Source organism: Caulobacter sp. GW821-FHT11E11 (assembly GCF_058808315.1).
On the sequence record NZ_JBXARO010000014.1, the window covers coordinates 1 to 109,912 of the forward strand.

Annotated in this window: 91 protein-coding genes; 60 read left to right on the forward strand and 31 right to left on the reverse strand. The window is 67.7% G+C overall.

Annotation, left to right across the window (positions count from 1 at the left end; translation table 11 throughout):
- The 11 genes from AC1RR5_RS26030 to AC1RR5_RS26080 all read left to right on the forward strand — a co-directional run.
- A partial coding sequence (locus AC1RR5_RS26030; protein WP_492926551.1) for a hypothetical protein occupies window positions 1-276 on the forward strand: 276 nt, incomplete at its 5' end.
- Between the two features lie 48 nt (window positions 277-324).
- Window positions 325-3,144 carry a TonB-dependent receptor gene (locus AC1RR5_RS26035; protein ID WP_492926553.1) on the forward strand — a complete coding sequence of 940 codons (2,820 nt, stop codon included), beginning with the start codon at window positions 325-327 and terminating at the stop codon, window positions 3,142-3,144.
- Window positions 3,145-3,419: 275 nt separating this feature from the next.
- On the forward strand, window positions 3,420-5,843 hold the full coding sequence (locus AC1RR5_RS26040) for a TonB-dependent receptor (RefSeq protein WP_492926555.1): 2,424 nt from the start codon (window positions 3,420-3,422) through the stop codon (window positions 5,841-5,843).
- 57 nt (window positions 5,844-5,900) lie between these two features.
- Window positions 5,901-7,061, forward strand: a complete 1,161-nt coding sequence (locus AC1RR5_RS26045) for an alginate lyase family protein (protein ID WP_492926557.1) — start codon at window positions 5,901-5,903, stop codon at window positions 7,059-7,061.
- Entirely contained in the window at window positions 7,054-8,169 is a 1,116-nt protein-coding gene (locus AC1RR5_RS26050; RefSeq protein WP_492926559.1) for an aldose epimerase family protein, read from the forward strand. Before AC1RR5_RS26045 ends, AC1RR5_RS26050 begins: the two co-directional genes overlap by 8 nt.
- Before the next feature lie 121 nt (window positions 8,170-8,290).
- Window positions 8,291-10,540: a TonB-dependent receptor gene (locus tag AC1RR5_RS26055; protein WP_492926561.1), complete on the forward strand. Its 2,250-nt coding sequence runs from the start codon at window positions 8,291-8,293 to the stop codon at window positions 10,538-10,540.
- A complete protein-coding gene (locus AC1RR5_RS26060) occupies window positions 10,537-12,195 on the forward strand; it encodes a carboxylesterase/lipase family protein (protein ID WP_492926563.1) in 1,659 nt (552 codons plus the stop codon). The genes AC1RR5_RS26055 and AC1RR5_RS26060 overlap by 4 nt, the downstream gene beginning before the upstream one ends.
- Complete coding sequence (locus AC1RR5_RS26065; protein WP_492926565.1) at window positions 12,192-12,896, forward strand: TetR/AcrR family transcriptional regulator; 705 nt, start codon at window positions 12,192-12,194, stop codon at window positions 12,894-12,896. The genes AC1RR5_RS26060 and AC1RR5_RS26065 overlap by 4 nt, the downstream gene beginning before the upstream one ends.
- The gene (locus AC1RR5_RS26070; RefSeq protein WP_492926567.1) at window positions 12,893-13,675 is read left to right on the forward strand and encodes an SDR family oxidoreductase; all 783 of its coding nucleotides are present in this window, start codon (window positions 12,893-12,895) and stop codon (window positions 13,673-13,675) included. Before AC1RR5_RS26065 ends, AC1RR5_RS26070 begins: the two co-directional genes overlap by 4 nt.
- A 158-nt stretch (window positions 13,676-13,833) precedes the next feature.
- Window positions 13,834-15,903 (forward strand): TonB-dependent receptor domain-containing protein, encoded by a 2,070-nt coding sequence (locus AC1RR5_RS26075; protein WP_492926569.1) that lies wholly within the window; start codon window positions 13,834-13,836, stop codon window positions 15,901-15,903.
- Between the two features lies 1 nt (window position 15,904).
- Window positions 15,905-16,660: an energy transducer TonB gene (locus tag AC1RR5_RS26080; protein WP_492926571.1), complete on the forward strand. Its 756-nt coding sequence runs from the start codon at window positions 15,905-15,907 to the stop codon at window positions 16,658-16,660.
- Between the two features lie 8 nt (window positions 16,661-16,668).
- Here AC1RR5_RS26080 and AC1RR5_RS26085 read toward each other — a convergent pair whose 3' ends face one another.
- Window positions 16,669-18,000, reverse strand: a complete 1,332-nt coding sequence (locus AC1RR5_RS26085) for an MFS transporter (RefSeq protein ID WP_492926573.1) — start codon at window positions 17,998-18,000, stop codon at window positions 16,669-16,671.
- Window positions 18,001-18,197: 197 nt separating this feature from the next.
- Here AC1RR5_RS26085 and cyoA point away from each other — a divergent pair, with 197 nt between their 5' ends.
- The 7 genes from cyoA to AC1RR5_RS26120 are packed head-to-tail and all read left to right on the forward strand — an operon-like array spanning window position 18,198 to window position 24,861.
- Entirely contained in the window at window positions 18,198-19,250 is a 1,053-nt protein-coding gene (gene cyoA / locus AC1RR5_RS26090) for a ubiquinol oxidase subunit II (protein WP_492926575.1), read from the forward strand.
- Window positions 19,251-19,269: 19 nt separating this feature from the next.
- Complete coding sequence (cyoB, locus tag AC1RR5_RS26095; protein ID WP_492926577.1) at window positions 19,270-21,267, forward strand: cytochrome o ubiquinol oxidase subunit I; 1,998 nt, start codon at window positions 19,270-19,272, stop codon at window positions 21,265-21,267.
- A 2-nt stretch (window positions 21,268-21,269) separates the two neighbouring features.
- Entirely contained in the window at window positions 21,270-21,896 is a 627-nt protein-coding gene (gene cyoC, locus AC1RR5_RS26100; RefSeq protein WP_492926579.1) for a cytochrome o ubiquinol oxidase subunit III, read from the forward strand.
- Entirely contained in the window at window positions 21,893-22,288 is a 396-nt protein-coding gene (gene cyoD / locus AC1RR5_RS26105; RefSeq protein WP_492926581.1) for a cytochrome o ubiquinol oxidase subunit IV, read from the forward strand. Before cyoC ends, cyoD begins: the two co-directional genes overlap by 4 nt.
- Window positions 22,285-22,992 (forward strand): SURF1 family protein, encoded by a 708-nt coding sequence (locus AC1RR5_RS26110; protein ID WP_492926583.1) that lies wholly within the window; start codon window positions 22,285-22,287, stop codon window positions 22,990-22,992. Before cyoD ends, AC1RR5_RS26110 begins: the two co-directional genes overlap by 4 nt.
- A complete protein-coding gene (locus AC1RR5_RS26115) occupies window positions 22,989-24,338 on the forward strand; it encodes an ATP-binding protein (protein WP_492926585.1) in 1,350 nt (449 codons plus the stop codon). Before AC1RR5_RS26110 ends, AC1RR5_RS26115 begins: the two co-directional genes overlap by 4 nt.
- A complete protein-coding gene (locus AC1RR5_RS26120; protein ID WP_492926587.1) occupies window positions 24,328-24,861 on the forward strand; it encodes a response regulator transcription factor in 534 nt (177 codons plus the stop codon). The genes AC1RR5_RS26115 and AC1RR5_RS26120 overlap by 11 nt, the downstream gene beginning before the upstream one ends.
- On the opposite strand, the gene AC1RR5_RS26125 is transcribed toward AC1RR5_RS26120, so the two are convergent.
- From AC1RR5_RS26125 to AC1RR5_RS26135, 3 genes are all read right to left on the reverse strand, one after another.
- Window positions 24,854-25,711: a 3-keto-disaccharide hydrolase gene (locus AC1RR5_RS26125; RefSeq protein ID WP_492926589.1), complete on the reverse strand. Its 858-nt coding sequence runs from the start codon at window positions 25,709-25,711 to the stop codon at window positions 24,854-24,856. The genes AC1RR5_RS26120 and AC1RR5_RS26125 overlap by 8 nt on opposite strands.
- 74 nt (window positions 25,712-25,785) lie before the next feature.
- On the reverse strand, window positions 25,786-27,075 hold the full coding sequence (locus tag AC1RR5_RS26130; protein WP_492926591.1) for a glycoside hydrolase family 1 protein: 1,290 nt from the start codon (window positions 27,073-27,075) through the stop codon (window positions 25,786-25,788).
- A 63-nt stretch (window positions 27,076-27,138) separates the two neighbouring features.
- Complete coding sequence (locus AC1RR5_RS26135) at window positions 27,139-30,168, reverse strand: TonB-dependent receptor domain-containing protein (protein WP_492926593.1); 3,030 nt, start codon at window positions 30,166-30,168, stop codon at window positions 27,139-27,141.
- Window positions 30,169-30,371: 203 nt separating this feature from the next.
- Here AC1RR5_RS26135 and AC1RR5_RS26140 point away from each other — a divergent pair, with 203 nt between their 5' ends.
- Window positions 30,372-31,046: a TetR/AcrR family transcriptional regulator gene (locus AC1RR5_RS26140; protein WP_492926595.1), complete on the forward strand. Its 675-nt coding sequence runs from the start codon at window positions 30,372-30,374 to the stop codon at window positions 31,044-31,046.
- Window positions 31,047-31,054: 8 nt separating this feature from the next.
- On the opposite strand, the gene AC1RR5_RS26145 is transcribed toward AC1RR5_RS26140, so the two are convergent.
- Window positions 31,055-32,365 (reverse strand): spinster family MFS transporter, encoded by a 1,311-nt coding sequence (locus AC1RR5_RS26145; RefSeq protein ID WP_492926597.1) that lies wholly within the window; start codon window positions 32,363-32,365, stop codon window positions 31,055-31,057.
- A 178-nt stretch (window positions 32,366-32,543) separates the two neighbouring features.
- On the opposite strand from AC1RR5_RS26145, the gene AC1RR5_RS26150 reads away from it, so the two are divergent.
- The 7 genes from AC1RR5_RS26150 to AC1RR5_RS26180 all read left to right on the forward strand — a co-directional run bounded on the left by AC1RR5_RS26150 (window position 32,544) and on the right by AC1RR5_RS26180 (window position 42,221).
- On the forward strand, window positions 32,544-34,817 hold the full coding sequence (locus tag AC1RR5_RS26150) for a TonB-dependent receptor (protein ID WP_492926599.1): 2,274 nt from the start codon (window positions 32,544-32,546) through the stop codon (window positions 34,815-34,817).
- Window positions 34,818-34,826: 9 nt separating this feature from the next.
- Complete coding sequence (locus AC1RR5_RS26155; protein WP_492926601.1) at window positions 34,827-36,455, forward strand: carboxylesterase/lipase family protein; 1,629 nt, start codon at window positions 34,827-34,829, stop codon at window positions 36,453-36,455.
- Window positions 36,452-38,008, forward strand: coding sequence for an AMP-binding protein (locus AC1RR5_RS26160; RefSeq protein WP_492926721.1), 1,557 nt, complete (start codon window positions 36,452-36,454; stop codon window positions 38,006-38,008). Before AC1RR5_RS26155 ends, AC1RR5_RS26160 begins: the two co-directional genes overlap by 4 nt.
- Window positions 38,009-38,029: 21 nt before the next feature.
- Window positions 38,030-38,731, forward strand: a complete 702-nt coding sequence (locus tag AC1RR5_RS26165; protein ID WP_492926603.1) for a TetR/AcrR family transcriptional regulator — start codon at window positions 38,030-38,032, stop codon at window positions 38,729-38,731.
- A gap of 101 nt (window positions 38,732-38,832) precedes the next feature.
- Window positions 38,833-39,726 (forward strand): SDR family NAD(P)-dependent oxidoreductase, encoded by an 894-nt coding sequence (locus AC1RR5_RS26170; RefSeq protein WP_492926605.1) that lies wholly within the window; start codon window positions 38,833-38,835, stop codon window positions 39,724-39,726.
- Entirely contained in the window at window positions 39,726-40,898 is a 1,173-nt protein-coding gene (locus AC1RR5_RS26175; RefSeq protein ID WP_492926607.1) for an acetyl-CoA C-acyltransferase, read from the forward strand. The genes AC1RR5_RS26170 and AC1RR5_RS26175 overlap by 1 nt, the downstream gene beginning before the upstream one ends.
- A gap of 39 nt (window positions 40,899-40,937) precedes the next feature.
- Window positions 40,938-42,221, forward strand: a complete 1,284-nt coding sequence (locus tag AC1RR5_RS26180) for an MFS transporter (RefSeq protein WP_492926609.1) — start codon at window positions 40,938-40,940, stop codon at window positions 42,219-42,221.
- Here the strand turns inward: AC1RR5_RS26180 and AC1RR5_RS26185 are convergent.
- Both AC1RR5_RS26185 and AC1RR5_RS26190 read right to left on the reverse strand, forming a co-directional pair.
- Window positions 42,218-43,228, reverse strand: a complete 1,011-nt coding sequence (locus tag AC1RR5_RS26185; protein WP_492926611.1) for a serine hydrolase domain-containing protein — start codon at window positions 43,226-43,228, stop codon at window positions 42,218-42,220. The genes AC1RR5_RS26180 and AC1RR5_RS26185 overlap by 4 nt on opposite strands.
- 12 nt (window positions 43,229-43,240) lie before the next feature.
- Window positions 43,241-43,984: a GntR family transcriptional regulator gene (locus tag AC1RR5_RS26190; RefSeq protein ID WP_492926613.1), complete on the reverse strand. Its 744-nt coding sequence runs from the start codon at window positions 43,982-43,984 to the stop codon at window positions 43,241-43,243.
- Between the two features lie 173 nt (window positions 43,985-44,157).
- Here AC1RR5_RS26190 and AC1RR5_RS26195 point away from each other — a divergent pair, with 173 nt between their 5' ends.
- Window positions 44,158-46,494: a TonB-dependent receptor gene (locus AC1RR5_RS26195; protein ID WP_492926615.1), complete on the forward strand. Its 2,337-nt coding sequence runs from the start codon at window positions 44,158-44,160 to the stop codon at window positions 46,492-46,494.
- 10 nt (window positions 46,495-46,504) lie between these two features.
- A complete protein-coding gene (locus AC1RR5_RS26200; RefSeq protein ID WP_492926617.1) occupies window positions 46,505-47,791 on the forward strand; it encodes a protease-associated domain-containing protein in 1,287 nt (428 codons plus the stop codon).
- Here the strand turns inward: AC1RR5_RS26200 and AC1RR5_RS26205 are convergent.
- Window positions 47,788-48,408: a glutathione S-transferase family protein gene (locus tag AC1RR5_RS26205; RefSeq protein ID WP_492926619.1), complete on the reverse strand. Its 621-nt coding sequence runs from the start codon at window positions 48,406-48,408 to the stop codon at window positions 47,788-47,790. The genes AC1RR5_RS26200 and AC1RR5_RS26205 overlap by 4 nt on opposite strands.
- Before the next feature lie 147 nt (window positions 48,409-48,555).
- Here AC1RR5_RS26205 and AC1RR5_RS26210 point away from each other — a divergent pair, with 147 nt between their 5' ends.
- Entirely contained in the window at window positions 48,556-49,782 is a 1,227-nt protein-coding gene (locus tag AC1RR5_RS26210) for a serine hydrolase domain-containing protein (protein ID WP_492926621.1), read from the forward strand.
- On the opposite strand, the gene AC1RR5_RS26215 is transcribed toward AC1RR5_RS26210, so the two are convergent.
- The 3 genes from AC1RR5_RS26215 to AC1RR5_RS26225 form a co-directional block, all read right to left on the reverse strand.
- Complete coding sequence (locus AC1RR5_RS26215) at window positions 49,783-50,715, reverse strand: iron-containing redox enzyme family protein (RefSeq protein ID WP_492926623.1); 933 nt, start codon at window positions 50,713-50,715, stop codon at window positions 49,783-49,785.
- Window positions 50,716-50,840: 125 nt separating this feature from the next.
- Window positions 50,841-51,359, reverse strand: a complete 519-nt coding sequence (locus AC1RR5_RS26220) for a glycine cleavage system transcriptional repressor (RefSeq protein ID WP_492926625.1) — start codon at window positions 51,357-51,359, stop codon at window positions 50,841-50,843.
- A 57-nt stretch (window positions 51,360-51,416) separates the two neighbouring features.
- On the reverse strand, window positions 51,417-52,517 hold the full coding sequence (locus AC1RR5_RS26225; RefSeq protein WP_492926627.1) for a sialidase family protein: 1,101 nt from the start codon (window positions 52,515-52,517) through the stop codon (window positions 51,417-51,419).
- Window positions 52,518-52,614: 97 nt separating this feature from the next.
- Between AC1RR5_RS26225 and AC1RR5_RS26230 the strand changes: the two genes are divergently transcribed.
- The gene (locus AC1RR5_RS26230; protein WP_492926629.1) at window positions 52,615-55,425 is read left to right on the forward strand and encodes a family 78 glycoside hydrolase catalytic domain; all 2,811 of its coding nucleotides are present in this window, start codon (window positions 52,615-52,617) and stop codon (window positions 55,423-55,425) included.
- Here AC1RR5_RS26230 and AC1RR5_RS26235 read toward each other — a convergent pair.
- On the reverse strand, window positions 55,422-56,045 hold the full coding sequence (locus tag AC1RR5_RS26235; RefSeq protein ID WP_492926631.1) for a TetR/AcrR family transcriptional regulator: 624 nt from the start codon (window positions 56,043-56,045) through the stop codon (window positions 55,422-55,424). The two genes, AC1RR5_RS26230 and AC1RR5_RS26235, sit on opposite strands and share 4 nt — an antisense overlap.
- A 110-nt stretch (window positions 56,046-56,155) precedes the next feature.
- Between AC1RR5_RS26235 and AC1RR5_RS26240 the strand changes: the two genes are divergently transcribed.
- The 6 genes from AC1RR5_RS26240 to AC1RR5_RS26265 all read left to right on the forward strand — a co-directional run bounded on the left by AC1RR5_RS26240 (window position 56,156) and on the right by AC1RR5_RS26265 (window position 67,121).
- Window positions 56,156-57,586: an efflux transporter outer membrane subunit gene (locus AC1RR5_RS26240; RefSeq protein WP_492926633.1), complete on the forward strand. Its 1,431-nt coding sequence runs from the start codon at window positions 56,156-56,158 to the stop codon at window positions 57,584-57,586.
- A 35-nt stretch (window positions 57,587-57,621) separates the two neighbouring features.
- Window positions 57,622-58,731 carry an HlyD family secretion protein gene (locus tag AC1RR5_RS26245; RefSeq protein ID WP_492926635.1) on the forward strand — a complete coding sequence of 370 codons (1,110 nt, stop codon included), beginning with the start codon at window positions 57,622-57,624 and terminating at the stop codon, window positions 58,729-58,731.
- Window positions 58,732-58,755: 24 nt separating this feature from the next.
- A complete protein-coding gene (locus tag AC1RR5_RS26250; RefSeq protein ID WP_492926637.1) occupies window positions 58,756-60,306 on the forward strand; it encodes a DHA2 family efflux MFS transporter permease subunit in 1,551 nt (516 codons plus the stop codon).
- 125 nt (window positions 60,307-60,431) lie between these two features.
- Window positions 60,432-62,675: a hypothetical protein gene (locus AC1RR5_RS26255; protein ID WP_492926639.1), complete on the forward strand. Its 2,244-nt coding sequence runs from the start codon at window positions 60,432-60,434 to the stop codon at window positions 62,673-62,675.
- Window positions 62,676-63,025: 350 nt separating this feature from the next.
- Window positions 63,026-65,719, forward strand: a complete 2,694-nt coding sequence (locus tag AC1RR5_RS26260; protein ID WP_492926641.1) for a TonB-dependent receptor — start codon at window positions 63,026-63,028, stop codon at window positions 65,717-65,719.
- A 76-nt stretch (window positions 65,720-65,795) separates the two neighbouring features.
- Window positions 65,796-67,121, forward strand: coding sequence for an oligogalacturonate lyase family protein (locus AC1RR5_RS26265; RefSeq protein WP_492926643.1), 1,326 nt, complete (start codon window positions 65,796-65,798; stop codon window positions 67,119-67,121).
- Window positions 67,122-67,210: 89 nt separating this feature from the next.
- Here the strand turns inward: AC1RR5_RS26265 and AC1RR5_RS26270 are convergent, their stop codons facing one another.
- Window positions 67,211-68,572, reverse strand: coding sequence for a glycoside hydrolase family 28 protein (locus AC1RR5_RS26270; protein WP_492926645.1), 1,362 nt, complete (start codon window positions 68,570-68,572; stop codon window positions 67,211-67,213).
- 3 nt (window positions 68,573-68,575) lie between these two features.
- A complete protein-coding gene (locus AC1RR5_RS26275) occupies window positions 68,576-70,852 on the reverse strand; it encodes a glycoside hydrolase family 88 protein (RefSeq protein WP_492926647.1) in 2,277 nt (758 codons plus the stop codon).
- A 105-nt stretch (window positions 70,853-70,957) separates the two neighbouring features.
- On the opposite strand from AC1RR5_RS26275, the gene AC1RR5_RS26280 reads away from it, so the two are divergent.
- The 7 genes from AC1RR5_RS26280 to AC1RR5_RS26310 all read left to right on the forward strand — a co-directional run bounded on the left by AC1RR5_RS26280 (window position 70,958) and on the right by AC1RR5_RS26310 (window position 78,827).
- Window positions 70,958-71,662 carry a LamG domain-containing protein gene (locus tag AC1RR5_RS26280; protein WP_492926649.1) on the forward strand — a complete coding sequence of 235 codons (705 nt, stop codon included), beginning with the start codon at window positions 70,958-70,960 and terminating at the stop codon, window positions 71,660-71,662.
- A 122-nt stretch (window positions 71,663-71,784) separates the two neighbouring features.
- Window positions 71,785-75,024 (forward strand): autotransporter outer membrane beta-barrel domain-containing protein, encoded by a 3,240-nt coding sequence (locus AC1RR5_RS26285; RefSeq protein WP_492926651.1) that lies wholly within the window; start codon window positions 71,785-71,787, stop codon window positions 75,022-75,024.
- A 108-nt stretch (window positions 75,025-75,132) separates the two neighbouring features.
- Window positions 75,133-75,861 carry a response regulator gene (locus tag AC1RR5_RS26290; protein WP_492926653.1) on the forward strand — a complete coding sequence of 243 codons (729 nt, stop codon included), beginning with the start codon at window positions 75,133-75,135 and terminating at the stop codon, window positions 75,859-75,861.
- 89 nt (window positions 75,862-75,950) lie between these two features.
- On the forward strand, window positions 75,951-76,613 hold the full coding sequence (locus AC1RR5_RS26295; RefSeq protein WP_492926655.1) for a peroxiredoxin: 663 nt from the start codon (window positions 75,951-75,953) through the stop codon (window positions 76,611-76,613).
- 113 nt (window positions 76,614-76,726) lie between these two features.
- Window positions 76,727-77,182 (forward strand): DUF2147 domain-containing protein, encoded by a 456-nt coding sequence (locus AC1RR5_RS26300; protein ID WP_492926657.1) that lies wholly within the window; start codon window positions 76,727-76,729, stop codon window positions 77,180-77,182.
- 5 nt (window positions 77,183-77,187) lie between these two features.
- Window positions 77,188-78,012 carry a helix-turn-helix transcriptional regulator gene (locus AC1RR5_RS26305; RefSeq protein WP_492926659.1) on the forward strand — a complete coding sequence of 275 codons (825 nt, stop codon included), beginning with the start codon at window positions 77,188-77,190 and terminating at the stop codon, window positions 78,010-78,012.
- An 86-nt stretch (window positions 78,013-78,098) separates the two neighbouring features.
- Window positions 78,099-78,827 (forward strand): DoxX family protein, encoded by a 729-nt coding sequence (locus AC1RR5_RS26310; protein ID WP_492926661.1) that lies wholly within the window; start codon window positions 78,099-78,101, stop codon window positions 78,825-78,827.
- Here the strand turns inward: AC1RR5_RS26310 and AC1RR5_RS26315 are convergent.
- Genes AC1RR5_RS26315 through AC1RR5_RS26330 form a run of 4 tightly spaced genes read right to left on the reverse strand, consistent with a single transcriptional unit; the run spans window position 78,824 to window position 82,505 of the window.
- On the reverse strand, window positions 78,824-79,147 hold the full coding sequence (locus AC1RR5_RS26315; protein ID WP_492926663.1) for a hypothetical protein: 324 nt from the start codon (window positions 79,145-79,147) through the stop codon (window positions 78,824-78,826). The genes AC1RR5_RS26310 and AC1RR5_RS26315 overlap by 4 nt on opposite strands.
- Entirely contained in the window at window positions 79,144-80,640 is a 1,497-nt protein-coding gene (locus AC1RR5_RS26320) for an FAD-dependent oxidoreductase (RefSeq protein WP_492926665.1), read from the reverse strand. The genes AC1RR5_RS26315 and AC1RR5_RS26320 overlap by 4 nt, the downstream gene beginning before the upstream one ends.
- A 43-nt stretch (window positions 80,641-80,683) precedes the next feature.
- Complete coding sequence (locus AC1RR5_RS26325) at window positions 80,684-82,132, reverse strand: M56 family metallopeptidase (protein WP_492926667.1); 1,449 nt, start codon at window positions 82,130-82,132, stop codon at window positions 80,684-80,686.
- Window positions 82,122-82,505, reverse strand: coding sequence for a BlaI/MecI/CopY family transcriptional regulator (locus AC1RR5_RS26330; RefSeq protein WP_492926723.1), 384 nt, complete (start codon window positions 82,503-82,505; stop codon window positions 82,122-82,124). Before AC1RR5_RS26330 ends, AC1RR5_RS26325 begins: the two co-directional genes overlap by 11 nt.
- A gap of 128 nt (window positions 82,506-82,633) precedes the next feature.
- Here AC1RR5_RS26330 and AC1RR5_RS26335 point away from each other — a divergent pair, with 128 nt between their 5' ends.
- From AC1RR5_RS26335 to AC1RR5_RS26410, 16 genes are all read left to right on the forward strand, one after another.
- Window positions 82,634-83,212 (forward strand): 2'-5' RNA ligase family protein, encoded by a 579-nt coding sequence (locus AC1RR5_RS26335; protein ID WP_492926669.1) that lies wholly within the window; start codon window positions 82,634-82,636, stop codon window positions 83,210-83,212.
- Window positions 83,212-83,883, forward strand: coding sequence for a DNA alkylation repair protein (locus AC1RR5_RS26340; protein ID WP_492926671.1), 672 nt, complete (start codon window positions 83,212-83,214; stop codon window positions 83,881-83,883). Before AC1RR5_RS26335 ends, AC1RR5_RS26340 begins: the two co-directional genes overlap by 1 nt.
- A 43-nt stretch (window positions 83,884-83,926) precedes the next feature.
- The gene (locus AC1RR5_RS26345) at window positions 83,927-84,274 is read left to right on the forward strand and encodes an ArsC family reductase (RefSeq protein ID WP_492926673.1); all 348 of its coding nucleotides are present in this window, start codon (window positions 83,927-83,929) and stop codon (window positions 84,272-84,274) included.
- Between the two features lie 93 nt (window positions 84,275-84,367).
- Window positions 84,368-85,066, forward strand: a complete 699-nt coding sequence (locus tag AC1RR5_RS26350) for an HAD family hydrolase (protein WP_492926725.1) — start codon at window positions 84,368-84,370, stop codon at window positions 85,064-85,066.
- A gap of 47 nt (window positions 85,067-85,113) precedes the next feature.
- Complete coding sequence (locus AC1RR5_RS26355) at window positions 85,114-85,296, forward strand: hypothetical protein (protein ID WP_492926675.1); 183 nt, start codon at window positions 85,114-85,116, stop codon at window positions 85,294-85,296.
- A gap of 11 nt (window positions 85,297-85,307) precedes the next feature.
- Window positions 85,308-85,724, forward strand: coding sequence for a hypothetical protein (locus tag AC1RR5_RS26360; protein ID WP_492926677.1), 417 nt, complete (start codon window positions 85,308-85,310; stop codon window positions 85,722-85,724).
- Window positions 85,724-86,236 carry an RNA polymerase sigma factor gene (locus tag AC1RR5_RS26365; protein WP_492926679.1) on the forward strand — a complete coding sequence of 171 codons (513 nt, stop codon included), beginning with the start codon at window positions 85,724-85,726 and terminating at the stop codon, window positions 86,234-86,236. The genes AC1RR5_RS26360 and AC1RR5_RS26365 overlap by 1 nt, the downstream gene beginning before the upstream one ends.
- Window positions 86,236-86,544 (forward strand): hypothetical protein, encoded by a 309-nt coding sequence (locus AC1RR5_RS26370; RefSeq protein ID WP_492926681.1) that lies wholly within the window; start codon window positions 86,236-86,238, stop codon window positions 86,542-86,544. The genes AC1RR5_RS26365 and AC1RR5_RS26370 overlap by 1 nt, the downstream gene beginning before the upstream one ends.
- A 113-nt stretch (window positions 86,545-86,657) precedes the next feature.
- Window positions 86,658-87,044 carry a DUF6249 domain-containing protein gene (locus tag AC1RR5_RS26375; protein WP_492926683.1) on the forward strand — a complete coding sequence of 129 codons (387 nt, stop codon included), beginning with the start codon at window positions 86,658-86,660 and terminating at the stop codon, window positions 87,042-87,044.
- Window positions 87,045-87,073: 29 nt separating this feature from the next.
- Window positions 87,074-87,649 carry an RNA polymerase sigma factor gene (locus tag AC1RR5_RS26380; protein WP_492926685.1) on the forward strand — a complete coding sequence of 192 codons (576 nt, stop codon included), beginning with the start codon at window positions 87,074-87,076 and terminating at the stop codon, window positions 87,647-87,649.
- Window positions 87,642-88,022, forward strand: coding sequence for a hypothetical protein (locus AC1RR5_RS26385; protein ID WP_492926687.1), 381 nt, complete (start codon window positions 87,642-87,644; stop codon window positions 88,020-88,022). The genes AC1RR5_RS26380 and AC1RR5_RS26385 overlap by 8 nt, the downstream gene beginning before the upstream one ends.
- 94 nt (window positions 88,023-88,116) lie before the next feature.
- Window positions 88,117-88,944 carry a 3-methyl-2-oxobutanoate hydroxymethyltransferase gene (gene panB, locus AC1RR5_RS26390; protein WP_492926727.1) on the forward strand — a complete coding sequence of 276 codons (828 nt, stop codon included), beginning with the start codon at window positions 88,117-88,119 and terminating at the stop codon, window positions 88,942-88,944.
- A 151-nt stretch (window positions 88,945-89,095) separates the two neighbouring features.
- The gene (locus AC1RR5_RS26395) at window positions 89,096-89,869 is read left to right on the forward strand and encodes a tetratricopeptide repeat protein (RefSeq protein WP_492926689.1); all 774 of its coding nucleotides are present in this window, start codon (window positions 89,096-89,098) and stop codon (window positions 89,867-89,869) included.
- Window positions 89,866-91,296 (forward strand): PQQ-like beta-propeller repeat protein, encoded by a 1,431-nt coding sequence (locus tag AC1RR5_RS26400; RefSeq protein ID WP_492926691.1) that lies wholly within the window; start codon window positions 89,866-89,868, stop codon window positions 91,294-91,296. Before AC1RR5_RS26395 ends, AC1RR5_RS26400 begins: the two co-directional genes overlap by 4 nt.
- A gap of 132 nt (window positions 91,297-91,428) precedes the next feature.
- On the forward strand, window positions 91,429-93,186 hold the full coding sequence (der, locus tag AC1RR5_RS26405; protein WP_492926693.1) for a ribosome biogenesis GTPase Der: 1,758 nt from the start codon (window positions 91,429-91,431) through the stop codon (window positions 93,184-93,186).
- Between the two features lie 55 nt (window positions 93,187-93,241).
- Window positions 93,242-94,378 carry a serine hydrolase domain-containing protein gene (locus AC1RR5_RS26410; protein ID WP_492926695.1) on the forward strand — a complete coding sequence of 379 codons (1,137 nt, stop codon included), beginning with the start codon at window positions 93,242-93,244 and terminating at the stop codon, window positions 94,376-94,378.
- Here the strand turns inward: AC1RR5_RS26410 and AC1RR5_RS26415 are convergent.
- The 6 genes from AC1RR5_RS26415 to radA all read right to left on the reverse strand — a co-directional run bounded on the left by AC1RR5_RS26415 (window position 94,375) and on the right by radA (window position 101,362).
- Window positions 94,375-95,859, reverse strand: coding sequence for a methyl-accepting chemotaxis protein (locus AC1RR5_RS26415; protein ID WP_492926697.1), 1,485 nt, complete (start codon window positions 95,857-95,859; stop codon window positions 94,375-94,377). The two genes, AC1RR5_RS26410 and AC1RR5_RS26415, sit on opposite strands and share 4 nt — an antisense overlap.
- Window positions 95,860-96,053: 194 nt before the next feature.
- The gene (locus AC1RR5_RS26420; RefSeq protein WP_492926699.1) at window positions 96,054-96,809 is read right to left on the reverse strand and encodes an SDR family NAD(P)-dependent oxidoreductase; all 756 of its coding nucleotides are present in this window, start codon (window positions 96,807-96,809) and stop codon (window positions 96,054-96,056) included.
- Between the two features lie 37 nt (window positions 96,810-96,846).
- Complete coding sequence (locus AC1RR5_RS26425) at window positions 96,847-97,836, reverse strand: bile acid:sodium symporter family protein (protein ID WP_492926701.1); 990 nt, start codon at window positions 97,834-97,836, stop codon at window positions 96,847-96,849.
- Window positions 97,837-97,851: 15 nt separating this feature from the next.
- A complete protein-coding gene (purF, locus tag AC1RR5_RS26430) occupies window positions 97,852-99,354 on the reverse strand; it encodes an amidophosphoribosyltransferase (RefSeq protein ID WP_492926703.1) in 1,503 nt (500 codons plus the stop codon).
- On the reverse strand, window positions 99,351-99,983 hold the full coding sequence (locus AC1RR5_RS26435; RefSeq protein WP_492926705.1) for a CvpA family protein: 633 nt from the start codon (window positions 99,981-99,983) through the stop codon (window positions 99,351-99,353). Before AC1RR5_RS26435 ends, purF begins: the two co-directional genes overlap by 4 nt.
- Entirely contained in the window at window positions 99,980-101,362 is a 1,383-nt protein-coding gene (gene radA / locus AC1RR5_RS26440) for a DNA repair protein RadA (RefSeq protein ID WP_492926707.1), read from the reverse strand. Before radA ends, AC1RR5_RS26435 begins: the two co-directional genes overlap by 4 nt.
- A gap of 114 nt (window positions 101,363-101,476) precedes the next feature.
- Between radA and AC1RR5_RS26445 the strand changes: the two genes are divergently transcribed.
- Window positions 101,477-102,091: a hypothetical protein gene (locus tag AC1RR5_RS26445; protein WP_492926709.1), complete on the forward strand. Its 615-nt coding sequence runs from the start codon at window positions 101,477-101,479 to the stop codon at window positions 102,089-102,091.
- On the opposite strand, the gene alr is transcribed toward AC1RR5_RS26445, so the two are convergent.
- The 7 genes from alr to rpsF form a co-directional block, all read right to left on the reverse strand.
- Window positions 102,088-103,164 carry an alanine racemase gene (alr, locus tag AC1RR5_RS26450; protein WP_492926711.1) on the reverse strand — a complete coding sequence of 359 codons (1,077 nt, stop codon included), beginning with the start codon at window positions 103,162-103,164 and terminating at the stop codon, window positions 102,088-102,090. The genes AC1RR5_RS26445 and alr overlap by 4 nt on opposite strands.
- Window positions 103,165-103,203: 39 nt before the next feature.
- Window positions 103,204-103,890, reverse strand: coding sequence for a MarC family protein (locus AC1RR5_RS26455; protein WP_492926713.1), 687 nt, complete (start codon window positions 103,888-103,890; stop codon window positions 103,204-103,206).
- 68 nt (window positions 103,891-103,958) lie between these two features.
- Entirely contained in the window at window positions 103,959-105,485 is a 1,527-nt protein-coding gene (locus tag AC1RR5_RS26460) for a replicative DNA helicase (RefSeq protein WP_492926715.1), read from the reverse strand.
- A 213-nt stretch (window positions 105,486-105,698) separates the two neighbouring features.
- Window positions 105,699-108,149 (reverse strand): TonB-dependent receptor plug domain-containing protein, encoded by a 2,451-nt coding sequence (locus AC1RR5_RS26465; RefSeq protein WP_492926717.1) that lies wholly within the window; start codon window positions 108,147-108,149, stop codon window positions 105,699-105,701.
- A 196-nt stretch (window positions 108,150-108,345) separates the two neighbouring features.
- On the reverse strand, window positions 108,346-108,930 hold the full coding sequence (gene rplI / locus AC1RR5_RS26470; protein ID WP_492926719.1) for a 50S ribosomal protein L9: 585 nt from the start codon (window positions 108,928-108,930) through the stop codon (window positions 108,346-108,348).
- A 13-nt stretch (window positions 108,931-108,943) separates the two neighbouring features.
- Entirely contained in the window at window positions 108,944-109,225 is a 282-nt protein-coding gene (gene rpsR, locus AC1RR5_RS26475; protein WP_172271605.1) for a 30S ribosomal protein S18, read from the reverse strand.
- A 14-nt stretch (window positions 109,226-109,239) separates the two neighbouring features.
- Window positions 109,240-109,626, reverse strand: coding sequence for a 30S ribosomal protein S6 (gene rpsF / locus AC1RR5_RS26480; protein WP_454716438.1), 387 nt, complete (start codon window positions 109,624-109,626; stop codon window positions 109,240-109,242).
- Between the last annotated feature and the right edge of the window lie 286 nt (window positions 109,627-109,912).

The window sequence follows — 109,912 nt, forward strand, 5'->3', positions numbered from 1 at the left end:
ACCCCGGCCAAGGGCGTGAAGATCAAGGATATCGAGCTGCAGTTCGGATCGTTCTCCGGCGGCGCCAAGCAGGCCGGCGGAACCACCACCTTCGCGGACGGGGCGGTGCGCCGCTTTGCGGTGGAAGGCCTGAAATCCTGCCAGTCCGGCCCGACCGGGCAGGACAAGGAATACCGATCCGCGACGGGCGCCATGACGACCAAGGTCGTCTGCCAGGGCGCGCCGACTGACCTAGCGACGCCGTTCAAGATCACCTGGCGTCTGGACTACCGCTGAGGGGAAGGCCTTGGCGAAAACAACCAAAAAAGGAAGGGGAAACCACAAATGAAATCATCATTCTATCGCAATCTTCTGCTGACCGCCGCCATCGTGCTGCCGGCCCAGGCGCTGGCCCAGGCCGCGCCGGCGCCCGCGCCCGCCGACGACACGATCGAGGCGATCGTCGTCACCTCGGCCCGCGCCACCCAGCGCAGCTCGATCGAGACCAAGCGCAATTCCAGCGTCATCGTCGACGGCATCGTCAATGACGAGATCGGCGCCCTGCCGGACAACTCGGTGGGCGACACGCTGGAGCGCATCACCGGCGTCACCGCCGACCGCTTCAAGGGCAACGCCAACGAGCTCAGCGTCCGGGGCCTGGGTCCCGCGCTCAGCTTCTCCACCTTCAATGGCCGTGAAGTCTCGACCGCCGGTCCCGACCGTTCGGTGGCCTTCCAGCAGTTCCCGTCGGAACTGGTCAACGGCGTGCTGGTCTACAAGAGCCAGCAGGCCGACTTCCTGGACGGCGGCATCGCCGGCGTCATCGAGCTGAAGTCGATCCGCCCGATCGACTACGGCAAGCGTCGCATCCAGATGGAAGTGCGCGGCGCCTATCTGCCCAAGGACGACGACATCCGCGGCCACAACGGCCTCGGCTATCGCGGCAACATCTCCTACACCGACAGCTTCGACACCAAGTTCGGCGAGATGGGCGTCAGCCTGGGCTATCAGCGCCTGGATCAGGCCACGCCCGAGGACTACTACATCACCAACTCGGCCTTCGTGCCGTGCACCACCTATGCCGGGTCCCCGGGCACTGCGACGGCCAACTGCTCGAACGCCACGACCGCGCCGGCGGGTTCGACGATCGGTCCGCGCTACTTCGCCACCAGCTCGCGCACCTTCCAGTCCAAGGTCACGGACGAGAAGCGCGAAGCGCTGATGGGCACCTTCCAGTGGAAGCCGACCTCCAACCTCGACATCAGCATCGACGGCCAATACTCGACCCGCAAGAGCGGCGAGTACCGCAACCAGCTGGCCATCACCGAGGGCCTGCGCGGCATCCAGCCACTGGTCGTCGGCGGCGTGTCGAACGACGACAGCGCCGGCGCCCTGCTGAAGTACAGCGGCAACTCGAACCTGGAGATCCAGGTCGAGGACCGCCAGCGCAACGAGAAGTACATCGGCGGCGGCGGCGCGGTGACCTGGACGCCCACGGACCGCCTGACCGTCAGCGGCGACCTGTCCTACTCGCAGTCGCACCGCACCGAGCTGCAGAAGGCGACCAACATGCGCTCCAAGTCGCGTGTGGCCTATACGCTGGACGGCACGGGCGACGAGGTGCCTTCGGTCACCTTCACCAATTTCGACGTCACCGATCCGGCCAATTTCCTGTTCGGCGCGCCGACCAGCAACAGCAACTATGCGCGCTATCGCCAGGTCACCGACCGCTTCGACAAGATCGGCGCGGTGCGGGCCGACGTGACCTACGAGCTGGGCGACGGCTTCTTCCAGAGCATCAAGGTTGGCGGCCGCCTGTCGGATCACCGCCGCACCCAGGACGCCAACAACAACAGCGACCAGCCCATCCCGGTCGCCTATGACGGCCGCACCCCGACCCAGCTGGTCGCCGACGCCAACGCCAGCTGCCGCGTGCCGTTCTCGACGTCCAACTTCATGGACGGCAAGACCAACGTGAAGTCCTGGGCGCTGTTCGACAACGACTGTCTGTTCCGCGCCTATACCGGCAAGGACAGCTTCACGCTGCCGTCCAACGCGCCGGGTCCGGAAGACTCCAACATCCGTGAGCGGATCAGCACCGCCTATGTGATGACCAACTTCCGCACCCAGCTGGGCGACACGCCCGTCTCGGGCAACGCCGGCGTCCGCTACGTCCGCACCCGCGTGCTGTCGAAGGGCTTCCGCGGTGAGCTGACCGTGACGCCGTCGGTCGGTGGCGCAGCCGCGACCGTGGTCCGCACGCCGGGCACGCCGCTGCAGGAGATCGAGGGCACGGGCGGCTACGAGTACTTCCTGCCCAGCGCCAACGTCGCCTTCGACCTGACCGACGTCGTGAAGCTGCGCCTGGCCGGCTACAAGGCCCTGTCGCGGTCGGGCATCGAGGACTTCAACGTCGGCATCAATCCGATCGCCGACACCACCGCCACGACGGTGCAGGGGGTGCTGGCCAACAGCACCACGGGCAACCCGAACCTCAAGCCGATCCGCGGCTGGAATCTGGACGCCTCGCTGGAGTTCTACGTCAACCGCGACACCTCCTTCGCGATCGCCACCTACTACAAGTGGCTGAAGGGCGCGGCCTTCGACGCCCAGGAGCCGCGTGAGACCAGCATCATGGCCAACGGCAGCCTGGTGACCTTCAACGCCATAGCCCCGGCCAACGACCCGGAAACCCGCAAGCTCTATGGCATCGAGTTCTCGGGCAACCACGCCTTCACCTACCTGCCGGGCCTGCTCAGCGGGTTCGGCGTGCAGGGCAGCTTCGCGGTCACCGAGGCCGATTTCGAGATCCCCGACCCGTCGACCGTCAGCCCCTACACGGGCGCGGCCAACCTGAACGGCCTGTCGAAATATACCGGCAGCGGCTCGGTCTACTGGGAGAACGAAAAGCTCTCGCTGCGGGCCTCGTACCGCTACCGTTCGGACTACTTCAAGCCCAACAGCAGCACCAACCGCAGCGCCAAGGGCTCGGGCTATCTGAACCTCTCGGCGTCCTATGACCTGACCAAGCAGGTGCAGTTGAAGCTGCAGGCCCTGAACGTCACCGGCACGCGCGACGTCATGTACAAGGCCGGCGAGGACTCGATCACCGAGGTCTCGGACAACGGTCCGCAGATCTACTTCGGCGCCCGACTGCGCTTCTGATCCTACTCGGTCGGCGGGTCCTTCTTTAAATCCCCCGCCGACCGACACCTATCCCGCCGCCATCGCGGTCGGCCGGTCGCCAGGATTCCCCCATCGCCTCCCAAGCGCGGAGCTCCTGACCGGCAGATGATCCCCCAGCCAAGGCGCTGCGGGGACGCGGGATCCCTTTATCCGCTGCGTCCCTAGGGGCTGAGCCTTTCTGGACGGAGCAGGGCAGCGCTCGCGAAACCCTTCCAGCGCGGTCGCCGATCAAAAAGGAAGGGGGGAGAGAAAACATGTCCTGCAAATCCATCCTGCTGGCGTCGGCGGCTCTGGCCAGCCTCGCTGGCGCCGCTTACGCCCAGGACGCCGCGCCCGCGACGTCCACCGTCGAAGAAATCATCGTCACCGGCACCAAACAGGCCCAGAACATCCAGAATGTCCCGTCCTCGGTGCTGGTGGTCACAGCCGCCAACCTGGAACGCGGCAATGTCCGCGACTTCGACGACCTGCCGCGCGCGGCGCCGTCGCTGACCATCTCCAAGACCACCCAGCCGGCCAACAACTCGATCAACATTCGCGGCATCGGCACCTACGCCTTCTCGATCGCCACCCAGCCCAGCGTCGCCGTGGTCATCGACGACGTGCCGCAGGCCTTCCAGGCCGCCGCCTTCGCCGCCCTCGTCGATGTCCAGCAGGTGGAAGTGCTGCGCGGTCCGCAAAGCACCCTGTTCGGCAAGGCCGCCTCGGCCGGCGTCGTCAACATCACCACCGAAGCGCCCAGCAAGGTCTTCACCGCCAAGGCCGACGCCCTGGTCACCGACGACCACGAGCGTCGCCTGCAGGCCAGCGTCTCGGGCCCGGTCAGCGACACCGTCGCCGTCCGTGTCGCCGCCAACTACAGCCACTATCGCGGCAACATCCTGAACCTGACGACCGGCAACTGGCAGAATGGCACCACGGACTACACGGTGCGGTCCAAGATCGCCTGGAGTCCGACCGATCGCTTCACCGCGACCCTGTCGCCGTACTACACCAAGACCGAAGGGACCTGCTGCGCCCCAGCCCAGTACTTCCTGAGCCCGGGCGTCACCTTCAGCCGCGCCAACCTGCCGGCTTCGACGATCCTGGCGGGCATCACCCCGGGCAAGAACAACCGCCTGACCCGCCTGGATCTCGACACCGAAGGCTTTGCCGAGGACTACGGCACGGGCCTGCGCCTGGTCTATGACCTGCCGAATGGCGGTTCGCTGATGTCGATCTCGTCGTACGACAAGTACCGCCTGGAGGACTTCAAGGACTCCGACTCCAGCGACTTCGACTTCAGCACCCTGACGGTCGGCGGCGTGAACTTCGCGACCGCGCCCAAGGGCGGGGTGGGCGACGGCGGCTCGTTCGACGTCAAGACCATCACCCAGGAACTGCGCCTGACGTCGTCAAACAGCAGCGCCTTCCGCTACGTGGCGGGCCTGTTCTACAGCAAGACCGACAGCACCCGGGACTATGTCCGGGGCTCCAACACGCACGGCAGCTTCAACGGCGTGATCTTCAACGGCCAGCAGCAGCTGCCGACGACCAACTCGCTGGTCTATTCCAGCTACCTGACCAACTCGACGTCCAAGACCCACGCCGCCTTCGCGCAGGGCTCGTACGACATCACGCCCAAGCTCACCGTGATCGGGGGCCTGCGTTACCACCACGAGAAGCTCAGCTACGACTTCCTGGATCGTGACACCGGCGTCACCTACGGCAAGCCCGGCTGCTCGACCAACACGCCGACCCCGTCGCTGAAGATCTCGACCTGCGACAGCGACAGCGTCGTCACCGGCAAGGCCGCCGTGCAGTACCGGTTCACGCCGGGTTTCATGGTCTTCGCCAACGCCGCCAAGGGCTACAAGGGCTTGGCCTATGACCTGACCAGCATCCTGACCACGCGCACGGCGACCACCGCCGCCGGCTCGTGCTTTGGCCTGCCGGTCGCCGACTGCGTGGCCTCTCGCCAACCGGTTCCGCCCGAGACTAGCAAGTCGTACGAGGGCGGCTTCAAGGGCTCGTTCTTCGATCGTCGCCTGACCTGGAACATGACGGCCTTCTTCGAGGACTATCGTCACTTCCAGGCTCAGAGCCGCGACCTGGATCTTGGCCAGAACATCCTGCAGAGCTTGGGCAAGGTGACGTCCAAGGGCGTCGAGACCGAGGTGGCGATCTATGCCGGCGGCCTGACCCTGAACGCCAACGGCAGCTACAATATCGCCAGGATGGACGAGTTCCTGAACGCGCCCTGCTACGCGGCCCAGACCGCGGCGGAGGGTTGCGTTGGCGGTCGCCAGAACCTGTCGGGCAAGAGCCTGCCCAACGCGCCCAAGTGGACCGGCACGCTGACGGGCCAATACGACTGGCGCCTGAACGCCGAATATGGCGCCTTCATCCAGGCCTCGTATCGCTGGCAGTCGGACGTCAGCTTCAGCCTGGTCCAGGACCCGGACGCGGTGCAGGAGGCCTATGGCATCTTCAACCTCGGCGCCGGCGTCCAGAAGGACAACTGGAAGGTCAGCGTCTTCGCCAACAACCTGTTCGACAAGAACTACGCCCTGACCAAGGGGCGCGATAACGCCTGGAACTTCAGCCGCACGGCGACCCCGGCCACCCTGGCGGTGAACTGGAAGCCGGGCCGCGACAGCGAGCGCTACTTCGGCGTTCGCGCTCAGGTGAAGTACTAGTCAAATCCGCGAGGGCGGCGTTGCGCGTCGCCCTCGTTTTTCGTTCGGAGCGTACTCATGAACCGACGCGACTTCTTCCTCGGGACGGCCCTGGCGCTGACGGCGTTCGGGACCTCGACGGCGGCCCCGCTGGACATCGCGGCGATCGACCGTGCCCGCATCCTCAAGGCCGCCGATCGCTATCTGGCCGAGAAGCCGGTGACGATCACCGCCTTCGCCGCGCCACGTAGCCCCGGCAGCCGCCAGGACTACTATTCCGAGGCCGACTACTGGTGGCCCGATCCGGCCAATCCCAAGGGGCCGTACATCCGCAAAGACGGCTACTCCAACCCTGACAAGTTCACCGCCCACCGTGACGCGGTGATCCGCCTGGGCGTCCAGCTGCCGGCCCTGGCGGCGGCTTACAAGGTGACCAAGGACACGCGTTACGTCGAGCATGCCGAGAAGCACCTGCAGGCCTGGTTCGTCGCGTCCGACACCCGGATGAACCCGAACCTGGAACACGCCCAGGCGATCATCGGCGTGAACACGGGCCGGGGGATCGGCATCATCGACACCCTGCACCTGGTCGAGGTCGCCCGCGCGGTCTCGGTGCTGAAGGCGGCGCGGCCCAAGGTCGCCGTCTACGCCCCGACCGTGGCCTGGTTCGACGCCTACCTGACCTGGATGAGCACCTCGGCCAACGGCGTCGACGAGCGCGACCAGAAGAACAACCACGGCACCTGCTGGGCGCTGCAGGCCGCCGCGTTCGCACAGCTGACCGGTCGCAAGGCCGAGCTGGACGTGGCGCGCGGCAGGATCAAGACGCTGGTTCCTGGCCAGATTGCCTCCGACGGCTCCCAACCGCTGGAGCTCTCCCGCACCAAGCCCTACGGCTACTGCCTGTTCAACCTGGATGTCCTGGCCGCCTGCGCCCACGTGATGTCGACGCCGGGCGATGACTTCTGGACCTACAAGGGCGCGACGGGCGGCTCGATCGCCGACGCCCTGGCCTACATGGCCCCGTTCATCGCCGATAAGAAAACCTGGCCCAAGCCGCCCGACGTCGAGGCCTGGGACGGCTGGCCGGTCCGCCAGCCCAGCCTGCTGTTCGGCGGCCTCGCCTTGAAGCGCCAGCACTATCTCGACCTCTGGCGCAAGCTTGATCCGGACCCGACCCAGGCCGAGATCATCCGCAACTACCCCCTCCGCCAACCGGTGCTCTGGATCGATGCGTAAACTGTTCCTGGCGGGCCTCGTCGCCTTGCTCGCTTTCTCGGCCCAGGCCGCCGACATCAAGCGCGAGCCGTTCGGTGCGACCAAGGTCGGCGTGCCGGTGGAGAAGACGATCCTGCGCAACGACTTAGGGATGACCGTCGCGGCCATCGACTACGGCGCGACCCTGACCATGATTAGCGCCCCCGACCGGGCCGGGAAGTTCGAGAACGTGATCCTCAGCCTACCCAGCGTGGCCGCCTACGAGGCGACCTCGCGGCGCTGGGCCTCGGTGATCGGCCGCTACGCCGGGCGGATCACGGACGCCAGGATCACGGTCGACGGCAAGCCCTACACGCTGCCGGCTGGCAACAACCACATGACCCTGCATGGCGGTCCGAACGGTTACGACAAGCGGGTCTGGACCAGCCACGCGGTCAGCGACGCCAAGTCGGTGGGGGTGGCCTTCGAACTGCACAGCCCGGACGGCGACCAGGGCTTCCCCGGCACGCTGGACGTCACCGTGACCTATCGGCTGATGCGCAAGGCCAATGAGCTGCACATCGACTACGCCGCCAGGACCTCGGCGCCGACTGTGCTGAACCTGACCAACCACGGCTTTCTGAACCTGGCCGGCGCCGAGAGCGGCGACGTCCGGGACCAGACGATCTGGCTCGACGCTGACCGCTATGCCGAGGTCGACGCCCGCAAGGCCCCGTCGGGCAAGCTGCTGCCGGTCGAGGGCACGGTGCTGGACTTCCGCAAGGCCCGTCGCGAGGGCGAGGCGATGAAGCTGGACGATCCGCTGCTGTCGCCCTCCCAGGGCTTCGACCACAGCCTGGTGTTCCGCGCGGCCAAGCCCGGCGTGCGCGCGGTCGCCTGGATGGAAGACCCCGCCAGCGGCCGCCGCGTCACCGTGCTGACCGACCAGCCTTCGATCCAGATCAACAGCGGCAACGGCTTCGACGGGACCGAGAAGGGACCTGGCGGCGCGACGTATCCGAAGTATGCCGGCTTCGCCTTCGAGACCCAGCACCTGCCCGACAGCCCCAACCAGCCGGCGTTTCCCTCGACCGAACTGCGGCCGGGCAGGGTGTTCAAATCGACCACCATCCTGAGGTTCACGAAATAGCGCGCTCACAATACTGACTGTCGAATAAGTCAATATTGACATGCGCGTCAGTGTGATGCGACGGTGAACGCTGTTCGCGGAATAGCGCCGAAAAGGCGCGGCCGGCGACAGGGAGGGAACCATGAAACGCATCGCCTACACGGCGTCGGCGCTCGCGCTGACCATCGCCGCGCCCGCCATGGCGCAGACCGCTTCCAAGCCGAACTCGGGGACGGAGCAGGTCGACGAGATCGTCGTCACCGCCACCCGGCGCAGCGAGCGTCTGCAGGACGTGCCGCTCAGCGTCACCGCCTTCTCGCAGGCCGAGCTGACCAAGAAGGGCATCGTCAACTACGAGGGCATCGCCCGCGAGACGCCCGGCGTCGTGCTGAACCGCGCCAGCGACAACAATGTCCGCTTCACCGTCCGGGGGATCTCGACCAACGGCTGGGGCGCGGGTCTGCAGACCACCACGACCATCTATATGGACGAACTGCCGCTCACGACGATCGGCAACACCGTGACGCTGGATCCCAACCTCTACGACGTCGAGCGGGTCGAGTTCCTGCGCGGACCGCAGGGCACGCTGTTCGGCTCGGGCTCGCTGTCGGGCGCCCTGCGGGTGCTGACCAAGAGCCCGGACCTGACCGGCTACGATTCCTCGGCCCTGGCCGACATCGGCTACACGTCCGACAGCGAGGGCTGGCGCCAGCGCTACAACGCCATGGTCAACCTGCCCCTGATCAAGGATGAGCTGGCGGTCCGGTTGGTCGGCTTCTATCGGGACGAGGACGGCTACGTCGACAACCTGGGCACCGGCGTCAAGAATTCCAACGCGCTGAAGAACTGGGGCGGTCGCGGCATCCTGCTGTGGAAGCCGAACGACCGGCTCAGCGTCCGCCTGCTGGCGTCGTACGAAGACAGTAATCCCAAGGACTCCTCGCTGACCTCGCCCAACCTCGGCGACCTCAAGCGCTACAGCACCGTTCCGGACCAATATACGTCCAAGACCCAGGTCTATAACGGCACGGTCGAGTACCAGTTCGACGGCGCGCGCCTGACCAGTTCCTCGACCTATTCGGTCGCCGACAGCCTGTTCAATGTCGACCTGGCCGGCACCTTCGCCCTGGCGGTGCCGTTCTACCTGTTCGACAGCTTCACCTCGAAGACCTTTGTCCAGGAGACGCGGCTGGCCTCGGACGGCAGGGGCAAATTCGACTGGGTGGCGGGCGGTTTCTACCTGCACCGCGACACCGACCTGAACGGCGAGAACCGCTCCAACGACGCGTTTCTGACGGCGCGCAAGCTGACCGGCCTGCCGGGCGCGACCTTCTCGAAGTTCGGCAGCGACACCCGCACCTACGAGCTGGCCGGTTTCGGCGAGCTGACCTATCACCTCAGCGACAAGCTCTCGGCCACCGGCGGTCTGCGCTACGGCAAGTACGGCGGCGAGGTCGACACCTATGCCGGCTTCAACTCGGCCTATTTCACCTATGCGCTGCTGAACCTGTCCGGGCCGCTGGCCCTGACGCCCAACGCCCCTGCGACGACCAAGTACCCGTCGGCCTCGAAGGCCTCGTGGAAGGTCAGCCTGACCTACAAGCCGTCGCGGGATCTCACGACCTACGCCACGGCCTCCACCGGCTACCGCACGCCCGTCTACAACGCCCGCGCCGGCGGCGTCAGCACGGTCAATCCCGCCGACCTGATCATCCCGGCGGGCGCGGGTTCGGACAACCTGACCAACTACGAGGTCGGCCTGAAGGGCCGCTTCCTCGACGGCCGTCTGACCGCGGCCCTGGCGGCCTATTACATCGACTGGAAGAACATCCAGGTGCAGGCCAACCGCCAGTCGGACTCGATCCAGTTCGCCACCAATGTCGGCCGCGCCGCCTCCAAGGGCATCGAGGCCGAGGTCAGCTTCACCCCGGTCAAGGGCGTGCTGCTGGGCGTCAACGGCTCGCTGAACGACGCCAAGGTCACCGAACTGAGCACGTCGGAGGCCACCATCTCCGGCGCGGTGGACGGCTCGCGCTTGGCCTCGCCGCACGTGCAGGGCTCGTTCTTCGGGACCTTCAGCTATGACCTGCAAGGCGGGGCGCAGGGCTTCACCAGCTTCCAGATCCAGCACGTCGGATCGTTCCCGAACGGCTTCCCCAACACGCCGGGCAAGGCTGGGATCCAGAGCCCGCTCTACGGCTTCACCGACCGCTATACCTATGTGAATCTGCAGACCGGGGCGCGGTTCGGCCGGACCACGATCACGGTCTATGGCGAGAACCTCGGCAACAGCCGGGCCACGACCTACATCCATCCGGAAGCCTTCGTGTACAGCCGCTTCGCCGTTCTGCGGCCGCGCACCTTCGGCATCCGCGTGGGCTACAACCTGTGAGCCGCCTTTGGGCCGGCCTGGGCCTGGCCGTCGCCGTCCTGGCGGCGGCGCCGATCCGGGCCGAGGAAGCGCGGGTCGTGATCGGCCAGGGCGTGCTGCAAGGCGTCTCCGAGGCCGGGGTCTCCGCCTACAAGGGCGTCCCGTACGCCCAGCCGCCGGTGGGGCCGTTGCGTTGGCGTGCGCCGGTCCCCGCCGAAGGCTGGAAGGGTGTGCGTGACGCCAAGGCGTTCGGTCCTGCCTGCCTGCAACCGCCGCAAGCGCCGAACGGGCTCTATTCCGGCGGCATGGCCCCGATGGCCGAAGACTGCCTGAGCCTGAACGTCTGGGCGCCGGCCGGGGCCAAGAAGCTGCCGGTCATGGTCTGGATCCACGGCGGCGCGCTGCTGAGCGGCGGCAGTTCGGAACCGCTCTATGACGGCGCCAAGCTGGCCAAGCAGGGTATCGTTTTCGTCTCGATCAACTACCGCCTGGGCCTGTTGGGCTACTTCGCCCACCCGGCGCTGAGCGCGGAGTCGCCACAGAAGCTCTCCGGCAACTATGGCCTGCTCGACCAGATCGCGGCGCTGAAATGGGTGCGCGACAACATCGTGGCGTTCGGCGGCGATCCTGCCCAGGTGACGATCGCGGGCGAGTCCGCCGGCGGCCTGAGCGCCATCGCCCTGATGGCCAGTCCGCAGGCCAAGGGGCTGTTCCGACGAGCGATCGTCCAGAGCGGCTACATGCCGGCCTATCGCGCACTGCATGATGCGACCCTGGGCCTGCCATCCGCCGAGGCCGGCGGCGAAGCGCTGGGCGCGGCGGCGGGGGCCAAGACCGCCGAGCAACTTCGCGCGACCGACCTCGTCACCCTGTTCAAGGCAGGCCTGGCCACCGGCTGGCAGCCCGAGCCGGTGATCGACGGCGTGGTGCTGCCGCGCCAATTGGTCGAGACCTTCGCGCGCGGTGAACAGGCCAAGGCCGATGTGCTGGCCGGCTTCAACGAGGGTGAGATCCGCTCACTGCCGTTCCTGATGCCGCCCGCGCCGGCGACGTCCGAGGCTTATGTGGCGGACGTGCGGAAACGCTTCGGCCCGAAGGCCGACGCCTATCTCGCCGTCTATCCGGGCGTTGATCCCAAGGCCGACGTCATGGCCTCGATCCGCGACGGCCTCTACGGTTTCACGGCCCAGTATCTGGTGCGCCAGCAGGCCGCGGCCGGGCAGGGCGCTTACCTCTACTATTTCCGCCACAGCACGCCGGCGCAGAAGGCCCGCGACCTGGCGGCCTTCCACGCCAGCGAGCTGCCTTACGTCTTCGGCCAAGTCGGGGAGGGGGCGAAGCTAGGCCCGAACTGGCCGCGTCCGCCGCTGACGCCTGAGGAGAGGGCGCTGTCGGACGCCATGCTGAACTACTGGGTCTCGTTCGTCCGAACCGGCATCCCGGCCGCGCCGGGCGAGACGGCGTGGCCGCGCTTCACAGCCAAGGAGCGCGGCTACCTCGACATCGACGACCGGCCCGTGGCCGCGCGCGATCTGCAGCCCGCCGCCTACGGCTGGGCCGACGCCCTGGTCGCCGAGCGGCGCGCGCAGGGCAAGGCCTGGCGGCTCGACCTCGGCTTCTCGGCTTTTCCGTCCGTTGACGCCCCGGACGCAAAGCGGCAACCAGGGACGCGATGAGCACCGAACACACCCAAGAACCCAAGGCTCCGGGCAAGCACAAGGCGCGCGCCCGTGAGCAGTCGATCGAGCGGATCCTGGACGCCGCCGAGCAGCTGTTCGCCGAGTTCGGCTATCACGGCGTCACCTTGAAGGACGTGGCCGCGCGGATCGGGGTCAGCTCGACGCTGATCCACTACCACTTCAACGGCAAGGAGAGCCTGTTCGAGGCGGTGTGGGCGCGGCGGGCCCCGGTCTCGGCGCAGAACCGTCTCGACGCGATGCGGCGCTATGCCGAGGAGGTCGGTGACAAGGTTACGGTCGAGGGCGCGCTGCACGCCTGGATCGACACCGACCTGAACGTCCAGATCCACGACACCGAGCAGTGGCTGGCCTTTGGCCAGATCAGCGCCCAGGCCAACAGCGCCGCCGGCTGGGGCGCCGAGAAGATGGGCAAGTACTTCAACCCCGTCGTCCTGGCCCTGATCGACCTGCTCAAGAAGGCCATGCCCGACTGCGACGAGGCGACGATCTTCTGGGGCTATCACTTCGTCTCGGGGGCCATGACCCACAACATGGCCCGCACTGGCCGCTTGGACGACCTGTCCCACGGCCTGTGCTCGTCCAACGACTTCGAGTCCATTCGCCAGCACATGGCGACGTTCATGGCCGCGGGCTTCAAGGCGATCTGCCAGTGCCCGTCGGCGGAAAGCACGACATGACCAAGACCCTGGGCGGCCTGTTCGACCTCACCGGCCGCGTGGCGATCGTCACCGGCGGCTCGCGCGGGCTGGGGCTGCAGATCGCCAGCGCGCTGGGCGAGTATGGCGCCTCACTGGCCCTGGCAGCCCGTAAGCAAGCCGAACTGGACGCCGCTGTCGCCGAACTCGCCGCCAAGGGCATCCAGGCCGAGGGCTTCGTCGCCGACCTCGGCGAGCCGGACGCCGCCGTGCGGCTGACCGAGCGGGTCCTGGCCCGCTACGGTCGCATCGACATCCTCGTGAACAACGCCGGCACGGTCTGGGGCGCGCCGGCCGAGGACTATCCGCTGGAGGGTTGGACCAAGGTCATCGACCTGAACGTCACCGGCCTGTTCCTGCTGACCCAGGCGGTGGCGCGCGAGGCGTTCCTAAAGCAGGGCAAGGGCGCGGTGGTCAATGTCGCCTCGATCGAGGGGCTGCTGGGCCACCATCCCGACCAGCTGGGCACCATCGCCTACAACACCGCCAAGGGCGCAGTGGTGAACATGACCCGTGCGCTCGCCGCCGAGTGGGGGCCGCGCAACATCCGGGTCAACGCCGTGGCCCCGGGCTATTTCCCGTCGAAGATGACGGCCGTGACCATCGGCGAACACGGAGAGCGCATGCTGCGCGACACGCCGCTGGGCAAGCTGGGCGGCGAGACCGACCTGATGGGACCGGCCCTGCTGCTGGCCTCGGACGCCGGCGGCCACATGACCGGCCAGATCCTAGTGGTCGACGGCGGGGCGACGATCATCTGAGGTTCTCGACCATCGTTCTTTAAATGATTTTGCGAGTCACTTGCATTTAGGCCGAAGAGCGACCACAAAGCGGCGCTGTTCGGCGGGGCGGATCCTAGGGGCTCGATCTCGCCGATGTACGCGAATGATTCTTATTCGCATATATTGGGGATATTTCGATGCGCACTATTCATTTCACGCGCGGCCTGCTGCTGGCCGGCGCCGCCCAGATCATTCTCGCGGGTGTGGCCCATGCTCAGGCCACGACCTCGGCGCCGCCGCAGGAAGGCGCGACCGCCACGTCCAGCCAGCTCTCCCTGGGCAAGGTCGTCGTCTCGGCCGGCCAGGAGAAGGTGGCGATCGACACGCCCCAGGCCGTGACCACCCTGGACCAGGACGACATCGACCAGGCCCAGGCCTCGACCATCGGCGACCTGCTGACCGCCATTCCCGGCGTCTCGACCATGGGCGGCGTCGGCGCGCTGGGGCAGGGCTTCAACATCCGCGGCATGGGCACGGGGCTGGCCGACAGCGACAGCCGCATCCTGATGCAGATCGACGGCACGACGAAATTCTTCGAGCAGTACCGGATGGGCTCGTTCTTCAGTGACCCGGAGCTCTACAAGCGCGTCGAGGTGCTGCGCGGCCCGGCCTCGTCGACCCTGTACGGCGCCGGCGCGCTGGCGGGCGTGGTCAACTTCACCAGCAAGGACGCCTCGGACTTCCTGACCGGTGACGACCGCTTCGCCGTGCGCCTGCGCGGCGGGCTCGAGACCAACGCCGACGCCTATTTCGGCTCGACCGTCATCGCCGGCAAGCCGGTGGAGAACCTGGACGTCCTGGCCATGTACACCGTGCGCCGCAGCGACGAGTACAAGAACGGCGCGGGCGCCGTGGTCCCGACTTCCAAGGCCGAGTCCGACAGCTACCTGTTGAAGACCCGCTACTATTTCGGCGGGAACAAGAAGCACAACGTCTGGGCCTCGTACCAGAACTGGAAGAACGACAGCACCCAGATCTACGACCAGGCCGAGGCCTTCGGCACGACGCCGGTGCACCGCATCACCACCGATCAGACCGGGGTGATCGGCTACGAGAACGACTTCGCCGGCAACGACCTGCTGGATCTGAAGGCGCAGGTTTCCTACGCCAATACCAAGGTCAACCAGACGGACACGACCTTCCTGAGCGGCGTGATCGAGAGCCAGTTCTCGTACAAGACCCGCCAGGGCCGGATCGAGAACGTCTCGGAGTTCAAACTGGGCGGCGAGAACGTGGCTTTCCTGACCATCGGGGCCCAGGCCAGCAAGCAGGAGCGCCGCAACCCGCGCCGCACCGCCACCGGCACGAACCACGGCGCGGCCACCCACCCCGAAGGCGATATGGAGAAGTACGGCCTGTTCGCCCAGGGCGAGATCCTGGTCGGCAAGCTGACCCTGATCCCCGGCGCCCGCGTCGACTGGACCAAGCTGCAGCCGGGCCTGGGCGTGACCACCACCCAAAAGGTCAATGACAGCGCCATCTCGCCCAAGATCGCGGCCATGTACGCGGTGACCGAGGCCTTCTCGGTGTTCGGCTCGGTCGCCCATACGGTGCGCATGCCGGTGCTGGACGAGATCTACAGCCGCACGGCCACGGCCTCGACCAACTACAGCCTGAACCTCAAGCCCGAGGAGTCGGACAACTACGAAGTCGGCGGCACGCTGCAGCTGCGTAACCTGTTCAGCCAGGGCGACCAGGCGCGGGTCAAGACGACGTTGTTCCAGAACGACGTCGACAACCTGATCGCCCGCGGCACGGCGACCTCGGCCTACTTCATCAACATCGGCAAGGCCCGCTACAAGGGCGTCGAGGTCGAGGCCGAATATGGTGCGCGGCAGTTCTTCGCCCGCGCGGCCGTGTCGATCATCGATGGCGAGAACCGCCTGAACGGCCAGCCGCTGAACACCATTCCGGCCAACACGCTGAACCTGACCCTGGGCTATATCTTCCCGGCCGAGAACCTGACGGTCGGCTGGCGCGCCGAGGTCACCGACGACCAGGACGAGGTGACGACCGCCTCGCTGCGCACGCCGGGCTATGACGTGCACAACGTCTTCCTGAACTGGCGTCCGCAGGACGGCGCCCTGGCCGGGCTGAACGTCCAGGTGGCCGTCGAAAACCTGTTCGACCGCACCTTCAAGCGTCACCTGATGTCGCTGGACGCCGAGGGCCGGACCTTCAAGCTGACCCTGGCGCGCACCTTCTAGCATGCGCGCGCCCTGGCAAATTCGCGCCTGGGCCACGGGGGCGTCGTTGGCGATCAACGGCGCCCTGGCGCTATGCGTCATGCAGATGGCGCCGACCATGGCGACGGTCGCCCAGGACGAGGAGGCCATGCTGATCTCGCTGGGCGATCCGTCCCTGACCCAGACCGACAACGCCGCCTCGCCGGACGCCCGGTCCGCGCCGGAGCCCGAACAGGCAGAGGCCTCGCCGTCGCCGGTCACGCCGCCGGAGAAGGTCCGGATCACGCCGCCCGCGCCGGACGCCTGGACGGTGGTCGCGCCGCCCTCGAAGCCTTCCGCGCCGACCGCCGCGCCGGCGGACGCTGACGCCCGCTCGGCCTCTGCCGCGCCCGCCGCGACGCCCGCCGCCGCCAAGGCCATGGCGGCCACCGCGGCCAAGCCGCCGGCTGGCTCCGAGAAGGCCGACAGCGTTCAGGCGCATGCCGGCTCCAGTTCGAGCTACATCACCCGTGTTCGCGCCTGGCTGGAGAGCAACAAGGCCTATCCCAAGGCCGCCCGCATGCGGAAGCAGGAGGGCGTGGCGCGGGTGGTCTTCGTCATCGACCGCTCAGGGCACGTGCTGGACTGCCGCCTGACCGGTCCCACCGGCCATCCGCTGCTGGATCAGGAGGTCCTGGCCATGGTCACGCGCTCGGATCCGTTTCCGGCGCCGCCCCACACGATCAAGGGCGACCGGATCGAGATGGAAGCGCCGGTGGAGTTCTCGTTGGCGCGCTAGGGCGCGTCCTAGGTCTTCGCCCGCTGACGATTGCGGTCCAGGGTCAGGGCGATCAGGGTCGCGATCGAGCCGGAGGCCAGGTAGAGGCCGATGGCCGGCAGGCCCCAGACAGAGGCTAGGCCCAGGGCGGCCAGCGGCGCGAAGCCCGCGCCGATCAGCCACGACAGGTCCGAGGTCAGGGCCGCGCCGGTGTAGCGATAACGCTTGGAGAAGCGCGAGCTGACCGTGCCGGCGGCCTGGCCGAACGACAGGCCCAGGATCGCGAAGCCGACGACCACATAGAGGGTCTGGCCGAGCGAGCCGCCGTCCAGCAGGCGTGGAGCCAGCAGGCTGAAGCCCAAGATCAGCAGGGCCGACAGGGCCAGCTGGTTCTGGCGGTTGATGCGGTCGGCGATCCAGCCCGAGGCCAGGATGCCCAGCACGCCGACCACGGCGCCGACCAGCTCGATGCGCAGGAAGGTCAGGGCCTGGGCGTCGTCGTGCAGCGCTACCCACGACAGCGGGAAGACGGTGACCAGGTGGAACATGGCGAAGGTGGCCAGCGGCGCGAACATGCCGATCAGCACATTGCCGCCCTCGGCCCGCAGCAGCGAGGCGACCGGGGAGGGGCGCAGTTCGCGCTTCTCGAACAGGGCGCCGTATTCCTCGGTGGCGACGATGCGCAGGCGGGCGAACAGGGCCACGACATTGATCGCGAAGGCCGCGAAGAACGGATAGCGCCAGCCCCAGTCGAGGAAGTCGGCCGAACCCAGGCTGGCGACGAAATAGGCGAACAGGCCGCTGGCCAGCATGAAGCCGAACGGCGCGCCCAGCTGCGGGATCATCGCGTACCAGCCGCGCTTGGTCTCGGGCGCATTGAGGGCCAGCAGCGAGGACAGGCCGTCCCAGGCGCCGGCCAGCGCCAGGCCCTGGCCGATGCGGAAGGCCGCCAGGGCCCAGATGGCCAGGGGCCCCGCGACCGCATAGCCCGGCAGGAAGCTCATGGCCGCGGTCGAGCCGCCCAGCAGGAACAGCGCGACCGTCAGCTTGGCCCCGCGGCCGAACCGCCGGTCGATCATGCCGAAGATCACCGAGCCGATGGGGCGGGCGATGAAGGCCAGGGCGAAGATCGCAAAGGCGTACATGACGCCGGTCAGGCGGTCGACGAACGGGAAGAACAGCTGCGGGAACACCAGCACCGAGGCGATGGCGTAGACGAAGAAGTCGAAGAATTCCGAGGTGCGGCCGATGACCACGCCCAGGGCGATCTCGCCCGATCGGACGCCGTGGGAATCGGCGTGCATCCGGCGCGCATCGCGCTCCAGGCCGGATGAGGTGGGTACTGTGAACTCTTGAGCCATGAACTGACGCGCCTATTCCTCGTTTCCGTCCCAACTTCCAACTGTCGCGCCGCCTAAAGGGCGGTCTTGAGGCGAGCATGGGGCCAAGGGACGCGATCTGGCAAACGCCTTTGCGGCGCTTCCGCTCCGGACCGGGGAGGGGGCTAGGACAAACGGTCCAATGTCGCACTGCAGCAGAACGCCCTATCGGCCGCGCTATGCGTCCGAAACTCCTTCCGTCGCCCCGTGTTTTGGCCAAGTTGGCCCTGCTGCCCGCGCTCCTGGCGCTGGGCGGTTGCGACTGGGTGGTGATGAACCCGTCCGGCGATATCGCCATGCAGCAGCGCGACCTGATCATCGTCGCCACCGTGCTGATGCTGGTGATCATCGTGCCGGTGATCGCGCTGACCCTGTTCTTCGCCTGGAAATACCGGCGCTCCAACGAGGAGGCCGAGTACGATCCCGACTGGCACCACTCCACGCGCCTGGAGATCGTGATCTGGGCCGCGCCGCTGGTGATCATCACCATCCTGGGCGCGGTGACCTGGACCAGCACCCACCTGCTGGATCCGTATCGTCCGCTCGACCGCCTGGCGCCGGGCCGCAGCGCCGAGGGCGTCAAGCCGCTGAAGGTCCAGGTGGTGGCGCTCGATTGGAAGTGGCTGTTCATCTATCCCGAGCTGGGCGTCGCCACGGTCAACGAACTGGCCGCGCCGATCGACACGCCGATCGACTTCCAGCTGACCAGCTCGTCGGTGATGAACTCGTTCTACGTGCCCGCCCTGGCCGGCCAGATCTACGCCATGCCCGGCATGACCACCCAGCTGCATGCGGTGATCAACAAGCCTGGCACCTTCGACGGCTTCTCGGCCAATTTCAGTGGCGAGGGGTTCTCGCACATGCGCTTCAAGTTCCACGGCATGAGCCGGGCCGACTTCGAGCGCTGGGCCGCCGAGGTTCGCAAGGGCGATGAGCGCCTGGACGGCCCGCGCTATCTCGTTCTGGAGAAGCCCAGCCAGAAGGCCCCGGTGCAGAAGTTCTCCTCGGTCGATGCGGGCCTGTTCGACAAGGCCGTCAATCGCTGCGTCGAGCCGGGCAAGATGTGCCAGCACGACATGATGCGCATCGACGCCAACGGCGGCCTCGGCATGGCCGGCGTCTACAACGTCACCACCCTCGAATACGACAAGCGCGTGCGGCGCGGCCAGGAGGGCGGCCTGCGAGCCTTCGTCGCCGCGCTCTGCGCCCCGAAGCCTGCTGAAGCGCGCTGAGCCAAGGTTAGAGACCAGCATGTCCCCGGACCTCGTCAAATTCATCTTCGGCCGTCTCACCTGGGACGCCATTCCGCTGCACGAGCCCATCCTGCTGGGCACCTTCGTCATGGTCGCCCTGGGCGGCCTGGCGACCCTTGGTCTGCTGACCCGCTACAAGCTGTGGGGCTATCTGTGGCGTGAGTGGCTGACCTGCGTCGACCACAAGAAGATCGGGGTGATGTACATCATCCTGGCCATCGTCATGCTGCTGCGCGGTTTCGCCGACGCCCTGATGATGCGGGCCCAGCAGGCCATGGCCTTCGGGGCCAACGAAGGCTACCTGCCGTCGCATCACTACGACCAGATCTTCACCGCCCACGGCGTGATCATGATCTTCTTCGTGGCCATGCCGCTGGTCACCGGCCTGATGAACCTGGCCGTGCCGCTGCAGATCGGCGCCCGCGACGTGGCCTTTCCGTTCCTGAACAACTTCAGCTTCTGGATGACGGTGGGCGGCGCGCTGACGGTGATGCTGTCGCTGTTCGTCGGCGAGTTCGCCCGCACCGGCTGGCTGGCTTATCCGCCGCTATCGAACCTGGCCTACAGTCCGGATGTCGGGGTCGACTACTACATATGGGCGCTACAGATCGCCGGGGTGGGGACAACGCTCTCGGGCATCAACCTGGTCGTGACCATCATCAAGATGCGGGCCCCGGGTATGAGCCTGATGAAGATGCCGGTCTTCACCTGGACCTCGCTGTGCACCAACGTCCTGATCGTGGCGACCTTCCCGATCCTGACCGCCACCCTGGCCCTGCTGACCGCCGACCGGTACCTGTATACGAACTTCTTCACGAACGACTTCGGGGGCAACCCGATGATGTACGTGAACCTGATCTGGATCTGGGGCCACCCCGAGGTCTACATCCTGATCCTGCCGGCCTTCGGCGTGTTCTCTGAAGTGGTCTCGACCTTCTGCGGCAAGCGCCTGTTCGGCTACAGCTCGATGGTCTACGCGACCGTCGTCATCACCATCCTGTCGTACCTGGTCTGGCTGCACCACTTCTTCACGATGGGTTCGGGGGCGAGCGTGAACTCGTTCTTCGGGATCACGACGATGATCATCTCGATCCCGACCGGGGCCAAGATCTTCAACTGGCTGTTCACGATGTACCGCGGCCGCATCCGGTTCGAGGTGCCGATGCTGTGGACGCTGGGCTTCATGGTCACCTTCGTGATCGGCGGCATGACCGGCGTTCTGCTGGCCGTCCCGCCCGCCGACTTCGTCCTGCACAACAGCCTGTTCCTGATCGCCCACTTCCACAACGTGATCATCGGCGGCGTGGTGTTCGGCATGTTCGCCGGCATCACCTACTGGTTCCCCAAGGCCTTCGGTTTCAAGCTGGATCCGTTCTGGGGCAAGGTCTCGTTCTGGTGCTGGCTGGTCGGCTTCTGGGTCGCCTTCACGCCGCTGTACGTGCTGGGCCTGATGGGGGTGACGCGCCGCGTCAGCCACTTCGAGGATCCGTCCTTGCAGATCTGGTTCGTGATCGCCGCCCTGGGCGCGGTGATCATCCTCGGCGGCATCCTGGCCTTCATCGTCCAGATCGTCGTCAGCATCCGCAACCGCGAGGCCCTGCGCGACGAGACCGGCGACCCCTGGGGCGGCCGGACGCTGGAGTGGTCGACCTCGTCGCCGCCGCCGGCCTATAACTTCGCCTTCACGCCGGTGGTTCACCAACTGGACGCCTGGTGGGACATGAAGGCGCGTGGCTATGAACGCCCGACGACCGGCTACATCCCGATCCACATGCCGGCCAACACCGGCGCGGGCGTGATCCTGGCCGGGATCAGCACGGTGCTGGGCTTCGCGCTCATCTGGCACATCTGGTGGCTGGCGGCGGTGTCGTTCGTCGCCCTGATCGTCACGGCGATCGCCCACACCTTTAACTTCAAGCGCGACTACTACATCCCGGCCGAGGAGGTCGTCCGCGTCGAGGACGCGCGCACCCAAGCCCTGCGGAGCCTGACCTGACCATGGCCTCGAAAGCCCATGCCTTGACGGAAGTGGACGCCAACAGCTTCCACATGACCGAGGAGCACCATCCGGAGAACGGGACCCTGCTGGGGTTCTGGATCTACCTGATGAGCGACTGCCTGATCTTCGCGGTGCTGTTCGCCACCTACGCCGTGCTGGGCCGCAACTACGCGGCCGGGCCGTCGGGCGCGGACCTGTTCGACCTGCCGCTGGTGGCCGTGAACACCGGCCTGCTGCTGTTCTCGTCGATCACCTACGGCTTTGCGATGCTGTCGGCCCAGGCCGGCCGCAAGACGCCGACCCTGGTCTGGCTGGCGATCACCGGCCTGTTCGGTTTGGGCTTCCTGTCGCTGGAACTCTACGAGTTCGCCCACCTGATCCACGAGGGCGCTGGCCCGCAGCGCAGCGCCTTCCTGTCGTCGTTCTTCACCCTGGTCGGCACCCACGGCCTGCACGTGACCTTCGGCATCCTGTGGCTGGTCACCCTGATGGTCCAGGTCGGCCAGCGCGGTCTCGACGAGGCCATGAAGCGCCGGCTGATGTGCCTGTCGATGTTCTGGCACTTCCTGGACGTGATCTGGATCGGCGTCTTCTCGTTCGTCTACCTGCTGGGATCGCTGAAATGACCGCCGCTGGCCACGACACCCACCACGCCCCCGGCGCCCACGAGGGCCATGGCCACGACGCCGGCCACGGCTCGTTGAAGGACTATGTCATCGGCTTCGTACTGGCGGTGATCCTGACGGCGATCCCGTTCTGGCTGGTCATGGGTCACGTCCTGCCGACGCCTCAGATGACCGCCGTGGCCGTCATGGGGCTGGCGGTGATCCAGGTGCTGGTCCACATGATCTATTTCCTGCACATGAACTCGCGTTCGGAAGGCGGATGGACCCTGCTGGCCCTGATGTTCACCCTGATCCTGGTGGTGATCACGCTGAGCGGCTCGCTGTGGGTGATGCACAATCTCAACACCCACATGATGCCGCTCGATGCGCACGACATGAAGCAGATGCCGTGACCTCGGGAAGGCGCGCACGGTCGATCGCCCTGATCGGGCTGTGCGCCACCTTCACCGTGGTCTTTGTGTTGCTTGGCGCCTGGCAGGTCCAGCGCCGGGCGTGGAAGCTGGATCTCATCGCCAAGGTCGAGCAGCGGATCCACGCCGAGCCGGTTCCGGCTCCGATGGGCTGGTCGAGTGATGACGTCTATCGCCGTGTCCGGGTCTCAGGCGTCTTCGACCATGGCGACGAGACCCTGGTGCAGGCCGTCACCGAGAAGGGCCCGGGTTTCTGGGTCCTGACACCGCTGAAGACCGATCGCAGCTTCACCGTGCTGGTCAATCGCGGTTTCGTGCCGGCCGAGCAAAAGGGCGCCGCTTCACATCCCGCTGGTCCCGTCGCGGTGGTAGGCCTGCTACGAGCGACCGAGCCCCACGGCGGCTTCCTGCGAGCGAACCAACCGGGGCAGGGGCGGTGGTATTCCCGCGACGTCCAGGCCATCGCCGCCGCGCACAAGCTCACCGAGGTCGCGCCTTACTTCGTGGACGCGGACGCCGCGCCCAATCCGGGCGGCTGGCCCCTAGGGGGTCTTACGGTCGTGCGTTTCCCCAACAGTCATCTAGTCTACGCCCTGACCTGGTTCGGCCTGGCCCTGCTGACGAGCGGCGCTGGTCTCTACGTCGCGCGCGACGCGCGGCGGAACCCAGGTGTAGGAGACGCATGAGCCCGACCGCCAGCATCCTGTTCTCCGGCGTGGCGGGCTGGCTCTCGGGCGCGCGGGCGGCGGACAACGCCAGCGGCCCGGCTGACGCCATCGCACGCCAGAACATGCTGCAGCTGATCCACCTGCGCTGGATCGCGGTGCTGGGGCAGGTGGTCACCATCCTGGCGGTGCATTTCAGTCTGGGCTTCCGCCTGCCGCTGGCGGCGATGATGCTGGTGCTGGTCGCGCTGGTGGCGCTGAACCTGTTCAGCCTGGCGCGCCTGAAGCGAGCGACGCCGCTGGGCCGCTACGACCTGTTCGTGGCCCTGGCGCTGGACGCCCTGGCCCTGACCGTCCAGCTGTATCTGAGCGGCGGCGCGACCAATCCGTTCACGACCCTCTACCTGCTGCACGTGATCCTGGGGGCGGTGCTGCTGGAGGCCTGGGCGACCTGGGCGATCGTGGCCCTGACCAGCTTCTGTTTCGTCATGCTGGTGGCCTTCAACCGGCCGATCGTCGCCACCGGGCTCAGCGACCAGACCTTCTTCGACCTGTTCCTGATGGGCATGTTGGTCGGCATCGTCCTGGACGCGGTGCTGCTGGTGACCTTCGTCGCCCGCATCAACGCCAACCTGCGCCGCCACGACGCGCGCCTGGCCGAGCTGCGCCAGCTGGCGGCGGAAGAGACCCACATCGTCCGCATGGGCCTCCTGGCCTCCGGCGCCGCGCATGAGCTCGGCACGCCGCTGGCGACGCTGGACGTGATCCTGGGCGACTGGCGGCGCATGCCGATCTTCGCCAGCCAGCCCGACCTGGCCCAGGAGCTGGAAGACATGCGCGGCGAGGTCCGACGTTGCAAGACCATCGTCACCGGCGTCCTGCAGTCGGCCGGCGAGGCGCGCGGCGGCGAGGTGCGGGCCAGCACCTTGCGGGCCTTCATGGACGAGGTGGTGAGCGACTGGCGCGCCACCCGCAACGGCGAGGCCCTGGTCTATGAGACCGACCTGATCGCCCCGACCCCGATCGTCGCGGAATCGACCCTGAAGCAGGTGATCCACAACGTGCTCGACAACGCCCTCGACGCCTCCGCCGGCGCGGTGCGGCTGTGGGCCGGCGTACGCGAGGATCGGCTGCTGATCGAGGTCGAGGACGACGGCCCCGGCTTCACCGCCGAGACGCTGGAAAACTTCGGCACGCCCTACAACTCGACCAAGGGCCGGGCCGGCGGCGGGCTTGGCCTGTTCCTGGTCGTCAACGTCCTGCGCAAGCTGGGCGGCCGCGCCGACGCCGAGAACCTGGCCGAAGGCGGGGCGCGTGTGGTGCTGGACCTGCCGCTGTCGTCCCTGGAGATCAGCCGTGCCGACTGACCGCAAGCTGATCATCATCGAGGACGACGAGAAGTTCGCCGCGACCCTCAAGCGTTCCTTCGAACGCCGCGACTACGAGGTCGTCCACGCCCGCGGTCTGGACGAGGCGATGGCGGCGCTGGAGACCTTCGCGCCGCGCTACGCTGTCGTCGACCTGAAGCTGGCCGGCGAGTCCGGCCTGGCCTGCGTCCGCGCCCTGGCCGAGCGTGACCCGACCATGCTGATCGTGGTGCTGACCGGCTTCGCCAGCATCGCCACCGCCGTCGAGGCCATCAAGCTGGGCGCCCGCCACTACCTGGCCAAGCCCTCGAACACCGACGACATCGAGGCGGCCTTCCACAAGGGCGACGGCGATGTCGACGCCGCCATCGGCGAGCGGGCGACCTCGATCAAGAACCTGGAGTGGGAGCGGATCCACCAGACCCTGGTCGAGACCGACTTCAACATCTCCGAGACCGCCCGGCGTTTGGGCATGCACCGCCGGACCCTGGCCCGGAAGCTGGAGAAGCGCCGGATCACCTGACCTTGGGCAGGGTCTTGATCGGCTCCAGCACGATGTCGCGGAAGAAGGTCTCGGCGCCTTCCGACTGCAGCTGGATCGCGCCGTGGGTCAGGGGCTGGCCGCCGGCCTTCAGGTCGCGGACCTCCAGCACGGGCACGCCGTTGACCACGTGCACGGCCCGGTCGCCCAGGACGTAGAGATCCAGGGTGTTCCATTCGCCGGCGGGCTTCTCGGCGTCGCTATAGGCCTCGACGTTCCAGTCGGCCGTGCCGCCCTTGGCGGTGACGGCGCGGCCGGTGGGGGCGTAGCGCAGGTTGGGCTTGATCAGGGCCGGATCGTCGACGGCGTTGGTCACGACCGAGATCGCCTCGCCGACGGGCACGACCATGCCGATCGAGCCGGTCATGATCTCGAACTCGACCGCCTGGCTCCAGGTGCCCCAGACGACGCCGGGCGCGCCATGCGAGTGGTAGAGCAGGCCGTTGTTGGGCGCCTGCGTCTCGCGCGGCGCCCAGCGGCCCTTGCCCCACTTGTACTGCAGGCGCAGGTGATAATCCTTGAAGTCGCCCTTGTGGACCAGGCTGCCCCAGGTCTTGCCGTTTACGTAGAGGGCGGGGCGACCGTCCTCCTGCACCACCTTGAAGATCTCGGCGCTCTGGGCCGTCACGCCGATCGGGGCGACGGGCGGGCGCTTGTAGGTCAAGGCGGGGTCGGCATAGCCCAGCCAGGCGTCCCAGGCCTTCAGGTCCTTACCGTTGAACAGCGAGACCTTCGGGCCGGTGGCCTTCGGCACGTCCGTCAAGGTCAGCGGAGCGGCGAGGGCGGGCGCGGCGACGGCCAGCGCCAGGGTGAAGGCCAGGGTCTTGAGCATGCGTCCTCGCACTCGGGTTTCGAGCGCACCCTATCTGGCAGCGCTGTCACGGCAAGGCCCGCGTGGTCGTAGGCCTAGATCGCGTTGGCCCTGGCGATCCGGCCCAGGTGCAGGGCGCTGGGACGCGGCGTGCGCTTGAAGGTCTGGCGGTCCACGGCGACGAGACCGAACGGCACGGCGTAGCCCGAAGTCCACTCGAAATTGTCCAGCAGCGACCAGTAGAGATAGCTGTGCACCGGGGTGCCGTCGTCGATGCATTGCCGCACGCCGGCCAGGGCCTGATCGATGAAGGCGATGCGCCGCGTGTCGTCGTTCACGGCCACGCCGCTTTCGGTGACGTAGACCGGCTTGCCGATCGCTGCGTGCGCCCAGCGGATCGTGTTGGCTAGGGCCTGCGGATAGAACTCGTAGCCCGACAGGGTCAGCTCCGCGCCGGGCGGCGGCGCCTTCACGCCGTGCTCATCGACCACGAACCGGGTGTAGGTCTGGACCCCGAAGAAGTCGGCATGGGTGCGGGCGACCTCGACCCAGTCGCCATAGAGTTTGCGCTGATAGAGCTCCACCAGCTTGGGATCGTCCGACTGGATGTCCTGGGTCGTCAGGGTGATGCCGACGGGCAGGGACGGGCGCGCCTGCTTGATGGCGTCGTAGGCTTGGCGGTGGGCCTCGATCATGATCGGCGTGACGATGGCCGGATCCGCATAGGCCAGGCGCGAGAAGCGCGGCGAGTCGGTGGCCTTGGCGGCCGCGGCGATGGCCGCCTTGACCACGGGGACCATCGTCTGGATCCCCGGCATCAGGTCGACCAGCAACCGGATATTGGCCTCGTTGAACGTGGTCGCCATGTGCATCAGCCGTCCCAGGCGCTCGACCACCTTGCGGCAGAAGCGGGCGAACAGGGCCGGGGCGTCGGCGACCTCGAAGCCGCCGCGCTGGGCGAACCATAAAGGCGTCGTGAAGTGGTTCAGGGTGACGATGGGCTTGAGGCCCCGCGCGCGGCAGGCCTCCAGCACGCGGGCATAGTGGTCTAGCTCGGCATTGGAGAAGAAGCCCTCGCTGGGCTCGATGCGCGCCCATTCCACGCCCAGGCGGTAAGTGTTGAAGCCCAGGCCGGCGGCGAGCGCGAAGTCCTCGCCGTAGCGGTGATAGCTGTCGACGGCGTCGCCCGAGCGCTCCTTGAACATCGAGGGCGTGAGGTTCTCCATCAGCCAGGCGTCGCTGTTGGTATTGCCGCCCTCGCTCTGGTGGGCCGAGATCGCCGTGCCCCACAGGAAGTCCTTGGGCAGGGCGCGCTTCGGCTGGGCGATGGCCGGAGACGCCAGGGCCGCAGCGGCGCCCGCGATGAGAAGGTCGCGTCGGATCATGCTTTGCTCTGGAGAAAAGATGGCGGGCGACCCGAAGGCCGCCCGCCAGTCGCGAGGTAGACCTTAGAACGCCTTCTTGACGCCGATCTCGATGGTCCGGCCCAGCGGGTTGCCGGTCCACGGGTCGTAGCCGAACTCCTCCTGCGCGGGCGGCGGATCGCGGTCGAAGATGTTGGCGACCGTCGCCGTCAGGGCCATGTCGTCACCCAGCTGCAGGCGATAGGTGAAGTCGGTGGTGATCCACTTTTCGCCGTTCTCGCCGTACTGCACGCCGACCCGCTCGTCCTTGACCGCCGAGACGAAGTTCACGCCCAGACGGAAGTTCTGGTTACCCAGGCCGTAGTTGACGCCAAGGTTGGCGCGCCACTTGGGCGCGGCCTGGGCGAAGGTGGCGAAGTTCAGCGTGCCTAGGCGGTTGTCACCGGTCGAGATGGTCACGCCGTCCAGAGTGGTAGGGCCGGTGCGCAGCTCGGTCACCCGGGTGGCGGTGAGGTTGACGTCCAGATCACCCGGACCAAGCGGCAGGCCGTACTTGGCCTGGATGTCGAAGCCCTTGGTCGTCTGGCCGGGGCCGTTGCCATAGCGGGTGGAGACGGCCGAGAAGGTCCCGACGCCGCTCATGCCGACCGTGCAGCCGTTGTTGAACGAGATGCGGGCCAGCAGCGGCTGCTTGGTCGCGTCGCAGGTGGTGATCGTGCCGCCCGCGCCGTTGAACACCAGGCTGGCGATCTGGTTCGGGTCGGCGACCTGGCCGATCTGGTCCCGCGTCTTGATGTCGAAATAGTCGACGATCAGGCGGAAGCTGTGATCGTCGGCCAGGCCTCGGCTCTGCCAGATCGCGCCGATGTTCGAGGTCCTGGCGGTCTCGGGCTTGAGGTTGGCGTCGGTGATGAACTGCGCCGCCAGCCAGTTGCTGGCCGCCACCGTGTAGGTGCGCGCGGCCACCGTGATGGCGCCCGGCGTCACGCCCAGGGGCGGGGTTTGGTAGTTGGTGCCGTACGAGGCGCGGAAGGTCAGGGGACCCCAGACGTTCCACTTGCCCGACACCTTGTAGACCGTGGCGCCCAGGTCGTTGGAGAAACGCTCGCGGCGGGCGGCCAGCTGGATGTCGACGTTCGAGAACAGCGGCACCTGCAGCTCGCCGAACAGCGAGTACTGGCTCTGCTCGGCCTGGCTGGGCAGGGTCGGGGCGAACAGCACGAACGGACCAGGCGCGTCGGGCGTACAGCCTCGGAAGTTGGCGCTGGTGGTCGGGGTCGGCGTGGGGCTGAGATTGCCCGAGCCCGCGCCATTGGCGCTGGTGGTGTTGCTGGGCCACTCGCACTGGATCGAGCCGTTGTTAAACGCGCTGGGCACGTTCACACGGTTGGACAGCGAGCGGTACTGGGCGCCCAGGGCCCAGCCGATCTCGCCGCCGGGCAGCTTGATCCCCGAGCGGCCGTTGAACACCAGGTCGGCGGTGAAGTTGTGGCTCAGGGTTTCGACCGCGCGCGGGTCGAACATCCACAGGGCCAGGTCCTCGGGGTTCTCCTTGCCCGCGACATAGTTGGGATTGGCCAGGCCCCGGACCGGCTGGCCCTTGAACGAGCTGGAGAAGGGGTTCCAGTACTGGCAGCCGTTCTTGCCGGCGGCGGCCGCGTTCTGGGTGCCGAAGCGGCTGGGATCCAGGTCCACGGCCTGGCACTTGGGACCGCCGAAGCCGTTCATGGCTTCCTGCAGGCGATAGCCGATCGTGTCGGCGTGAGTGTTGTAGTTGTAGGCGTCGTTATAGGTCAGGGCGAAGTCGTAGCCGACCTGCTTGGCGAACGGCGCGAGGTCGCCCAGGTCGCCGGTCAGCCCGGCCGAGATGCGCCAGACCTTGTTGTCGATGCGGTCGGCCACACCGAAGCCGTCGCCGCCGGAGTAGTAGGGGTTACCCCCGTGGCCGAACAAACGGTAGGTGATCGGCGTGAAGCCCGAGGCGCCGACGATGCCGTTCTTCGCCGCGAACTCGGCCGCGAATGGATTGCTGATCGGCACGTAGAACTGGTTGACCGCGCCCGTCGTCAGGGCCGGACCGCGCGACACCGGTTGGGCCGGCGAGCCCATCACCTGCGGCAGGTTCACCCGGCCGTACGAGGCGTCCAGATGGAACTTCATCGTGTCGGTGATCTGCGCCTTCAGCTGCGCGTAGAGGCGGTAGGTGTCTTGGTTCTCCACCAGCCGGTAGTAGGGAATGTAGTTGTAGGCGCAGGTGAAGGCGTTGTCGTAGCGACCGCCCACGGCCGCGCAGCTGGCGGGCGTGAAGTCCGAGACGATGCCGCCCAGGTTCGGACCCCATTCGCCGACGTCGGTGGCGGTGGGCGTGGCGGGCAGGGGCCCGCGAGGCTGCCAGCCGGTCAGGTTGGTCAGGGTCGACCACGGCGCGGGGTTGTAGCCGGTCACCGGGTTCAGCGAGGCCTCGGTGAACTTCCGCTCCAGGGTGTTCAGGCGCGAGCGATGTTCGTACTCGGCCGAGACCAGCAGGTTGACGCGGTCCGCGCCGATGCCGCCCATCACGCCGACCGAATAGTCGCCCTTCGAGCCCTTGATGTGCTTGTACTGGGCCTGGGCCTGCAGGCCGACATAGTGGTCCAGGGTGATAAAGTTGACGACGCCGCCGGTGGCGTCCGCGCCATAGATCACCGCCGCGCCGTCCTTCAGCACCTCGGTGCGGGCCAGGGCGATCGACGGGATATTGGCGGTGTTCTGGTTCATCCGCCGGCCGTTCAGCAGGGTCAGCGTCTTGTCCGCCCCGAGGCCCCGCAGATTGTAGTTCACCGAGCCGACCAGGGCCGGACCGCCGAAATAGTAGCTCTCGCCGGTCGTCGGGCCCGAGATGGTCAGGCTCTTGGCGAACTCCAGCGCCGTGGGCGAGCCCTGCTTCTCCAGATCCGCCTGCGAATAGACCTCGACGGGGAGGGCGGCGTCGAGCGCCGAGCCCCGGATGTTGGAGCCGGTGACGACGATCTCTTCGACTTGGGTCGATTGATCCTGAGACCAGGCAGGCGCGCCGAAGCCCGCGATCCCGATGAGCAGCGCGACGCCCGACGCGCCGGATAGCCCGATTTTCATGTGGCGAACCCTCCCGTTGAATGAGTCTCTTAACGCTCATTCTCACAAGAGTGAGTGTTGTAGCATCGCCGTTACGGCGTCAATGATCATTGTTCGACCATTTGGTCGTAGGCCCCGGATGGGGTGGTTGCCGCTATGGGAACGATTGACACGAGCGCGCCGCGCCCCGACTACGCGGCGTACGGAATGACCAGGAGGACGGCTTGGCGGGAGCGACGGCGGAGCAGGGCAAGGGGCGGCGCACCAAGGCCGAGCAGCGCGCCCAGAGCCTGGAGCAGATCCTGGACGCGGCCGAGTACCTGTTCTCGCAGAACGGTCTCTATGGCGTGACGCTGCGCGACGTCGCCGTGCGCGTCGGCATCCACACCACGCTGCTGAACTACTACTTCAAGGACAAGACCAACCTGTTCGAGGCCGTGTTCGCGCGGCGGGCCGGGGTCACGTCCGGCCGGCGGATGATCGCCCTGGAGCAGTACGAGCTAGTGGCGGGCGACAAGCCGACCGTCGAGGGTGCGCTGCACGCCTTCCTCGATACGGACCTCGACCTCTACTGGGAGGGCGGCGAGCACTGGATGAACTACGCCGCTTTCTGCGCCCGCGTCAGCAACACGCCCGAGGGCGCGGCGCTGATGGACGAGCACTTCGACCCGGTGGTCCTGAAGCTGGTCGGCATCCTCAAGCGCGCCCTGCCGGACTATGCCGACGAGGAGATCTTCTGGGGCTACCACTTCGTGTCGGGCGCCCTGATGAACACACTGGCGCGGACGGGCCGGATCGACCGGCTGTCCAGCGGCCTGTGCCACTCGGACGACTTCCCGGCGATCAAGAAGCGGATCGCCCGCTTCATGGCCGCCGGGTTCATCGCCCTAAAAGCCTAGATGAAGGCTTAGGCCTTCTCGGCCTTGGCGAAGATCCGGGCCAGCCACAGGAACAGGCCGATCGCCAGCACGTAGAACGGCGTCAGCGTGTAGAGCGCCATCTGCAACGAATTGTGTGGATGGCTGGCTTTGAAGAAGTCGCTGGCGGCGCCAACATAGGTCGGGCCAAGGCCCAGGCCGATGAAGTTCATGACCAGCAGCAGCAGGGCGCCGGACATCACGCGCTGCTCGGGCCGCACCTCCTCCTGGACCAGCGCCACCGCCGACGACAGGTAGAAGTAGTTCAGGAAGGTCGGGCCGATCAGGAACGCCAGCGCCAGAGGCCAGGTCGGGGCCCAGACGAAGCCCAAATAGAACGGGATCGCCAGGGTCAGCGAGATCACCGGGGCCAGGGCATAGACCGTCTTGGACTTGCGCGCGAAGCGGTCGATGACCCGTCCCGAGATGTAGATGCCGCCGCTCATGCCGATGCCGACCACCAGGGCGTACCACACGGCGACTTCGCTGAGCGTCATGCCCTTCTCGCGCATCAGGAACAGGGTGGTGAAGTTGCCCAGGCCATAGGTCACGAACTGGGTCGCGCCGCTGCCCAGCGAGGCCAGCACCAGGGTCGGACGCGAGAAGAACATCCGCAGCGTCGACCAGAAGCCAGCCTTCTCGAGCTTGAGGCCCGCGCCGTCCAGGCCGCCGCGCTTGGGCTCCTTGACGATCAGCGGCAGGACGGCGGCGGCGATGACGCCGACGACGCCCAGGATGATGAAGGCGTAGCGCCAGTTGAAGGCCGCGGCGATGGCCGCGCCGAAGGCGATGCCCAGCGCCGCCCCGACTGGCGGGCCCAGATTGTAGATGCCCAGCGCCGTGCCACGCCGGCCCGGTGGGAAGTAGTCGGTGATGATGGCGTAAGAGGGCGGTACGCCGCCGGCCTCGCCGAAGCCGACGCTCATCCGCGCGAAGGCGAACTCGCCATAGCTGCGCGACAGGCCGCAGGCCACCGTCGCCGCGCTCCAGATCCCGCAGGCTAGGCTCAGCACCGCCACGCGGTTGGTGCGGTCGGCCAGCCAGCCGACCGGGATGGCGATGAAGCAGTAGAACATCGCGAAATAGAGCCCGCCGATCAGCCCCAGCTGACTATCGGAGACGTGCAGCGTGTCCTGGATCGGCTTGGCCAGGATCGACATCAGCTGCCGGTCCAGGAAGTTCAGGACATAGACGAACCACAGCATGCCCAGCACCAGCCAGGCGCGGCGATCCGGAGTGGGGTGAGGGTGGTCTGGACGCGCGGATAGAACCGCGGCGCCATCGCGCTCGAGGTCGTTCAAGGGTTTCCTCCCAGCTGCCCGTTCTCGAGCTTTGCTTGGGTGGAGGATGACCTCAATCCCGACCGCTCGTCAATATTCACACGCGTGTGAGTGAGTGTTGACAGCGGCGCGGTTCGCCGCCACCGTAAATCCCACAACGTCGACGCAAACGATCGACGCTCACTGGGGAGTGAACGCCATGAAGTCTGGGCTGCTTGCGTCGGCGTGCGCCGTCGCGCTCGTCGCGTTTTCGTCAATACCGGTGCTGGCCCAGACGGCCGGCGCGGATCAGGGGAGGGGCGACCGCAAGGACGCCGATCTGGTGGGGGAAGTCATCGTCACCTCGACCCGCCGTCCCGAGAAGCTGCAGGACGTGCCGCTCAGCGTCACCGCCTTCGACCAGAAGGAGCTGACCGCCAAGGGCATCGTCGGCTTCGAGGGCCTGGCCCGCCAGACGCCGGGCGTCGTGCTGAACCGCGCCACCGCCAATTTCAACAATTTCACCGCCCGCGGTATCGCCACCAACGGCTACGGCGCCAACCTGCAGAGCACGGTCGCCGTCTATATTGACGAGCTGCCGATCTCGACCATCGGCAACACCACGGTGCTGGATCCCAACCTGTTCGACGTCGAGCGGGTGGAGTTCCTGCGTGGTCCGCAGGGCACGCTGTTCGGCTCGGGCTCGCTGTCGGGCGCGCTGCGGATCCTGAACAAGGCGCCGAACCTTTCCAGCCGCGAGGGTGCGGCCCTGGTCGACGTCGGCCTGACGGGCTCGGACTCGCTGCGCCAGCGCTACAACGGCATGGTCAACCTGCCGATCATCGAGGACAAGCTGGCGCTGCGCGTGGTCGGCTTCTACCGGCACGAGGAAGGCTATCTCGATAACGTCGGCACCAAGGTCCACAACTCCAACACCCTGGTCGACTGGGGCGGCCGCGCGAACCTGATGTGGAAGCCCAACGACCGCCTGACGGTGAAGGCGCTGTTCTCGTACGAGGACAGCAATCCCAAGGACTCGTCGATGATCAGCCCGGCCCTGGGCCGTGAGAAGCGGATCTCGGACCGGCCCGACCTGTTCGTCGGCAAGCTGCGCACCCACAACGTCACGATCGACTACCAGTTCGACGGCGCGCGCCTGACCAGCTCGTCGACCTATTCGAAGTTCGACCAGAAGTTCTTCGTCGACCTGGCCGGCACCTTCGGCGGGGGCGTGGCCTTCGCGCTGGACGCCGGCGGCTTCCAGAAGACCTTCGTCGAGGAGGCGCGGCTGGCGTCCGATCCGGGCGGCAAGATCGACTGGGTGGTCGGCGGCTTCTACATGGATCGCCGGCTGGACGTGGATTACTTCTACCGCTCCAACCCGGCCTACCTGACCGCGCACGGCATCACCGGCCTGCCGGACGAGTACTATCAGCGCCAGTACACCCACTTCCTGTCGCACGAGAAGGCGGCGTTCGGTCAGCTGACCTATCGCTTCAGCGACAAGGTGTGGGCCACCGGCGGCATCCGCTACGGCAAGGTCGACAGCCAAGGCTTCACCGAGGCCGGCGGCTATAACAGCGCCTACTTGACCTACGCCCTGCTAGGAATCCGGGGGCCGTTGGCCCTGACCCCGATCACGGCGGCCACCGGCGTGAAGGCGACCGGCAGCAAGCCGTCGTTCAAGGTCAGCCTGTCGTACAAGCCGTCATCGGCCCTGACGACCTACGCCACGGTCTCGACCGGCTTCCGCACCCCGGTGATCAACGCCTTCGCGGGCCGGGCCAGCACGGTCAATCCGAGCGACCTGATCATCCCGAACGGGGCCTCGTCGGACGATCTCGTGAACTACGAGCTGGGGGCCAAGGGACGGTTCCTGAATGGCCTGGTCTCGGCCAATGTCGCCGTCTACCTGATCGACTGGAGCAACATCCAGGTCCAGGCCAACCGCGTCTCCGACAGCGTCCAGTTCGCCACCAACATCGGCGCGGCGCGCAGCAAGGGCATCGAGCTGGAGCTGCTGGCCTTTCCGGCCAAGGGGCTGACCATCGGCCTGAACGGCTCGCTGAACGAGGCCAAGGTCACCGAGCTCACCCCGGCCGAGGCGGCGATCTCGGGCGCGGTTGCCGGCGCGCGGCTGGCCTCGCCCAAGGTGCAGGGCTCGCTGTTCGTCAACTACGGCTGGGACCTGACGGCGAAGGCCAAGGCCAACCTGTCGGTCTCGCTGCAGCATGTCGGCTCGTATCCGGGCTCGTTCCCGCACGTGCCGGGCCAGCCGACCGTGACCAGCCCGACCTACGGCTTCACGGACTCGTACCAGAACGTCAACGCCACCTTCGCCGTGGCCATGGGCCAGACCACGATCGGGGCCTATGTCGAGAACCTCTTCGACGACCACTCGATCACCTATGTCCACCCCGAGGCCTTCCTCGCCAGCCGGTTCGCGACCATGCGGCCGCGCACGGCCGGGGTGCGGCTGGGCTATGCGTTCTAGGGGCGGGCGATGAGCAAGCGTCTTCTCGTTTCGGTCCTGGCGGTCATGGCGCTCGCGCCGGCCGTCTATGCCGAGCCCGTCGTCAAAGCCCCCGCCGGCGCCGTTCGTGGCGTCGAGGCGAGCGGTCTCCAGGTGTTCAAAGGCATCCCGTACGCGGCGCCGCCCGTCGGCGCGCTGCGCTGGAAGCCCCCGGTCGCCGCGCCGGCCTGGACCGGCGTGCGCGACGCGCTCGACTTCGGCCCGGCCTGCCTGCAGCCCAAGCCGCGTCCGGGCAGCATCTACGCCTCGCCGCTGAAGGCGTTCAGCGAGGACTGCCTGTCGCTGAACGTCTGGGCGCCGGACAAGGCCAAGAAGGCTCCGGTGCTGGTCTGGATCCACGGGGGCTCGCTGATCGCCGGCTCCAGCGCCGAGGGCATGTACGACGGCGCGGCCCTGGCCAAGCAGGGCGTGGTGGTCGTCTCGATCAACTACCGCCTGGGCGTGCTGGGCTACATGGCTCACCCGGAGCTCAGCGCGGAGTCGCCCGACCACGTCTCGGGCAACTACGGCCTGCTGGACCAGATCGCGGCTTTGAAGTGGGTGCAGACCAACATCGCCGCCTTCGGGGGCGATCCGGCCAATGTCACCATCGCCGGCGAGTCCGCCGGGGCGCTCAGCGTCATGTACCTGATGGCCTCGCCGCCGGCGCGCGGGCTGTTCCACAAGGCCATCGCCCAAAGCGCCTACATGGTCTCGACCCCGCAGCTGCGCGACCCGAAGTTCGGCCACATCCCGGCCGAGACCATGGGCGCGGCCACCGGCGCCAAGCTGGGCGCCAAGAGCCTGGCCGAACTTCGGGCCGTGGACGCCGAGACGATCACGACCTCGGCCCTGATGGCCGGCTTCCAGACCTTCGGCGCGGTCGACGGAAAGATCCTGCCCAAGCAGTTGGTCGATGCGTTCGACGCCGGCGAGCAGGCGCATGTGCCGATCCTGGCCGGCTTCAACAGCGGCGAGATCCGTTCGCTGCGGTTCCTGGCTCCGCCGGCGCCGGCCGACGCGGTCGCCTACGAGAAGGAGATCCGCGCCCGCTACGGCGATCTCGCGGACGACTTCCTGAAGCTCTATCCGTCCACGGATGTTCCCGAGAGCGTGCTGCTCGCGCCGCGCGACGCGCTCTATGGCTGGACGTCCGAGCGGCTGGTCGCCAAGCAGACGGCGGCCGGGTCGCCGGGCTATCTCTACTATTTTGACCACAGCTATCCGGCGGCCGAGGCGGCAGGCCTGCACGGCTTCCACGCGAGCGAGCTGCCCTATGTCTTCGGCACGCCCGACAAGACGCCGCCCGCCTGGCCCAAGAACCCCGACACGCCGGCCGAGGCCAAGCTGTCGGCGGCGATGATCGGTTACTGGACCTCGTTCGCTCGTGACGGCGCTCCCAAGGCGGCCGGCGAGCCCGCCTGGAAACCTTACGGGACCGCGCGCGCCTACATGACCTTCGCCGACGGTCCCCAGCCTGGCGCGCACCTGCGCCCGGGCATGTACGAACTCAACGAGGCCGTGATGTGCCGACGCCGCGCCCAGGGCGACACGCCCTGGATCTGGAACGTCGGCGTGGTCTCGCCCCCACTTCCCCCTGGAGTGACCCAGTGTCGATGATTGACGGCGAGATGCAGGCCTTCGCCCTGACGCTCGAAAAGTTCCTGGACCACGCCGCCAAGTGGCGACCGAACGGGGAGGTAGTGACGGCCCGCGAGGACGGGCGGATCGACCGCATCGGCTATGCCGGCCTGCGCGACCGCGCCCTGCGGGTCTCGTCGGTGCTCGAAGGCATGGGCGTGAAGACCGGCAGCCGGGTCGCGACCCTGGCTTGGAACAGCCAGGACCATGTCGAGGTCTGGTTCGCGATCATGGGCATGGGCGCGGTCTGCCACACGCTGAACCCGCGCCTGACCGCCGAACAGCTGGCCTCGATGGTGGTGCAGTCGGAGGCCGACATCCTGATCGCCTCGGCCGACCTGGCGCCGCTGGCCCGCAAGATCATGGACGCGGCGCCCGGCGTGACGCGGCTGCTGGTCATCGACGGCGAGGCGGTCGAGGGCCAGACGCTGGCGCCGCTGGTCGACGCCGAGACCCGCCACGCGGTGTGGGGCCAGTTCGACGAGACCGCGCCGTGCGGCCTGTGCTTCACCTCGGGCACCACCGGCGCGCCCAAGGGCGTGACCTACACTCACCGCTCCAGCTACCTGCACACACTGCGGGTGCTGCAGGTGGACGGCATGGCGATCTCGGGCGCGGATGCGGTGCTGGCGGTGGTGCCGATGTTCCACGCCAACGCCTGGGGCCTGCCGTTCGCGGCGCCGGCGGTCGGGGCCAAGCTGGTCCTGCCGGGGCGCAATGCCGACGGCGCCAGCTTGGCGCGCCTGATCGCCGCAGAGAACGTCACGGTCTGCGTGGGCGTGCCGACCGTCTGGATTGGCCTGATCGAACACCTGGAAGCGACCGGCCAAACCCTGCCGTCGCTGAAGCGCATCATCGTCGGCGGCGCGCCGATGCCGCCGGCCCTGATGGAGCGCATCGAGCAGCGCCTGGGCGTCCGCGTCCAGACCAGCTGGGGCATGACCGAGCTGTCGCCCTGCGGCACGCTCGCGCCGCTCAGCGCCCCGGCTGAGGCGGCGGTGTCAGGCCGTCCGGCCGTGGGTGTCGATCTCCTGCTGACCGACGCAGACGGCGTGGCCTTGGCCCAGCAGCGCGACGTCGAGGGCCATCTGCGGGTGCGCGGGACCTCGGTGATCGAGCGCTATTTCGGCTTCGAGACCTCCGCGACCGACGCCGACGGCTGGTTCGCGACCGGCGACCTGGCGCGCATCGACGTCGAGGGCAATCTGATCATCACCGGTCGCGCCAAGGATCTGATCAAGTCCGGCGGCGAGTGGATCAATCCGGCCGAGATCGAGGCCGTGGTCTGCGCTCTGCCGGAAGTGTCCCTGGCCGCCGTGATCGGCCGCACCCATCCCAAGTGGGGCGAGCGGCCGATCCTGCTGGTCGAGACGCAAGGCGAGGTCAGTGACGAGATCCTGTTGGCCTCGCTGAAAGGCCGGGTGGCCAGCTGGTGGATCCCGGACGCGGTCTTCCGCCTGGATCGCATGCCTCTGGCGTCGACCGGGAAGATCGACAAAATTCGGCTGAGGACGGAATACGGCGCGGGCTGACGCCCAGCCGGTCCGCAACAAATGGAAGTCCAAGTGCCCGAAGCCGCAGCCCCGCGTCGTCCCAACACCAAGGCCGAACAGCGCGCCGAGAAGATGGAGCAGATCCTCGACGCGGCCGAATACCTGTTCTCCAAGCACGGGCTGCACGGCGTCACGCTGAAAGACGTCGCCAAGATGGTGGGCGTGCACCACACGCTGATGAACTACTACTTCGACGACAAGAAGACCCTGTTCGACGCGGTCTTCGCGCGGCGGGCGGTGATCACCAGCGAGCGGCGGATGCGGGCGCTGGAAGACTATGAGACGACCTGCGCGGGCAAGCCGACGGTGGAGGGGGCCTTGCGCGCCTTCCTCGACACCGATCTGGACCTCTACATCGAGGGCGGGGAGGGCTGGAAGAACTACGCCGCCCTCGGCGCCCAGGTGGCCAACACGCCCGAGTGGGGCGCGGACCTGATGGACCAGCACTTCGATCCTGTCGTGCTGCGCTTAATCGACCTCTTGAAGCGGGCTCTGCCAGACTGCGCGGAGGCAGACATCTTCTGGGGCTACCACTTCGTCACCGGGGCGCTGATGCTGACCCTGGCCAGGACGGGGCGGATCGACAAGCTGTCGGGCGGGGTCTGCCGGTCGGACGACTTCCACGCCGTGAAGGAAAGGATGGCCGCGTTCATGGCCGCCGGGTTCCTGTCGGTGTGCGGCCGCAAGGGGGCGCCGGTCTAGAGCCGGCGTCTCCGCCAGGCAGTGTTCCGTCAACAATATTCACTGTCGAGTTAGTGAAGAATTGTGCGAACCTGGGTTCGCGAAACGAGAAGGGGATTTCCATGTTGCTCGAAGGACGTGTCGCCATCGTCACTGGGGCTGGCGGCGGCCTGGGCCGCGCCCACGCGCTGTACCTGGCCAGCCAGGGCGCCAAGGTGGTCGTCAACGATCTGGCGCAGGAGGCGGCCGACCGCGTCGCCGCCGAGATCGCGACCCTGGGCGGCGCGGCGATCGGCGTGGCGGCCTCGGTCACCGACGAGGCGGCGGTGGCGCAGATGGTCGAGCAGGTCGTGGCCCGCTGGGGCCGGGTCGACATCCTGATCAGCAATGCCGGCATCCTGCGCGACAAGACCTTCGCCAAGATGAGCCTGGACGACTTCCGCCTGGTGGTCGACGTGCACCTGATGGGCGCGGCGGTCTGCGCCAAGGCTGTCTGGGGGATCATGCGCGAGCAGGGCTATGGCCGTATCGTCATGACGACCTCGTCCTCGGGCCTGTACGGCAACTTCGGCCAGGCCAACTATGGCGCGGCCAAGATGGCGCTGGTGGGCCTGATGCAGACCCTGGCCATCGAGGGCGAGAAGTACAATGTGCGGGTCAACTGCCTGGCCCCGACGGCCGCCACGGGCATGACCGAGGGCGTACTCTCGGAAGAGAGCCTGCAGCGCCTGAACCCTGCCTTGGTCAGCCCAGGCCTGCTGGCCCTGGTCGCCGACGATGCGCCGACCCGCGCCATCCTGTGCGCCGGCGCCGGCCACTTCGCCACCGCCCACGTCACCCTGACCGAGGGCCGTTATGTCGGCGGCGGTTCGGATGCGGGCGAGCAGGTGATCCGCCAGTGGGATGGCGTCGCCGACCGCGCGGGAGAGATCGTGCCGGCCTATGGCTTCACCCAGGCCGAGCGCGAAGTCGCCAGCGCCGGGCTGATGAGCAAGGTCGCGGGAGGCCGCGCGTGATGCGTCAGGCCGTCATCGTCTCTACGGCGCGCACGCCGATCGGCCGCGCCTATCGCGGGGCCTTCAACGACACCCCGTCGCCGACCCTGGCCGCCCATGCCCTGACCCACGCGGTCGAGCGCGCCGGCGTTGATCCGGGCGAGGTCGAGGACTGCATCCTCGGCTGCTCGCTGCCGCAGGGCTATCAGCAGACCATCGGCCGCACGGCGGCGCTGCGGGCCGGGCTGCCGGTCACCGTGCCGGGCATGACCATGGACCGCCAGTGCTCTTCGGGCCTGATGACCATCGCCACGGCAGCCAAGCAGATCATCGTCGACCGCATGGACGTGATCGTGGCCGGCGGCGTGGAGTCGATCTCGCTGGTCCAGACGCCGGAACTTCGCGTCGACCAGGATCCCGGCCTGCTGGCCCTGCACCCCGACGCCTACATGCCGATGCTGGACACGGCCGAGACGGTCGCGACCCGCTACGGGATCACGCGCGAGGCCTGTGACGTCTATTCGGCGGCCTCGCAGTACCGCGCCGCCGCGGCACAGCAGACCGGCCGCTTCGACGCTGAGCTCGTGCCGATGACGGCGACCATGAAGGTGGTCGACAAGGCCACCCAGGAAGTCTCGCATCGCCAGGTCACCCTGGACCGCGACGAAGGCGTTCGGCCCGAGACCACGTTGGAAGGCTTGGCGGCGCTGAAGACTGTACGGCCGGGCGGCGTGGTCACGGCGGGCAACGCCAGCCAGCTCTCGGACGGCGCCTCGGCCTGCGTGGTCATGGAGGCGGGCCTGGCCGAGAAGCGCGGCCTCTCGCCCTTGGGCCGCTATGTCGGCATGGCCGTCGCCGGGACCAAGCCGGACGAGATGGGCATCGGCCCAGTCTTCGCGATCCCGAAGCTGCTGGAGCGCTTCGACCTATCGATCGACGACATCGGCCTGTGGGAGCTGAACGAGGCCTTCGCCTGCCAGGTCGTCTATTGCCGCGACCATCTGGGCATCCCGGACGAGCTGCTGAACGTCAACGGCGGCGCCATCGCCATGGGTCACCCCTATGGCATGTCGGGCGCGCGCCTGACCGGCCACGCCCTGCTGGAAGGCAAGCGGCGGGGCGCCAAGCACGTCGTCGTCACCATGTGCGTCGGCGGCGGCATGGGCGCGGCGGGGCTGTTCGAAGTCCTTTGATCGGATAGCGCGCCGACAGAGCGCGCGGGGGAGAGAACCATGGCCCGCAAAAGGCCGCCTTCGGGCTCGTCGATCATCAAGATCGCCGTGACGGCTTCGGCCGGCGCGGCGATCGAGTGGTACGACTTCTTCATCTACGGGACCGCCGCGGCGCTGGTGTTCCCCAAGCTGTTCTTCCCCGCCGACCTGCCGCCGTTCGTGGCCCAGATCGCGGCGTTCAGCACCTTCGCGGTCGGGTTCCTGGCCCGGCCGATCGGTGGCCTGCTGTTTGGCCACTTCGGCGACCTGTTCGGCCGCAAGAAGGCTCTGGCCGTCGCTCTGCTGATCATGGGCGCGGCCACGACCTGCGTGGGTCTGCTGCCGACCTACGCGACGGCGGGCGCCTGGGCGCCGCTGCTGCTGGTCATCCTGCGCTTCGTCCAGGGCCTGGCCGTGGGCGGGCAGTGGGGCGGGGCGGCGCTGCTGGCGATCGAGAGCGCGCCGCCGGGCAGGCAGGGCTTCTTCGGCAGCTTCGTGCAGATCGGCGTGCCGCTGGGCGTGGTGCTGGCCAATGTCGTCTTCCTGCTGGCGGGCGTGCTGCTGCCGGCGGACCATTTCCTGGACTGGGGCTGGCGCGTTCCGTTCCTGCTGAGCGTGGCCCTGGTGATGATCGGCCTTTACGTGCAGTTCGCGCTGGAGGAGCCCGAGACCTTCGAAACCGCCAAGGCTGAGGCCGGACCCAAGGCCCCGCCGCTGGTGCGGATACTGAAGGATCACCTGGGCGACGTCCTGCTGGCTGGCGGCGCCTTCGTAGCCAACAACACCTGCTTCTACGTCGCCATCACCTATGCGGTGGCCTATGGCGCGACCAGCGTCGGGGTCTCCAAGGAGACCATGCTGTCGGCGGTGATGATCGGCAGCGTGGTGATGGTCCCTGTGCTGGTCGCCTGTGGCGCTGCCTCGGACCGTTACGGTCGGCGCGGCATCTTCATGGCCGGCGCGGTGCTGTGCGGCCTGTGGGCCTTCGCCATGTTCCCGCTGATCGACACGGGTTCGCCTGTGGCCATTACGGTGGCGATCACCGTGGCCCTGGTGCTGATCAGTCTGATGTACGGACCCCAGGCGGCGCTGTTCGCCGAGCTCTTCCCGGTCGAGGTCCGCTATTCCGGCGCGTCGCTGGGCTACCAGATCGGCTCGGTGTTCGGCGGCGGTTTCGCGCCGATCATCGCCACGGCGCTGTTCGAGCGTTTCCACTCCAGCCTGTCGATCGCGATCTACATGGCCGCCATGTGCCTGGTGTCGCTGGCCAGCACCGCGATGCTGGCCAGGCGAGCGAAACGCTAGCCGAGCGCCTCGGCCAGGCGCAGCCACAGCTGCTGGTCGAAGTCCTTGTCCAGCGCCGCCTGGCCCGTGCGGACGACGATCAGCTTGCGCCTGGGCACGACATAGAGCCGCCGATCCATGAAGCCGAGCGCCGCGACCAGATCGGCCGGGGCGGCGGGGATCAGCTGGCCCGGCGTGCGGACCCCGCCGCTCCTGATGGTCTCGGATCCGCCGTTCAGCCACCACAGGCGGCCGTACGACGGATTGGTCGCCGAGCGCTCGAACAGCGACTTGAGCGCCTTCTCCGAGACGATGCGGCGGCCGTCCTTGGCCTCGCCGCCGTCCAGCACGATCTGGCCGAAGGTCGCGATGTCGCGCGGCGTGGTCACCAGGCCCGTGGCGTTGCCGACATTGCCCAGGGCGGCCGGACGTTGTCGCCAGGCGGTATCGGCCATGCCGGCCGGAGCCGTCAGCCAGTCGCGGGTGATCGTCTCCAGCGAGGCCTTGGCGGCGGCGGCGACCAAGCGCTTGGTCACCGCATAGACGGGGGTGTTGTAGAAGAACCGGTCGCCAGGCGGGGCCACGAAGGCAAAGCCCTCGTTCAGGCCCGACGACATGGTCAGCAGGTGGATCACACGGATCGCCTGCTCCTGCTCGGGCGAGGCCTTGGACCAACCCTTGCCGACATAGTCCGAGACCGGCTTGTCGACGTCGATCAAGCCCTTGTCGATTGCCACGACCACCAGCATGGCCACGAAGCTCTTCTGCTGCGAGGCGACATCCTCCAGCAGCGAACCATCCGGCGCGGTCCCGTAGGTGAAGGCCGCGCGGAAGTCATTGGCGTCGGCGGGCAAGGGCCAGTTCTTCTCGACCAGGGTCTTGCGGTCCTGGACGATCAGGAAGCCTGTGGTCCGCTGGCTTTGCACGTAGTCCAGCACCGGCTGGAGATCTGGTGAGGCCAGGGCCGGCGAGGCCGCCAGGGCGCCTGCGCCGGCCAGCAGGCATCGACGTGAGATCGCGAACGACATGTCGGTTTCCTCTCAGGCCTTGCGCGCCGGCGCGGGCCGGATGTCGTCGGCCGGCATCAGGCCGTAGCCGCGCGAGATCATCAGCCGCATGGCCTCGTTCTGCATGTGGTAGAGGATGTTGCGCGCGCCCTCGGCGGCCACGGCGCCGTCGCGCTTGGCCAGGCCCGCGCGCACCACGCGCCAGTGGTTGAACGGCGCGCCGCCGGCGCTCTCGGCCAGGCTGACATAGGAATAATGCCAGCGGGTCTTGCGGCGGATCGACTCGATCATTCGCTGGGCGTCGGCGCTGGAGACGCTGGCCAGGCGGCTGAAGATCACCTCGCTCTGGTGGATGAGGTCCTCGGCCGAGGCGCCGCTTTCGGAGGCCGTCAGCAGGGTGTCGACCAGCTCCAGCGTCTCGCCCATCTGCTTGGGCGTGGCGCGGATGCAGGCGAAGCGGGCGGCGCAGCCATAGAGGGCGGCGCGCACCTCGTAGAGGTCGAACACCTCCTGCACGGTCGTGGCGGCGACATAGGCCCCGCGGTTCTCCTCGATCACCACCAGGCCGTCGTCGGCCAGGATGCGCAGCGCCTTGCGGGCGATCGAGCGGCCGACGCCGAACTCGTTGCAGATCCGCGCCTCGCGCAGCCACTCGCCCGGAGAGATGACGTCGTCCTGGATCTGGCGACGCAACGAGGCCGCGAGATCGACGGCGCTCGGCGGCTCTTGGGGTTCAGGCATGGAGACTGGGGCCTCGGCGATAACGGTGACGATCATCTTGGCGATTCAACAGGGTTCCGGAAAGCGGGGACTGGATCAATCCCTACGACATTGATAGAAATTCGGATCAGCGATCGAGAGAATATTGTTCAGCAATCTGTCTAGCATCGTCATACGGTCTGTGTATCCTTTTTATCAACGGCGCACAAAAGCGTCAGAAGGAGGGGGGTATGCGACACCTGTTTTTATCCGTGGCGTCAATTTCGCTCGCGGTTGCGTCTTCGGCAGCGGCCCAGACCGCGGCCAAGGGGCCTGACACCATCCTGGCGATCGAGGAGATCGTCGTCACGGCTCAGCGCAAGGAAGAGAGCCTCAAGGACGTTCCGGCGACGATCTCGGCCGTGACTGCCGAGCAGCTCGAGGCCATGGGGCCGACCACCAGCACTGGTGACCTGCTGCGCACCATGCCGGGCGTGCGGTTCAACGACCTGCAGTCCAACAATCTCAGCGAGATCTCGATCCGGGGCTCGGGCACCCAGCGCGCCACCGGCGCGGACTCAGGGGTCGGCCTGTTCGTCAATGGCGCCTATGTGGGCTCCAGCACCCTAGGCGGCCGCAACTTCCGCCACATGGACTTCTTCGACCTGGAACGGGTCGAGGTGCTGGAAGGCCCGCAGGGCGCGCTGTACGGCCGCAACTCCGAATACGGCGTCGTCAACATCATCTCGGCCAAGCCGAAGTTCAACGACAGCGGCTATATCAGCGCCAACTACACGGGCGACCTGCAGCAGACCAAGCTGACCGCCGTCATCAACGAGAAGGTCAATGACGAGGTCGCCGTCCGCGTCGGCGTCCAGGGCATCTCCCAGGGCAAGGGCTTCTTCTACAATCCCAACAGCAACAAGTACTACGACCACACCGACGGCTGGATCTTCCGGGGACAAGTCCGCTACCGCAAAGGCCCGCTGGACATCGACTTCCTGGTCGACGCCCAGGACCTGAACCTGCCGACCTTCCTCAACACCTATGTGCTGCCGCCGGGCGTCAACGCCGCGATCCCGCAGGGCCTGACCCAGGACCGCTTCGTGGTCCCGCACGATGGCAAGGACGGCGTCCACCAGCAGGCGCAGCGGGCCATGATCCTGGCCGACTACGACCTGGGTTGGGGCAAGCTGACCTCGACCACCATGGCCACCCACTGGATCTCGCGGCAGAACTACGCGGCGGCGATCGACTTCGCCAAGGAGTCCGAGCTGCAGCGCAGCGGCCAGCTGGGCCTTTATCCCTTTGGCCAGACCTCGACGGTGGCCAAGGACCGCACCTTCTACCAGGACTTCCACCTGGCCGGGCAGGCGCTGAGCGGCGACCTGGACTGGCTGGCGGGCGCGGACTACCTGCTGCAGCATGACCTGAACGGCACGGACTCGGCGACCTCGCCCTGTACGTTCCGCTTGAACGCCGGCATCTGCACGGGCACGCCCAACCAGCCGCAGTGCTATCTGCCGACCCCAACCTCGACGGCCTGTCCAGCGGTGTTCCCGGCCGCCTTCGGGACCTCGGCCCGCGCGCCGCTGCGCAACGAGTCGGTGTCGGGCTATGGCCTGGTCCGCTACCACACCGGCGGCTTCACCTTCGCCGGCGAGCTGCGCTATTCGCACGACAAGAAGAAGGCCAGCCAGGAGACGGTGCTGCTCTACACCAGCACGGCGGCCTCGCCGCGCGCGGCCTATGTGTTCGGCTCCGAGCGGGTGAACTACACCCTTACGGCCAGCTACAAGATCCCTGGGGCGATGCAGTCGCTGGTCTATGCCAAGGTCGGCACCGGCTATCGCGCCGGCGGCGTCAACGCCCGGACCTCTTCGCCGGCCGCGCCGAACCCGTTCCGCTCGACCTACGACAACGAGGACACGACCAGTTACGAGGTCGGCTTCAAGGGCAACCTGGCGCACAACATCTATCTGAGGCTGGCGACCTATCGCTCGACGACGGATGACGCGATCACGTCGATCACCGATGGCTGCACGGTGCTGAACGCCTGCCAGAAGGCCGGGACGATCTTCAACATCAACGGCGGCACGGTCCACGCGCGCGGGATCTCGGCCGCGATCGACGGCCGTTTCCACGTGGCCGATGGCCTGCTCAGCGTCAGCGTCAACGGCGCCCGCCAGCGGGCCCGTTATGTCGAGACGCCAAACAACTATTCGGGCCTGCCGGTCGTCGGCTCGTCGGTTGCCCAGATCCCGAAATGGACGGCCTCGACGACGATCGACTACCGCCACCGCATCACCCAGACCATCACTGGCTTTGGCAATGTCACCTACAATGGCCAGGACGGCGGGGTGCAGGATACGGTGACGGTGGCGACGCCGGCGATCTACTTGCGACCAGTCGACCTGATCAGCCTGCGGGCCGGGGTCGACATCGGCAAGGTCCAGGCGGCGGTGTTCGTCCAGAACCTGACGGACAAGACCATCGCGCTCCTGCAGTTCCAGAACGCCGGCGCGCCGTTGGCCAACCGGTACAATGCGCCCCGGACCATCGGCGCCAACATCACCTATCGTTGGTAAGGAGATCGGCATGAAGGCGTCGCGGCGGGATCTTCTGGTGGGGGCGGGCGTGCTCGCGGCGGCGTCTCAGGCGAAGGCGGCTCCGGTCGCTCCGTCACAGGACGCGGCCTGGTTCCAGGCCGTGCTGGAGCGCTTCGCCGGCTTTGGGGTGAAAGCCTCGGGCGGTGCGGGGGATGCGGCCAGCGGCGCATGGCTGGAGGGGGATCTGAGCGCCCTCGGCTATCGTTGCGAGCGGCAGGCGTTCGACGTGCCTTATGCCGAGGTCCGCAAGGCGACCCTGGTCGTCGGCGACAAGGCGGCGACCGTCTCCCCGCAGGCGATCGTCAAGACGACCGGCGCGGACGGCCTGACCCTGCCGCTCAAGCCGGCCGGCGCGGGCGGCAGCCTGGGCGGGGCCATCGCCCTGGTCGTGCTGCCGTTCAGCCGCTGGGTCAGCATGGCTCAGCCGGCTATTGGCGCGGCGCTCAAGGACGCGTTCGATCGCGGCGCGGCGGCGGCGGTGGTCGTCACCACCGGCCCCACGGGCGAGGTGATCGGCCTGAACGTCAGCCCGTCGCAGCCCGGCTTCCAGAAGCCGGTCGTCCTTCTGGCCCCCAAGGACGCCGAGCCGTTCGTCGCCGCCGCCAAGGCCGGCGCGACCGTGACCCTCACGGTCGACGCCGAGGTCGGTCGCCGGCCGGCCTACAACCTGATCGCTCGCCTGGATCGCGGCGCGGCCAAGACCATGATCGTCACGACGCCGCGCTCGGGCTGGTTCACCTGCGCCGCCGAGCGCGGGGCCGGGGTGGCGGTGTGGCTGTCGCTGGCCCACGCCCTGGCGGCGGCCAAGGCCGGCGTGAACCTAGAGTTCGTCGCCACCAGCGGCCACGAATACATCTATCTGGGCGGCGAAGAGTACCTTGAGCATCACGCGCCCAAGCCTGCCGACACCAAGCTGTGGTGCCACATCGGCGCCAGCGCGGCCGCGCGGGACTGGCACGAGCTGGCGACGCTGCGGCCTCTGCCCAGCGCCGATAGCCAGCGGGTGCTGACCGCCACGCCGGACCTGCTCGCGCCGACGAAAGCCGCCTTCAAGGGGCTGAACGGCCTGGAAGCGGTCTATGAGGCCAACAAGGCCAATGCCGGCGGCGAGCTGGTGAACGTGATCGAGGCCGGCTACCCGTCGGCGATCGGCCTCTATGGTGGTCACCGCTTCTTCCACACCGCGGGCGACGACATGCGTTGCGTGTCGGGCGAGCTGGTGCTCCCGGTGGCCAAGGCCTTCCGGACGGCGATCGACGCGGCGCTGAAGGCCTAGGCCGGCTTCTGCGCGGCCTTGGCCGCTTGGAAGCCGGGGCGCGCGGCCAGGCGCTCCCAATAGGCCGCCACCTCGGGACTGAACTTGTGGGCGAGGCCCAGGTCGCGGGCCAGCAGCAGAGCGTAACCGACGCAGATGTCGGCCATGGTGAAGCGTCCGGCGCACAGCCATTCGCGGTCGGCGAGAGCCCGGGTCAGGTGGCGCAGTCGCGACAGGAACCACTGGGCGTAGTCGTCGGCGGCCTGCTTCAGCCGGCGCTCCTCGGGCTCCAGCCGGGTGTAGCGCAGCACGATGGTCTGCGGGAACGTCAGGGTCGCCTCGCTGCGATGCAGCCAGTCCAGCCACAGGCCATAGTCCGGCTCGCCGACATCGACCGCTAGGGGCGAGGGGCCATGACGCGTGGCCAGATATTGCGGGATGGCGGCGCTCTCGGTCATCCGCGTGTCGCCATCGATTAGCAGCGGGATGGTGCCGAGCGGGTTCTGCTCGAGGTATTCGGGCTGCAGGATGCGGGGCGGGAAGGGCAGCAAGTGCAGGCGATAGGGCAGGCCCATTTCTTCCAAAGCCCACAGCGCGCGGAACGAACGAGCGTCATGGCAGTGATAAAGCTCGATCATGCGTAGGCCTCCCCAGGGCTTGATGCGACCACGGGTGATCGCTGGATGATTGTTGAACAATCATTCCATTATTGATCAACGAAAATCTTGCCGCCGGAGCGAAGCGGCCATACGCTTGTATCAAACAACAAGATCGGGGAGAGCGCGATGAAGATCAAATCGCCTGAAAAGCACGGCTTCGATGCGAGCCGACTGAACTTCGTCGATGCGTTCCTCAAGGAGCGGTACATAGACTCGGGCAGGCTGCCGCACGCTCAGCTCCTGATCAGCCGCGACGGCGAGGTCGTCCACTTCAGCAGCCAGGGCCGGGCGCGCGAGGGCTCGGACAAGGTGATCGACGAAGGCTCGCTCTTCCGCATCGCCAGCATGACCAAGCCGGTCACCTCGGTCGCCTTCATGATGCTGGTCGAGCAGGGCAAGGTCGCGGTCGATACGCCGGTCAGCCATGTCCTGCCCGAGTTCAAGGGCGTGGGCGTCCATGCTGGCGGTGGCGGCGACGCGCCGTTCATGACCAAGCCGACGGCCGAGCCGATGCGCATGCTGGATCTGCTGCGCCACACCTCCGGGCTCACGTACAGCTTCCAGAACCGTACGAACGTCGACGCCGCCTATCGCAAGGGCAAGATCGAGGACTGGCACGACAATCTCGACCTGGACGGCTTCGTCGGCGCGCTGGGCAAGCTGCCGCTGGAGTTCTCGCCGGGCGAGGCCTGGAACTATTCGGTGTCGACCGACGTGCTGGGCGCGGTGATCCAGCGCGTGTCGGGGATGCCGCTGGACCAGTTCTTCGCCGAGAACATCTTCAAGCCGCTGAAGATGCACGACACCGCCTTCGTCGTGCCAGAGGACAAGCGTGACCGGCTGACCGACTGCTGGGTCTGGAAAGGACCGGACCAGCCGCGCGGCATCCTGGATCGCGCCGAGGAAAGCGCCTGGCGCAAGCCGCCCAAGCTGCTGTCGGGCGGCGGAGGCCTGGTCTCGACCACCCTGGACTATCACCGCTTCTGCCAGATGTGCGCCAATGGCGGAGAGCTGGACGGCGTGCGCCTGTTGGGCCGCAAGACGCTGGAGCTGATGACCCTGAACCACCTGCCCGGCAAGTCGGACCTGTCGACCCTGTCGCGTTCGCTGTTCAGCGAGACCCAAAACGGCGGCACCGGCTTTGGCCTGGGTTTCGCCGTCACCCAGGATCCCACGCGCGCGATGATCCCGGGCTCGGTCGGCGAATATTATTGGGGCGGGATGTTCTCGACCTCGTTCTTCATCGATCCGGTCGAGAAGCTGCACATGGTGTTCATGACCCAGATGAGCCCGTCATGGATCTATCCCATCCGCCGGGAGCTGAAGACGCTGATCTATTCCGCCCTGACCTAGCTATTCCGCGGCATAGACCAGCGGGTGGGTGTGCGCCCACAGGTGCGCCCGGTAGGTGTCGAAGCACTGTTCGCCGCAGATCAGACGCATGATCGCGCCCTCGGCGATGTGGCGGGCCCGCGAGGGATCCTCCGACACCAGCGGAACCAGGGCCTCGGCATTCCAGGCCTTGGAGTGCTCGATGTCCAACTGGGCGTGCAGGGCGAAATACTTGCGGGCCTCGGGCGAGACGCCGTTGCGCTTGAGGCCCGCATCCACACAGGCCACGCGGGTGGGGGCGGTCAGCTCGACCACGCCCAGCGCGCCGATCGACTGCCAGACATAGCGCCGGGTCGTGGCGAAGGCGGTCATGACATTGGCCAGGCACAGCGACTGCCAAAGGGTGCTGTCGATGGTCGGCGTCAGGCCCAGGGTCTCGGTGGTCCGGGTCAGCATCGGCCCGTGCATGCCCTTGGCGCTGCCGCGACCCATCTCGTCCCAGTAGTTGCGGGCGAGTTCCAGTTTGGCGCGGTCGGGGACCTTGACCTGGGTCATGGCGACCAGATCGTCGAAGCCGGCTTCACCGGCGGCTTCCTGGGTCAGGAACCACTTGAGGTCTTCCAGCGAGGCTTCGCCTTCCAGCCAGTCGAACAGCGGGTCCCATTGTCCGGGGCCGTGTTCCTTCAGCGCCTCGAACCAGGCGATGAAGCCATCTGCATCCTGCGGCACATCTTCGAGCAGCGGCGCGACATGAGCGCGAAACGCCTCGATGAACGCGCCTTCGATCCGGCGCATCCGGATCTCCTGGTCGAGCTCTTCGCGCCAGCTATCTGAAGGCGCGGTTGGCGCCAGGCGCTCGTGGTTCCAGTGCGCCAAGCCCCGATGCAGGGCTTCTGCGTCAGGAAACTGCGGGCTGAACGCGCCCAGGCGCGAAAGACGTTCGCCACCGTACACGGATGACCTCCCTCATGAACCGCGCCGAAGGGCGGGGCGGGAAGGCAAACGGCGGGTAGCGCGATAGCGTTCCTATGTCGGCGAAACGACGCGCGGTACGGCCAAGTCTTTGAATGACGTAGGGTTCAGTCCGCCGGGGTCAGCGAGATGTCGACCATGATCTCGCCGGAGATCGCCTCCAGCGCCGCCTGGACGGCCTCGGCCTTCAGCGACGGCGGCAGGCGCAGGCGGGCGTCCATGTGGAACAGCGGACCGCCGGAGTGGGGCTCGACGCTCAGCCGGGTCTCGAAGGCTTCGATATTGGCGCCCAGATCGCTCAGCACGCCGGTCACCTGGTGGACGATGCCCGGACGGTCGCCGCCGACCAGACTGAAGCGGACGACGTCGCCCTGGGCGCTAGCGGCTTCGACCGTCGGCGCGATGCGGACCTCAAGACCCTCTGCGTCGACCGCACTGACGGCTTCACGCAGGGCCTCGACACGATCGGCGTCCAGCTCGACCAGCACCGAGCCGACATAGAGGCCGCCCAACTGGCTGAGGTGGCTTTCCAGCCAGTTGCCGCCGGCCGACAGCACCCCGCCCGCCAGCGCTTGGGTAAGGCCGGGGCGGTCGCTGCCGATGACGCTCAGGATCAAGGTGGCCATGGATCACTCTTAGGAAAACACGGGTGGGAACGAGCCATGGTCGTCCGCCTCCGTCAATCAGCTAAGACGCGCCGGATCGATCACCACATGGCGGATGCCGCGCCGGTTGACGGTGTAGGTGATGTGCACCTTGCCGTCCCGCGCCTGGATCACGGCGGGATAGGCATAGCCATCCGGCACGACCTCGGTCTCCAGCGTCAGCACTTCGCGCCAGCTGACGCCGTCGTCCGACAGGGCCACATTCAGCGGGACCCGCGGACCCTTGCCAGGCGTGGCCGCCCGGTGGCCCGAATGGTTGTAGACGATCATCTGCCGGCCATCGGCCAGGGTTACCGCGTCGGTGCCGGAATTGGGATTGGGCAGGTCGATGGCGGCCAGCGGGCTCCAGGTCTTGCCGTCGTCCTTCGACCAGGTCTGGGCCAGGGCGCCCTGGCGGGTGCGGGCCACGGCCTCCAGCGATCCGTCGGCGTGGAACAGGATACTGGGTTGGATGGCGTCGACCTTCAGCGGCGAGGGGACGAGGTCGGTCTTGGTCCAGGTCTTCCCGCCGTCCTCGCTGCGTTCGAAATAGAGGCTCCAGCCGCCGCCGTCGGCCTTGGTGACGCCCTCGGACTGCTCGACGCTGACGGGCGACAGCCAGGCGCCGCTCTTCAGCGTCACGGGCTTGTTCTTGATCGGGCCCAGGATGCCGTCGGGCAGGCGCTTGGGCTGGCTCCAGGTCTTGCCGTCATCGGCCGAGGTCATGACCATGCCCCACCAGTCCTGCGGACTGGGGCCGACCTTGTAGAACAGGAAGAGCTCGCCGCCGGGCGGCTGGAACAGCACCGGGTTCCAGGTCGGCAGGCGCGGCTTGCCGTCGGGCTGGACGCCATTGGCCAGCTCCTTGGCCTCCTGCCATTTGCCGCCGATGTTGCGGGCGAACCAGATGCCGACGTCGGGATTGCGCTCGTGCGTACCGCCGAACCACGCCGCCGCCAGGGTCCCGGCCTTGGTCTCGACGATCGTCGAGGCGTGCGACTGCGGGTAGGGGGCGTTGGTGTAGACGGGCTGAGAAACCAGGATCGCACTGGGCGCCGCCTTGGCCGGCACGCCAGTCAGGCTGGCGACGCCGCCGAGGCCCAGACCGGTCAGGAGCGAACGCTTGGAGACGACGGCCATGGGAACCTCACACGCTTAAGGACTTTCGAGAGCTTGCGTTTGCGCTCGAATGCTTCTGGTATCGCGACCGCGTTCGGGCGGGAACAGGGAAGTGCGTATGAGTACCAAGGTCAGTCGCCGCACGGTCGTCGGGCTCGCCGCTAGCATGGGTCTGCTGCCGTCCCTGGCCGACGCTCGCGAGCCTGGCCTGACGGCGCGGGACCTGCGCGTGGAGTGGCTGACTGATCCCGTTGGTGTCGACACCCGCCGCCCGCGTTTTCGCTGGCTGCTGGAGGCTGGGGAGGGCGCGCGCGACATGCGGCCAACGACGCTGCGAGTGATCGTCGCCAGCTCGCCCGAGCGCTTGGCCGCGCGGGTCGGCGACGTCTGGGATAGCGGCCGGCGCAAGTCCGGCAAGCTGGACATCGCCCCGCCCAAGGACCTGCAGCTGGCCTCGCACACGCCCTACGTCTGGGCGGTCGAGATTGATGGAAGCTGGAGCGCCCCGGCGCGGTTCGTGACCGGTATCCTCGATCCCACCGAATGGCGCGCCCACTGGATCATGGCCAAGCTCGAGAAGGTGCGCGCCAATCATGTGCGTGGTTGGAGCAAAGAACTCACCGATCCGGCGCAGACCGCCCCGCCGCTGTTGCGCCGGGCGTTCGACCTGAAGCGTACGCCGCGCCGGGCGGTGGTCTCGGTCTGCGGGCTGGGTCACTTCGAGCTGACGGTCAACGGCGCGCCGGTCACGACCAGCGTACTGAACCCCGGCTGGACGGCCTATAACAAGACCGCGCTGTACACGACCTACGAGGTCGAGGGCCTGCTGCGGCCGGGCGCCAACATGCTGGGCGTGCGGCTGGGTGGCGGCATGTACGACGTGGAGAAAGTCGCCGGCCGCAAGTCCAAGTTCGTCGACAGCTACGGCCGGCCTCGGCTGCTGCTGCAATTGAGCCTGCGCCACGACGACGGTTCGGTGGAACACGTGGTCAGCGACGAGGCCTGGCGTGTGGCCGAAGGCTCGATCGTCTTCGCCTCGATGTTCGCCGGCGAGGATGTCGACGCCCGCCGCGACCGGCTCGGCTGGGACCTGCCTGGCGCCAGCGAAGACGGTTGGCGGCCGGCCTTGCCGGCGCCGGACCGCAAGCTACGCCTCAAGGCCCAGGGCGTGCCGCCGATCGCTACCCATCAGCGCTTCGAGACCGTGGCGATCACTGAGCCCAAGCCCGGCGTCTTCGTCTACGACCTGGGCCAGAACTTCGCCGGGCGGCCGGAGATGGTCGTGCGTGGCCCCGCCGGTTCCGCCGTGAAGCTGACGCCGGCCGAGGTGCTGGGCGAGGACGGCCTGGCCTGGCAGCGCAGCTTCAACGCGGGTCCCGACCGCTGGGTGCTCTACAACTACACGCTGGCGGGCCAGGGCGAGGAGCGGTTCGTGCCGCGCTTCAACTATCATGGCTTCCGCTACCTGCAGGTCGAGGGCGCGGTTCCGGCGGGGCGTGCCAATCCCGACGGCAAGCCGGAGATCGTCTCGCTGGCCGGCCAGTTCCTGTACGCCGACTTGCCGCAGGTTGGGACGTTTGCCTGCAGCGACAAGCTGCTCAAGCGAACACATCACCTGATCGAGCGGGCGGTGGCCTCCAACGCCTACAGCGTGCTGACCGATTGTCCGCACCGCGAGAAGCTGGGCTGGCTGGAGCAGGCGCACCTGAACGCGCTGACGGTGATCTACAACCGCGACGCTTCGACGATGTACGAGAAGATGATCGGCGACATCGTCGACACCCAGCAGTCCGACGGCATGGTCCCGGGCATCGCGCCCGAATACACCGCCTTCCTTGAACCCGACGGCCGCGACCAGGACGCTCGCAACTCGCCGGAGTGGGGCTCGGCGGTGGTACTGGCGCCGTGGGCGGCCTATCGCGCCTATGGCGATACGAAGGTGCTGGCTGACGGCTATCCGGCCATGAGGCGGTATGTGGACTACCTGGCTACGCGGGCGCAGGGGCTGATCGTCGATTTCGGCCTGGGCGACTGGTACGATATAGGCCCCGGCAAGCTGGGCGCCTCGCAACTGACCAGTCGAGCGCTGACCGGCACGGCGACGTCCTATCAAGCGCTTACGACCCTAGCGCTGGTCGTCGAGGTTCTCGGTCGGCCCGCTGCCGAAGCCGCCGACTACCGTATGCGCGCCGAGGCGATCCGGACGGCTTTCAACGCCAAGTTCTTCGACGCCAACGCCGGCTCCTACGATCGCGGCAGCCAGACGGCCAACGCCATGCCGCTGGCGCTGGGCATGGTCCCGAAAGGACAGGAGGGCAGGGTGCTGGACGCCCTGGTCCGCGCCGTACGGGCCAGTCAGAACGGCGTCACGGCCGGCGATGTCGGCTTCCACTATGTGGTGCGGGCCCTCGCCGAGAGTGGTCGCGATGACGTGATCTTTGACATGATGTCGGTCACCGACCGGCCCAGCTACGGCTACCAGCTGGCGCGCGGCGCGACGGCCCTGACCGAGGCCTGGGACGCCGATCCGACCAAGTCGCTGAACCACTTCATGCTGGGCCACGGCGAGGGCTGGCTGTTCGGCGGGCTGGCCGGGATCACCATCGACTTCGCCGCCGCGCCGGATCGGGTGATCACCATCGCGCCGAAGCCTGTGGGGAAGGTGGCGTCGGCGGAGGCGACCTTCCGCTCGGCCCTGGGGCCGGTGCGCAGTGCTTGGCACAGGGAAGGGGGCGTCCTGACGCTGGATGTCGACGTGCCGGCCGGCGCACTGGCGACGGTGCGGCTGCCCGCCAGCGCTCCGGCGCAAACGCGCGAGAGTGGCATCGCGGTCGCCAGCGCAAAGGGCGTGCGCTCGACACGTACGGTCGCGGGCGGTCTGGAGATGATCGTGGGTTCCGGCCGCTACCGGTTCACGACGCCCGTCTAGCGGACGCCGAACGCGGCCATGAAGGTGCTGACGGCCGCCTCGACTTCGGCGTCGACCTCGTCGGGCGTCGGCTGGCCGATATAGTTGACCAGGCGCGCCTTCAACATACGGTTCTGGCACAGGCCGATGAACTGGTGGCCGGCGGCGATCGGGTCGGTGACCTCGATCCGACCCTCCAGCTTCATCCGCGCCAGGAAGCCGCCCAGCAGCCGCGCGCCGCGCAGCGGGCCGGCTTCGTAGAAGGTGCGGCCCAGGTCCGGCGAGCGCTCGGCCGCCGTGGCGATCAGGCGGAAGTGGCGCATGTTGCGGTCGGACATGACGTTGGTGACATAGCGCCGGCCCAGGCGCGTCAGCGCCGCGCGCACGTCGTCGACCTCGTCGTCCAGCAGTTGGAACATCTCCGCGCCCTGCCAGCCGCAATAGCGCTCGATATGGGCCTGGAAGATCTCTTCCTTGCTCTTGAAGTAGTTGTAGAGCGTGCTCTTGGAACCGCCGACCTTGGCGGCGATGGTCGACATCGAGGCGGCGTCGAAGCCTTCCTCCAGGAACACCTCGGCGGCGACGTCGAGGATCGCCTCGCGACGGGCGTCTCGGTCCAGTTTAGGCTTGGCGTCGATCATCGAATTTCTTTCCGACCGTACGGTACGGTCGCCTTGACTGTACAGCAAGAGGAGCCTACTTGCGCTCCTGCATATGACTATACCGTACGGTCACATCAAGGCGCCTCCCCATGCCGACCTTCTCTTCTCGCCTTAGCCTTCCTTTCTTCGCCGCCGCCAGCGCCCTGGTCCTGGCGGCCTGCGCCAGCCTGCCGCCGGCCCAGGCCGCACGCGTGGCCAAGGCTCCGCAAGCCTACGAAACCGCCCAGACCCTCTCAGCGCCGACGGCCGACTGGCCCGCCGACGCCTGGTGGACCGCCTACGGCGACGCCCAGCTGAACACCCTGGAAGACGAGGCCCTGAAGGGCTCGCCGACCCTGGCCGCCGCCGAGGCCCGCCTGCGCCGCGCCCAGTCGCTGGTCGCCCAGGCCAAGTCTGCCGACCTGCCGCAGGTCTCGCTGGGCGCCTCGGCCGCCGAGAGCAAGCAGAGCTACAACGCCGGCATTCCGCCGGCCTTCGTGCCGCACGGCTATAATGACATCGGCCGCCTGGCTCTCGACTTCAGCTGGGAGCTGGACTTCTGGGGCAAGAACCGCGCGGCCGTCGCCGCCGCGACCTCGGAAGCCAAGGCCGCCCAGGCCGACGCCGCCCAGGCCCGCCTGACGCTGTCCACCGCGATCGCCTCGACCTATGCCGAGCTGTCGCGCCTCTATGCCCAGCGCGATGTCGCCGCGGCCGCCGTCAGCCTGCGCGAGCAGACCAGCAATCTGGTCTCCAAGCGCGTCGCCAACGGCCTCGACACTAAGGCCGAGAGCGAGCAGGCCGCGGCCGGGCCGCCGGCCTCGAAGGCGGAGCTGTCGGCCATCGACGAGCAGATCGCCCTGACCCGCAACGCCTTGGCCGCCCTGCTCGGCGCGGGTCCGGATCGTGGCCTGGCCATCGCCCGTCCGGCCAATGCGACGATCAAGCCGTTCGGTCTGCCGGAAAACCTGCCGGCCAACTTGATCGGCCGCCGTCCCGACGTGGTCGCCGCCAAGTGGCGGGCCGAGGCCGCGACCTCGCGCACCAGGCAGGCCAAGGCCGCCTTCTATCCGGACATCAACCTGACCGGCTTCATCGGCGCCCAATCGCTGTATCTGGACAAGCTGTTCTCCAGCGGTTCGGACATCGGCCAGGTCGGGCCGGCCCTGCGCTTGCCGATCTTCGAGGGCGGCCGCCTGCGGGCCGGCCTGCGCGGCGCCGAGGCCGACCGTGACGCCGCCGTGGCCAGCTATGACGGCGCCCTGACCCAGGCCCTGCGCGAAGTGGCCGACGTCACCGCCAGCGAGAAGGCGCTCACCAGCCGTCTCGCCGACGCTCGCGCCGCCCTGACCGCCAACGAGAACGCCTACCGCATCGCCCGCCTGCGCTACGAAGGCCAGCTGTCGACCTACCAGTCGGTGCTGCTGGCCGAGCAGTCGGTCCTGACCCAGCGCCGGGTCGTCGCCGACCTGGAAAGCCGCGCCTTCGCCCTCGACATCGCCCTGATCCGCGCCCTCGGCGGCGGCTTCACCGGCGCCTGAACCCTCACGACATTCGCTCCCTAGGACTTGCACCTATGTCCGATCAACAACCCGCAGCTAACAACAAACGCCGTCGCCAGCTGACCCTGCTGGGCGGCGCGGTCGCCGTCGGCGTCGTCGCCTACGGCGCGTACTGGCTGGCTTTCGAGAGCCACTATGTCGAGACCGACGACGCTTATGTCGGGGCCGAGACCGCCCAGGTCACGGCGCTGTCGCCCGGCCCGGTGGCCAAGATCTTCGTCGTCGAAACCCAGGCCGTGAAGGCCGGCGACCCGCTGGTCGTGATCGATGACGCCGACGCCCGCATCGCTGTCGCCCAGGCCGAAGCGGCCCTGGGCCAGGCCGAGCGCAAGGTGAAGGGCTACTTCGCCAGCGACACCGCCCTGGCCGGCCAGTTCGAGGCCCGCCAGGCCGACGTGGCCCGCGCCGACGCCCAGATCAGCGCCGCCAAGTCCGATGTCGAGCGCGCCCGCGTCGACCTCTCGCGCCGCCAGGCTCTGGTTGGCGAGGGCGCCGTGTCGGGCGACGAGCTGACGACCGCTCAGAACCGTCTCGCCAACGCCCAGGCCGCGCTGAACGCCGCCCAGGCCGGCCGCGCCCAGGCCCTGGCCAGCCGCGACGCCGCCATCGGCACGCGCGAGGTCAACACCGTGCTGATCTCCGGCGTCTCGGTCACCGAGAACCCGGAGGTGAAGGCCGCCCAGGCGCGCCTGGACGCTGCTCGCCTGATCCTGGCGCGCACCGTGGTCCGCGCCCCGACCGACGGCATCGTCGCCCGCAAGTCGGTGCAGGTCGGCCAGCAGGTCGCGGTCGGCTCGCCGATGATGGCCGTGGTCCCTACGACCCAGGCCTATGTCGACGCCAACTTCAAGGAAGTGCAGCTGGACAAGGTGGTCCCCGGCCAGCCGGTGATCCTGACCTCCGACCTCTATGGCGGCGGCGTGAAGTTCCACGGCAAGGTGCGCGGCCTGGCCGGCGGCACCGGCTCGGCCTTCTCGCTGATCCCGGCCCAGAATGCCTCGGGCAACTGGATCAAGGTGGTCCAGCGCGTACCCGTCCGCATCATCCTGGACCCGGCCGACCTCGCCAAGCACCCGCTGCGCGTGGGCCTGTCGATGAAGGCCAAGATCGACGTCGCGAAGTAATCCCTCTTCTTGAGGAGGCGTCCAATGGCGTCCGAACAAGCTCAGGCGGGTCCTCCGCCCATGACCGGCATCCTGCTGGCCGTCACCGCCATCGCCCTGGCGCTGGGCACCTTCATGCAGGTGCTGGACAGCACCATCGCCAACGTCTCGATCCCGACGATCGCCGGCAATCTTGGCGTCAGCTCCAGCCAGGGCACGTGGGTGATCACCGCCTTCGCCGTGGCCAACGGCGTCTCGGTGCCGTTGACCGGCTGGCTGATGGGCCGCTACGGCGTGGTCAAGACCTTCGTGGTGTCGGTGATCCTGTTCACGATCGCCTCGCTGCTGTGCGGCCTCTCCTGGAACCTGGAATCCCTGATCCTGTTCCGGATCCTGCAGGGCGCGGTGTCGGGACCGATGATCCCGGGCTCCCAAGCCCTGCTGATCATGATCTTCCCGCCCGCCAAGCGCGGCACGGCCTTGGCCATCTGGTCGATGACCACCCTGGTGGCCCCGATCTGCGGGCCGATCCTGGGCGGCTACATCTCCGACAACATCAGCTGGCCGTGGATCTTCCTGATCAACGTGCCCGTCGGCATCCTGTGCGCCGTCATCTGCTGGCGGAACATGGCCAGCCGCGAGACCCCGACCCGCAAGCTGCCGATCGACCGCACCGGCTTCATGCTGCTGCTGGTCTGGGTCGGCGCGCTGCAGGTGATGCTGGACACCGGCAAGGAAGCCGACTGGTTCTCCTCGCCCGCCATCGTCGTCGAGCTGTGCATTGCGATCGTCGGCTTCATCGCCTGGGTGATCTGGGAGTTGAACGAGAAGCACCCGATCGTCGACCTGTCGCTGTTCCGCTCCAGCAACTTCACGATCGGCACCATCGCCTTCTGTCTCGGCTACGCGGTGTTCTTCGGCAACAACCTGCTGCTGCCGCTGTGGCTGCAGACCCAGATGGGCTACATCGCCACCTGGGCAGGCCTGGTGGCCGCGCCCAGCGGCGTGGTCGCGGTGCTGCTGACGCCATTCGCGGCCAGGATCATGACCAAGGTCGACGCCCGCTGGACGGCCAGCCTGTCGCTGGCGGCGTTCGGCCTCTCGTTCTTCATGCGCTCGGGCTACAACTCGCAGGCCGACTTCTGGTCGCTGGTCATGCCGATGCTGGTGCAGGGCGTGGCGATGAGCACCTTCTTCATCTCGATGGTGACCATCTCGCTGAACGGCATCCCGCCGCAGCAGACGCCGCAGGCCTCGGGTCTGTCGAACTTCTCGCGGATCACCGCGGGCAGCTTCGCCGCCTCGCTGGCCACGACGATCTGGGACCGGGGCGAGGCCGTGCATCAGACCCGCCTGGCCGAGACCATGAGCTCGGGCAGCCCGGCCTGGATCGACGCGGTGAACAAGCTGCAAGCGGCGGGCATGACCCACCTGCAGGCGGTCGGCGCGGTCACCCAGCAGGTCGTCAACCAGTCCTACCTGCTGGCGGCTCTGGACTTCTTCCGCGTCTCGGCCTGGCTGTGCGTGATCCTGATCCCGCTGATCTGGCTGACCAAGAAGGCCATGAGCGGCGGCGGTCCGGTCGCCGCCGACTAGGATGCGTCTTTCATAATGTGAGATTGACTCCTATAGAATGGAATGGCGGGGCGTTGATCCGAAATGGTCGACGTCCCATCGTTCAACCGCGGTCCACCGCGGACAAAGCGTTCTGGGAGTCATCGATGCGACGCGCGCTTCTGGCCGGTCTGGCCACCCTCGTTCTGGCCGCGCCGGCCTTCGCCCAGCCCATCGACCGCCACGCGCTGGTCAGCCGCCACGACGTCAAGCTGACCAAGGTCGACCCGTCCGCGCCCCTGATGGTCGGAAACGGCCAGATCGGCTTCACCGCCGACATCACCGGCCTGCAGACCTTCCCGGAAGCCTATTCCAAGATCGCGCCGCTGCTGACCGAGGCCCAGTGGGCCTGGCACGCCTTCCCAAACCCGAACAACTACACCTATGCCGACGGCACCACGCCGATCGATGTGCGCGGGACCAAGCAGCCCTACGCCTACATGAAGGACTGGAACGAGGCGCAGAGCCGTCCGGCCCTGGCCTACCTGCGTGAAAACCCGCACCGCTTTTCGCTGGGCCGCGTGGCTCTGGACCTGCGTGACAGGGCCGGCAAGCCGGCGAAGTTCGAGGACCTGACCGCGACCGAGCAGGCCCTGGACCTGTGGACCGGCGTGCTGACCAGCCGCTTCACGTATGATGGCGAGGCCGTGACGGTCCGCACGCGCGTGCATCCGACCCTGGACATGATCGTGGTCGACGTGGACTCGGCGCTGGTCGAGCAGGGCCGGCTGAAGCTGTCGGTGAAGTTCCCGGGCGTCTCCAAGGCCCTGAACCCGGATCCGTCCGATTGGACCCATCCCGAGCTGCACACCACCAAGGTGACCGGGGAGGGCGCATCGCGCCTGGACGTCTCGCGCCAGCTGGACGCCACGAAGTACTTCGCCGCGCTGCAGGCCGATCGCGCCGTCGACTTCACCGCCGCTGGGCCGCATGCCTATGTCGTCGCGCCCAAGGCCAAGGGGCGGGCGCTGGGCCTGGAAGTCGCGTTCTCGCGCGCCGCTGTGGCGAAGCTGCCCACCGTGACGGTCGCCGACCAGGCCACGCGCGCGCACTGGAAGTCCTATTGGACGCAAGGCGCTGCCGTCGACTTCTCCGGCAGCACCGACCCCCGCGCCGCCGAGCTGGAGCGCCGGGTGGTGCTGTCGCAGTACCTGATGGCCCTGAATGGAGCCGGCGAGGTGCCGCCGCAGGAGGAGGGGCTGTTCTCCAACAGCTGGAACGGCAAGTTCCACCTCGAGATGCACCCCTGGCACGCGGGCCACTTCGCCCTGTGGAACAAGCCGGAGTACCTTGAGCGCAGCCTGCCCTGGTATGTGGGCCACCTGAAGGACGCCAAGGCCCGCGCCGCCAGCCACGGCCTGAAAGGCGCCTGGTGGCCCAAGATGGTTGGTCCGGACGGCGTCGACAGCCCCAGCAAGGTCTCGCCCTTCATCATGTGGCAGCAGCCGCATCCGATCTGGATGTCCGAGCTGATCTGGCGCGACAAGCCGACCAAGGCGACCCTGGCCAAGTACGGCCAACTGGTCTCCGAGACCGCCGACCTCCTGGCCAGCTTCCCGCACCGCGACGACAAGGGCCGCTTCGTGATCGGCCCGCCGGTGATCCCGGTGCAGGAGAACTACGACCCGCTGACCACCTTCAATCCGGCCTTCGAGCTGGAATACTACCGCTGGGGCCTGGAGACCGCGCAGCAGTGGCGGGTCCGCGCCGGCCTGGCGCGCAAGCCCGAGTGGGACGCGGTGATCAGGGGCCTGGCCCCGATGGCGACGAAGGACGGCCTGTACCTGCCCACCGAGTCGACGCCGGACTTCTGGGACATCGCCAAGAGCAAGGACTGCTCCAAGCACGCCGTCGGCGAGCAGTGCATGAACCGCGACCACCCGTCGTTCCTGATGGCCTATGGCCTGATCCCCGGGAAGGCCGACCCAGAGACCATGCGGCGCACCCTGCGGGCCGTGGAGAGTGACTGGGACCTGCGCCAGACCTGGGGCTGGGACTATCCGATGGTGGCCATCACCGCCGCGCGCCTGAACGAGCCGGACAAGGCCGTCGACTGGCTGTTCTTTGACGCCAAGAATAACAAGTTCGGCGTCTCGGGGATGACCCCGCGTGTCCACCTCGACGCCCATGCCCAGGCCTTCCTGGCCACGGCCAAGGACGGCGAGCCGGTCGGTCCCGACGGCCCCGGTTACACCCGCGCGGCCGAGACCTATTTCCCGTCGAACGGCTCTCTGCTGGCGGCCGTGGCGATGATGGCGGGCGGTTGGGACGGCTCGAAGGGGCCAGCACCGGGCTTCCCGAAGAACGGCCAGTGGACCGTCCGCGCCGAGGGCTTCAAGCCGATTCCCTAGAGGCGGCCTTTCCTCGAAAACATCGCCGAAAGTCGCTTCGCCCATGTGCATCGAGGGCGGGGCGGCTTCCGTTGCGTCATCTTGGTGGGCTCGACAGCGTTATCATTGGCTGGCGAAGCTGAACTGGTAACGCCAATCATTATGCCAGTGAAAACAAAGCTATAGTGATATTCCGGTCATTCTGTGCGGTCGACCTAGTTAGCCGCTTCCCCTGAAATCGCAGCCAATTGGTAAGACCAGAGTTGCGTTTCTTCGCAACATCTCACAAGATATGGATAGATATCCCACATTCTGAGAAATGTGGTTAGTGAAGACACCGGTGTCACGCGCCGGTAGGGGAGAAACACCGGATGATTTTCAGCACTCTCAAAGCGCGCCTGCTCGTCTCGTGCGCGGCCATGACCGTTGCTAGCCTTGCCAGCGCTGGCGCCGTCGCGGCCCAGACCGCCGCTCCCGAAACCGGCGACACACAGGTCGAAGAAGTCATCGTCAGCGGCTATCGCTCCAGCCTCAGCAAGGCCCTGGGCGCCAAGCGCACCAGCATCGGCGCGATCGACGCCATCCTGGCCGAGGACATCGCCGCGTTCCCCGACCAGAACCTGGCCGAAGCCATCCAGCGCCTGCCGGGCGTGACCATCGACCGCGTCGGCGGCGAAGGTCGCCAGATCTCGGTGCGCGGCCTGAACGCCGACTTCACCCGCGTGCGCATCAACGGCGTGGAAGCCATCGCCACGGGCGGCGGCAACCGCAGCCGCGGCTTCGACTTCAACGTCTTCGCCTCGGAACTCTTCAGCGGCATCACGGTGCGCAAGACCCAGTCGGCCGACGTCGCCGAAGGTTCGCTGGGCGCTACCGTCGACCTGCAGAGCGGCCGCCCGTTCGACTACACCGGCTTCAAGGCCGCCGCTTCGGCCGAAGGCAGCCTGAACAGCATCACCGACCGCATCCTGCCGCGCGCGGCGGGCCTGCTGAGCTGGTCGAACCCGGACAAGACCTTCGGCGTGCTGGCCTCGGTGGCCTATTCCAAGCGCCAGCCGGTGGCCGAGGGCTTCAACACCACCCGTTGGCAGGGCGCCGACGCCAGCGACAACTTCGCCAGCTGCTCCAAGTGCACGACGCCGGAAGAGCTGGCCAAGGTGCAGAACGCCTTCTATCCGCGCATCCCGCGCTACACCGCCTCGAAGATCGACTCCGAGCGCCTGGGCATCACCTTCGCGACCCAGTGGCGCCCGAACGACAAGTCGGAACTGTCGCTGGACGTCCTGTACTCGGACCTGAACCAGTTCACCGAGAGCCCGAACCTGGAAGCCATCTCGTTCAGCCGTTCGAACGCGGCCGGTGTCGGCTCGACCATCGTCCGCGATTACGCCCTGAACGACCGCAACACCTTCACCTACGGCGTGTTCGACAAGGTCGACGTGCGCTCGGAGAACGGCACCCAGCGCGACCACACGACCTTCACCCAGGTGACCCTGTCGGGGAAGTACGAGTTCACCGATCGCCTGCGCGGCCAGGCCCGCCTCGGCATCGCCAACTCGGACTACCGCATGCCCGAGCAGATCTCGTTCCAGCTCGATCGCAACGACGTCAACGGCTACACCTATGACGCCCGCGCCAACGACCGCACGCCGATCATCACCTACGGCTTCGACGTCGCCGATCCGAACCTCTACACCCTGACCGAGATGCGTTCGGCGGTGCAGACCTCGCTGAACATCACCCGCACCGCCAGCGGCAACCTGGAATACGACGTCGACGAGCACCTGAAGCTGCGCGCCGGCGTCGACGCCCAGCAGTATGTGGTCAAGTATCGTGGCGCGAGCCGCAACCAGGTGCTGACCGGCTCGAACCAGATCGTCGGCGTCGGCGCCTTCTCGAAGGTCGTCTCGTTCGGCCGCGACTTCCCGTTCCCGGGCGGCGATCGTAAGTACGTGGTGGCCGACATCGACAAGGCCGTGGCCTACACCAAGCTGCTGAACTTCCCGCTGATCGTGCAGCAGGGCGACACCCGTGACGTCGAGGAAAAGGACTTGTCGGGCTTTGGCCAGGCGGTCGTGGACGCCACCGTGTTCGGCGGGAAGCCGCTGCGCGCCGACTTCGGCTTCCGCGTGGCCCACACCAAGGTCACCTCGCAGGGCTTCATCGGCTCGGGCGTCTATCTGACGGCCAAGAACGACTACACCGACGTCCTGCCGTCGATGAACATCACGCTGGAGCCGCGCGACAACTTCATCCTGCGCGGCGGCATCGCCAAGGTCATGGCCCGTCCGACCCTGGGCAGCCTGACCCCCGGCGGTTCGGTCGGCGCCACGACGCGCACGGTCAACTTCGGCAATCCGGACCTGGAGCCGTTCCGCGCCACCAACTTCGACCTGGCGGCCGAGTGGTACTTCGCCTCGGAATCCCTGATCGGCGTGGCGGTCTTCTACAAGAAGATCGACAGCTTCATCGCCAGCCAGACCACGCGCGCCGTCTATAGCTCGCTGGGCCTGCCGGCCAGCCTGCTCAGCACCAGCGCCGGCGTCTCGGTCAACGACATCTTCGACGTGACCAACCCCTATAACGGCGAAGGCGGCTGGCTGAAGGGCGTCGAGTTCCAGTACCAGCAGCCGTTCAACTTCCTGCCCGACTACCTGCGGGGCTTCGGCTTCATCGGCAACTTCACGTACGTCGACTCGAACGTGAACTACGGCACGACCGCCGCGCCGAAGTACAACAAGCTGACCGGCCAATCGAAGACGACCGCCAACGCCACGCTGTACTTCGAGCGCGGAAAGTTCAGCGCCCGCACCTCGCTGGCCCGTCGCTCCAGCTTCCTGACGGCCTTCCCGGGCTCGAACGGCAACAGCGAGCACGGCACGCACGGCAGCACGTACTACGACTTCTCCTCGAGCTACAAAGTTCGCGACAACCTCGTGATCACGCTGGAAGGCATCAACCTGGGCGACAAGTTCACCGACGCCTATGTCGACACCGCCGACCGCGTTAGCGACTACCGCCACACCGGCCGCGAGATCCTGCTGGGCGTGCGCTGGACGTACTAATCTTCTTTCTCGACTAGGCGCCTCCCTGGGGCTCGGCGTGCCTGCGCCGAGCCCACCTTTTTCGGAGAATAGTGACGTGATCGCTCGTAGAACCGTTCTTGGCCTGGCCGCGGCGGCCCTGGCGACGCCCGTCCTGGCCCAGCAGGCGACCGCTCCGGCGGCCGCCGCAGCTCCGAAAGACTGGATCGATCCCAAGACCGGCCACCGCATAGTGCGGCTGTCGGAGGAGGGCGGGAGCAAGAACCTCTACTTCCACCAGCACGGCTACACGCCGCAGGGCGACCAGCTGGCGATCACCACGCCGTCGGGCATCGCGCTGGTCGATCTCAAGACCTTCAAGCTGACGCCGGTCGCGAAGACCCAGGGCGCGGACCTGCTGTTCTTCCCGCGCAATTCGCGCCGGCTCTATTATTCGGTCACGGCGCCGGGTGAAGGCCAGCCGACCGATCGCGCCAAGACCATCTACGCCCTCGACATCGATAGCGGCAAAGCCAAGGTCGTCGCCAAGCTGGCCCAGGGCGGGATCACCTCGATCAACGCCGACGAGACCCTGCTGCTGGGCGTCGTGACCTATGGCGGCAAGCCGCTGCAGCCCAACACCACCGACGATCGCAAGCGCTTCGGCCAGGCCGAGTACGCGGCGAACGGCCCGGACGGCAAGCCGCTGTCCTTCGCCAAGGCCAAGGGCGTGCGGATGACCGAGCGCTTCGAGACGCCGACCCCGATGGAGATCTTCACGGTCGACCTGAAGACCGGTGAGCGCAAGGTGATCCACGCTTCGGACAAGTGGCTGGGCCACGCCCAGTTCTCGCCGGCCGATCCGGCCCAGGTGATGTTCTGCCACGAGGGGCCTTGGCACCGCGTGGACCGCATCTGGACCATCCGCACGGATGGCACGGCCCTGACCAAGATCCACACCCGGACCATGAACTTCGAAATTGCCGGCCACGAGTTCTTCTCGGCCGACGGCAAGTGGGTCTGGTACGATCTGCAGACCCCGCGCGGCCAGGTGTTCTGGATCGCCGGTCACGAGCTGGCGACGGGCAAGAAGCTCTATCGCCGGGTCGAGCAGAACGAGTGGTCGGTGCACTACAACGTCGCGCCGGACGGCAAGCTGTTCGCCGGCGACGGCGGCGACGCCGACATGGTCGCCCACGCCCCCGACGGGAAGTGGATCTACGCCTTCCGGCCCGAGACCATCCGCGACGCGGCGACCGCCTACTACACAGAAGACCTGATCACCGTGGACAAGATGGCCAGCGAGCGGCTGGTCGACATGTCGGGCCACGACTACCGTCTGGAGCCGAACCTGACCTTCACGCCCGATCAGAAGTGGATCGTCTTCACCTCGAACATGCACGGCGCCAACCACGTCTACGCCGTCGAGGTCGCCAAGCGCTGACCTCGCGCGTCGCGGTCCTTCGTCCCCCCCAATCTTGGAAGGCCTCGTGGCCCCGGCGCATCCCTCCGCGCCGGGGCCTTTTCGTCTCGCTAGAGCCCGGTCACGCCCGTCGAGGCCGACACCTCGGGCGGCTTGCCGTCCAGGGTGTCGACCTTGCTGCGGGTGAAGGTCCAGTCCTTGGCGTTGGCGATGCGGCCGCCCGCCTGGACGTCCAAATCAAGGTTGTCGAACGCGAAGCGCTCCAGCGGCAGGTCGGGGAAGGCGGCGACCTCGAAGCCGGTCTTGGCGCCGATGGCCTTGATGTCCTTGATCCGCACGTCGCTGAGACGGCAGCGGCCCTGTTCCGGCGGCACGTGCTGGGTCATCACCTTCCAGTACGGCGGCACGTCGGTCATGCCCTGGGGGATCTCGGCGTAGCTGTAGCTGGGGTTCCAGTTCAGGTTCACCCGCAGCACGGTCGGCACGTCGTGCAGCAGCATGCCGGCGATGTCGATGTCCTTGACCGTTCCGCCGCGCGTGTGGGCCGACTTGAACAGGATGCCGACCGGGGTCGGGTGGTGCACGGTCAGGCCCGAGACCTTGATGTCGTGGAAGCCGCCAGAGGTCTCGCTGCCGAAGGTGATCCCGGCCGAAGCGTCGCGGATCACGCAGTCGCGGATGACGACGTTGTAGGTCGGCCGGTTGACGCGCAGGCCGTCGGCGTCGCGGCCGGCCTTCAGGCACAGGGCGTCGTCGTTGCAGGCCACGTCGATGCGCTCGACCAGCACGTCGTGCGAGGAGTCGATGTCGACGCCGTCGGTCGAGGGGCCGCGGCCGCCCTCGTTGTTGCGGATCTCGAGGTCGGCGATGTGGATGTCGTGCGAGTAGCAGACGTGCACCGTCCAGAACCCGGCGCGGCGCAGGCGCGGGCCGGCCAGCTCGATCGTCTCGGAGTCGAAGATCTGGATGAGGCGCGGGCGTTTGCAGTCGTAGTCGGCGGCCCAGCGCAGGCCCTTGGGGTCGTACTGGCGGCGCAGCGCCCAGTAGCTGTCCCAGAACACCTTGCCGTCGCCGTCGATGGTCCCGTCGCCGACGATGCGGACGTTCTTCTGCTTGCAGACGTTGATCAGCGCCGCCGGCCAGGTCAGCTCGATGCCGGCCACGCGGGTTGGGATCTCAGGATAGTCGGCCAGGTCTTGCGAGCCCAGCAGGCTCACGCCCTTGTCCAGGCGCAGGGTGACGCCCGACTTCAGGAAGATCGAGCCGGTGCGATAGACACCGGGCTTTAGCGCAACGGTCGCGCCGGTCTTGGCGGCTTCGTCGATGGCGGCCTGGAGGGCCTTGGTGTTCAGCGTCTTGCCGTCGCCGACCGCGCCGTGGGCGTTGGCCAGGATCGCCTTGCCGGCGGCCAGGGCGAGTGTCGGAGCCGAAGCGGCCACGAGGCCGAGCTGGAGAAGGGCGCGTCTTTGCATGGCCTAGTGCTCCGGATTGAAGTCGGGCTTCTGGGCGAACACGTAGGTCTCCCAGTCGGCGCGCGAGTGGAAGTCGAGGCCTTTGTCCCAGGCCGCGCCCATGTAGTAGACGAACGGCTTGCCGGGGCTGACCTTGACCAGCACCAGCCAGTCGCTGTCGGTCTCGACCACGTCGACGATCTGGCGCGGGTCGATCAGCAGCGACACGCCCATCGTGCCCTTGTCCGGGTCGGTGACATCCCAGAACGAGAAGACGCCCTTGGCCTTGTCGGCGCGCAGGTCACCGGCCGTCTTGGTGGTCGGGGCCTTGGTGATGCCGATGGCGACGGTGATCGGGCCCTTGGCGTTCGAGCCGAAGGTCGAGACCATCCGCGTGAAGTTGGTGCCCATCGGCAGGGTGAAGGTCCGGCTTTCCCAGACTTCGCGCCCCTTCTTCGTTTCAGAGCCGCCGACTTTCCAGGGCGCGTAGTTGACCTTGAACGAGGCCGCGTCGGGGCCGTCCTTCAGGATCTTGTAGTCCTTCCAGTTGCGCGACACCCACAGCTTGCCGCCGTCCCAGACGCCCAGGCCGCCCGCGCCGCGGTAGGTCTTGACGTTGTAATAGTCGATGCCTTCGCCGTGATAGGCGTGCTGGTCGCCGGTGCGCAGCTGGCGGGTCATGAACGGGTAGCGGACGCTCTTGCCCCAAGCGTCGACGCCCGAGGTCGAGGGCGGCTCGTACTGCTCCAGGGCCGGACCATAGATGCGGTGGGCCGTGCGGTCGTTCTCCCACAGGATGTCGTCGTAGCGCTCGGGCGCGTAGCGGACCGTGGCGCGGGGCGTCTCCTGGCCGGCCGGGGGCGGGGCCATGCGGAAGATCATCTTGGGCGGCGTCGGCTGACCCGGCGCGGCGGGCGGGACCTGGGCGGGCGCCAGGCCTGGGCCTTCGATCAGCGGATCGTAGGCGAGCGCGGCGACGGCCTTCATCTCGGTGGCGTGACGGGCCTCTTCCTCGGGGCCACGTACGGTGCGCGGCACGGCCGGGACCGACAGGGTGGCGGCGACGAAGGCGGCGTCGTCGGGGGCGGGCTCGGCCAAGGGCAGGGCGGTCGTCGGCTTGCCGAGGTTCATCACCTCAAGTCCCGCCAGCAGGAAGGCGCCGGCGCCGTAGGGGCCGATGTCGTCGGAAGCCGTGGTGACGGGCTGGTCGCCGGTCTTCTGCACCGCGCCCAGCATGCCGTTGGGCAGCACCTGGGCTTCCAGGCCCTTCCAGCCCTTCACGACCACCGGCAGGTAGGTCGCCCGGTCCAGGACGCCGTGATTGATCCCCCAGGCCAAGGCGTAGACGAAGAAGGCCGACCCTGAGGTCTCGGCCTCCGGAAACTTGTCCGGCTGCAACAGGCTGGACGACCACAGGCCATCGGCGCGTTGCAGGCCGGCGACCCGCTTGGCCATCGCCTGGAAGATGGTGACGTAGCGGGGCCGCTGGACGTAGTCGGCCGGCATCGACTCCAGCACGCGGGCCATGCCGCCCATCACCCAGCCATTGCCGCGCGACCAGAAGAGCTTGCGGCCCTGCTCGTCGCGGCGCTCGATGAAGCGCTCGTCGCGGTAATAGAGGCTCTCGTCCGGATCATAGAGGCGAGCGAAGGTGCGCCACCACTGGGTGTCCATGGCCTTGAGGTACTTGGCGTCACCGGTCTGGGCGCTCATCCGGGCCAGGACGGGCGGGGCCATGAACAGGGCGTCGCTCCACCACCAGACCAGGTGCTCGGGGATCGGCTGGCGCGAGAGGTGCGGCAGGGCCCAGTCCAGGCGCTGTCGCAGGGGCATGATCACGCCCTCCTGGCGACGGCGGGCATAGAGCTCTTCATAGAGGTCGCCGATCGCCATCTCGTCGGCGTTCAGCATGGTCTTGCCCGACTTCGCCCCGCGCAGGGCGTAGTTGTAGTGCTCGGCCGCGTCGGTCAGGAACTTGAGGGTGTCCTTGTCCTGGGTCACGCGGGCCAGGCGCGCGGCGCCGACATAGTAGGTGGCCGAGACCCAGTTGGACGAGATCTCGCGCACCGCCCCGCCGGTGGTCAGCGGAATCGGCTCGGCGCGCATGGCCTTCATCTGGGCGGAATTGGCGCGGTTCAATGTGGCGAGCACCGCGTCGGCCGAGGGCAGGGCTTCCTGTTTCGCTGAGGCGGTCTTGGGAGCGCGGGCCGGCGCGGCGTGGGCGATCGCGCCCGTCGTCAGCGCGGTCCCAACCAGAGTGAGGGCGATCAAGGTGCGGTGGTTGGAGACGACTCGAAACATCCGTGATTTCCTCCGCCCAATGCCACTGCAACCGGTGTCATTGTCATTATGTGGAAGCCTATGCCACAAAGTGGAATGGCTGGAAAGGTGATCGGGGAGGATCATATGACGCTCAAGTGGAGCCGGCGCGACGCGCTGGCGGCGGCGGTCGCGCTGCCCGTCCTGGGTCTCGCGACGACCGCCTCGGCCGGCAAGAAGCCGAAGGACCAGGCCGTGTGGACCTTCGACAGCCTCACCAAGATCGGCGGCGTCGCGGCCCATGCCGAGGGCGCGCCTCAGATCATCGACAGTCCCGTCGGCAAGGCGGTGCAGTTCGACGGCGTCCAGGACGTGCTGTTCGTCGAGCAGCACCCGCTGGCCGGCGCCGAGACCTGGACCTTCGAGGCCGTGTTCCGCCCGGACGGCGGCAACGAGGCCCAGCGCTGGTTCCACCTGCAGGAGATCGCGCCGGAAGGGCAGCCAGCCTCGACCACGCGCTTCCTGTTCGAGATCCGAACCGTCGGGACCGTGTGGTGGCTGGACGCCTTCGTCACCGGTCCTGGCTACAAGCACACCCTTATCTTCCCGGAGAAGCGCTTCCCGGTCGGCCAGTGGTTCCACGTCGCCCAGAGCTTCGACGGCAAGATCTATCGCGCCTATGTCAACGGCGTGCTGCAGGGCGAGGCCGAGGTTCCGTTCAAGCCCCAGGGACCGGGCCGGGCGTCGATCGGCTCGCGGATGAACAAGGTCGACTTCTTCAAGGGCGCGATCCACGAGGCGCGCTTCACGCGCCACTTCCTGGGGCCCCAGAAGTTCACCGGCGTGCGCTAACCTTTCGAAAGGTCACGGGAAGCTGCGCCAGGTTGCGCGGCGCGGCGGCCAGGAAATAAGCCAGCCACGCCTGCGCCAAGCGTGGCGGCTAGGCCTTCGGGGATTGTCCTCGAAGGTTCCCAATGCCGCGCAAGCTTCTCGTCGCCACGGCCGCCGCCGCCCCGTTGCTTCTCTATGCCGGCTCCGCCTTCGCCGAGGTCGAGGTCACCAGCAGCACGCGGACCACGCCGATCACCACCGCGAGCCCCAATGACGGGGCCGCCGACGATGTGAAGGTCACCGAGGACGGCGTCATCACGCTGAGCGCCTCGGGCGCGATCATCACCCTCAACAGCGACAACACCATCACCATGAATGGCGGCCTGGCCAGCGTCGGGGTCGACGATTCGGTCGGCATCCTGGTGATCGGCGGCAAGACCGGGACCGTGACCAGCGAGGGCTCGATCAGCCTGACTGAGGATTACGACTACGAGGATACGGACGAGGACGGCGACTATGATGGCCTCTTCGCCAAGGGTTCGCGGCGCTATGGCATCCGGGTGACGGGCGATGAGGCCTTCACCGGCACGATCACCCACTCCGGATCCATCGTCGTCGAGGGCATGGACTCGGCGGGCATCAGCGTCGAGGCGCCGCTGGTCGGCAACCTGGTCCACTCCGGCTCGATCAGCGTCACCGGCGATCGCGGCTACGGGATCCACATCGCCGCCCCGGTGACCGGCAAGGTCCAGATCGAGGGCTCGACCACCGTCACCGGGGCGGGTTCGGTCGGCGTGGCGGTCGATGCGCCGATCGAGGGGGCGTTCGTCCTGCAGGGCTCGGTCTATTCGACCGGCTACCGCGTCACCTCGCGCTACAGCGATCCGGACGACCGGGCGCTGTTGGACGCCGACGACATGCTGGAAGGCGGCGGCGGGGTGAACATCGCCGCCAACGTCTCGGGCGGGGTGCTGCTGGACAAGCCGCCGACCGACACCAATGACGACACCACCGACGACGAGGACGGCGACGGCGTCGCCGACAACGAGGAAGGGACGGCCTCGATCACCGTCTACGGCGGCGCGCCGGCGTTGAAGATCGGCTCGAACACCAGCACGGTGACGATCGGCGCGGTGGGCGAGGGCGACAACGCCTATGGCCTGATCATCAACGGCTCGGTCGGCGCCTACAGCGTCTATGACGGCGTCGAAACCACCGGCGTCCAGATCGGCGGCGACGCGGGCTACGAGACCCTGATCGCCAATGGCGTCCGGGTGACCAATTCGATCTCGGCCTCGGGCTACGAGGCCCAGACCAACGGCCTGCGACTGAAGGCCGGCGCGGTCGCCGACACGATCTGGAACGCGGGCTCGATCAGCGCCTCGACGGTCTCGGAGGGGGCGTTCTCGGCTCGGGCGCTGGTGATCGAGTCCGGCGCCGTGGCCAGCGTGCTGAACAATGACGGGGTGATCAGCGCCACCGTCTCGGGCGAGAAGGGCGACGCCTACGCGATCCTCGACAACGCTGGCACGCTGACGACCATCAACAACACCCGCACGATCGCGGCCTATGTCGTGGCTACCGACGACGAGTACGACACCGACGACGACAATACCGACGCCTCGGACGAGACGATCACTGGCAAGGCCATCGCCATCGATGTCTCCAGGAACACCACCGGCGTCACCATCACCCAGATCGGCGTCAATGACGGGGACGATGGCGACGACGATGTGGCCGACACCGATACGGACGGCGACGGCGTGGACGACGCCGACGAGCCGGCGATCATCGGCAAGATCCTGTTCGGCTCCGGTGACGACACCCTGAACGTCCAGAACGGCACGATCATCGGCGCGATCAGCTTCGGCGACGGCGCCGACACGCTGAAGATCGACGGCGGGGCCTATGTGCTGACCAGCCTGTCCGACAGCGACGGCCGTCTGAACATCAGCATTGGCGACGGCATCCTGGGCCTGACCAACACCGACGACCTGAAGGTCACCAACCTGACCCTGGGCGCCAGCAGCAAGCTGGTGTTCAGCGTCGACCCGGCCGCTGGGACCTGGACGCGCATCGTGGCGGACACGGCGACCATCGAGTCCGGCGCCAAGCTGGGTTTGGTGCTCAACAACCTGCTGACCAACGCCTCGACCTTCGAGGTGATCAAGGCCGGCAGCCTGACCGCAGGCGCCATCGACCAGGACCTGCTGGGCAGCGCGCCGTACCTCTATGTGGCCGACGCCTATCAGTCGGGGAACAGCATCAATATCGACGTGCGCCGCCGCTCGGCCGCGGAAGCGGGCATGACCGCCAACCAGGCCTCGGCCTATGACGCGGTGTTCTCGGCCCTGTCCAAGAACGAGGACATCGCCAGCGCCTTCCTGCAGCAGTCCACGCGCGACGGCTTCTACAATCTCTACAACCAGATGCTGCCCGACCAGGGCATCGGCATGTTCTCGGCCCTGCAGACGGTGAACCAGCAGATCTCGGCCGCCACCGCCGTGCGTCCGGACCTGGGCGACCGCTACGGTCCCGACAGCGTCTGGGTGCAGCAGATCAACACCATGGTGAGGCGCGAGGACGGGACCGACCAGGGCTCGGACACGGCGGCCTTCGGCTTCGTGGCGGGCTACGAAGCCATGGGCGACGCGGGCGGGGCGCTGGGCGTGACCCTGGCCATGGTCAATGTCGAGGAGCACGACACCACCGCCAAGGCGGGCGAGCATACGGTCAACACGATGGTCCAGGCCGGGCTCTACTGGCGACGTGCGGTCGGCGGCTGGCGCTTCAACCTAGGGGGAGGGGGCGGCTATGGCTGGCTGACCGGCGACCGCAGCTTCTACAGTGAGGACGTCGACGGCGACGGCGTGGCCGACGCCTCGGCGACCAATGTCGCCCATTGGAACGGGGCTACCGCCAACGCCTTCGCCGGCGTCGCCTACGAGCAGAAGATTGGCCGCTATTTCATCCGGCCGGAGACGCGTGTCGACTATCTCTACTTCTCGGAAGGCGAACGCAGTGAGACCGGCGGCGGCGACGGGTTCGACCTGATCCGCGACGCGCGGGCATTCAGCAACCTCAGCGGCGATGTCGGCCTGGTGCTGGGCGCCCAGTTCGGCGAGGCGGTGTGGTGGCGGCCCGAGATCCGGGTCGGCTACCGCAAGACGCTGTCGGGCAGTATCGACGACACCGTGGCCCGTTTCCGGGGCGGGGAGGCGTTCACCCTGACCTCGGTCGCCGACAAGCAGGGCGCGGCGACGCTGGGCTTCGCGATCCGCGCCGGCTCGGCCCTGTCGTATCTGGCCCTGGAGGGCGGGGCGGAAGCCGCCAAGAAGCAGACCCGCTACTACATGCGCTTCTCGGGACGGGCGATGTTCTAGAGCCGCCACAATCGCGCCTTAATCGCGAACCTCGCAATACAAACGGAAAGTAATTTCGCCGCTGCGCCTGGTTAAGCCTGGACTCGTACCAGAGAACGGAGAGCGGGCGTGCGGCAAAGGATCTTACTTCTCGATGCGGACCAGTCCGCGCGATCGCAGATGCACGACTTGCTATGTCGGCACGAGTACGAGGTCGTCACCGCGTCCTCGGCCCGCCAGATGGACAAGATCCTGACCACCGTGCCGGTCGATGCGGTGGTGCTGGACATCATGCTGCCGGGCGAAGGCGGCTTTTCGGTCTGCAACCGCCTGCGCAACCAGCAGCCGCAGCCTGGCGTCATCGTGGTCAGCGCCATGGCCGACGAGAGCGACATCGTGGTGGGGCTGGAGATCGGCGCCGACGACTATGTCGCCAAGCCCTATCGCCAGCGCGAGCTGCTGGCCCGCATCCGTTCGGTGCTGCGCCGCCGCCAGGTGGGCCTGCGGGCGCCGCGCGACGACGGACGCGCCAACATCTACCGCTTCGACGGCTGGCGGCTGAACCTGATCACCCGGCAGCTGTTCGACCCCTATGACCGCAGCGTCGAGCTGTCCTCCGGCGAGTTCGCGCTGCTGGGCGCCTTGCTGGCCAGCCCGCAGCAGATCGTGCCGCGCGCGCGGCTGCTGCAGGATCCCAAGACCGGCGAACGCGCCGAGGGCGAGCGCCAGATCAACGTCATCGTCAGCCGCCTGCGGGCCAAGCTGGCGCGGGTCGACGGCGGCGACCTGTTGATCCGGACTGTCCGCGGGCAGGGCTATCTGCTGACCGTGCCGGTCGAGAGCATCGTGCTCGACTAGAGGTGCTGGGGCGGTGAACAGAAACTTTCGCATGACCTCGCCGGCGCCCGTGCGTAGCGTCCCGCCCCATCTGGTAGAGGGAGAGACCTATGTCGCTGCGGATCAATTCCGAGGCGCCGAATTTCACGGCGCAAACCACCCAGGGTGAGATCACCTTCCACGACTGGATCGGCGACAACTGGGCGATCCTGTTCTCGCACCCCAAGGACTTCACCCCGGTCTGCACGACCGAGTTGGGCTACATGGCCGGCCTGAAGCCCGAGTTCGAAAAGCGTAACACCAAGGTGATCGGCCTGTCGGTCGATCCCGTCGAGAACCACGCCAAGTGGGCGGCCGACATCGAGGAGACCCAAGGTCACGCGGTGAACTACCCGATGATCGGCGACACCGACCTGAACGTCGCCAAACTGTACGACATGCTGCCCGAGGGCGCGGGCGACACCTCGGACGGCCGCACGGCCGCCGACAACGCCACGGTGCGGGCGGTGTTCATCATCGGGTCGGACAAGAAGATCAAGGCGATGCTGATCTATCCGATGACCTCGGGCCGCGACTTCGACGAGGTGCTGCGCCTGCTCGACTCGGTGCAGCTCAGCGCCAAGTATACGGTCGCCACGCCGGTGAACTGGCGTCCGGGCCAGGACGTGATCATCCCGCCCTCGGTCACCGACGAGGTCGCCAAGGAAAAGTACCCGGACGGCTGGAAGACGCTGAAGCCGTACCTGCGCGTGGTGGCCCAGCCGAAGGGCTGAGAGGCGAAAACGAGCCGCCGCCCAGATTCTGACGGCTTCACCTGATCCTATCGAACGTCTAGCGTGCCCCCGCGATCAGGGTGGCGCATGTCGTCAAGTTGGAAGAGGGCTTCATGAGCCGAAGGAATATGCTGCTGGCGGCGGCCGTTCTGGCGTTGTCGAGCATGGTGGGCGTAGCACTCGCCGCCGACGTCGCGCCGCCGAAACCGGGCGACGTCTACGGTATCTGGCGCAACCCCAAGGGCAGCGTCCACATCGAGATCAAGCCGTGCGAGACGCGGACCTGCGGCTATGTCGTCTGGGCCAACGCCGACGCGCGCGCCGACGTGAAGAAGAAGAACAATCAAGACCTGGTCGGCATGCAGCTGCTGCGCGACTTCGCCGCCAGCGATCCCAACGAGTGGAAGGGCCGGGTCTATGTGCCCGACCTGGACATGACCTTCTCGGGGCAGGTGCGCCTGCTGGACCGCGCCTCGCTGCGCGCCAAGGGCTGCCTGCTGCCCAACTTCCTGTGCAAGTCGCAGACCTGGACGCGGGTCGACTCCGCGTCGGCCGGCCGAGCGCTCTAGCCTCCATGGCGGGGGCCGAGTTCCGGGTCGAGGTGGACGGTCCCGTCCTGGCCAGCCGGGGCGGCCTCTATGGCGCGGGCGACGTCAGCTGCGCCGCGCCCGCCAAGACCCTGGCCCGCCATCGCTATGCGCGCTCGGCGATCGGGGCGGTGGTGTCGGGCGTCTTCGGCTACCAGACCCCCGTCGGCTCGGCGACCGCCACGCCCGGCGCGATCGTGCTGGGCAATGCCGAGGAGAGCTTCGGGTGCCTGCACTTGGATAGCGCGGGCAACCGCCGCGCCGTGCTGGCTTTAGACGATGTCCTGATGGACGAACTGGCCGAGGACCTGCGCTGCGCTGATGGCCGCTTCGCCGTGGCCGCTGTTGCCTCGGGCCGGGAGACGGCGCCGCTGTATGGCGCGATCCGCCAACTGGCGCGCGACAGTCGTCCGCAGGAAGAGGCGGTGGTCGCCGTCACCGCCGCCGCCCTGGCCCTGGGCCGCCGCGTGCGCCGCCGTGACGCCAGTCGCGTCGATCATCACCGCGTCCGTGAGGTCGCCCAGGACGTCCAGCGCCGCTACGCCGAGACCCTTCTGCTGTCCGAGCTGGCCGCCGATGCGGGCCTGTCGCGCTACCACTTCATCCGCGCGTTCCGGGACGTGACCGGCGAGACGCCGCGCCAGTTCCAGATCGGCGCGCGCCTCAAGGCCGCCGCCGACCAGTTGTTGGACACCAAGGCGCCGATCACCACGATCGCCCTGAACGTCGGCTTCAACGACCTCTCGCACTTCAACCACACCTTCCGAGAGGCCTTCGGCTGTTCGCCCCGGGCGTGGCGGCAGGCGGCCTAAGGCGCCGCAACAAACCCCAAGTTCGCGCCGCCGCGACGTGCTGCCTTGGCCTCACCGAGGTTTCAGGGGAGTCGGGGCGGGTGATAGTGTCGGAGAAAGCGGTTCCGTATGCGCTGGGCGCGTTGCTGCTGGGCGTACTGGGGCTGATCGCCGGCGACTTCGCCTTCCAGTGGCAGCCCGTGCCGGACAATGTTCCTCTCCGGCCTGTGCTGGCCTACGCCTCTGCCATCGCGATGGCCGCCGCTGCAATCGCGGCGTTGCTGCCGCGCTTGGCCAAAGGCGGTGCGCTGCTCCTGGCGATCTTCTTCGGTCTTTGGGCCGTCTTGCTCCATGGCCCCCGCGTCGCCGCGCAGCCCGGGTCCGTCGCCGAATGGCTGGGCCTGGCCGAGAGCGCCACGATGTCGGCGGGCGGCGTCGCGCTCCTCGCGCTATCCCTCCGGGGAGACCTGCGACGCCGCCTGGCTTTTTCGACCCGCATCGCCTTCGGGCTGTGCCTGCTGGTCTTTGGCCTGTCGCACTTCGTCTATCTGAGCTTCACGGCGCAGATGGTGCCGGCCTGGCTGCCGTGGCGCACGGGCTGGGCGGCGGCGACGGGAGCCGGGCACGTGCTGGCGGGCCTGGCCTTCCTGTCCAATCGCGGGCTGAAGGCCGCCGGTCCCACGATCACCGGCATGATGGGCAGCTTCGTCGTGCTGCTGCACATCCCGCGTATCCTTGCCGAGCCTGCGAGCCGCATGGAGTGGACCATGACCTCGGTGGCCCTGACCCTAACCGGCGCGGCCTTCGCCCTGTGGCGGCTGAACGTTGAGGACTAGCTCTCCAGTGACAGCAGCGCGAACAGCGCGCCTTCGGTGTCCGACAGCCGCCAGCCACGATAGCTGAACACCGCGCCCTTGCGGAAGTCGGCGGCCGCTTGAGCACGCAGGCGGGGCAGAGCGTCGGAGCCACGACCGGCTGGGAACAGGCGGCTTGTCAGCTCACGGATGGAGGCGCTGGGATGCTCTTTGCGCCAGGCTTCGCCGATCCGGCCGACGGCGGCGGCATCCAGGTCAGCGAAGGCATCGGGTGCACGGGCTAGGGCGGGCGTCGCGGCAAAGGCGAAGAGGGCGGCCAGCAGGTCGCGGCGGCTGGTCATCGAACGGTCTCGCTCTTGAGGTGGTCGGCCAGGCGCATGCACAGCGCCAGGATGGTCAGGGTCGGGTTGGCGATGCCGGAGGTCGGGAATACCGAACTGCCGGCGACATAGAGATTCCTGGCCTCGTGCAGCCGCAGGTCGGCGTCGACGACGCCCTTCTTCGGATCGGCATGCATCCGCGTCGTCCCCATGTGGTGGCGCGAGGCGCTGGAGATGGCCAGCAGCTTGCCGCGCGGGATAGCCCAGCACATCCGGCCCTCGCCCGAGGCGCCCAGGGCGTCGGATAGGCCGACGACCGACCGCTCCAGGCCGGCGTAGTCCTTGTCGCCATAGGTCCAGGTCAGCCGCACACGCGGCGTGCCCAGGGCGTCCTTGTGCTCCGGATCCAGGGTCACGCGACTGTCGGGATTGGGGAAGTGCTCGGTCATGGCGAAGTAGCCGAGCAACTGGCCGTCACCCTGGCGGGCATTGGCCCTGGCGATGGTCTTGCTGTCCGGGTCGGACACGTCGGCGCGAAACAGGGTGGCGGTGAAGTTGCCGGTCTTCATCCGCGTCTGGCCGGCTAGCCCCGAGCCGATCACGCAGTGCGCCGCCATCCGTTTGGCCGGTGCGTAGAGTTCCAGCGGCTCGGTGCGTGAGACAGCGATGGCTGTGCCTTCATTGCCGGCGTCACCGTCGTTGGAATAGGTCACGTGCCCCTGAAAGAAGCGGCCGACCAGGTCCTGGCGGTTGCCCAGACCATCGGACGCCAGCAGCAGGCGGACATTCTCGATTCCGCCGGTCGCCAGCACGTAGCGGGCGGCCTTGGCCGTGTGGCGCTTGCCGTCCAGGCGGGCGATGTCGAGGCCCGTGATCTCGGCGCCCTGACGGCGGATCTTCACCACATTGGCGTGCAGGTAGACGGTGATGTTGGCTGCCTCGGCGAACGTCGTGCGGAAGGCGTCGAAGGCGGCCTTGTCCCGTCCGCCGGTGAACTTGGAGAACTCGCGCGGGGCCGGGAAGAAGCCGTCGGCCGGATCTAGCGCCAGGGGCTGCAGCGCGGGTTCGCTGGACTCGGAGCGCTCCAATGGGAAGCGCGGGATCTCCAGCAGATCGCAGGCCCGGTCATAGTAGGGCTGCATCTGCGCGCGGGTGACGGGCCAGCCGCTGAGCGGGATCCAGGCCCGTTCGGCGAAGTCGGCCGGGTCTAGCGGGGCGCACTTGCCGCCCCAGACCATGCCCGAGCCGCCCAGGGCGCGAACCCGCGACTGGATCGGATAGTCGTCGAACGGCCGGTCGGGATTGCCCGGCGCCGTCTGGACGCCCGAGCCGGCGTAGAGGGCCTGGTTCTCCATGTCGATTTCCAGGCCGCCGCTCTCCAGGATCACGACCTCCAGCGGGCCGCCGGCCAGTTCCTTGGCCAGGGCGATGCCGGCCAGGCCGCCGCCGATGATCAGCAGATCGGCCTGGATTTGGCTGGCGTCAGGCAGAGTCCGGGCGTCGATGATCGCCATCGTTTTGAAACTCGCTGATTTTGTTGGGGAAGTGTGGGCGCGCTTAAGAGCGCGCGCCCCGGCTCTGCAGGTAGGCGACGACGTCGAGGCGGCCATTGCGCTTGGCCTCGCTCATCGGCGAGCGCGTTCCGCCATTGGCCGGCACCTCGCGGTTCACGTCGGCGCCGCGTTCGATCAGATATTTGACGACGGTCAGGTTGCCGGCCTGGGCGGCGTTGATCAGCGGGGTCTCGTCGTTCGGTACGAAGATCTCGACATCGGCTCCGCGCTCGACCAGCAGGCGGACGATCTCGAGATTGCCCGATAGCGAGGCCTGGATCAGCGGGGCGCCGTCGCCGCGCACGGCCAGGTTCGGATCGGCGCCGGCCGCCAGCAGCATCTGGACCAAGTCCATGCGGCCATGACGGGCGGCCTCGATCAGCGGTGAGCCGTCGCCGGGCAGCACCGCATTGGCGTTGGCGCCCAGGTCGATCAGCTCACGGACGGCGCCGACGTCGCCGGCGCGGACCGCGTCGAACAGGGGCTGGCTGAGGTGGCGGGCGATGGCGCGCTTGGCCTGCTCCGGTGATTGCTGGACGGCCTGCGCCGGTTGGGCGGCCCAGGCGGCGACGCCGGCCGAGAGGCTGAGGATGGCGACCGCGGCGGCGCCGGCCAGGTGGCGACGGCGATTGGCATGGTGATAGGCGAGCAAGGTGAAACGCTCCTTCAGTTGTTTGTTGGCCGAGGCTGGCCAATGGCAGCCGAGCGGCGGGGCGCAGGCGGCCAGCTGGGTCTTCAGCATGGCTTCGCCATAGGCGCGGCGGGTCTTGGGGTGACGGGCCAGCACGGCGGCGTCGCAGGCGATCTCCTGGTCGATCCGAAGGACCGCTGCGCCGACATGGATCAGCGGGTTGAACCAGAAGAGGCACTGCAGCGCCGTGACGACGGCGTTGATCTGGGCGTCGCCGACGGCCAGGTGGTTCTGCTCATGGGCCAGGATCAGGGCCTGCTCCTCGGGCGAGAACCGGGCCGCGAAGTCGGCCGGCAGCACCACGCGTGGGGCCAGGGCGCCGATCACGGCCGGGCCGACGCCGGGACGGTCGGACCACAGCAGGCCATCGGCGGCGCTGAGCTTGCCCAGCGAGCGCACGAACCGCCGCTGGCGCTCGGCCTGGATGGCGAGGGCGCCAAGGGTGACGGCGAGCCAGAGGCCCAGCACGATCTCGGCGATAGGAAGGGATGGCGTCTGTCTGGCAGCCGGTGTGAAGGCCGGGGTGGGCGCTTCAGTCACGGTCGCAGCTACGGGCTTGGCCGCGTCAGGCGCGGGCAGGGTGATCGTGCGCGCCGGGATCAGCAGGGCCAGGATCGACAGCGGGACGACCAGCCAAAGGGCGTAAGCGCTGCGAGCCCCGAACGCGGCCCGGACCGGCTTGCGCAGGGCCAGCACCAGCAGAACGGCCGCCGCCAGCGCCAGATTGGCCTTCAGCAGGAAGGGAATGAGCTCACTGGCCATCGTCGAGCGTCTCCAGCAGGCGGCGCAGCTCCGCGACATCCTCGGGCGCCAGCTTCTCGCGCTTGGAGAAGTGGCTCACGAGCGGCGCAAGACGGCCGTCGAACAGGCGGTCCAGCAGGCCCTGGCTCTCGGTGTCGACATAGTCGTCGCGGCCGATCAGCGGGCGGTACAGGAAGCGGCGGCCCTCCTTGTCGGCGGCGATCGCACCCTTGTTCAGCAGGCGGTTGAGCAGGGTTTTCACCGTGCCTTCGGCCCAGCCCTGATCCTTGGCCAGGATCGCCAGCACGTCCTCGGCGGCCTTGGGGCTGTCGGCCCACAGGACCTTCATGACTTCGCTCTCGGCGGCGCTGATGCGGTGCGGGTTCGTATCCATGCTCTGACGATTACGCACGTAAACGATCGCGTCAAGCCAACGATTACGCACGTAAACGAAATGTAATGCGACGGTTGGAGGGCGAGCCGAAGCGGCGTAATCCTGACGACGATCAAGGAGGGAGCCGAATGGCCGAGACGTTGCAGATGGGCCTGCCAGGCTTTGACCCGCCCACGCCGACCGATCGGCTGATGTTCCTGCTGTATCCGGACGCCCAAACCGCCGAGCAGATCGCGCGGGAGGCCCGCCGGCTGAAGGACAGTCTTGGCCTGCGCGGCCAGCCGCTGCTGACTGACCGCTTCCACATCACCCTGCATCACCTGGGCGATTATGTGGGCCTGCCCGCCGACATGGTTCGCAAGGGTGAGGGGGCGGGCCAGGCCCTGGCCGCCGCGCCGTTCGAGGTTGTGTTCGACAAGGCCGTCAGCTTCGCCAACCGGCCGGGCAACAACCCCTTTACCCTGCAAGGCGGGGAGGGCGTGCAGGACCTGATCGCGTTCCAGCAGGCGCTGGGCTTGAAGATGGCTGGAGCCGGCCTCAAGCCCGACAAGCAGTTCCTGCCGCACATCACGCTGCTGTACGACGGACAGGTCGTCCCCGTGCAGGCAATTGAACCGATCCGCTGGACCGTGGACCGCCTCGTGCTGGTGCGGAGCAAGCTTGGCCAGACCCAGCACATCGTCCTCGCCGAGTGGACGCTGGCCTGATGACGACCGCCGCCGAGGTCCTCCAGGTACTGGAAGCGCTCGGCGACGACGGCTACCGCGAGCGCATGGCCGGCTTCGCGATCACCTACGAGAAGGCCTTCGGCGTCCCGGTCGGTGAACTACGCAAGCTGTCCAAGCGCCTGCGCCGAGACCACGCCCTGGCCCAGGCCCTGTGGGACACCCGCTGGTACGAGGCCCGGCTGCTGGCCGGCATGGTCGATGATCCGAAGCTTGTGACACCCGAGCAGATGGACGCCTGGCGCTCTGAGTTCGACAGCTGGGCGGTGACCGACACCCTGTGCTTCGACCTGTTCGACCGCACGCCGCACGCCCTTGCCAAGATCGACCAGTGGGTGTGGCTGAACGACGAGTTCGGCAAGCGGGCGGGTTTCGCCTTGCTGGCCTGCGTGGCCTTGCACCGCAAGGAGTTGCCGGACGAGGTCTTCCTGGAGCGCCTGCCGCTGATCGAGGCGGCGGCCACGGATCCGAGGAACTTCGTCAAGAAGGGAGCCAACTGGGCGCTGCGGGCCATCGGCGTGCGCAAGAGCCCGGTGCTGAAGGCCGCCGCTCTGGACTGCGCTGCGCGGCTGGCGGCCAGTCCTGACCCCACGGCGCGCTGGAACGGCAAGGATGCCCTGCGGCAGTTGAACCGACGAAGCCAGACGGGCTAGGGCAGGGCGGAGCGATGCGGATTCGCTTCCAGGAGGCCCGGCCATGACCGCCACGATGTACGGCATCAAGAACTGCGACACGGTCGCCAAGGCCCGCAAGTGGCTGGAAGACCGCGGCCACGCCTATGCCTTCCACGACTACAAGGCGGTCGGCATCGATCGCGCGACCCTTGAGGGCTGGGTCAAGGAGCACGGCTGGGAGGTGATCCTGAACCGCGCAGGCACGACCTTCCGCAAGCTGGATGACGCCGACAAGCAGAACCTGGACGCCGACAAGGCCATCGGCCTGATGCTGGCTCAGCCGTCGATGATCAAGCGTCCGGTCCTGGACCTGGGCGACCGCCGCCTGGTCGGCTTCAAGCCCGACATCTATGAGAGCGCGCTAAGCTAAGCCGCGAATTGTCCACGCGTTTCGTCGCCTCATAAGCGAAGTTTAAGACGACAACGCGCGGAGGATCAGTCTATCACTGGCCTGAGCGTCCGGCTGAGTACGGACTCAAGGGGGATTAGGCGCGTGGGGGAGTTCGCCGTCTCGCGGTACGAGCTGGTCATCTTCGACTTCGACGGCACGCTGGCTGACAGCGCCGCGTGGATGATGCGGGCCGTCAATCCGATGGCGCGCCGGTACGGCTTCAAGACCGTCACCGACGACGAGATCGAGATGCTGCGCGGGCGCAACACGCGTGAGGTCATCCGTTATCTGGGCGTCTCGCCCTGGAAGCTGCCGCTGATCGCGCGGGCCGGCAAGAAGCTGATGGCCGCCGACGCCCATACCATCCCGCTGTTCCCCGAGACCGCCCGGATGCTGCGCGCCCTGCACGAGGCCGGCGTAAAGATCGCGGTGGTCAGCTCCAACAGCGAGGCGGTGATCCGCCGGGTGCTGGGCGAGGACCTGGGCAACCTGATCAGTCTCTATGCCTGCGGCGCGTCGCTGTTCGGCAAGGCCCGCAAGTTCAAGCAGGTGACGGCCAAGGGCGTCTCCCGCGACAAGGTCATCTGCATCGGCGACGAGACCCGCGACATCGAGGCCGCCCGCAAGGTGGGCCTGGACTGCGGGGCCGTCGGCTGGGGCTACGCCAAGCCCGCGATCCTGGCCCAGCACGGCCCGACCGTGTCCTTCAGCTCGATGTCCGAAATTATTTCGTATGTCGGCGCATCCAGCGTGGCGGTCGGCGGCGACTAACCTTCGAAAGCGCGAGAGATCGCGTCTCTGATCGAAGGGATCGACCGATGGGCTACGAACTGTTCCGCGATTTCTGGTGGATGCTGTTCCCCCTGGGCTTCATGGCGCTGGGCGTGTTCCGCGCCTGGCTGAACTACCAGTCCCGCCGCGAGGTGGTGGCGGCGCTGCGCGAGCTGGCCGCCAAGGGCCAGGAACCGCCCGCCGCCCTGGTCGCCGCGCTGCACCGCTAAGGAGAGCCGCTATGTCCGAGGACATGTTCCGACAGTTCTGGTGGCTGATCTTCCCGCTCAGCTGGTTCATCTTCGGCGCTTGGCAGAGCTGGCTGTCGTACCGCGCCAACCGCGAGACGCTGGACCTGATCAAGACCTACGCCGCCGCCGGCCGCGAGCCGCCGCCGGAGCTGATGAGCAAGCTCAACAAGCGCTGGCATGGCGACGACGACGACCGTGACGAGCGGCCGCGCTATCGCCGCCGTCGCGAGCGCAGCTGGTATCAGGTGGTGCTGTTCGGCCTGTTGGCCTCCGGCTTCACCGTCGCGGCCGCCACCAACATGTTCGGCGCGGGCGAGGCCTTCGTGATCGTCGCCTTCGTGCTGGGCTCGCTGTGCGCGGCGACGTTCGTGCAGGTGATGCTCGATCGGAACGGCCCGACCGTCTGATGGACGCCGCGCTCGTCAGACAGGCGCGCGCGGGGTCCCAAGGCGCTTTCGCCCGGCTGGTGGCGATCCACGAAAAGCCCTTGCGGGGTTTCCTGCGCAAGAGCGGCTGGATCGACGCCGACGACATCGCCCAGGAAGCCTTTGTGGCGGCCTGGAGCGGGCTGCACACGCTGCGCGACGACGAGGGTTTCCGGACCTGGCTGTACGGCGTGGCGTGGAAGAAAGCCCTGTCGCAGCGCCGCGGCGCCCAGCGCGCCGCCGCCCGTGACGAGGCCTGGCGCGGCGAGCAGGACCTGGAGACCGCCGTCGAGCTCGCGCCCGAAGACCGCATGGCCCTCGAGACGGCCCTGGCGACCCTGCCGGAGGACCAGCGCGCCTGTGTCACCCTGTGCCTGGGCCAGGGCTGGACGCACGCCGAGGTCTCGCAGGCCCTGGGGCTTCCCCTGGGCACCGTCAAATCGCATGTTGTCCGTGGCCGCGAGCGGCTGCTGGCGGTTATGGGAGGTTCGTGATGAGCCTGGACGATCAACTCTCGGCCTTCCTGGGCGAAACGCCCAGGCAGAGCCGCGCCGACATCTTCACCGCCGAGGTGATGAAGCGGGTCGAACAGCAGGCGTTCCTGGACCGGCTGAAGACCGCCGCCGTCGGGGCGGGGGCGATCGCTCTGGTGCTGTGGGCCTGCGCCCCGGCGCTGGACCTGGCCGTCTCGACCATCGCGCCCGTCCTGGCCCCGACCGCGGCCTTGCTGGCCTTCGTCGGGGCGGTGGTGGTGACTGGCGGACCCGGCGTCTGGCGTCGCCTGGGCCTGTCGATCGGCTGAGGTTTCTAGCCTTACGAAAGTTTCATCCGGGCGGGCGCCTCCAATCGAGGCCATCAACGCCTCTTACTGGTGAAGGCGGCGCGGGGGCGTCGTCCACTGAACTGGAGGAAGATATGGAAATGCTCGTTCCGCTGGGTGCGTTCGCCATGGTGGCGGCCATCGTCTGCCTGCCCATTCTGGGCCTCTTCAAGCACCTGGAGCGTCGTCGCATGCACGACGTCGTGCGCACCGCCATCGAGAAGGGTCAGTCCCTGCCGGCGGAGGTCGTCGAGACCCTGACCCGCGACGTCCGCCCGGCTTCGTCGTCGGTTCGCGACATCCGCACCGGCGTGATCATGATCGCTGTCGGCGTCGGCTTCGCGATCTTCGGCTACTTCGTCGGCCTCGATGAGCGCGACGTGGTCTCGCCGGCGCTGGGCGTCGCCGCCATCCCGACCGTGATCGGCATCGCCTACATCATTCTGAGCTTCTTCAACCCCAACAAGGACCCGCGGGCTTAGTCTCCGCGAGCCTGGGAGGGCTTGACCCAATGGGCATCGAACGCCCGCCAACCGGTCACGACGTCGAACTCGCCGCTCTCGCGGCGGCGGGCGACCGCAAGGCCTACGGAGAGCTGGTGCGTCGGCACGGCTCGGCTGTCCGGGGACTGTTGAGGCGTATGGGCGCGGAATCCGCCACGGCTGACGACCTGGCCCAGGACGCCTTCATGGCCGGTTTCGAACAGGTGGCCGAATATCGTGGCGAGGGAACCTTCGGCGCGTGGATCAAGAAGATCGCCGCGCGGCTCTATCTGAAGAAGGTCAAGCGCGAGGCGCGCCTGATTTTCTCGGACAATGTGGAGCCGGTTGAGGCCGTGATGGCGCGCGACACGTCGGGAGACGCCGCCAGCCGTATCGACCTCGACGAAGCGTTGAAGACGCTGTCACGCGGGGAGCGCCTGTGCGTTTCCCTCTGCTACGGGGCCGACTGGTCTCACACCGAGGCGGCCGAAGCCTTGAACATCCCGATCGGCACGGTCAAATCCCATGTCAAACGTGGTTTGGACAAACTTCGGGCGAAACTCGCCCAACCCGAGAAAGGCGCGAGGAGGGAAGCGCATGGCTGAACCCGATTTCGAAGCCCAACTGAGCCGTCTGTTCGCCGAAGCGCCATCCTTTCCGGATGCGATCCTGTTCAACGCTCAGGTCGAGGCCAAGCTGGCGCGTGGCTGGGCGATGCGGCGGATGTTTATCGTCGGCGCCGGCACGGTCGCCGGCCTGTTCGCCGCCTTCCAGATCCTGAGCAGCCGGTTCTCGAGCGAGATCTCGCAACTGTCTCGCACCAGCGGGCACAACCTGCAGAGTGAGATCGACTCGAGCGTCGCCAAGTTCAACGCCGTCCTGACGACCCCGACCAGCGCGGAAGCGCTCTGGCTGGCGGCAGGTTTGGCTGTGGTGGCCCTGGCCTTCGCGGTGACGCGCGCGGTGGAAGAGCTCTAGTCCAGCGGGGGCGGCGTTATCGCCGTTCATGTTGCGGTGCGGCGCGATCCGGCCCACAAACGGCGCTCAGAAGAACGCCTAGGGAGGCTCTGTCCTGTCCGCCCATCGTGAAGAGACGGTCCGCCGTCTGGCCGCTCCCGACATCGCCGCTCGCAAGGGCGGCGTGCCCGTCGTCTGCCTGACGGCCTACACCGCTCCGGTCGCGGCCGCCCTGGACGAGTCCTGCGACCTGCTGCTGGTGGGGGATTCGGTCGGCATGGTCGTTCATGGCCTGCCCAACACCGTCGGCGTGACCCTGGAGATGATGATCCTGCACGGCCAAGCGGTCATGCGCGGTTCCCGGCGAGCCATGGTCGTGATCGACATGCCCTTCGGCTCGTACGAGGGCTCGCAGGAAGAGGCCTACGCCAACGCCGTGCGGATCATGAAGGAGACCGGCGCCCAGGCGGTGAAGGTCGAGAGCGGCCCGACGGTGCCCGACACAATCCGCTACCTGACCCAGCGCGGCGTGCCGGTCATGGGCCATGTGGGCCTGCGACCGCAGGCGGTGCTGGTCGACGGGGGCTTCAAGGCCAAGGGCAAGGACGCCGCCGAGCGCGAGCGCATTCTGGAAGAAGCAAGGGCCACCGCCGACGCCGGCGCCTTCGCTGTGGTGGTCGAGGGCGTGGCCGAGGCCCTGGCCCGCGACATCACCGCCGCCATTGACGCGCCGACCATCGGCATCGGCGCCTCGGCCGGCTGCGACGGCCAGATCCTGGTCACCGACGACATGCTGGGCCTGTTCGACTGGACCCCCAAGTTCGTCCGCCGCTACGCCGACCTGAAAGGCGAAATCACCCGCGCCGCCGCCGATTACGCGCGTGACGTGAAAGATCGCAGCTTCCCCGGCGAGGCCGAAACCTACTACGCCAAGAAGTCGTAAAAGGGCGCGTTGCGGCACGGCGCGGCACGCTATAGGTTCGCCGCCTCGGCGAGCGGCCCTCCGCTAGCCACAATCTGTCTTAAACCAGCGACGTCGCCTAAGTTCTGGCGCGACGTCCAAGGGCCTGCCGCCCGTTTCGGAGCCTCGTTTCGTGGTCGATGTTTTTGACGAAGTCGAAGAGCAGCTTCGGTCGGAGCGCTATCGCTCGCTGGCGGTGAAGTCGCTGCCCTGGGTGGCGGCGGCGACGGCGGCCGTGGTGATCGGCGTCGGCGGCTACTGGGGCTGGACCTCGTATCAGACGAAACAGGCCGACAAGGCCTCCGAGGGCTACCAGGCCGCGCTGGAAACCGCCCAGAAGCAAGGTCCGGACAAGGCCTTCGGTCAGTTCAAGACCGTCGCCGACACCGGCGCCAATGGCTACAAGGCCCTGGCCCTGCTGCAGATGGGCGATATCCGCCTGGAAGCCAACAAGACTGCCGAAGCGGTGACCTATTTCGACGAGGCCGCCAAGGCCGCGCCGAATGTGCTGCTTGGTGACCTGGCCCGCCTCAAATCCGCCTTCGCCCTGATGGACACCGCCTCGTACAAGGACATCGAGTCGAGGTTGACGCCGTTGGCGGGGGAAAAGAGTCCGTATCGCGTCTACGCCAAGGAAGCCCTGGCGTTCGCGAAGCTGCAGGCCGGCGACCTGGCCGGCGCGCGCGCCGAATTCGTCATCCTGGCCAACTCGCTCGACACCAGCACGTCCGAAGAAGTGCGCCAGCGCGCCAAGGCGGCGATGCAGCTGATCGACTCGGGCGCCGCCAAGGACCTGGGCGCGGCCGTGAAGGCCGCCGCCAAACTGCCTCCGATGCCGCCGATGGGCCAACTGCCCGCCGGTCTCGCGCCCAACGCCGCCGCCGCCGGCCCCAACGCCTCTCAATGAGCCGCATGATGATCTCCAAGCGTTCCGTCGCCCTGGTCGCGCTGATGTCCGCGTCCGTGGCCATCACCGGCTGCTCGACGGTTTCGAAAATCAATCCCTTCGGCGGCAAGGACAAGAACAAGTCCACGGCCAGCCAGGGCCAGCGCATCTCGATCATAGCCTTCGACCAGAAGGTCGAGGCCAATGAATCGCTGAAGGGCGCCGACTTCTTCCTGCCTGATCCGGTCGCCCAGACCGAATGGCGCCTGCCGGGCGGCAACGCCGAGCAGTCGGTCGAGCACGTCGACGCCGGCAAGGGCTTCCAGGTCGCCTGGAAGAAGGGCTTCGGCAAGAAGGGCGGGAAGAAGTTCCACGTCACCGCCCCGCCGGTCTCGGCTGAGGGCCGCATCTATGTGATGGACGGTGAAGCCGACGTCGTGGCGCTGGACGCCAAGTCCGGCTCGCAGATCTGGCGCAAGGACCTGCGTCCGGCTGCCGGCCCGACCATCAAGGGCGGCTTCATGGGCCTGATGCCCAAGAAGAACGATCGCCTGGGCTTCGGCGGCGGCGTCGCCGTCGGTCCGGACAACAAGCTGTATGTCGCCTCGGGCTTCCGCTTCGTGGCCCAGATCGACGCCGCGACCGGCAATATCGGCTGGACGCAGCAGACCTCGACCCCGATCCACGGCGCCCCGACGGTCGCCGACGGCCGCGTGTTCGTGGTCTCGACCGACAACGAACTGCTGACCTACGCCACCGAGAACGGCGCGCCGGGCTGGACCTACCAGGCCCTCAGTGAGCCCGCCCGCATCCTGGCCGCCTCGAGCCCCGCCGTCAGCGGCGACACGGTCGTCGCCGGCTTCGCCTCGGGCGAACTGGTGGCCCTGCGCAGCGCCAACGGCAACGACCTGTGGAGCGAGGCCCTGAGCCGCGCCAGCCGCACCAACGCGCTGTCGGAAATCCGCGACATCCCGGGCCGCCCGGTGATCTACAAGGGCGACGTCTTCGCCGTCAGCCACTCGGGCGTCTTCGCCGCCACCGACCTGCGCACGGGCCAGACCCGCTGGAGCCTGCCGGTGACCGCAATCACCACCCCGTGGGCCGCCGGCGACGTCGTCTTCGTCGTCGACAAGGCCGGCCAGGTGATCTGCGTCTCGCGCGAGAACGGCTCGGTCTACTGGATCCAGGACCTCAACAACACCGAGGCCCTGTCCAAGAAGCAGAAGAAGAAGCGCGCCAAGCATCCGATCCTGTGGTCGACCCCGATCCTGGCCAATGGCCGCCTGATCACGGTGTCCAGCGCTGGTGAAGCCGTCGCTCTGAACGCCAAGACCGGCGCCAAGGAAAAGACCCTGAAGATCGGCGCGCCGGTCCTGCTGAATCCGATCGCGGTCGGCGACACCATCTATCTCGTCACGGACGACGCCGAACTGGTCGCCATCCGCTGACTAAAACGGGCCTTCCGAGGCCCGCCGATAACTTGAAATGCTCTTGAGCCCGGGTCCGCGAAAGCTGGCCCGGGCCTTCGCTTTTTCCGCAGCCTTTTGCGGGAAAGGCAAAAATCGACTACTGGACGCCTTATGCCTTTGAAACTCGCCATCGTCGGCCGCCCTAATGTGGGCAAGTCCACGCTGTTCAACCGTCTGGCCGGCAAGAAGCTGGCCATCGTCGACGACCAGCCGGGGGTCACCCGTGACCGCCGCTACGCCGACGGCCGCCTGGGCGACCTGGACCTGCACCTGATCGACACCGCCGGCTTCGAGGACGTCTCCGACGAGAGCCTTGAAGCGCGCATGCGCGCCCAGACCGAGCTGGCGATCGAGGAAGCTGACCTCTCGCTGTTCATCTACGACGCCCGTGAAGGCGTGACGCCGCTGGACGAGGTGTTCGCCACCCTGCTGCGCCGTCGCGGCAAGCCGGTGATCATCGCCGCCAACAAGGCCGAGGGCAAAGCTGGCCAGTCGGGCATCGGCGAGGCCTACAAGCTGGGCCTGGGCGAGCCGATCCCGATCTCGGGCGAGCACGGCGAAGGCATGGCAGAGCTCTACGCCGCCATGCTGGAAGCCGTTCCCGAGGACCAGTACTCGGATGACGAGGACGATGAGGACAAGCCGATCCGGCTGGCCATCGTCGGCCGTCCGAACGCCGGCAAGTCCACCCTGATCAACCGCCTGATCGGCGAGCAGCGCCTGCTGACCGGTCCTGAGGCCGGCATCACCCGCGACTCGATCTCGGTAGACTGGGTCTGGGGCGACAAGAAGGTCCGCCTAGTCGACACTGCCGGCCTGCGCAAGAAGGCTAAGGTCCAGGAGAAGCTGGAGAAGCTCTCCACCCAGGACACCATCCGCGCCATCACCTTCGCCGAGGTCGTGGTGCTGGTGATGGACGCCACCCACCCGTTCGAGATCCAGGACCTGCAGATCGCCGACCTGACCGAGCGGGAAGGGCGCGCCCTGGTGTTCTGCCTGGCCAAGTGGGACCTGATCGAGGACCAGGCCGCGACCCTGGCGGCCTTCCGCGAGCACGCCGAGCGCATGCTGCCCCAGGTGCGCGGCGCGCCGGTCGTGGCGCTGTCGGGCGAGACCGGCAGCGGCGTCAACAAGCTGATGCCGGCCGTGCTGAAGATCCACAAGGACTGGTCGACCAAGGTCAAGACCCGCGACCTGAACGACTGGCTGCAGATGGCCATGCAGCGCCACCCGCCGCCCGCCGTCTCGGGCCGTCGCGTGAAGCCGAAGTACATGGCCCAGACCAAGGCCCGTCCGCCGACGTTCGTGCTGTTCTCCAGCCGCGCCGACCAGATGCCCGACCACTATCGGCGCTATCTGATCAACTCCCTGCGTGAGAGCTTCGACCTGCCGGGGGTGCCGCTGCGCATCACCATCAAGTCGGGCGCCAACCCCTATGCCGACGGCGAGGCCAAGGGCCACAGCGGCCGGGGCAAGCGCGAGTTCGAACGCCGCGAGCGCGAGGAGGAACGCATCCGCGCCTCGCGCAACACGGTCAAGAAGTCCAAGCGCATCGCCGACGAGGCCGCCGCCAAGGCCGCGATCGAAGCCGGTCTGCCCGATCCGCGCTTGGCCAAGCCGGTCAAGAAGAAGGCGCCTGCGAAGGTCGCCGCGGCTCCGGTCGAGGGCGCTCCGGCGGCCGAGCCCGGCAAGGCCGCCGTCAAGTCGGTCAAGAAGCTGGGCCCCAAGGTCCAGAAGAAGGTCTCGACGACTCCCAGCTACAAGGTCGGCGTCAAGTCGGCCGGCGGCAAGGCGGCGGGCCCCAAGCGTCCGGTGTCGGGCGCGCGCACCGTGCGCGGCAACACCGGTCCGGGGAAGCCGAAGCGCTGAGCCTAAACTTCGCCATACGCGTTTAGCCTTCTGAAGCTGAACCGGGAGCGTGGTGATGCGGGGCATGGGACTGGCGATGGTGTTGGCGGCTCTGCCGGCGAGCGCGCTGGCGGCCGACTACAAGCCCGTCGTCTGCAAGAGCGCGGTGACCTATGTCGGTCCGCCGCTGCATGCGCCCGTCGCACCGCCTTTGCTGGCCGAGGTTCCGAAGGCCGCGCTTGATCCCGAAACCGTCGCGCGGCTGGAGGCCGGGTTCCTGCAGGCCAAGGCCGCGACCAAGGCGCCGGCCATGACGGCGGCCGTCCTCGTGCCGGGCAAGGGCGCCTGGGAGCGCACCGACAGCGGCGACCAGCCGCCGATGCTGTTCTGGGCCAGCGCGGGCAAGAGCCTGGTCGCCATCGTGACCCTGCAGCTGGTCGAGGCCGGCAAGCTCAAGCTGGAAGACCCGATCGGCAAGTACGTCGCCGGCGCGCCGAATGGCGACGTGGTGACCATCCGTGACCTGCTGGCCCACACCGGCGGCCTGTTCAGCGCCAACGAGGACCTGAAGGCGAGGGCGGAGCACCGCGCCCACACCTTGGACGAGGACGTGAAGATCATCGCCCGTCACGGCGCCATGTCGTGTCCGGGCGAGCGCTGGCGCTACTCCAACACCGGCTACGCCTTGCTGGGCAAGGTGATCGAGACGGTCGACGGCCAGTCCTGGCAGGCCGCGATCGAGGCGCGGATCATCAAGCCGCTGGGGCTGACGTCGCTGCGGATGCTGAGCGATGGCGACAAGGCCGAAGACGTGGCCAAGCTGGTCTCGGCCAAGGAAGCGCCGATCGAGCCGGCCTGGGCCGGTCCAGCAGGCCCCGTCGTGGGCTCGGCTGGCGACATGGCCAGGGTCTGGGCGGCGCTGCTGGGCGGCAAGCTGCTGAAGCAGGAAACCGTGCAGGCGATGTTCGGGAAGCTCTATCCGATGTTCGACGCCGGCAGCTTCTATGGCCTGGGCGCGATGGTCGTGGAGGTTCCGGCGCCGGACGGGAGCAAGGACCTGTGGCTGGGCCATCTGGGCGGCACGCCGGGCGCTGGCGCGGTCGTGGCCTGGTCGATGAAGGACGGTGTGATCGTGGCCGCCGCCCTGACCGGTGACGGCTCGGCGGCGGCCACGGCGAACCTGCTGCTAAGGCAGGTCCGCTCCCCCCACTAGAACTCTTCCCACTCGGTGGCTGGAGCCGCGGCCGCGCCGCCCGGACGGGCGAAGGCCTTGGCGCGCGGCGTGTGGACCGGGGCGCGGGCCTGGACCGGCTCGGGACGGCGGATCGGCGCGCGGGCGCCGGTCTGGAAGCGCGACACCTGGCGGGCCAGGTCCTGGGCTTCGCCGCGCAGCGACGCCGACGAGGTGTTGGCCTGCTCGACCATGGCGGCGTTCTGCTGGGTGACCTGATCCATCTGGTTCACCGCGGCATTGACCTGGTTCAGGCCGGTGGCCTGTTCCTGCGAGGACTCGGCGATCTCACGGATCAGGCTGTTGATCTCGCCGACCTTGCTGACGATGCCGCTCAGCGCCGTGCCGGTGTCGCCGACCAGGCGGACGCCGCGCTCGACCTGGGCGGTCGAATTGGCGATCAGGGTCTTGATCTCCTTGGCGGCGTCGGCGGAGCGTTGGGCCAGGGCCCGGACTTCCTGAGCGACGACCGCGAAACCACGGCCGGCTTCACCGGCGCGGGCGGCTTCGACGCCGGCGTTCAGGGCCAAGAGGTTGGTCTGGAAGGCGATCTCGTCGATCACGCCGATGATGTTGCCGATCTGGGCCGAGGATTTCTCGATCTCGCCCATGGCGGTGATGGCCTGGTCGACCACCTCGCCCGAGCGGTCGGCGTCGGTGCTGGCGGCGGAAGCCGCGGCCGAGGCCTGCTTGGCGCCGTCGGCGCTGCGCTTGACCGTGGCGGTGATCTCGTCGAGCGCAGCGGCCGTCTCTTCCAGGCTGGCGGCCTGCTGCTCGGTGCGCTTGGACAGGTCGTTGGAAGCGCTGGCGATCTCGTTGGCGCCGCTCTCCATGCCGCTGGCGGCCTCGGCGATGGCGCTCATGGCGTCGCGCAGGCTGTCGATGGCGGCGTTGAAGTCTTCCTTCAGCTGGGCGTAGCGGCCGTCGAAGCGCGCTTCGATGCGGGCGGTCAGGTCGCCGCGCGCCATGCGGCCCAGGCTGTCGGCCAGGGCCGAGACGACGAGCTCCTGCTCCTGCTGGGTCTCTTCACGCTCGGCTTCGTTGCGGGCGCGCTCGATCTCGATCGCGGTGATGTCCGAAGCGAACTTGATGACCTTCACCGGCTTGCCAGTCTTGTCGAACACCGGGTTGTACGAGGCCTGGATCCAGATCTCGCGGCCGCCCTTGCCCAGGCGCTTGTACTTGCTGGCGAAGAACTCGCCGGCGTTCAGGCGACGCCAGAATTCGCGATAGGCGGGGCTCTCGGCCTCCGAGGCCTCGATGAACAGGCTGTGCTTGCGGCCCTGGATCTCCGACAGGCTGTAGCCCAGGGTCTTCAGGAAGTTGTCGTTGGCCGTGATGATCGTGCCGTCGAGATTGAACTCGATGACCGCCTGCGAGCGCTGGATCGCGGCGACAACGCCTTCCAGGTCGGAGATGCGGGCCATGTCACCGTTGTCACGGCCGCGAGAGAACAGCGCCATGTTGCAGACCCCAGCACACGGCGTCGTTGCCGTGCGGCAACGTGTCGCGGCTTGTGGGTTAACGGGGCGCTAATTTGCGAGATCGTCGCAAAACATTGTTCCCCGGATCAGCTCCAGGGTAGCATTTTTCACCCGAATACAACTCTGAGATCTATTTCTGTAACAATTCCAGCCCCGAGGGAGAGGTACCGGTCTCAGGCGTCGATGCTGGGTGATTCCTGCCCACGGTCCTTGAAGCGCACCACGCCCTTGGGCGGGTCGCGGTCCGGACGCACCAGATCGACCACGAACGGGACGATGGTCTCCGGCGCTGCGACGGTCTTGGGATCTTCGCCCGGGAAGGCGCCGGCCCGCATGCGGGTGCGCATGGCGCCGGGATCGACGCACAGGGCGCGGATGGGGGTGTTCTCAGTCTCGTCGGCATAGACGTCGACGATCGCCTCGAGGGCCGCCTTGGTCGCGGCATAGGCGCCCCAGAAGGCAGGACGGGTCTTGGCCACGCTGCTGGAGAAGAACAGGGCGCGGCCGGCGTCCGACGCGCGCAGCAGCGGGTCCATGGCGCGGATCAGGCGCCAGTTGGCCGTCAGGTTGGTGGACAGGATCATGTCCCAGCCCTTGGGCTCCAGGTGGCTCACGGGCGTGAGGGGACCCAGCAGGCCGGCCGCGCCGACCACGATGTCCAGCTTGCCCCAGCGCTGATGGATGGCCGCGCCCAGATGGTCCAGGCCGTCGGGCTCGCGCAGGTCCAGCGGGACCAGGGTGGCGCGCTCGCCGGTGGCTTCCAGGATCTCATCGTCCAGGGCTTCCAGCGCGCCTTGAGTCCGGCCGACGGCGATCACATGGGCGCCGGCCTTGGCCAGGCCCAGGGCGACCGCTTCGCCGATGCCGCGCGTGGCGCCCGTGACGAGGGCGATGCGGCCGGCCAGCGGCTGGGAGGAGTCGGAAGTCATGGGCGGGTTCTAGAGCAGGGAAGGGACGACGGAAACCTCAGGCTTCCGCCGTCTCCGTCTGGGCTTGCTTGGCGTAGTGTTGGGCGATGACCGAGCAGGCCATCAGCTGGATCTGGTGGAAGATCATCAGCGGCAGGACGATGATCCCCGCCGTCGGGCCGGGGAACAGGATGTTGGCCATCGGCACGCCGGTGGCCAGGCTCTTCTTGGAGCCGCAGAACATGATGGTGATCTCGTCGGCCCGGTTGAAGCCCAGGGCGCGCGAGCCGTAGGTGGTGGCGGCCAGGACGATGGCCAGCAGGACGCAGCAGGCGAGCAGCAGCAGGCCCATCTCGGCCGCCGAGACCTTGTGCCAGATGCCGCCGACCACGGCCTCGCTGAAGGCGGCATAGACCACCAGCAGGATCGAGCCCCGGTCGACATAGCCGACCAGCTGCTTGTGCCGGTCGATGTATTTGCTGACCCACGGGCGGGCGATCTGGCCGACCACGAAGGGCAGCAGCAACTGCACGACGATGTCCTGCACCGACTTCCAGCCGCCGGCCGCGCCGCCCTGGGTGTGCATCAGCAGACCCACCAGCACCGGCGTGATGAAGATGCCGAACAGGTTGGAAGCCGAGGCCGCGCAGACGGCGGCGGCGACATTGCCCTTGGCGATCGAGGTGAAGGCGATCGACGACTGCACGGTCGAGGGCAGGCAGCACAGGAACAGCATGCCCGCCGCCAGGGTCGTGGGCAGGATCGGCAGCTTGCTGGCGACCAGGCCCAGGACCGGGAACATCACGAAGGTGAAGGCCAGGATCAGCAGGTGCAGCCGCCAGTGGGTGATCCCGGCGACCACGGCCTCGCGCGACAGCTTGGCGCCGTGCAGGAAGAACAGCAGGGCGATGGCCAGCTTGACGACGATGTTCAGGCCGTCGGCGACCTCGCCCCGCACCGGCAGGATCGAGGCCAGCAAGACCATGCCGAACAGCGCGATGACGTACGGCTCGAGCTTCAGCTTCTCGAGAACGCTCTTCAGGCCCATCTGGAGGTGATCGGCTTAGGCGCTGACCAGCAGCGAGAGCTGCTTGTCGTTGGTTTCGTTGCGGCCTTCGGCGATCTCGCGGTCCGTCAGGCGGGTCGGGTAGTCGCCGGTGAAATAGTGGTCGGTGAACTGCGGGGCGGCCGGGTCGCGGGGACCGGCTTCCAGGGCGTCGTACAGGCCCTCGACCGACAGGAAGCCCAGCGAGTCGACTTCCAGGAACTTGGCCATCTCTTCCAGCGACTTGTTGGCCGCCAGCAGCTGTTCGCGTTCCGGCATGTCGATGCCGTAGAAGTCGGGCCACTTGATCGGCGGGCTGGCCGAGCGGAGGTGGACCTCCTTGGCGCCGGCCTCGCGGACCATGCGGACGATCTTCAGCGAGGTAGTGCCGCGCACGATCGAGTCGTCGATCAGGATGACGCGCTTGCCGGCCAGGATGGCGCGATTGGGGCTGTGCTTCATGCGCACGCCCAGCTCGCGGACGCCCTGGGTCGGCTGGATGAAGGTGCGGCCCACATAGTGATTGCGGATGATGCCCATCTCGAACGGGATGCCGCTCTCCTGGGCGAAGCCCAGCGCGGCGGGCACGCCCGAGTCCGGCACCGGCACCACGACATCGGCGTCGATGCCGGTTTCCTTGGCCAGGTTGCGGCCCATGCGCTTGCGCACGCCATAGACCGAGCGGCCGTTCACGACGCTGTCGGGACGGGCGAAATAGACATATTCGAACACGCAGGGGCGCGCAGCCTGGGTCTGGAACGGCTTGGTCGAGGTGATGCCGGTCTCTTCGATGACCACCATCTCGCCGTGCTCGATGTCGCGCACGAAGCGGGCGCCGATCATGTCGAGGGCGCAGGTTTCCGAGGCCAGGACCGGCTTGCCGTCCAGGTCGCCCAGCACCAGCGGGCGGATGCCCAGCGGGTCGCGCAGGCCGATCATCTTCTTGTTGGTGATCGCCACCAGGGCGTAGCCGCCTTCGATCTGGCCGACGGCGTCGACGAAGCGGTCGACGATCTTGGCCTTCCGCGAGCGGGCGATCAGGTGAAGGATCACTTCCGAGTCCGAGGTCGACTGGAAGATCGCGCCTTCCTGCACCAGGCGCTCGCGCAGGGTCAGGAAGTTGGTCAGGTTGCCGTTGTGGGCGATGGCCACGCCGCCGGTCTCGAGATCGGCGAACATCGGCTGGACGTTGCGGATGCCCGCGCCGCCGGCCGTGGAATAGCGGGTGTGGCCGATGGCCATGTTGCCGGGAAGGCGCTGCACCAGGTCAGAGCCCGTGAAGGCGTCGCCGACATGGCCCATGTGGCGCTCGGTGTGGAAGCGGCCGCCGTCGAAGGCGGCGATGCCGCAGGCTTCCTGGCCGCGATGCTGCAGGGCGTGCAGGCCCAGCGCCGCGATGGCCGCTGCGTCACGGACGCCGAACACGCCGAACACGCCGCACTCCAGGCGCAGCGTATCGTCCTCGGGATCACGGACGGGAGAAGAGGAATAGCGGTCGGTCGATTGGCCCAGGAAGGTCATCGCGATTTCTCCACCAGGTCGTCGAGCTTGCGACGCTGGTCATCATCATAGCCTTTTCCGGACGACTTCTCGCCGGACGTATTGTCGCCGCCCCCTTCGGGAGCGTTTTCTCGGACGGCGTCCTTGATCGCGGGCGCCAGCCTGCCGGCCAGCGCCTTGCCCTTGGGCGCGAAGACCTTCAGCACCGTGCCGCTGGCTTCGGACAGGGGATAGAACATCGAATCCTGCACCCAGCGCGGCATGCGGTCGGGCGGGGTGGCCAGGTGCAGCAGCAGGTTGAAGACGCCCAGGATCACGCAGGCGCGGATCACGCCGAAGGTCGCGCCGACCGCGCGATCCAGCGCGCCGGCCGAGGTCTCGTGCAGGCTGGCGGTCAGCCGGCCGCCGATCAGGCGGAAGATCAGGAAGAAGATCACGAACACCACCAGCACGGCGCACGCGGTGGCGGCCCAGTCGGGGTCCATGAGCTTGCGGAAGATCGGGCCGCTGATGCGCAGGCCAAACAGCGCGATCGCGGCGGCGAAGATGAACGACAGCGCCGAGGTCAGCTCGCGCGAGGCGCCGCGAATCCAGCCGGTGACGCCGGAAACCAGAAGCAGGAGACCGGCGATGATGTCGAAAGGCGTCACGTCAGGCTCGTCCAGATCTCGTCGCCGATGCGGCGCACGGCGTCGGCCACGCGGGCGACACCCGCCACGGGCAGAGCTCCGCCGCCTTCCGGAAGGCCGGAGAGCGGTCCGAGCGCCCGGCCAAATCCCAGTTTCGCGGCTTCCTTCAAACGCGTCTCCATCCGGCTGACGGGCCGTACTTCGCCCGACAGGCTGAGTTCGCCGAACACGACGCAGTCCTGGGGCAGGGCGACGTCCAGGGCGGAGGAGGCCAGGGCCGCCGCCGCCGCGAGATCGGCCGCCGGCTCCGTGATCCGAAGGCCGCCAGCGACGTTCAGATAGACGTCCTTGTCGCCAAAACCAAGGCCGCATCGGGATTCAAGGATGGCCAGGACCATGGCCAGGCGACCGGAATCCCATCCGACCACGGCGCGTCTGGGTGTTCCGTACGCGGAAGCCGCGACCAGGGCCTGGAACTCCACCAGGACGGGCCGCGAACCCTCGATGCCGGCGAACACCGCAGCCCCCGCCGCGCGCTCGCCGCCTTCGTTCAGGAACAGGGCCGAGGGGTTCTTGACCTCGCGCAGGCCGACATCGCCCATCTCGAAGACGCCGATCTCGTCGGTGGCCCCGAAGCGGTTCTTGGCCCCGCGCAGGATGCGGAACGGATAGCCACGCTCGCCCTCGAAGGCGAGGACCGCGTCGACCAGGTGCTCGACCACGCGCGGGCCGGCGATCTGGCCGTCCTTGGTGACGTGGCCGACCAGCAGGATGGCCACGCCCTTCTTCTTGGCCAGGCGCACCAGCTCGGTGGCGCAGGCGCGGACCTGGGTGACGGTGCCGGGGCCGGCCTCGTGGGCGTCGCTCCACATGGTCTGGATCGAGTCGATGACGACGAGGTCGAAGCTGTCGCGCTTCAGACCATCCAGGATGTCGCGCAGCGAGGTCTCGGCGGCCAGGCTGACATTGGCTTTCGCCAGGCCCATGCGGTCGGCGCGGCCGCGGATCTGCTCGACGGCCTCTTCGCCGGAGATATAGGCGCAAGACACGCCCCGCAGGGCGGCGCTGGCGCAGACCTGCAGCAGCAGGGTCGACTTGCCCACGCCGGGGTCGCCGCCAATCAGGATGGCCGAGCCCGGCACGACGCCGCCGCCGCAGACGCGGTCGAACTCGTCGACGCCGGTCATGATGCGCGGGGGCGGGGCGGTGTCGCTCTCCAGCCCCGTGAACTGCAGGCCGCGCACGCGGGTCGCCTTGGTGGACGCCAGGGCGCCGGGCGGCCGGGCGCCGACCTCTTCGGCCAGGGTGTTCCAGCTCTGGCAGGCGGGGCACTGGCCGGACCACTTGGTCTGGACCGCGCCACAGGACTGGCAGGCGTAAACGGCGCCGTCGCGGGCCATGAGGTCTCCTGATTCTCGGATGATCGCAGACTACAGGTTGGCGGGCCGCTGCGCCAAAGCCGGACGCAGCCAAGCGGCGCAACACGCGTTAGGGTGGCAGGCACGGAGGAGCTCATGGCTGGGAGCAAGGCGTGGCGTTGGGGCGTGGCGGTGGCCGTCGTGATGGCGCTGGCCGGCTGCGGCCGTGAAGGCGAGCGGCGCGCATCCGGTCCGGTCGAGGTCAATGGCAAGTCGGTCGACCTTCGTGAGCTGGAGAAAGAGTCCGAGCGCGCCGACAAGGCGGCCCAGAAGGGTACGCAGGCGCTGAACCCCGCCGGCCTGAAGGATCTTCTGCCGGCCAGTGTCGGCGGCTTCGCGCGCGGCGCAGTAGCCGCGACGACCGGCCCCGAACCCAACATGACCAAGGCCAGCGCGCGCTACGTGAAGGGCACCTCGGCCTTCGTGTTGGAGGTCACCGACCTGGGCGCGATCGGCAGCGTCGGGGCTTCCGACGACGCCCAAGGCGCGTCGAGCACGCGGCGCACGGCGACGGGCTACGAGACCACCACCACGGCGGGCGGGCGCATGGTCACCGAGGCCTGGGATACCGACTCCAAGTCCGGCCGCTACAGCATCGTGGCCGCCGACCGGTTCGCGGTCTCCGCCGAGGGCTCGGCGGATAATGTCCATGTGCTGAAAGCGGCGGCGGAGACGGTCAACGCCGCTCGGTTGCGGGCCCTGGCGGGCTAGCCGACCACAACCGTGCGGGCGCGCGGCGCGATGCGGGTCAGCAGTTCATAGGCCGAGGTGCCGGCGGCGCTGGCGGCGTCGTCGATCGGCAGGTTGGGACCAAACAGCTCGATCATCGCGCCGGGACGAGCTGCGTCGCAGTCGGTGATCTCGACGGCGATCAGGTCCATGGATACGCGGCCCAGCAGGCGGCGACGCGCGCCGTCGAACCAGGCCTGGCCGTTGGGATGGCTGGCGCGCAGCACGCCGTCGGCATAGCCGGCCGCGACGATGGCCACGCGGGTGGTGTCGGGCGCGGTCCAATCGGCGCCGTAGCCGACGGTCTCGCCGCGCGGCACGACGCGGACCTGCAGGATCGGCGCTTCCACCGTGGCGACGGCGCGGATCTCGGGATGCGGCACGCCTTCGGGACCGCCGCCATAGAGGCTGATGCCCGGCCGCGCCTGGTCGAAACGATAGCCCTCGCCCAGGAACAGGCCGGCGGAGTTGGAGAGGCTGCGGCGCGCGTTCGGCAGCAGGGCGGCAGCCTCCTGGAAGCGCTCCAGCTGGCTCTGATTCAGCGGATGGCTGGGGACGTCGGCGCAGGCCAGGTGGCTGATGACCAGCTCGAGGTCCAAGCGCTTGAGGCGATCGAACGCCCCGACCAGCACCTTCACTTCCTCAGGACGCAGGCCCAGGCGGTTCATGCCGGTGTCGATGTGCAGCGCCGCCTTCAGCCGGCCGGCGCGCGCCTGGGCGTTCCAGGCCTCGATCTGCGGCAGGCTGTTGAGCACGGGCGTAAGGTTCGCGCCCTCCAGCGTGTCGCCCGAGCCCGGCGTGGCGCCGTCCAGGACGTAGATCGTCGCGTCGCGGTCGCCCAGCGCCTGGCGCAGGGCCACGCCTTCGGACAGGCGGGCGACATAGAAGGTCCGCGCGCCCTCGGCCCACAGCCGGTCGGCGATGGGGCCCGCGCCCAGGCCATAGCCGTCGGCCTTCACCGCCGGCGCCAGTTCCACGCCGCCGGCGCGTTTGCTCAGCGCCGCGTAGTTGGCGGCCAGGGCGTCCAGGTCGAGGGTCAGGCGGGCTTCGGTCACCGGCTTCGCGTAGCGGACGCGGCCTTTGGGTTCAACGGTCTAACCGTGGTGCGTGGTCATGAACTTGCCCACCAGGCTCTCGGCGCCCGAGGCGATGATCTGCACGCCGATGCACAGCAACAGGAAGGCGACCAGTCGCGACAGCACGCGGGCGCCGGACGGGCCCAGCAGGCGCATGACCCGGCCCGAGGCGCTGTAAAACAGCCAGACCATGATCGCGACCACGGCGGCCGCCAGGCCCGCGCCGAGGAAGAACGGCGCCACGGCCGCGCCCTCGGTCGGGCGCTGCGAGGACAGCGCGATGGCCACCGAGATCGAGCCAGGGCCGGTCGTGAACGGCATGGTCAGCGGGAAGAAGGCCACGTCCTCGTGGCTCTGGACCGGCTCGGCCTGGCTGGTCTTGCGGTCCTCGTGCTCCTGCGGGTCCATCAGCAGGCCCCAGGCGCGGATGGCCACGACTAGGCCGCCGGCCACCCGCAGGGCGCCCAGGCTGACGCCGAAGAAGTTGAGGATGTAGCCGCCCAGCAGCAGCGAGCCCAGCAGCACCAGGAAGGCGTAGAAGCCGATCTGCCGCGCCAGCTTGCGCCGCTCGCCGCGGCTGCGGCCGCCCATCGCCTGGTCGAAGATCAGCGAGGCCCCGACCGGATTGACGATCGAGAACAGCGCCGGAAACGCCAGCAGGAAGGCGCCGACCAGGCTGGAGGTGGGCAGGGGGCTGAAGTCCATGTGACTCGTCGGCTAGAGCAGCGGAGCGCCGACCGTGGCCGTCGAGCCTTCGTTCGTCAAACCCGCGCCTATTCGTCCGACGGAATGTTCCGCGCCTGGGCGAAGTAGTGGTCGCGGGCCAGATTTCCGAAGCGGGTGGTGTCGCTGTTGAACGACAGCCGTACGGTGCCGATGGGGCCGTGACGCTGCTTGGCGATGATCACCTCGGCCAGGCCGTGCAGGCGGTCCATGTCCTCCTGCCATTGCAGGTGTTCGGGCGTGCCTTCGCGCGGCTCGGCGCGGCCCACATAGTAGGCCTCGCGGTACACGAACCACACCATGTCGGCGTCCTGTTCGATCGAGCCCGATTCCCGAAGGTCGGAGAGCTGGGGCCGCTTGTCGTCACGCTGTTCGACCTGACGCGACAGCTGCGAGAGGGCGATGACCGGGCAGGCCAGTTCCTTGGCCAGGGCCTTGAGGCCCATGGTGATCTGCGAGACTTCCTGCACGCGGCTGGCGTTGGACGACAGGTCCGAGCCGGTGACCAGCTGGAGGTAGTCGACCACGACCAGATCCAGGCCGTGCTGGCGCTTGAGGCGACGGGCGCGGGCGGTCAGCTTGGCGATCGAGATACCGCCGGTGGCGTCGATGAACAGCGGCGCTTCCTGCAGCTCCATGGCCGCGTCGCGCACGCGCCCGAACTCCGAGGCGTCGATCTCGCCCTTACGCAGCTTGTCGCCCGACACGCCCGACGCGTCGGCCAGCATACGCAGGGCCAGCTGCTCGGCGCTCATTTCCAGCGAATAGAAGGCCACGACGCCGCCCTGGACGGTCTTCTTGGTGCCGTCGGGCTGGATCTCGTAGGCGTATTTCTTGGCGATGTTGAAGGCGATGTTGGTCGCCAGCGCGGTCTTGCCCATCGACGGACGGCCGGCCAGGACGATCAAGTCGGAAGGGTGCAGACCACCGATCTTCTGATCGAGGTCCATCAGGTCGGTCGAGACGCCGGACATGCCGCCGTCGCGGCTGTAGGCTTCGGCGGTCATCTCGACGGCGCCGCGCAGGGCGTCGCCGAACGACACGAAGCCCGACGAGGCGGTGCCGCTTTCGGCCAGGCTGTACAGCTGCTGTTCGGCCTGCTCGATCTGGTCGCGGGCTGGCTTCTTCTCGTCGTCCTTGCCGATGCCGCTGTGGGCGGTCGTGGCGATGTCGCCGCCGATGCGGATCAGCTCGCGGCGCAGCGAGAGGTCGAAGATCACGCGGGCATAGTCGCCGGCGTTGGCCGCCGGCGGGGCGCGGTCGACCAGGTCGGCCAGGTAGCGCAGGCCGCCCAGCTCCTCGAACGCGGCGTCCTTCTTGAACTCGTCGGCCAGCAGGATCGGCTCGGCCAGCTGGCCCTTGCGGACGTGGGTCTCGATCGCCTGGAACAGCCGCTGGTGGAACGGCTCGTAGAAGCAGCGCGCCTGCAGGCTGTCGGTCAGCCGCTCGTAGGCGGCGTTGTCGTACAGCAGCACCCCGAGCAGCGCCTGCTCGGCTTCCATGTTGTGCGGAGCCACGTTGATGACGGGCTCGGGAAGATGGGAAGGGACGAGGTCGAGCGCGGGCACGAGAGACATCGGGGGATCTTAACGCCAGGCGACTTTTGACGCCCGTTCCGATGATGCGGAAGGGCCAGATGAACGGGGATATTCTGTGTATGTTCCGGAGGGTGGAATGTGCAAGCGCACGCGCCCTGGGTGGCGTCCGTTTCTGACGTAATCAGGAAAAGAAAGGGCGCGGAGATTGCTCTCCGCGCCCAAACGTTTGCGGGCCGTGAGGCCTGTGGATAACTACCAGTTGATCGCGAGGCGCGCGTAGACGAAGCGGCCGTTGAAGCCGAACGGCGAGAAGCTGGAGAACGGGTTGCCGCCGCTGGTGTTCAGGTTCGGCGGCACCTGGTCGGGGTACTGGTCGAACAGGTTGTCCGCGCCGACCGAGACGGTGGCGTGCTCGCCGAAGCGGTAGCGGCCTTCCAGGTCCACGATGCCCTGGTTGCCCGTGCGCCAGTCGCCGCTGCCGTCGGCGATGGTGCCGGGCGACAGGACGTTGCCGTAGAAGGTGGTGCGCAGGGTGGCGCCGAAGCGGTCCTTGCTCCAGTCGCCTTGCAGCGAGACCTTGGTGCGCGGCGTGCCCTTCTCGAAGCGCAGGGTGGCCTGGCGCGCGAACAGGGTCACCGGCGTCGGCAGCACGGTGGTGGTCGGGGTGCGCTGGACGTTGAAGTCGTTGACGTTGGCCGCGGCCGTCAGGTCGAACGTGCCGGCCTGCTCGTCGACGATCCGGTAGCGCGCCACCACGTCGATACCCTTGGTCTTGGTGTCGACGCCGTTGGTGAAGTAGCGCGCCGCAGAGGCCCCGTAAGGCGCCAGCAGGTCGAAGATCACCCGGGCGTTGGTGCCCACCGCCGCCGTGGCCGAGCCCGTCAGGGTCTCGGTCAGGACGATGCGGTTGTCGACGTCGATCTGGTAGGCGTCGACCGTCAGCTCGAAGGCGCCCTTGTGGTAGACCGCGCCCAGCGAGAAGTTCTTGGACTTCTCGGGCTCCAGCGGCTTGCCGCCCAGGGCCGTGCCGACCTGGCTCAGCGAGGGATAGGTGCCGGTCTCGAACGGCACCGCCGTCGTCACGCCGCCGACGATCTGGTTGATGTACAGGATCGAGGTCGAGGTGAAGTACTGCTGCTGCAGGCTCGGGGCCCGGAAGCCGGTCGAGGCGGCGCCACGGATGGCGAACGCGTCGGTGAAGTCGTAGCGACCCGACAGCTTCCAGCTCGTGTTGGTGCCGAAGTCCGAATAGTCCTCGTAGCGGATGGCGGCCGAGCCGGTCAGCTTCTCGGTGATCTTGCCTTCCAGGTCGAGATAGACGCCGACGGCGTCACGATCGACGTCGACCGCGTTGCTGGGCGTGAAGCCCGTAAAGCCGCGCGAGCCGAACGACAGGGACGGGGATACCGTGCCGCGTGCGTACGAGGCCACTTCGCCGGCGTTGATCTGGAAGGTCTCGCGGCGGGCTTCCAGGCCGAAGGCGACGTTCAGCGGACCGGCCAGGCCGACCTCGAACTCGCGGCTGGCGTCCAGGCCGAACACGATCTGGTCGTAGGTCAGGCCGCCGGCCTTGAAGCTGGTCGGCGAGGTCGGGCCGTACGACGGGTTGATGGTGTTCTTGACCCCGAAGTCGAGGTCGTTCTTGCCGTAGACGACGTTGGTGTCCAGCTTCCAGCCAGCCAGTTCGCCGCGCAGGCCGACGGCGGCGGTGACGTCCTCGTTGTTGGTCGTGATCAGCGGCAGGTAGCCGTTGGGATAGACGCTGGGGATGTTCTGGCTGGCGTCGGTGGGCAGGCGATAGGTGGCCGAAGCCTCGGCGTCGCGCTGCTGATAGCCGTACCAGCCATAGGCTTCCCAGTTGTCGCCGATCGGCTTTCCGGCATTGGCGTAGAAGCTGACCTGCTCGACCTCGGGATCGCCGAAGCGCGAGGTGACGCGTTGCGGGGTCACGCGGGTGTCGGTGTCGGAGCGGTTGGTGAAGTCGCGGTCCACATACTCGGCCGACAGCGTCAGGAAGCCGTCCGAGCCCAACTTCAGGCCCTGCCAGCCGGCGACCGTCTTGGTCACGCCGTCGCGGCGCTTCTGCTTCTGGCCGGTCTGCAGGCCGTCGAAGCTGGTGATGTACTTGCCGGTCGTGACCGTGACGCCGCCGCCGTGATCGGCTTCGCGCAGGCGCAGGTTGACGACGCCGGCGATGGCGTCTGAGCCGTACTGGGCCGCGGCGCCGTCACGCAGGACTTCGATGCGGTCAAGGGCGACCGATGGAATGGCGTTCAGGTCGACGGCGGCCGAGCCGCGGCCCACCGAGCCGTTCAGATTGACCAGGGCCGTGGTGTGGCGGCGGGTGCCGTTGACCAGCACCAGGGTCTGGTCCGGGCCCTGGCCGCGCAGGACGGCGGGGCGGACCGAGTCGGTGCCGTCGGTGTTGGACGGACGCGGGAAGTTGATCGACGGCACCGTGGCGGCCAGGGCGGCGGCCAGTTCGGTGCTACCGCGCTGTTGCAGCGTCTTGGCGGTGACCACGTCGACCGGCGCCAGGCTGTCCAGGCGCGAGCGACCGGCGGTGCGGGTGCCGGTGACGATGATCTCTTCGACATTGGTGTTGGCGTCGTCGCCGCCAGCGGGGGCGGCGGTCTGGGCGTGGGCCGTGGCGGCGAAGGCCGTCAGTGAAGCGGCGGCCAGCAGCAGGCTTCTATAGCGCATTGAGATATCCCCTCTCATTTTCTCGGGGATGCCGGCCATTCGGCCTTACGCCCCCGAAGGGGTTTCAACCCCTACCGCGAACATGGGATTTGACACTTATGCGTACAAGCTAAGCATTTCTGCGCGATCGTGCAGAAAAAAACGGCGCGGATTGCTCCGCGCCGTTTCTCGATAAAACCTCTGATCCCGGAAGGGACTAGGCTTCGTAGTGGTCGCCTTCGAACGAGCCGGCGCCGCCTTCCGCCATGTCTTGGGCGGCTTCGGCTTCGGCTGCGCGATCTTCCTCGAACTGCGAGTTGATCACGTTCTCGCCGCGCGCTTGGCGCTCGGCTTCGTCAGCGCTGCGCGCGATGTTGAGGGTGACCGTGACGGTCACTTCAGCGTGCAGCTTCACCTTCACTTCGTGGACGCCCAGCGTCTTGATCGGCTTGTCCAGCACGATCATCGAGCGGTCGACCTTGCCGCCTTCAGCCTTGATGGCGTCGGCGACGTCGCGGCCCGCGACCGAACCGTACAGCTGGCCGCTTTCGCCAGCCTGACGGATCAGGACGTACTGGGTGCCGTCCAGCGATTCACCGTTCTTGCCGGCGGCTTCGCGGTTACGGACGTTGCGAGCTTCGATCTCGGCGCGTTGCGCTTCGAAGGTCGCTTCGTTGGCCTTGGTGGCGCGCAGGGCCTTGTGACGCGGCAGCAGGAAGTTACGGGCGAAGCCGTCCTTCACGGTGACCACGTCGCCCAGGACGCCGGTGCCTTCAACGCGTTCGAGCAGAATGACTTTCATCGTGGTGTCTCCCTTACTTCACGACGTAGGGGAGCAGAGCCAGGAAGCGGGCGCGCTTGATGGCCTTGGCCAGTTCGCGTTGCTTCTTGGCCGACACCGCGGTGATGCGCGACGGGACGATCTTGCCGCGTTCCGAGACGTAACGCTGCAGCAGCTTCACGTCCTTGTAGTCGATCTTCGGCGCGTTGGCGCCCGAGAACGGGCAAACCTTGCGGCGACGGAAGAACGGGCGGCGAGCGCCGCCAGCGGCGGCGGCCGGAGCGGCGCCGGCTTCGGGAGCAGTCGTATCGGTCATGATCTATTTCTCCCTTACGCTTGGGCTTGCGCTTGCGGCGCAAAGTCTTCGCGCGGGCGTTCCGCACGATCAGGACGATCGCGACGGGCCAGAACCGGCGACAGTTCCAGGTCCAGCTCTTCGACGCGGATCGTCATGAAGCGCAGAACGTCTTCATTGATCAGCAGCTGGCGCTCCATTTCCTTCACGGCCGGCGCCGGGGCGTCGATCGCGAGCAGGGAATAGTGGCCCTTGCGGTTCTTCTTGATGCGGTAGGTGAGGTTGCGAAGGCCCCAGTACTCGATCTTGGCGATGTGGCCGCCATTTTCTTCGATGAGGGTCTTCAGTTGCTCGTTCAGAGCTTCGGCCTGTTGCGGCGAGATATCCTGCCGCGCGATGACCACGTGTTCGTAGAACGCCATGTTTTCCTTCTTCCGTTGTGGAAGGCGGCGTGGTCATCGGCGGAAGTCCGACGTCCACGATGGATCCTGCACACCGAGCGGGGAAAACCCCGGTCCCGGATGGGTGCGTGCAAGACCGCCTTCCGTGAGAACGCGCGCTATTACAGAAGACACGGCTGAAAGGCAAGGCGGCATTGACGCTTGCGGCCTGAGGTTGAGCGGGCCTAGAGCTAGACCTTATCGACATTCAGCGCATCCAGATCATGGCGGCGGCGAGGTGAATGAAGCCGAGGAAGTGAACGGTTCT

Coding starts and splice junctions, on each gene's coding strand:
- cyoD (WP_492926581.1), top strand. CDS start 21,893: ATGACCGCCGCTGGCCACGACACCCACCACGCCCCCGGCGCCCACGAG.
- rplI (WP_492926719.1), bottom strand. CDS start 108,930: ATGAAAGTCATTCTGCTCGAACGCGTTGAAGGCACCGGCGTCCTGGGC.
- AC1RR5_RS26210 (WP_492926621.1), top strand. CDS start 48,556: ATGAAGATCAAATCGCCTGAAAAGCACGGCTTCGATGCGAGCCGACTG.
- AC1RR5_RS26325 (WP_492926667.1), bottom strand. CDS start 82,132: ATGGCCAGTGAGCTCATTCCCTTCCTGCTGAAGGCCAATCTGGCGCTG.
- AC1RR5_RS26415 (WP_492926697.1), bottom strand. CDS start 95,859: ATGGCGCTGTTCTCTCGCGGCCGTGACAACGGTGACATGGCCCGCATC.
- AC1RR5_RS26085 (WP_492926573.1), bottom strand. CDS start 18,000: ATGGCTCAAGAGTTCACAGTACCCACCTCATCCGGCCTGGAGCGCGAT.
- AC1RR5_RS26235 (WP_492926631.1), bottom strand. CDS start 56,045: ATGATCGACGCCAAGCCTAAACTGGACCGAGACGCCCGTCGCGAGGCG.
- AC1RR5_RS26165 (WP_492926603.1), top strand. CDS start 38,030: ATGGAAGTCCAAGTGCCCGAAGCCGCAGCCCCGCGTCGTCCCAACACC.
- AC1RR5_RS26445 (WP_492926709.1), top strand. CDS start 101,477: ATGGCTGGGAGCAAGGCGTGGCGTTGGGGCGTGGCGGTGGCCGTCGTG.
- AC1RR5_RS26370 (WP_492926681.1), top strand. CDS start 86,236: ATGAGCCTGGACGATCAACTCTCGGCCTTCCTGGGCGAAACGCCCAGG.
- AC1RR5_RS26460 (WP_492926715.1), bottom strand. CDS start 105,485: ATGTCTCTCGTGCCCGCGCTCGACCTCGTCCCTTCCCATCTTCCCGAG.
- der (WP_492926693.1), top strand. CDS start 91,429: ATGCCTTTGAAACTCGCCATCGTCGGCCGCCCTAATGTGGGCAAGTCC.
- AC1RR5_RS26380 (WP_492926685.1), top strand. CDS start 87,074: ATGGGCATCGAACGCCCGCCAACCGGTCACGACGTCGAACTCGCCGCT.
- AC1RR5_RS26115 (WP_492926585.1), top strand. CDS start 22,989: ATGAGCCCGACCGCCAGCATCCTGTTCTCCGGCGTGGCGGGCTGGCTC.
- AC1RR5_RS26220 (WP_492926625.1), bottom strand. CDS start 51,359: ATGGCCACCTTGATCCTGAGCGTCATCGGCAGCGACCGCCCCGGCCTT.
- AC1RR5_RS26225 (WP_492926627.1), bottom strand. CDS start 52,517: ATGGCCGTCGTCTCCAAGCGTTCGCTCCTGACCGGTCTGGGCCTCGGC.
- AC1RR5_RS26035 (WP_492926553.1), top strand. CDS start 325: ATGAAATCATCATTCTATCGCAATCTTCTGCTGACCGCCGCCATCGTG.
- AC1RR5_RS26045 (WP_492926557.1), top strand. CDS start 5,901: ATGAACCGACGCGACTTCTTCCTCGGGACGGCCCTGGCGCTGACGGCG.
- AC1RR5_RS26275 (WP_492926647.1), bottom strand. CDS start 70,852: ATGTTTCGAGTCGTCTCCAACCACCGCACCTTGATCGCCCTCACTCTG.
- AC1RR5_RS26295 (WP_492926655.1), top strand. CDS start 75,951: ATGTCGCTGCGGATCAATTCCGAGGCGCCGAATTTCACGGCGCAAACC.
- rpsF (WP_454716438.1), bottom strand. CDS start 109,626: ATGGCGTTCTACGAACACGTGGTCATCGCGCGGCAGGATATCTCGCCG.
- AC1RR5_RS26125 (WP_492926589.1), bottom strand. CDS start 25,711: ATGCTCAAGACCCTGGCCTTCACCCTGGCGCTGGCCGTCGCCGCGCCC.
- cyoC (WP_492926579.1), top strand. CDS start 21,270: ATGGCCTCGAAAGCCCATGCCTTGACGGAAGTGGACGCCAACAGCTTC.
- AC1RR5_RS26080 (WP_492926571.1), top strand. CDS start 15,905: ATGCGCGCGCCCTGGCAAATTCGCGCCTGGGCCACGGGGGCGTCGTTG.
- AC1RR5_RS26410 (WP_492926695.1), top strand. CDS start 93,242: ATGCGGGGCATGGGACTGGCGATGGTGTTGGCGGCTCTGCCGGCGAGC.
- AC1RR5_RS26360 (WP_492926677.1), top strand. CDS start 85,308: ATGTCCGAGGACATGTTCCGACAGTTCTGGTGGCTGATCTTCCCGCTC.
- AC1RR5_RS26330 (WP_492926723.1), bottom strand. CDS start 82,505: ATGGATACGAACCCGCACCGCATCAGCGCCGCCGAGAGCGAAGTCATG.
- AC1RR5_RS26455 (WP_492926713.1), bottom strand. CDS start 103,890: ATGGACTTCAGCCCCCTGCCCACCTCCAGCCTGGTCGGCGCCTTCCTG.
- AC1RR5_RS26315 (WP_492926663.1), bottom strand. CDS start 79,147: ATGACCAGCCGCCGCGACCTGCTGGCCGCCCTCTTCGCCTTTGCCGCG.
- AC1RR5_RS26425 (WP_492926701.1), bottom strand. CDS start 97,836: ATGGGCCTGAAGAGCGTTCTCGAGAAGCTGAAGCTCGAGCCGTACGTC.
- AC1RR5_RS26345 (WP_492926673.1), top strand. CDS start 83,927: ATGACCGCCACGATGTACGGCATCAAGAACTGCGACACGGTCGCCAAG.
- AC1RR5_RS26255 (WP_492926639.1), top strand. CDS start 60,432: ATGCGACGCGCGCTTCTGGCCGGTCTGGCCACCCTCGTTCTGGCCGCG.
- AC1RR5_RS26400 (WP_492926691.1), top strand. CDS start 89,866: ATGAGCCGCATGATGATCTCCAAGCGTTCCGTCGCCCTGGTCGCGCTG.
- AC1RR5_RS26065 (WP_492926565.1), top strand. CDS start 12,192: ATGAGCACCGAACACACCCAAGAACCCAAGGCTCCGGGCAAGCACAAG.
- AC1RR5_RS26050 (WP_492926559.1), top strand. CDS start 7,054: ATGCGTAAACTGTTCCTGGCGGGCCTCGTCGCCTTGCTCGCTTTCTCG.
- AC1RR5_RS26150 (WP_492926599.1), top strand. CDS start 32,544: ATGAAGTCTGGGCTGCTTGCGTCGGCGTGCGCCGTCGCGCTCGTCGCG.
- AC1RR5_RS26355 (WP_492926675.1), top strand. CDS start 85,114: ATGGGCTACGAACTGTTCCGCGATTTCTGGTGGATGCTGTTCCCCCTG.
- purF (WP_492926703.1), bottom strand. CDS start 99,354: ATGACCTTCCTGGGCCAATCGACCGACCGCTATTCCTCTTCTCCCGTC.
- AC1RR5_RS26305 (WP_492926659.1), top strand. CDS start 77,188: ATGGCGGGGGCCGAGTTCCGGGTCGAGGTGGACGGTCCCGTCCTGGCC.
- AC1RR5_RS26155 (WP_492926601.1), top strand. CDS start 34,827: ATGAGCAAGCGTCTTCTCGTTTCGGTCCTGGCGGTCATGGCGCTCGCG.
- AC1RR5_RS26160 (WP_492926721.1), top strand. CDS start 36,452: ATGATTGACGGCGAGATGCAGGCCTTCGCCCTGACGCTCGAAAAGTTC.
- cyoB (WP_492926577.1), top strand. CDS start 19,270: ATGTCCCCGGACCTCGTCAAATTCATCTTCGGCCGTCTCACCTGGGAC.
- radA (WP_492926707.1), bottom strand. CDS start 101,362: ATGGCCCGCGACGGCGCCGTTTACGCCTGCCAGTCCTGTGGCGCGGTC.
- AC1RR5_RS26420 (WP_492926699.1), bottom strand. CDS start 96,809: ATGACTTCCGACTCCTCCCAGCCGCTGGCCGGCCGCATCGCCCTCGTC.
- AC1RR5_RS26340 (WP_492926671.1), top strand. CDS start 83,212: ATGACGACCGCCGCCGAGGTCCTCCAGGTACTGGAAGCGCTCGGCGAC.
- AC1RR5_RS26130 (WP_492926591.1), bottom strand. CDS start 27,075: ATGATCCGACGCGACCTTCTCATCGCGGGCGCCGCTGCGGCCCTGGCG.
- AC1RR5_RS26365 (WP_492926679.1), top strand. CDS start 85,724: ATGGACGCCGCGCTCGTCAGACAGGCGCGCGCGGGGTCCCAAGGCGCT.
- AC1RR5_RS26230 (WP_492926629.1), top strand. CDS start 52,615: ATGAGTACCAAGGTCAGTCGCCGCACGGTCGTCGGGCTCGCCGCTAGC.
- AC1RR5_RS26070 (WP_492926567.1), top strand. CDS start 12,893: ATGACCAAGACCCTGGGCGGCCTGTTCGACCTCACCGGCCGCGTGGCG.
- AC1RR5_RS26280 (WP_492926649.1), top strand. CDS start 70,958: ATGACGCTCAAGTGGAGCCGGCGCGACGCGCTGGCGGCGGCGGTCGCG.
- AC1RR5_RS26320 (WP_492926665.1), bottom strand. CDS start 80,640: ATGGCGATCATCGACGCCCGGACTCTGCCTGACGCCAGCCAAATCCAG.
- AC1RR5_RS26260 (WP_492926641.1), top strand. CDS start 63,026: ATGATTTTCAGCACTCTCAAAGCGCGCCTGCTCGTCTCGTGCGCGGCC.
- AC1RR5_RS26180 (WP_492926609.1), top strand. CDS start 40,938: ATGGCCCGCAAAAGGCCGCCTTCGGGCTCGTCGATCATCAAGATCGCC.
- AC1RR5_RS26135 (WP_492926593.1), bottom strand. CDS start 30,168: ATGAAAATCGGGCTATCCGGCGCGTCGGGCGTCGCGCTGCTCATCGGG.
- AC1RR5_RS26385 (WP_492926687.1), top strand. CDS start 87,642: ATGGCTGAACCCGATTTCGAAGCCCAACTGAGCCGTCTGTTCGCCGAA.
- AC1RR5_RS26170 (WP_492926605.1), top strand. CDS start 38,833: ATGTTGCTCGAAGGACGTGTCGCCATCGTCACTGGGGCTGGCGGCGGC.
- AC1RR5_RS26240 (WP_492926633.1), top strand. CDS start 56,156: ATGCCGACCTTCTCTTCTCGCCTTAGCCTTCCTTTCTTCGCCGCCGCC.
- AC1RR5_RS26200 (WP_492926617.1), top strand. CDS start 46,505: ATGAAGGCGTCGCGGCGGGATCTTCTGGTGGGGGCGGGCGTGCTCGCG.
- AC1RR5_RS26270 (WP_492926645.1), bottom strand. CDS start 68,572: ATGCAAAGACGCGCCCTTCTCCAGCTCGGCCTCGTGGCCGCTTCGGCT.
- AC1RR5_RS26055 (WP_492926561.1), top strand. CDS start 8,291: ATGAAACGCATCGCCTACACGGCGTCGGCGCTCGCGCTGACCATCGCC.
- AC1RR5_RS26040 (WP_492926555.1), top strand. CDS start 3,420: ATGTCCTGCAAATCCATCCTGCTGGCGTCGGCGGCTCTGGCCAGCCTC.
- AC1RR5_RS26245 (WP_492926635.1), top strand. CDS start 57,622: ATGTCCGATCAACAACCCGCAGCTAACAACAAACGCCGTCGCCAGCTG.
- AC1RR5_RS26175 (WP_492926607.1), top strand. CDS start 39,726: ATGCGTCAGGCCGTCATCGTCTCTACGGCGCGCACGCCGATCGGCCGC.
- AC1RR5_RS26335 (WP_492926669.1), top strand. CDS start 82,634: ATGGCCGAGACGTTGCAGATGGGCCTGCCAGGCTTTGACCCGCCCACG.
- rpsR (WP_172271605.1), bottom strand. CDS start 109,225: ATGACCGATACGACTGCTCCCGAAGCCGGCGCCGCTCCGGCCGCCGCC.
- AC1RR5_RS26465 (WP_492926717.1), bottom strand. CDS start 108,149: ATGCGCTATAGAAGCCTGCTGCTGGCCGCCGCTTCACTGACGGCCTTC.
- AC1RR5_RS26205 (WP_492926619.1), bottom strand. CDS start 48,408: ATGATCGAGCTTTATCACTGCCATGACGCTCGTTCGTTCCGCGCGCTG.
- AC1RR5_RS26300 (WP_492926657.1), top strand. CDS start 76,727: ATGAGCCGAAGGAATATGCTGCTGGCGGCGGCCGTTCTGGCGTTGTCG.
- AC1RR5_RS26375 (WP_492926683.1), top strand. CDS start 86,658: ATGGAAATGCTCGTTCCGCTGGGTGCGTTCGCCATGGTGGCGGCCATC.
- AC1RR5_RS26185 (WP_492926611.1), bottom strand. CDS start 43,228: ATGTCGTTCGCGATCTCACGTCGATGCCTGCTGGCCGGCGCAGGCGCC.
- AC1RR5_RS26195 (WP_492926615.1), top strand. CDS start 44,158: ATGCGACACCTGTTTTTATCCGTGGCGTCAATTTCGCTCGCGGTTGCG.
- AC1RR5_RS26285 (WP_492926651.1), top strand. CDS start 71,785: ATGCCGCGCAAGCTTCTCGTCGCCACGGCCGCCGCCGCCCCGTTGCTT.
- AC1RR5_RS26250 (WP_492926637.1), top strand. CDS start 58,756: ATGGCGTCCGAACAAGCTCAGGCGGGTCCTCCGCCCATGACCGGCATC.
- cyoA (WP_492926575.1), top strand. CDS start 18,198: ATGCGTCCGAAACTCCTTCCGTCGCCCCGTGTTTTGGCCAAGTTGGCC.
- AC1RR5_RS26190 (WP_492926613.1), bottom strand. CDS start 43,984: ATGATCGTCACCGTTATCGCCGAGGCCCCAGTCTCCATGCCTGAACCC.
- AC1RR5_RS26075 (WP_492926569.1), top strand. CDS start 13,834: ATGCGCACTATTCATTTCACGCGCGGCCTGCTGCTGGCCGGCGCCGCC.